Raw genomic sequence first — 115,343 nt, forward strand, 5'->3', positions numbered from 1 at the left:
CCGCCCCCCTGCCGGCGGAGACGGCCCACGATGCGCAGTGGCAAAGCGTGGTCGATACCATCAACGAGCTGCGCCCGCACATTCAGGCCGACGGCGGCGACATGACGCTGGTGAGCGTCACCCCGCGCCAGATCACCGTCAGCCTCTCCGGCAGCTGCAGCGGCTGCATGATGACCGACATGACCCTCGCCTGGCTGCAGCAAAAGCTGATGGAGCGCACCGGAAGCTACATGGACGTGGTGGCGGCCCCGGCCGCGGTTAACTAACCCCAGGGGGACACAATGAAACCTGTTTATCTCGATAACAACGCCACCACCCGTCTCGACCCGATGGTTCTCGACGCGATGATGCCCTTTTTGACCGACTTTTACGGCAATCCCTCGTCGATTCACGATTTTGGTCTGCCGGCGCAGGCCGCCCTTGAACGGGCGCACCAGCAGGTGGCCGCTCTGCTCGGGGCCGACTACCCCAGCGAGATCATTTTTACCTCCTGCGCCACCGAGGCCACGACCACCGCCATCGCCTCAGCGGTGGCCCTGATGCCGGAGCGGCGCGAGATCATCACCAGCGCGGTCGAACATCCCGCCACCCTGGCGGTGTGCGAACAGCTGGAGCGCCAGGGATACCTGATCCACCGTATCGCCGTGGATCGGCAGGGCGCTCTGGATATGGCGCAGTTTCGGGCGGCGCTTAGCCCACGCGTGGCGCTGGTCAGCATCATGTGGGCCAATAACGAAACCGGCGTCATGTTCCCGGTGCCCGAGCTGGCGGAGCTGGCCCATGAGCAGGGCGCGCTGTTTCACTGCGACGCCGTGCAGGTGGTGGGCAAAATCCCGATGGCGCTCAGCCAGACGCGGATCGATATGCTCTCCTGCTCGGCGCATAAATTCCACGGCCCCAAAGGGGTGGGCTGCCTCTGGTTGCGGCGGGGAACGCGTTTTCGCCCGCTGCTGCGCGGCGGCCACCAGGCGCATGGCCGGCGGGCCGGTACGGAAAATATCAGCGGCATTGTCGGCATGGGCGCCGCCAGCGAGCTGGCGCAGGTCCACCTCCCGGGCATGGCGCAGATTAGCCAGCTGCGCGATCGCCTTGAACATCATCTCCTGAGCGCCATTCCGGCGGTAACGGTGATGGGCGGCAGCCAGCCGCGGGTGCCCGGCACGCTTAATCTGGCCTTCGAGTGCATTGAAGGCGAGGCGATCCTGCTGCTGATGAATCAGGCCGGGATCGCCGCCTCCAGCGGCAGCGCCTGCACCTCCGGCTCGCTGGAGCCGTCGCACGTCATGCGGGCGATGAATATCCCTTACACCGCGGCCCACGGCACCGTTCGCTTCTCCCTCTCGCGCTACACCCGGGAAAAAGAGATCGACTACGTCATCGCCGCCCTGCCTCCTGTTATCGACCGGCTGCGCGCCCTGTCGCCCTACTGGCGAAACGGCCAGCCGCTCCTGCAGGATGGCGCCTTCGCGCCGGTCTTCGGTTAAGACGGAGAGACGACAATGGGACGCGTACTGATCAATGACACCACCCTGCGCGATGGCGAACAGAGTCCCGGCGTGGCCTTCCAGGCCAGTGAAAAAATCGCCATCGCCGAGGCGCTGTACGCGGCGGGGATCGAGGCGCTGGAGGTCGGCACCCCGGCGATGGGCGAGGAGGAGTGCGCCCGTATCCGGCTGGTGCGCCGTCAGCTCCCGGGCGCCACGCTGATGACCTGGTGCCGGATGCAGGCCGGCGAAATTCGCCTGAGCGCCGAGCTGGGCATGGACTGGGTGGATATCTCCATCCCCGCCTCCGACAAGCTGCGGCAGTACAAACTGCGCGAGAGCTTACCGCTGCTGCTGGAGCGGCTGACGGGTCTGATCCACCTCGCCCATACCCTTGGCCTGAAGGTCTGCATTGGCTGTGAGGACGCCTCGCGGGCCAGCGACGCGACGCTAAGGGATATTGCCCGGCAGGCCGGCGAGGCGGGGGCTGCCCGTCTGCGCTATGCCGACACCGTCGGTATCCTCGACCCGTTTACCACCGCGGCGCAGATCGCCGCCCTGCGTAACGTCTGGCCCGGCGAACTCGAGATGCATGCCCATAACGATCTCGGGCTGGCCACCGCCAACACCCTCGCGGCGGTACGCGCCGGGGCCACCAGCGTGAACACCACCGTGCTGGGCCTGGGCGAACGGGCGGGTAACGCGGCGCTGGAAACGGTGGCGCTCGGGCTGGAGCGCTGCCTGGGCGTCGAGACCGGGGTGCGTTTCACCGCCCTGCCGGCGCTGTGCGAACAGGTGGCCCTCGCCACCCGCCGCCCTGTCGATCCCCAGCAGCCGCTGGTGGGCGAGCTGGTTTTTACCCATGAGTCCGGCGTGCACGTCGCGGCGCTGCTGCGCGACAGCGAGAGCTATCAGGCGATCGACCCCGCCCTGCTGGGCCGCGGCTATCGGCTGGTGCTGGGCAAACACTCCGGTCGCCAGGCGGTTAACGGCGTCTTCGACCGGATGGGCTATCACCTGACGTCAGCGCAAATTGACCAGCTGCTGCCGGCGCTCCGCCACTTTGCGGAAACCGGCAAACGCAGCCCGCGGGATGATGAGCTGGCGGCAATCTATCACGCGCTCTGCGGCGCCGAAACGCTGCAGGCCAGGGGGTAAGCATGGAGTGGTTTTATCAGATCCCCGGCGTAGACGACCTGCGCTCCGCCGACGCCTTCTTTCAGTTTTTCGCCGTTCCCTACCAGCCCGAGCGTCTGGCCCATTGCAGCCTGCCGGTGCTGGCCGCCTTTCACCGCAAGCTGCGGGCGGAAGTGCCCCTGCTCAACCAGCTGGAGGAGAACCCGCGCGCGCACTGGCTGCTGGCGCGCCGGCTGCTGGCGGAGAGTTATCAGCAGCAGTTCGAGGAGAACACGCCATGAGACCCACATTTACCTTTAGCGAAGCGGTCCGCGTCGTGCGCGCCATCCGTAACGATGGCACCTATGCGGGCCTGCCGTCCGGCGCCCTGCTGGTGCGCCGGGGCAGCATCGGCTATGTCCGCGACTGGGGGGTATTCTTACAGGACCAGGTCATCTACCAGGTCCACTTCCCGGAGAGCGACCGGATCGTCGGCTGCCGCGAACAGGAGCTGATTGCCGGCGATCGTCCCTGGCTGGCGGGGAATCTGCAGTATGGCGATAACGTCACCTGCCAGACGGCGCTGACGTTGCAGGGCGAAGTGGTGGTCAACGTCGGTCAGCAGGGGCGTATTGAGGCCACCGATCGGGGCGAGCGCGGGGACGGCTATATCGTCGACTTCGGCGGCCGCTGGTTCCAGGTTCCGGTGACCGCGCTGGCCCTGGCAGAGGAGGAAGAATAATGCAGCCATGGCAACGATTTGGCCGGCGGCGGCTGGCGCAGAGCCGCTGGAACTGCGACCCGGCGGCCATCGCCGCGGCGGACCGGGAGGCCTTCGAGGCGGCCTGGCAGCGTCAGGCCCGCGTGGAGCAGGCGCTGGTCGCCGAGGTCGCGGCGGAGGCGATCCCCGCCGCGCTACGGGAAGGCCTCGCCGCTTCGCTGCGCCTCTGGCTGGATGAGGGCGGATTTACGCCGCCGGAGCGGGCGGCGATCGTCCTGCATCATGCCCGGCTGGAAACCGCCTTCGCCGGGATTGCCAGCCAGGCGCCGCAGCCGGATCCCGCCGCGGTGCAGGCCTGGTATCTGCGGCATCAGGCGCAGTTTATGCGCCCGGAACAGCGGTTGACCCGCCATCTGCTGCTCACCGTCGATGGCGATGAGCAGGCGGTTTACTCGCGCATCCAGGCGCTTCATGGGCAAATCGCGGCCTCCCGCGAGGCGTTTGCGCCGCTGGCCCAGCGACACTCCCACTGCCCGAGCGCGCTGGACGGCGGGCGACTGGGGTGGATCGGGCGGGGGTTGCTCTATCCGCAGCTGGAGGAGGCCCTGTTTGCGCTGACGGAAAATGCGCTGAGCGCGCCGGTGGCCAGCGAGCTGGGCTGGCACCTGGTATGGTGCGAAGCCATCCGCCCCGCCGCGCCGATGACGCCTGAACAGGCGCTGAAAAGCGCCCGCGATTACCTTATTCAACAGAGCCAGCGCCGCCACCAGCGCCAGTGGCTGGCTGAGATGCTAGCGCGCCAGCCGGGGCTGTGCGGGTAGCCGACAGGCCACCCGCCAGCGTCTACAGCAGGTGCGGTTTGATCTCCTCAAGCCAGGTCGCCAGACGCGTTTCGGTCTCGTCGAACTGGTTATCCTGGTCCAGCACCAGCCCGACAAACCGCTCCCCCTCCAGCGCCGATGAGGCGCTGAACTCATACCCCTCGTTCGGCCAGCTGCCGATCATCGTCGCCCCGCGGGCGCGCAGGGCGTCGTACAGCGGCCGCAGCCCGCTGGCGAAGTTATCGGGATAGCCGCGCTGATCGCCGAGGCCAAACAGCGCCACCGTTTTTCCCTGCAGGCTGACGTCGCCGAGGTTGCGGATAAACTCGGCCCACGACTCACTCTCGCCCCCGGCCTCAAGGCCCGGCAGCTGGCCGTCGCCCAGCGTCGGCGTGCCCAGCAGCAGGGCCGGGTAGGCCAGCAGGTCCGCCAGCGTGGCGCGGTTAATATTGACCGGGGCGGCGGCGGCCTCCCCCAGCTGCTTGTGGATCAGTTTCGCGATCTTGCGGGTTTTACCGGTATCGGTGCCAAAGAAAATGCCAATGTTCGCCATAGTACGCTCCTGTCGGAATGGTGTCGGAAATAGGGATTACCGCAGGGGTATTGCGAAGGCTGTGCCAGGTTGCCCTGCACCGTGACGGCTCATCCCTGCCCCATCAGGATCGCTTCCCGCCGCCGCAGCGCCCGCGCAAGGCGCCCCCGGCGGACCGAAAGGTGAAAATCAGCGGATTTTCCCCCTGTCGGATCAATGTTTCGTTCGGTCGTTTCGATAAGGGCGCACCGTTTGCATGGTTATCCGGGTTCGGCTCAGCCCGCCGCGATCCGCGCAGGGTGTCGGACAATTTGTCATAACTGCGACACAGGAGTTTGCGATGACCCTGAATATGATGCTCGATAACGCCGCGCCGGAAGCCATCGCCGGCGCGCTGACTCAACAACATCCGGGGCTGTTTTTTACCATGGTGGAACAGGCCTCAGTGGCGATTTCCCTCACCGACGCCAGCGCCAGGATCATCTACGCCAACCCGGCGTTTTGCCGCCAGACCGGCTATTCGCTGGCGCAATTGTTAAATCAGAACCCGCGCCTGCTGGCCAGCAGCCAGACGCCGCGCGAGATCTATCAGGAGATGTGGCATACCCTGCTCCAGCGTCAGCCGTGGCGCGGCCAGCTGATTAACCAGCGGCGGGACGGCGGCCTGTACCTGGTGGAGATTGACATCACTCCGGTGCTCAGTCCGCAAGGGGAACTGGAGCATTATCTGGCGATGCAGCGGGATATCAGCGTCAGCTATACCCTGGAGCAGCGGCTGCGCAACCATATGACTCTGATGGAGGCGGTGCTGAATAATATTCCCTCCGCCGTGGTGGTAGTGGACGAGCAGGATCGGGTGGTGATGGACAACCTTGCCTATAAAACCTTCTGCGCCGACTGCGGCGGCCGGGAGCTGCTCACCGAGCTGCAGGTCTCCCCAGGCCGGATGACGCCCGGCGTGGAGCAGATCCTGCCGGTGGCGATCCGCGGGGCCGCGCGCTGGCTGTCGGTGACCTGCTGGCCGCTGCCCGGCGTCAGCGAAGAGGCCAGCCGCTACTTTATCGACAGCGCCCTGGCGCGAACCCTGGTGGTGATCGCCGACTGTACCCAGCAGCGCCAGCAGCAGGAGCAGGGCCGCCTCGACCGGCTGAAGCAGCAAATGACCGCCGGCAAGCTGCTGGCGGCGATCCGCGAGTCGCTGGACGCCGCGCTGATCCAGCTGAACTGCCCGATTAACATGCTGGCGGCGGCCCGTCGGCTGAACGGCGAGAGCAGCGGCAACGTGGCGCTGGAGGCCGCCTGGCGCGAAGGGGAAGAGGCGATGGCCCGGCTCCAGCGATGTCGCCCGTCGCTGGATCTCGAAAACCCCGCCGTCTGGCCGCTGCAGCCCTTTTTCGACGACCTGTGCGCCCTCTACCGCACCCGCTTCGATGCCGAGGGGCTGCAGCTGGACATGGCCTCGCCGCATCTGATCGGCTTTGGCCAGCGCACTCAGCTGCTGGCGTGCTTAAGCCTGTGGTTCGACCGCACCCTGGCCCTCGCCGCCGAGCTGCCTTCCGTCCCGCTGGCGATGCAGCTCTATGCCGAGGAAAACGACGGCTGGCTGGCGCTGTACCTGACCGACAACGTGCCGCTGCTGCAAGTGCGCTACGCCCACTCCCCCGACGCGCTGAATTCGCCGGGCAAAGGCATGGAGCTGCGGCTGATCCAGACCCTGGTGGCGCACCATCGCGGGGCCATCGAGCTGACTTCCCGGCCGCAGGGCGGCACCTGCCTGACCCTGCGTTTCCCGCTGTTTAACACCCTGACCGGAGGTGAAGCATGATCCCCGAATCCGACCCGGACACCACCGTCAGACGCTTCGACCTCTCTCAGCAGTTCACCGCCATGCAGCGGATAAGCGTGGTGCTGAGCCGCGCCACCGAGGCCAGCAAAACGCTGCAGGAGGTGCTCAGCGTATTGCACAACGATGCCTTTATGCAGCACGGGATGATCTGTCTGTACGACAGCGAGCAGGAAATCCTCAGTATCGAAGCGCTGCAGCAAACCGAGCAGCAGACTCTCCCCGGCAGCGCGCAGATCCGCTATCGTCCCGGCGAGGGGCTGGTGGGGACGGTGCTGGCCCAGGGGCAATCGCTGGTGCTGCCCCGGGTCGCCGACGATCAGCGTTTTCTCGACCGCCTGAGCCTCTACGATTACGATCTGCCGTTTATCGCCGTTCCGCTAATGGGGCCCAACGCCCGGCCCATGGGAGTGCTGGCGGCCCAGCCGATGGCGCGCCAGGAAGAGCGGCTGCCGGCCTGCACCCGCTTTCTCGAAACCGTCGCCAACCTCATCGCCCAGACCATCCGGCTGATGATCCTCCCGGCCTCCGCCACCCTGCCGGGCCGCCAGCCGCCGAAGGTGGAACGGCCGCCGGCCTGCTCGTCGTCGCGCGGGGTGGGCCTTGACAATATGGTCGGCAAGAGCCCGGCGATGCGCCAGATCGTGGAGGTGATCCGCCAGGTTTCGCGCTGGGACACCACCGTGCTGGTGCGCGGCGAAAGCGGCACCGGGAAAGAGCTGATCGCCAATGCCATCCACCACCATTCCCCGCGGGCTGGCGCCGCCTTCGTCAAATTTAACTGCGCGGCGCTGCCGGACAACCTGCTGGAAAGCGAACTGTTCGGCCATGAAAAAGGCGCCTTTACCGGCGCGGTGCGCCAGCGTAAGGGGCGTTTTGAGCTGGCGGATGGCGGCACCCTGTTCCTCGACGAGATTGGCGAAAGCAGCGCCTCGTTCCAGGCTAAGCTGCTGCGCATCCTGCAGGAGGGAGAGATGGAGCGGGTCGGCGGCGATGAGACCCTGCGGGTGAATGTCCGCATCATCGCCGCCACCAACCGCCACCTGGAGGAGGAGGTCCGGTTGGGCCACTTCCGCGAGGATCTGTACTATCGCCTGAACGTGATGCCCATCGCCCTGCCCCCGCTGCGCGAGCGTCAGGAGGACATCGCCGAGCTGGCGCACTTTCTGGTGCGCAAAATTGGCCAGCATCAGGGGCGCACGCTGCGGATCAGCGAGGGGGCGATCCGTCTGTTGATGGAGTACAGCTGGCCGGGCAATGTTCGCGAACTGGAGAACTGCCTCGAACGATCGGCGGTGATGTCCGAGAGCGGCCTGATCGATCGCGACGTGATCCTCTTCACCCACCAGGAACGTCCGGCCAAAGCCCTGCCCGCCAGCGGGCCGGCGGAAGACAGCTGGCTGGACAACAGCCTGGACGAACGCCAGCGGCTGATCGCCGCGCTGGAAAAAGCCGGCTGGGTGCAGGCCAAGGCGGCGCGGCTGCTGGGGATGACGCCGCGCCAGGTCGCCTACCGGATCCAGATCATGGATATCACCCTGCCGCGTCTGTAAGCCACGGTGTCAGGTTCAGGACATTGTCGCCTGCGCGGCGGGAACGCGACAATATTTTGCCGCAGGGATGCGGAATAACACCTTTCTTTTCAGCATGATAAAAAATCCCTCTCTGGTATGCCCTTTGCAGCAGGAAGGTATCGCCCAACCAAGAAGGTACGACCATGACTTCCTGCTCTTCTTTTTCCGGCGGCAACGCCTGTCAGTCGGCGGACGCCAGCGCGTTAGCGCCGCGGGTGGCCGATAAGGTCGCCGCGCACCCCTGCTACTCCCGCAGCGGGCACCACCGTTTCGCCCGGATGCATCTCCCGGTCGCTCCGGCCTGCAATCTGCAGTGCAACTACTGCAATCGTAAATTCGACTGCAGCAATGAATCCCGCCCCGGGGTGTCTTCGACGCTGCTGACCCCCGAGCAGGCGGTGCTGAAAGTGCGCCAGGTGGCCCAGGCCATCCCGCAGCTGTCGGTGGTCGGCATTGCCGGGCCCGGCGATCCGCTGGCCAATATGACCCGCACCTTCCGCACCCTGGAGCTGGTCCGCGATCAGCTTCCGGACCTGAAATTATGCCTGTCGACCAACGGACTGATGCTGCCCGACGCAGTGGATCGCCTGCTGGAGGTCGGTGTGGATCACGTTACGGTAACCATCAATACGCTGGATGCCGGCATCGCCGGGCAAATCTACGCCTGGCTGTGGCTCGACGGCGAACGCTACCGCGGGCGGGAAGCCGGGGAGATCCTGATAGCCCGCCAGCTGGAGGGGGTCCGCAGGCTGACCAACGCCGGGGTGCTGGTCAAGATAAACTCGGTGCTGATCCCGGGGATCAACGACAGCGGCATGGCCGAGGTCAGCCGTTGTTTGCGGGAAAGCGGCGCGTTTATTCACAATATTATGCCGCTGATTGCCAGACCGGAGCACGGCACGGTCTTTGGCCTCAACGGCCAGCCAGAGCCGGACGCCGGGATGCTCGCCGCGATCCGCAGCCAGTGCGGGGCCGCGATGCCGCAGATGACGCATTGCCACCAGTGCCGCGCCGACGCCATCGGCATGCTGGGCGAAGACCGCAGCCAGCAGTTTACCCAGCTTCCGGACCCGGACAGCCTCCCCGACTGGCTGCCCATCCTCCATCAGCGCGCCGAACTTCATGCCAGCCTCGCCACCCGGGGAGAGTCGGAGGCCGATGATGCCTGTCTGGTGGCCGTGGCCTCCAGCCGCGGCGAGGTGATTGATTGTCATTTTGGCCATGCCGACCGCTTCTCGATCTACAGCCTGTCTGCCGCCGGCATGGTGCTGGTGGGCGAGCGCTTTACGCCGAAATATTGCCGCGGCGCGGAGGAGTGCGAGCCGCAGGAGAACGAAGCCAGACTGGCGGCGCTCCTCGCGCTGCTCGCCGACGTGAAAGCGGTGTTCTGCGTGCGTATCGGCCATACGCCATGGCAACAGCTCGAGCGACAGGGCATTGAGCCGCAGGTGGACGGCGCGTGGCGGTCGGTCGCCGAGGTGCTGCCCGCCTGGTGGCAGCGGCGGCGACAGAGCCTGGCGGCATCGCGCCTGCGTCAGGGGGTCGCCTGATGGCGCCGGTCGACTGGTTGACCCGCCTGTGGCGACGGTATCACGCCGGAAAAGGCTGCTTTCCGCTGCGCATGGGGCTAAGCGTCGAGGCGTGGCTGGCCCTGCAGCAGCGGCTGGGCGAGGTGGCGACGCCGCTGGACAGCGAGGCGCTGAGCCGCCGCCGGCTGATGACGGAGCTGAATGCCACCCGCGACGAAGAGCGCCGCCAGCTGGCGCGATGGCTGGCGGAGTGGATCGCGCCGGGAGCCGAACCGATGGCGCCGATCGTCGCCGGGGCGGCGCTGGCGTTTAATCATCTATGGGAGGATCTGGGTCTGGATTCGCGGGCGGAACTGGGCCGGCTGATGAGCGACTGCTTTCCGCAGCTGGTGGCGCAGAACGTCCACCATATGCGCTGGAAGAAGTTCTTTTATCGCCAGCGCTGCCTGCAGTCGCAGGGGGAGATCGTCTGCCGCTCGCCGAGCTGCGACGAATGCCTGGAGCGTAGCCTCTGCTTCGAACCGCCGCCGCAATAAACACCCCGCAGGTGCCCCTGCGGCTGCCCCCAAAATGCCCCTGTTTAACCGCTTTACGCGGATTTCTGCCGGGTGGCGCTTCGCTTACCCGGCCTACAAAACCATCTACCTATCAGAAGGTTACTCAACACCCCAGGCCCGGCAAGCGCCGCGCCGCCGGGCAAGGACAGCGGGCGCGGTGCCGCTTGTGTGCCGGGTGGCGCTTCGCTTACCCGGCCTACAACGCCATTTACCTATCAGAAGGTTACTCAACACCCCAGGTCCGGCAAGCGCCGCGCCGCCGGGCAAGGACAGCGGGCGCGGAGCCGCTTCTGTGCCGGGTGGCGCTTCGCTTACCCGGCCTACAAAACCATCTACCTATCAGAAGGCTACTTAACACCCCAGGCCCGGCAAGCGCCGCGCCGCCGGGCAAGGACAGCGGGCGCGGTGCCGCTTGTGTGCCGGGTGGCGCTTCGCTTACCCGGCCTACAACGCCATTTACCTATCAGAAGGCTACTCAACACCCCAGGCCCGGCAAGCGCCGCGCCGCCGGGCAAGGACAGCGGGCGCGGAGCCGCTTCTGTGCCGGGTGGCGCTTCGCTTACCCGGCCTACAACGCCATTTACCTATCAGAAGGCTACTCAACACCCCAGACCCGGCAAGCGCAGCGGGCGCGGAGCCGCTTGTGTGCCGGATGGCGGCTGCGCCTTACCCGGCCTGGAGTTCGTGCGACCTGTCGTTAATTTATTCACCAGCCTTGCTGAAACTGCCGGTGCTGGCGGCCTCAAAATCGCTGAGACGTTCCCGGAAGGCCGGGGCAGCCCGCATGGATGCGGGCTGAGGGCCATGTTTTGCATGGACGCTGCCTCGGCCCGACCCGCAGCCTGCAGGGATAAGTCGAAGGGACCGCGTAGCGGAGATTTTGCTGGCCGGAGCCCGGGGGTACAGGGGGCGGCGGCGACTGGCCGCCCCCTGTGCGCTCCCTGTGCGGTGTGAGACATAACGCAGAAAATTAACCGGGAGCGCAATGTGCGCTGAAGCCACAGATAACATAAATGACCACACGGCGTTGCTTCCCCTCCCCCTGGCCCTCTCCCAAGGCAGACGGAACTGTCCGGCCATCGTTTCCGTGGCCAACATATTGCCGGGTGGCGGCTGCGCCTGACCCGGCCTACGGAGTCTGAGAACGTGGTAAACCGATAACAGTCTCCACCGCCGCCGGGCAATACATCAGGCTCCGTGCCCAATATGTTGCCGGGTGGCGCTTCGCTTACCCGGCCTACATGACCATTTAATTTCAGAAGGTTAACCATCACCGTAGGCCCGCGCAAGCGCAGCGCCGCCGGGCAAAAGGTATCGCACCGGGCCAAACGAAAAAAAAGCCGGAGGTTTCCCTCCGGCTTTTCTCATTCACATCACGCTACGCCTTACGCCACGTCTTCGTACTGCGGCACCGGGTTGCGGAAGCTTTTGGTCACGCAGGCCAGATAGACCAGACCGATACCGGCCCAGATCAGGCCCAGAATCATCGAGCTCTCTTCCAGGTTGACCCACAGCGCGCCGACGGTCAGGGCGCCGCACATCGGCAGGAACAGATACTGGAAGTGGTCTTTCAGCGTCTTGTTGCGTTTCTCACGGATCCAGAACTGCGAAATCACCGACAGGTTAACGAAGGTAAACGCCACCAGCGCACCAAAGTTAATCAGCGCCGTCGCCATCACCAGGTCGAAGTTAATCGCCAGCAGGGCGATAGCGCCGACCAGGATGATGTTCATCGCCGGGGTGCGCCAGGTCGGGTGCACATAGCCGAAGAAGCTTTTCGGGAACACGCCGTCACGGCCCATCACGTACATCAGACGCGCCACGCCAGCGTGCGCCGCCATACCGGACGCCAGTACGGTAATGGTGGAGAAGATCAGCGCGCCAACCTGGAAGGCTTTACCTGCCACGTAGAGCATAATTTCCGGCTGTGACGCATCCGGATCTTTAAAGCGCGAGATATCCGGGAAGTACAGCTGCAGGAAGTAGGTGGCAAAGATGAAGATCAGGCCGCCGATCAGCGCGGTCAGGAAGATCGCGCGCGGAATGACGCGCTCTGCATCTTTGGTCTCTTCAGACAGGTTGCTGATGCCGTCGAAGCCGGTAAACGAGAAGCACAGGATCGTCGCCCCGGTAATCATCGGGATCACGTGCGCGTCACCGGACCAGAACGGACGGCTGCTGGCCAGCGTACCGGCGCCTTCGCCGCCAAACACGCCATAAATCACCATGCCGAGGATAACGGCAATCAGCACCACCTGCAGCACCACGATCACGGTGTTGAAGTTGGCCACGGATTTAATGCTGCGCAGGTTAAAGGCGGTCATAAAGGCGACCAGCGCGATAACAAACACCCACGACGGAATCGAAGGCACCAGCGCTTCAAAATAGATTTTCGCCAGCAGAATGTTGATCATCGGCGCGAACAGGTAGTCGAGCAGCGAGGACCAACCCACCATAAAGCCAACGGTCGGGCTGATGGATTTCTGCGCATAGGTATACGCCGAGCCGGCGGACGGGTAACGACGTACCAGCTTGCCATAGCTCAGGGCAGTAAACAGGATAGCGATTAACGCAAAGGCGTAGGCCGTCGGCACGTGACCGTCGGTCATACCAGAGACGATACCAAACGTATCGAACAGCGTCATCGGCTGCATATAGGCCAGGCCCATCATTACAACCGGAACTAGCGTAAGTGTTTTACGTAATTCCACGCGAGAGGTATTTGGAGTAGCGTTATGCGACATAGTTATCCCCTTTTACGGTGAACGCCAGCGCGTAAGCAAAAAATTGCCCCATTTCTTTCTATTCCTCAGCGACAACGACTGTCGGTTTTTAGTAAATATCTATCCGGTACGAAGCCCGGCCTCTTGGTATTGAATGATGTGTCTTTCGACCAAAAAAATAACCGACACTTTAAAAAAAGCGTCGGCTAGTCTCTGGTTTTCAGGCCGCATATTTTGCAACAATATCAACGGCGTTGACAAGATGTTATGAAGTTCATTGCGTGAGCATAATTTTTAAGATGCTAATATCTATACGATTTCCGTATGATAAATTGTAAAAATAGCACTATTTGCTAATAGCGCTTCGCGCCACCATTTCCCGGCCAAACCGCAGGCGGCGTCATTCCAGGCGATCCACGCGCGCTGACGAGGCGACAGCCCGCGCACGGCCAGGCTAACCAGCTCGCCGCTCTCCAGCAGCCCCTGCACATGATAACGCGGCAGGCAGCTCCACCCCAGCCCCATGCGCAGCAGCGCCAGCTGCCCCGCGGCGTCACACACCGTCAGGGTCTCCTGATCGGCGAGCAGCGCCCCGCCCTCGCCGGTGGCCACCGCGCGGTAACGCCGCAGGGTTCGCCAGCTCAACGGGGCGCGGCGCTCCGCCAGAGGATGCTGCGGGGAGACCACCAGCAGCAGCTCCAGCTCGCCAAGGGGAAGATAATCATAGCCACTTAACGGCGGCGGCTCGCCGAGCGCCCCCAGCAGGAGATCGGCCTGCCCTTCCGTCAAGGGCCGCCAGTCCAGCAGCGAGGGGGTCAGCGTGAAGCGCAGCCGGGTGAGCGGCTGCTGTTGATAAAAGGCGGCGATCAGCGGCGCGAGTTGCGCCACGGGAAAGGTGCTGTCCACCGCCAGGCGGAGGGTATGTTCCCACCCCTGCTGCAGCTTAACCGCCCGGATCTCCAGTTCGCGGGCGATGTGCAACACTTCCCGCCCTTTCTCCAGCAGCATCTGTCCGGTGGGGGTAAAGCGCGCGCGGTGGCCGCTGCGGTCGAGCAGCTGAATATTGAGATCGCTTTCCAGCCGGTGAATGGTGTAGCTCAGCGCCGAGGGCGTTTTAAAGAGCTTTGCCGACGCCGCGGCAAAGCTCCCCTCTTTTTCCAGCGCGTCGAGGATCACGAGGACATCCAGCAGTGGTTTCATCGCTACCCCCTTACGGTATGCGAATCACCGCTGGCGGATCACTCCATCGGCATCACCAGCGGATCGGGGTACTGGTACTCAAACCCCAGCTCATTGCAGATACGATTGCCATCCACAATCTTGCCCTGGCCGCCGTCCGGGCTGTCGCTGAACACCGGCGGCGGCAGCCCCAGCTCGCGGGCCATCTGCGGATAAAAGAGGCCGCGCGCCGGATGGCGGGGCGCACATAGATTATAGATGTGCCCGCCCTTCGGAGCCTGCAGCAGCAGTTCGATGGCGGCCACCACATCCTGCAAATGCACCAGGTTGACCACGTGCTGGCCATCCGGCGCCGACTTGCCGGCGAAAAAACGCCCCGGATGGCGGGACGGCCCCACCAGCCCGGCCAGGCGCAGTATATCCACCGAGGTCCCCGGCAGATTGTGCAGCCAGTCCTCCAGCTCCTTGAGCACCTGCCCGCTGGCGGTTTGCGGCAGGCGCGGGGAGTTCTCTTTCACCGTACCGTTGACGTTGCCATACACCGAGGTGGAGCTGGTGAAGACGATCCGCGGAATATGGTACGCCAGCGCGGTATCGACGATCTCCTGCACCGCCTGCAGATAAAACCCTTCCCCTGCCCCGGTCCGCCGGGCCGGCAGCGTGATCACCAGCGCATCGACGTTCATCAGCGCGTCGAGGTCCTCGGTATCACAGACCAGCTGTGGCTCCAGGCGCAGCGGATAGCTGTCGATCCCGCACATCCGCGCCGCCTCCACGCCATCCTGCGTGGTTTTACTGCCGGTGACCTGCCAGCCTCGCGCCGTCAACGACAGCGCCAGCGGCATCCCCAGCCATCCCAAACCGACTATCGCGACCTTTTTCATCCCAGGCTCCTGACTCTTTCGCTGTGCTGATTACAGGCTACGCCAGCCAGCGGCAACTGACAATTTCTTCGCTCAATGTGAAATGAATTAATGATAGAAAAAAGCCCTTGCTTTCTGCGGCGAAAGTGGTTTAGGTTAAAGGACATCAAATGCATAGTCATTCACAGAGAATTTTTATGAACCGCGTTCAATTTAAACACCACCATCATCACCATCATCCTGACTAGTCTTTCAGGCGATGTGTGCTGGAAGACATTTGGATCTTCCAGTGGTGCATGAACGCGCAGAGAGCCCCCGGAAGATTCACTTCCGGGGGCTTTTTTTTGGACCAAATTCGGACAGATTCAGACAGGTATTCAGAGGAAAAGAACAATGTTAGACAACACCCGTTTACGCATAGCTATTCAGAAATCAGGCCGTTTAAGCGAAGATTCACGCGAATTACTCAGCCGCTGCGGCATTAAAGTCAATTTGCACACCCAGCGTCTGATTGCGCTGGCGGAAAATATGCCAATCGACATTCTGCGCGTGCGTGATGACGATATCCCGGGCCTGGTGATGGACGGTGTTGTCGACCTCGGCATTATCGGCGAAAACGTGCTGGAAGAAGAGCTGCTCAGCCGCCGCGCCCAGGGCGAAGACCCGCGCTATTTCACCCTGCGTCGCCTGGACTTCGGCGGCTGCCGCCTTTCGCTGGCGACCCCGGTGGATGAAGCCTGGAACGGCCCGGCGGCGCTGGACGGCAAACGTATCGCCACCTCTTACCCGCACCTGCTGAAGCGCTACCTCGATCAAAAAGGTATCTCCTTTAAATCCTGTCTGCTGAACGGCTCCGTGGAAGTGGCGCCGCGCGCCGGCCTCGCCGACGCCATCTGCGACCTCGTCTCCACCGGCGCCACCCTGGAAGCCAACGGCCTGCGCGAAGTGGAAGTGATCTACCGCTCCAAAGCCTGCCTGATCCAGCGCGACGGCGAAATGGACGACGCCAAACAGCAGCTGATTGACCGCCTGCTGACCCGTATTCAGGGCGTGATCCAGGCCCGCGAGTCGAAATACATCATGATGCACGCCCCGACCGAACGTCTGGAAGAAGTGGTTGCCCTGCTGCCGGGCGCCGAACGGCCGACCATTCTGCCGCTGGCGGGCGACAAGCAGCGCGTGGCGATGCACATGGTCAGCAGCGAAACCCTGTTCTGGGAGACCATGGAAAAACTGAAGGCGCTGGGCGCCAGCTCCATTCTGGTGCTGCCGATTGAGAAGATGATGGAGTAATCGGCCAGCCGGTCACGCGACACACAGGGGAAAACAATCATGAGCTTCAACACAATCATCGACTGGAACGGCTGTAGCGCAGACCAACAGCAACAACTCTTAACGCGCCCGGCGATTTCCGCCTCCGACAGCATCAGTAAAACGGTGGCGGAGATCCTCGATAACGTCAAAGCCAACGGCGACGCGGCGCTGCGCGAATACAGCGCGAAGTTTGATAAAACCACCGTCGCCGCGCTGCAGGTGAGCGAGGCGGAGATCGCCGCCGCCGGCGAGCGCCTCAGCGACGAGCTGAAGCAGGCGATGGCGGTGGCGGTGCAAAACATCGAGACCTTCCACAACGCGCAACAGCTGCAGGCGGTGGATGTCGAAACGCTGCCGGGGGTGCGCTGCCAGCAGGTGACCCGCCCTATCGCCTCCGTCGGGCTGTATATTCCGGGCGGCTCGGCGCCGCTGTTCTCCACGGTGCTGATGCTGGCGACGCCGGCGCGCATCGCCGGCTGTCAGCAGGTGGTGCTCTGCTCGCCGCCGCCGATCGCCGATGAGATCCTCTACGCCGCGCAGCTGTGCGGCGTGAAAACCATCTTTAACGTCGGCGGCGCGCAAGCCATCGCCGCCCTCGCCCTCGGTACCGAGTCGGTGCCGAAGGTGGATAAAATCTTTGGCCCGGGTAACGCTTACGTCACGGAAGCCAAACGCCAGGTCAGCCAGCGTCTGGACGGCGCGGCCATCGACATGCCGGCCGGCCCGTCGGAAGTGCTGGTGATCGCCGACAGCGGCGCCAACCCGGACTTTGTCGCCTCCGACCTGCTGTCCCAGGCGGAACACGGCCCGGACTCGCAGGTGATCCTCCTGACCCCGGACGCCGGGATGGGCAGCCGCGTCGCCGAGGCCGTGGAGCGCCAGCTGGCCGCCCTGCCGCGCGCCGAAACCGCCCGCGTGGCGCTCTCCGCCAGCCGCATCATCGTGGCCCGCGACCTGGCGCAGTGCGTGGCTATCTCCAACCAGTATGGCCCGGAACACCTGATCATTCAGACCCGTCAGGCCCGTGAGCTGGTGGACAGCATCACCAGCGCCGGTTCGGTTTTCCTTGGCGACTGGTCGCCGGAATCCGCGGGCGACTACGCCTCGGGCACCAACCACGTCCTGCCGACCTATGGCTATACCGCCACCTGTTCGAGCCTCGGCCTGGCCGACTTCCAGAAGCGGATGACCGTGCAGGAGCTGTCGCGCGACGGCTTTGCCGCCCTCGCTTCAACGATTGAGATTCTGGCCGCCGCCGAGCGCCTTGACGCCCACAAAAACGCCGTAACGCTGCGCGTTGCCGCCCTGAAGGAGCAAGCATGAGCATTGAAGATTTAGCCCGCGCCAACGTCCGCGCGCTGACCCCGTATCAATCCGCTCGCCGCCTGGGCGGGAAAGGCGACGTCTGGCTGAACGCTAACGAATTCCCCACCGCCGTGGCCTTCCAGCTGACCGAGCAGACGCTGAACCGCTACCCGGAGCCGCAGCCGAAGGCGGTGATTGAGAACTACGCCCGCTACGCCGGGGTTAAACCGGAGCAGGTACTGGTCAGCCGCGGCGCCGACGAAGGCATTGAGCTGCTGATCCGCGCCTTCTGCGAGCCAGGCGAAGACGCGGTGCTCTACTGCCCGCCCACCTACGGCATGTACAGCGTCAGCGCCGAGACCATCGGCGTCGAATGCCGCACCGTGCCGACCCTCGCCGACTGGCAGCTCGACCTGCCGGGCATTGAGGCAAAGCTGGACGGGGTGAAAGTGGTCTTCGTCTGCAGCCCGAACAACCCGACCGGGCAGATTATCGACCCGCAGTCGATGCGCGACCTGCTGGAGATGACCCGCGGCAAAGCCATCGTGGTGGCCGACGAAGCCTATATTGAATTCTGCCCGCAGGCGACGCTCGCCGGCTGGCTCAGCGACTACCCGCACCTGGTGGTGCTGCGCACGCTGTCCAAAGCCTTTGCCCTCGCCGGCCTGCGCTGCGGCTTCACCCTCGCCAACGCCGAGGTGATTAACGTGCTGCTGAAAGTGATCGCGCCGTACCCGCTCTCCACGCCGGTGGCCGATATTGCCGCCCAGGCGCTGAGCGCGGAAGGGATCGCCGCGATGCGTCAGCGCGTGGCGCAGATCCTCGACGAGCGCCGCTACCTGGTGGAACAGCTGCGCGGCATCGCCTGCGTGGAGCAGGTCTTCGATTCCGAGACCAACTACGTCCTGGCGCGGATAACCGCCTCCAGCGCAGTGTTTAAATCTTTGTGGGATCAGGGCATTATCTTACGTGACCAGAATAAACAACCTTCATTGAGCGGCTGTTTGCGTATCACTATCGGTACCCGTGCCGAGAGCCAGCGCGTGATTGACGCCTTGACTGCGGAGAATGTATGACCCAGAAGTATCTCTTTATTGACCGTGACGGCACCCTGATTTCCGAACCGCCGGTAGATTTCCAGGTGGACCGTTTCGACAAGCTGGCGTTCGAGCCGCAGGTGATCCCGGCGCTGCTGAAGCTGCAGCAGGAAGGCTATAAGCTGGTGATGATCACCAACCAGGACGGTCTGGGTACCGACAGCCTGCCGCAGGAGGCGTTTGATGGCCCACACAATCTGATGATGCAGATCTTCGCCTCGCAGGGCGTTAACTTTGAGGACGTGCTGATTTGTCCGCACTTCCCGGGTGACAACTGCGCCTGCCGCAAGCCGAAAACCCAGCTGGTGCTGCCGTGGCTGGAAGAAGGCGTGCTGGATAAAGCCCACAGCTACGTGATTGGCGACCGGGCCACCGACCTTGAGCTGGCGGATAACATGGGGATTATCGGTCTGCGCTATGACCGCGAGACCCTGAACTGGCCGACCATCTGCGAACAGCTGACCCGCCGCGACCGCTATGCCCACGTCGAGCGCATCACCAAAGAGACCCAGGTGGATGTGAAAGTGTGGCTGGACCGCGAAGGCGGCAGCAAGATCCACACCGGCGTCGGCTTTTTTGACCATATGCTCGACCAAATCGCCACCCATGGCGGCTTCCGCATGGAGGTCAATGTCGGCGGCGATCTGTACATCGACGATCACCACACGGTGGAAGATACCGGCCTGGCCCTCGGCGAAGCCCTGAAGCTGGCGCTCGGCGACAAGCGCGGCATCAACCGCTTCGGCTTCGTGCTGCCGATGGACGAGTGTCTCGCCCGCTGCGCGCTGGATATCTCCGGCCGTCCGCACCTGGAGTATAAGGCGGACTTCACCTATCAGCGCGTCGGCGATCTGAGCACCGAGATGGTGGAACACTTCTTCCGCTCGCTCTCTTACACCATGGCGGTGACGCTGCACCTGAAAACCAAGGGCAAGAACGATCACCACCGCGTGGAGAGCCTGTTCAAAGCCTTTGGCCGTACGCTGCGCCAGGCGATCCGCGTCCAGGGCGATGCCCTGCCGTCTTCCAAAGGGGTGCTGTAATGAATGTGGTGATCCTTGATACCGGGTGCGCCAACCTCAATTCGGTGAAATCGGCGATTGGCCGCCACGGCTATGAGCCGGTGGTCAGCCGCGATCCGGAGGTGGTATTGCGTGCCGATAAACTGTTTCTTCCCGGCGTCGGCACCGCCCAGGCGGCGATGGACCAGCTGCGCGACCGTGAGCTGATCGACCTGATCAAAGCCTGTACCCAGCCGGTGCTGGGTATCTGCCTGGGCATGCAGCTGCTCAGCAAGCGCAGCGAAGAGAACAACGGCGTCGATCTGCTGGGCATTATCGAGGAAGAGGTGCCGAAGATGACCGACCACGGCCTGCCGCTGCCGCACATGGGCTGGAACCGGGTGTATGCCAAAGCGGGCGATCGTCTGTTCCGCGGCATTGAAGAAGGCGCGTATTTCTACTTCGTCCACAGCTACGCCATGCCGGTCAACCCGTACACCATCGCCCAGTGCAATTACGGCGAGGCGTTTACCGCCGCGGTGCAGAAAGATAACTTCTTTGGCGTGCAGTTCCACCCGGAGCGCTCCGGGAGCGCCGGGGCGCAGCTGCTGAAAAACTTCCTGGAGATGTGATGATTATTCCTGCGTTAGATTTAATCGACGGCACCGTCGTTCGTCTCCACCAGGGCGATTACGGCCAGCAGCGCGACTACGGCAGCGATCCGCTGCCGCGCCTGCAGTCCTATGCCGCTCAGGGGGCGGAAGTCCTGCACCTGGTCGACCTGACCGGGGCGAAGGATCCGGCGAAGCGCCAGATCCCGCTGCTGAAATCGCTGGTCGCCGGCGTTGACGTCCCGGTGCAGGTCGGCGGCGGCGTGCGGACCGAGGCGGATGTCGCGGCCCTGCTTGACGCCGGCGTCGCCCGCGTGGTGGTCGGCTCCACCGCGGTGAAATCCCCGGAGGAAGTGAAAGGCTGGTTTAAACGCTTTGGCCCTGAACGGCTGGTGCTGGCCCTCGACGTGCGTATCGACGCCGACGGCAATAAGCAGGTGGCGGTCAGCGGCTGGCAGGAGAACTCCGGCGTGACGCTGGAGGAGCTGGTGGAGAGCTATCTGCCGGTCGGCCTGCAGCATGTGCTGTGCACCGATATCTCCCGTGACGGCACGCTGGCGGGCTCCAACGTCTCGCTGTATGAGGAAGTCTGCGCCCGCTACCCGCAGGTGGCGTTTCAGTCATCCGGCGGCATCGGCGATCTCAATGATATTGCCGCCCTGCGCGGCACCGGAGTGCGCGGCGTGATTGTCGGTCGCGCGCTGCTGGAAGGCAAATTCAACGTAACGGAGGCCATTCAATGCTGGCAAAACGGATAATCCCCTGCCTCGACGTCCGCGACGGCCAGGTAGTGAAAGGCGTGCAGTTCCGTAATCACGAGATCATCGGCGATATCGTCCCGCTGGCCAAGCGCTATGCGGACGAAGGCGCCGACGAGCTGGTGTTCTATGATATCACTGCCTCCAGCGACGGCCGGGTGGTCGACAAGAGCTGGGTGTCGCGGGTGGCGGAAGTGATTGATATTCCTTTCTGCGTGGCGGGCGGGATCAAGTCGCTGGAAGACGCGGCGCAGATCCTCTCCTTCGGCGCCGATAAGATCTCGATTAACTCCCCTGCCCTCGCCGACCCGACGCTGATCACCCGCCTTGCCGACCGCTTTGGCGTGCAGTGCATTGTGGTGGGGATCGATACCTGGTTTGATGCAGAGACCGGCAAATATCACGTCAATCAGTACACCGGCGACGAGAGCCGCACCCGGGTGACGCAGTGGGAAACCCTCGACTGGGTGGAGGAAGTGCAGAAGCGCGGCGCGGGCGAGATCGTCCTCAATATGATGAACCAGGACGGGGTGCGCAACGGTTACGACCTGCAGCAGCTGGCGAAGGTTCGCGCGGTGTGCCATGTGCCGCTGATCGCCTCCGGCGGCGCGGGCACCATGGAACATTTCCTCGAAGCCTTCCGCGACGCCAACGTTGACGGCGCGCTGGCGGCCTCGGTATTCCACAAACAGATTATTAATATTGGCGAACTGAAAGCGTACCTGGCGGCACAGGGCGTGGAGATAAGGGTATGTTGACTGAACAGCTGGACTGGGAAAAAACGGACGGCATGATGCCGGCCATCGTGCAGCACGCCGTATCCGGCGAAGTGCTGATGCTGGGCTACATGAACAAGGAGGCGCTGGAGAAAACCGAAGCCACCGGCAAGGTCACCTTTTACTCACGCACCAAACAGCGGCTGTGGACCAAGGGTGAAACCTCGGGCCATGTCCTCAACGTAGTGAGCATCACGCCGGACTGCGACAACGATACGCTGCTGGTGCTGGTGAATCCGATCGGGCCGACCTGCCACAAAGGCACCACCAGCTGCTTCGGCGACGCCGGCCACCAGTGGCTGTTCCTCTATCAGCTGGAGCAGCTGCTGGCCGAGCGTAAGCACGCCGACCCGGAGAGCTCCTACACGGCGAAGCTGTATGCCAGCGGCACCAAGCGCATTGCGCAGAAAGTGGGGGAAGAAGGCGTGGAGACCGCGCTGGCCGCCACGGTGAACGACCGCTTCGAGCTGAAGAATGAGGCGTCGGACCTGATGTATCACCTGCTGGTGCTGCTGCAGGACCAGGGTCTGGATCTCGGGGAAGTGATTGATAATCTGAAAAGTCGGCACTAACGCGTTGACCCCCGCCGCAACGGCGGGGGTAGCTGGCCTCAGGATTTGCTTTCCAGCAGCGTAGTGTAGAGATTGACGTAAGCGTCAATCATATGGTCGGCAGTAAACATCTCTTCAAAACGACGACGCGAGTTTTCGCCATAGCGGCTGGCGGTTTCATCGTTATGCCAGAGCTCATTCATCGCCTCCACCAGCGCCTGGCTGTCATTCGGCGGGATCACACAGCCATTCACTTTGTCCTGGTTAATGAACGAGGTCCCGGTGCCGATCTCGCAGGAGATCAGCGGCCTGGCGAAGCGCGCGCCTTCCAGTAACGTAATGCCAAACGCCTCGGAGCGCAGATGCGAGGGGAAGACCACGCCACGGCAGAGCTGGAAGAGAATGTATTTATCTTCGTCGTTGAGCATGCCGGTAAATACCACATTGCTCAGCCCACGCTGCTGCGCTTCACGACGCACTTCCGCCTCCAGCGGCCCGCCCCCGACGATCACCACCGGCAGCCGGCTACGCTCGGCGGCATCCAGCAGAATGTGCAGCCCTTTGTAGTAGCGGAAAGCGCCGACGAAAAGGAAGAAGTTATCGCCGACGGTTTCCCGCCAGTGCGCCACCCGCTGCGGATCGTGCTGCACGTCGTGCTGTTCCAGACCAAACGGGATCACCACGGTTTTATCCTGATATTTTTTCAGGGTCTGGCTGGAAGCCACGTAGTTGGGCGACGAGGCGACAATGCAGTCTACGCTGGCGAGGAATCGCTCCTGCAGCGGCTGGTACAGCTTCATCAACCGTTTTTGTTTCACAATATCAGAATGATAGGTCACCACCGTTCTGGCGTCAGGTCGCGCCGAGAGATGCAACATATCCATGAATGGAAACGGAAAATGGTAGTTGATGATGTCGTAATCATCTTTAATCTGCTTAAAACGCTTTAACGCTTTCAGCGAAAACGGCGTGGAGGCAATTTCAAAAAGCTGCTTATTATAAATGACCCGATGGTCTTCGTAGGCGACAGGTCCTGTCTCTTTGTCCGGGCTAAAAGTAAATACATCTGCTGCGATTCCGCGGCGGGCGCAGCCCTGACTGAGCTGATAAATGACCTGCTCAATACCGCCGTAGGTATCGGGATAGTAGGTCTTATAGACGTGTAGAACTCTCAACTGACACCCTTAGAGTAATTTATAGGCGTTAATGGTCTGGGTCGTACAGTTCTCCCACGAAAACTGTTTCGCCTGGGCAAGACCGCGCGCGGTGGCGATTTCCCGCCAGCTATCATCCTGCAGGCTCTGCAAAATATGCGCGCTAATCGCGTCTACATCATTAGGATCGGCAACGAGGCCGGCATCGCCAACCACCTCAGGCAAAGAAGTGACATTGGAACATACTACCGGCACACCGCAAGACATCGCTTCAAGAATAGGTAAACCGAATCCCTCATAGAAGGAGGGATAAACAAAGGTTCTGGCCGCCGCGTACAGATAAGGCAGGTCTTCATCCGGGACATAGCCCAGGTAACGGATCCACCCTTCCCGCGTACCGCGCTCGACTAACTGCCACAGCACATCATCTTCCCAGCCGCGATAACCGCTGAGGATCAGCGGGTAGCGCATGCGGGTCTCCATCGGCAGCAGCTGATAGGCCTGCAGCAAACCGCGGATATTTTTACGCGGCTCCATGGTGCCGATATACAACGCGTAGCCCTGCCACGCCAGCTGATATTTTTGCAGGACCGGCAGGCACTCCGCCGGGCTGCGCGGAATATAGTCGCTGCTGCAGGCCAGCTTGGTGGTGACGATCCGATCCGCCGGATAGTTGAACAGGCGGATGATTTCACTGCGCGAGAAGTCAGAGACGGTCAGGATCAGCTTTGCCGAATCCAGGCTCTCGTGCAGGGACTTCTCCATATAGCGAACCCGATCTTTTGGATGATATTCCGGGCAGGTAAAAATGGAGATGTCATGAAACGTGGTCACGGCGCGTTCCAGGCGATGCGGCAGATAAAAATTGGGACCATGGTAGATGTAATCTTTATAGTCGCGCAATGCCCATGCCTGGCGCCGCGGATGCAGCAGACGATACGCCTCAATCAGCAGCGGCTGGCGGCGCAGAAACGCCGACAGACGACCATGATTGCTGGCTTTGGTATCGCTTTTATTCTCAACCTGGGGGATCTGATCGATAAACGACGCGCCGTGAAACAGCTTCAGCTCTTCGATTTCGCGAGCGACCGCCAGCCGCTTAACCAACTCCAGGGAATACCGACCGATGCCCGTTAATGGGTATTTAATTGGCTCAGTAGCAAAAATAATTTTCATAACGAACTCATCACAAGGGCCACCGGAGTAGCCCTGTTGATAGCGATTATTGCTTCGCGGCTGGCGCGATAATCGGCAGGTTTTTCAGGAGAAATTCCGCGCTCTGTTTCCAGGTTAACCAGTTGATATTTTCGGAACGAGGATGCGCGTTTTGCTCGTACAGGGCTAACCACTCTTCTACCGCCTTCGCGATGTCGGACGGCGCTTCACCGGAGAAATACCAGGCATGTTCCTGAGCAATCTCTTTAAACACTGGAATGTCGCGAATAATCACTGGCAGCTTTTTCTGCGCCGCTTCAATCAACGGCAGGCCAAAGCCTTCTCCCTGCGAGGCAAAGATCAGCGCGCGTGAACGAGCGTATAGCTCGGCCAAAAACTCGTCGCTGATATTCTGCAGCCAGAACAGCTTTTTGTTCAGCTGCGGATGATGGCGTAATTTTTCGCACAAGCTGTCAACGTTCCAGCCCTGTTTGCCGACGATAAACAAGTTGTAGTCTTTGCCCTCGCGCCACAGTTCCTCGAAGGCGGCCAGCGTCTGGGCGTGGCCTTTGCGCGGCTCCATGGTACCCACCATGATAAATGACGGGGCTGCAGCCATCGCTGCTAACAGCGCCTGTGCATTTTCCGGCATGCCAGTGGACGGTACGCTGGCATCGAGGTCGGCGCCCAGATGGAAGTTGCTGACGGTCTGCAGCGGGTTCGGTTTCACCCAATGGCTATTTTCCGCAATCCACGCTTTCACATCTTCGGCGACGCTGGCAGAGACGCATATCAGCCGGTCGGCGTGCTCTGCGAGGCAGGACAGCCAGATCGGGAAATCACGCTGAATGCCTTCGATACTCCACTCCGGACGTCGTAATGGCAGAATATCATGCACCACGAAGCAGGCGAACGCCCCGGCGGCGCGCATGCTGTCAATTTGCGTCACCAGCTCCGGGAAGAGATGCGCGGTCAGATCGGTGGCGATAAGCACATCGTCTTTGCTGAACAGCACCGGTTCGTCAGCACCAAATTCGCCCGGGAAATGACTGGACAGATATTGGTTGGCGTAGCGGTAACACTCGCCAGGGGTGTAGTAGACGGCGGAAACCTCGTAACCCGGCACGCCAGATTTCAGTAATTCGCTGAGGATGCTGCGCGAGACACGCTGGATCCCGGTCTTCGCGTCATGCTGCGCCAGAACCGAAATGTCCACCAGCAGCTTGCGGGTATGGCGCTTAAAGCTATTGCGCGCAACCGCCCATGCCAGACCAAGACGGTCGACTTCGCTCAGCGCATCGATTTTCTGCATCGTCTGAAGGCGGGAGGCGGTCACGCTTTCCGCCTGCCCGGCATCCGCCTCTTGGGACGACTGCAGCAGACGAGTGAAACCCTCGATCGCCAGATGGGCGGTGTTGGCCCAGGAGAATTTGGCCGACTGCGTCAGAGCATGCGCCTTCAGCTCACGATAAAACGCCTCATCGGTCAGCGCCTTCTCCATGACCCGGCGAATGTCCTGTACATCATGCGGATTGAACATGGCATCTTCCCAGCCAATGACTTCCGGCAGGCTGGTAATGTTTGAACCTAAGGTCGCCGCCCCGCAGCGCATCGCTTCCAGCGGCGGCAGACCGAAACCTTCATGCAGCGACGGGAACACGAACAGTTTGCACAGGTTGTACAGGGCAATCAGATCGTCGTCGGTCAGGAAACCGGTAAAGATAAGCTGGCTGCGTGACAGACCATAGCTTTCCGCCAGACGCAGGATCCGCTCCAGTTGTTCTGGCTGCACTTTATACGCCAGCACCATCGCATAGCGCTGCTGCAGCTCGGCAGGCAGCAAGCTGTAGGCGTGAATAAGCGCTTCAATATTTTTCCGCGGCTCGATCATCGCCAGCGACAAGATAAACTCATCCGGCAGGCTGTATTTGTCTTTTAAAGACTGAATACGCTCAGCGGAATAATCGTTCACCGCAAACTCTTCGCCCACCGCCGAGGAGATGTTCAGTACCCGATCGCTGGCGATGTCGGTATATTCGATCACTTCCTGAGCTGCCGACTGCGAAATAGCGAAGATCGCGTCTGCCCGCTCAAATTCCGCCAGCTTATTCATATAAAACTCACGGAAATTCGGATCGCCGAGATAACGCTCTTTATTTAACAGCGGGATCAGATCGTGGCATACGCACACCGTTTTCCACGGCACATTATCCGCCGGAATAGACACGGTATAACTATCGCTATGCCCCTCGAAGAAGCTAATAACATAGACGATATCAGGCGCGATATTGGCGATAGCGATATCGCGGGCCGCCTGGGCCGCTTTACTGCGGCCATGGTTTTCAATATGACGATAGGCTGTTGGCGCGACGGCTGAGAAGATGAACATATCTTCATCCGTCAGCAGGTCCCGATAGGCCATTTTAACATCATTAATATTATCAATGGGATACATGCCATTGATCAAAATACTGACGCGATGTTCACCGGCATTTTCAATAATGGCGCGGCTCATGGCCAGGGTACTGCGACCAATACCACGGACTTTACTTTCCGACTGGTAACCCTGGACATCAATCAAAATATGCAAGTTAATCTCCTTATTTATTTTTCGTTAGTTTGAGATAAATTTCATAAACCTCCGGAGGTAAAAGCTCCGGATGCATCACTTGCAGTTCAGTCTGCGATAAAATCTGCGCATCAGCCTGATACTGACTGTGCGGCAGTGGATTCATACGACGATACAAACGATAGGCCGGCTGATAAAGGCCCAGCTTATGTAAACCATTTACCGCGGTATGTTTTACCTGCGGATGTTTTCTCATAAATGAGAAAACAAACCGCAGGACGCGCTTAATAAAATGTTTACACCGCTGCACGAAACCATACTGCCTCAGCAAATGGATCTGCAGGCCCAGATAACGATAACCCTTGGTCATTCTCCAGGAACGGCTGCGATGGATTTTTTCAATTTCCTGGCGAAGCTGTTGGTTTTCGTTGCTTAAATGGTGGATCTCCCGGTTAGCGGCTTCCAGTCGCTGGAGGAGCTCAGCGGTTTCAGGGGGCAACTCGGGCTGAACGTCAGCCTGGGCGTGCGCTTGTGCCGACTCCAGCAGCGCGGTCAGCTGCGCCATATTCTCACCAAGCCAGGCGAGTTCATGGCTGACTTCCACTGGCTGTTGCGCTTTCTCGACTAACGTATCCTGAGCAGACTGCAGCTGAGCCATCTGCTCTTCCAGGGTATGGATTTGGCCGCGCAACGCCTCCGAGCCGGCGCTTTCATTTCGCACCCGGGACTGGAGCTCCAGCAGCACCGTCTCCTGAGCGATGATCCACTGCTCCGTCGCCCCACGCTGCTGTTCAGCTGACGGCAGCTTCGCTTTCTTGTCGAACTGCGCTAACAGCAGGGCAAAGTTCCAGCGTTCAACCGGCTCCTGCCAGACCGCATACAGCCAGTTAGACCACGGCTGCGGCAGGTTGAACGGATGCACGGGCGCCGAGCGCCAGAAACCGTTCCAGCTTTTGTTTTCGGCAAACAGCTCATTCACAAACACGAAGAACGACTGGACAAGGTTCGTCGGCCAGCTGCAGTCCTGCGGCTTGGTAACGATAGAGCCGAAGTCAATTAAGCGGGCATGCTGTCGGGCATCGACCATCACGTTCCATGGGCGCACATCGTCATGCCAGAACCCTTGTTTCTCCAGCGCCGCTAAGGAACGGAGCAAGCTACCCAGGATTTTTTCACGATCGATCTCCTCTCCGGCTGCCAGCATATCGCTCAGCAAACGACCCGGGAGTTTTTCCATCACCAGCCAGCCAGACTGAGCATTTTCGCCGTGGGCCAGTACTGCCGGCGCGTCAAAGCCCGCTGGCGGTTGCGTCAGGAACTTTATTTCATTATGCAGTTCATGTTTATTACGCTGGCTCTCTTCCGCCGTCAGGATGCCGTGGGGCATGTCGTAATAGAAAAACTTGCATACATAATCTTCGCCAAAGAAGTAGCGACGGCTGCGCTTATGCGCGAGGCCGGCCCCGGCATAGGGCTGATTCTGCCAGTGCTGGAACGGCTGATTAAAATCGTTGAGCACCACCCGGTGGTTGCTGACCAGGTACATCGGGCGCGGAACGGGGGATAAATGGGTATCAAACTCGCCAATCAGGCGATAAAACGCGCACTGCTCAATCAGTTCGCGCGGATCGTCCGGCTGAGAAACGCCCCAGTAGAGCGGTTCTTCTTTCACCGCCAGCTCAAGGATCACCGCCTGGGTGACATCCGCCAGGCGCGAGAGCAGACGTTTAACTTCATCGATACCATGAAGATGAACAATATGGTGAAACACGCTTAAGCCAATGGCCAGATCAAACTCGCCCTCTTCCAGCGCGGCGATCACCTCTTCAATTCTGCCTACCCGGAATTCGGCGGCAAAGTCGGGGTTTTCTTCGGCCAGCGCGCGGCACACGTTAATATTTTCCTGCTGGAAATCGATACCAACGATAGTCGCGCCTTTGCTTGCCAGGCTCAGGCTGAAAAAGCCCTGAGCGCAGCCCAGATCGAGAACCTTAAGCGGGCGGCCCAGCGCGCGGGATAAGTTATCGTACTGTTCGGTAATCAAATCGAGACGTTGATTACAATCGCGAGCGGCGTCGCCATCCCACTCGGGATGGCCAAAAATAGTTTGATAAATCTCAGGTAATTCGCTAACCAGCGTGTTTAAGTCTTTAGTCATGGAATCGTTTTTCTCAACGTCATTGGTAGCTAGTAAAGGACGACTTAAGATCGATGACACCCCAGAAATCCATGCTCTTGGTCACATGTAAAATAATGGAGTCGTAACGTCTGTCCAGCGGCGTCATATCCGTCTGTGGGTTGCCGGCAGAGATACCAAATGACAGCAGGTAATCGCCACTGTTTAAATCAACCGGAAGGCTAAATTTAAAGACCCGAACATCGCCGCGGGAAACCGAAATATTTTCCCGCCCTTCAGAGGCGAGGAAAGAGTTGGTTCCGTAGAGGAATAAGCCATCGAGGGTCTTAATCAGGATGCCTGGCACCACGCAATCAAAATCGTATTCAAACACGACCTTCATCAGAAAATCGGTCTGCTGATTGCCCGTCAGTGAGGGGGGAAAATCAACCCCGGCGCTCTGGATATGATAATCGATGATTTTCGCGCCACCCTGCCCCCAGCGATATTCTTCCGGACGATAGCCTGGGCGCGTGTGGTACACATCTTCAATCTCATCGAGCGACATCTGGCTTTCGCCACTGGCTGACGAGGTAGCCGTTTCGCTTTTCTTGGCGCTGTCTTTATCAGGTTTGCCAAACAGCTCATCCAGGTAACGGTTGGTCACGTCACGGGCGGTGCCGTCCATGCAGATGTCACCATTTTTGAGGAAAATGGCGCGGTCGCAGTGCTTGACGATATCCCCGGCGCTGTGGGAAACCAGCAGCAGCGTGGTCCCCTGCTTTTTGAAGTCCGCGATGCGAGCATAGCATTTCGCCTGAAAACGGGAGTCACCCACGGAGAGCGCTTCATCGACGATCAGAATATCCGGGCGAGAAGCGGTGGCCACGGCGAACGCCAGACGCATTTGCATGCCGCTGGAATAGATGCGCACCGGCTCTTCAATGTAGTCGCCGATATCCGCAAAGGCTTCGATCTCCGGCATTAAGCGCTCGATCTCTTCCCGGCTCAGGCCCATCATCAGCCCGGACATATACACGTTCTGCCGGCCGGTAAAGTCGGGATGGAAGCCCATGCCCAGCTCCAGCAGCGCAGCGACGCGCCCCTGGATCTCAATGCTGCCTTTGGTGGGCTGGGTGGTGCCGGTCAGCAGCTTCAGCAACGTACTTTTACCTGCGCCGTTCACCCCGACAATACCAACTGCTTCACCGGGTTCAATGCTGAAATTGATGTCTTTTAACACCCATTTTTTGCTGTGCCGCGGCTTATCGCCCGGCAGCAGTTTCTCGATGACCCGGTTCCATTTGGATGGATAATATTTATACGCCTTGCCGACGTGCTGAACTTTGATACTCATGATTAAATCTCGTCCACAATATCAGCGGCATGTTTTTTAAATAAACGCCAGGCAAATAAAAACAGAATGACCGACACCACTGTGACCGGAAGCAGCGCCATCCAGTCAGGGCTCTGGTGATAGAGCATCACGTTCTGGTAGGAACCGATAATGGTCGCCATCGGGTTATACGCCAGCAGACCTGAAACCCATTCCGGCAGCGTTTTGGACACGTAAACAATAGGCGTAAACCAGAACCAAAACTGCAGCAGGATATTGACGAACTGCCCGACGTCGCGGACAAAAACGTTCAGCACGCCGAGGATAATCCCCAGGCCAAGAGTAAACAGCATCTGGACGATCAGCACCGGAATGATTTCAAAGAAAATCATGCCCGGGAAATTGCCCGTGACGATCAGAAACAGTACAAACAGACCAAAAATGATCAGGAAGTTAATGAACGCCGAGGCGGTGACGATGATCGGTAAACAGATCCGCGGAAAGCTGAGCTTTTTAAGAATGTTGGCGTTGGTCAAAAAAACGTTGACCAGATTGTTGAGCGTTTCCGTGAACAGCCCCCAGGTTAACACCCCGGAACAGAGGTAGATGCTATAGGCAAAAGGGCCGTCCATGCCCGCCAGGCGGGCACGCATTAATTCAGAAAAGATTAATGTATAAACGGAAATCATGGCGATCGGCTGCAAGATCAGCCATGCCGCGCCTAAAAAGCTGGTCTGGTAACGGGACTGAAAGTCCCGTTTAACGCTGTCAATAATAAAGCCACGGTAGCGATAGATCGCTGAAAACATAGGACTCAAAGCGATTCCTCTTTTAACAGGTTGAGCAGCTCGGCGGTTTTCTCGTTCATCAACGCCGTATCCGCTCTGGACTCAACGTTCAGGCGCACCACCGGCTCCGTGTTGGATGTGCGCAGGTTAAAGCGCCACTCAGGGTATTCAATACTGATACCGTCCGTTGTGTCGATGTGTGCGGCCGCCGGCTCATACTGCGCCCGGATACGGGCGATCGCCTCCGCCGCATTACCCAGCTTGCGGTTGATCTCCCCCGACGCCGGGAACGCCGCCTGGCGGTCCTCCACCAGCGATTTCAGCGAGCTGTTCTTCAGGCACAGCAGCTCCGCCACCAGCAGCCACGGGATCATCCCGCTGTCGCAGTAGGCGAAGTCACGGAAGTAGTGGTGCGCGCTCATCTCCCCGCCGTAGATGGCATCTTCCTGGCGCATCCGCTCCTTGATGAACGCATGCCCGGTCTTCGACATCACCGGCTGCCCGCCGCTGCGGGTCACGATGTCCACCGTGTTCCACGTCAGGCGCGGGTCGTGAATGATTTTCGCCCCCGGCTGCTTCTGCAGGAACGCTTCCGCCAGCAGGCCGACAATGTAGTACCCCTCGATAAACGACGCCTCGTCATCGAACAGGAAGCAGCGGTCGAAGTCGCCGTCAAAGGCGATACCCATGTCCGCCTGATGCGCACGCACCGCGTCGGCGGTGTCCTGGCGGCACTCCGGCAGCAGCGGGTTCGGGATACCGTTCGGGAAATGGCCGTCCGGCTGATGATGCACCTTGATAAAGGTCACCGGCGCCCCGGCCGCCGCAAAGCGTTTCTCCACCTCATCAATCACGTGCCCCGCCGCCCCGTTACCGGAGTTCACCACCAGCTTCAGCGGACGGGTGAAGTTCGCCAGGTCCACGTAGCCCATCAGGTGGTCAACGTACTCCTTCAGCACCGAAATCTGGCGCAGGGTGCCGCGACGCGCCGGGTCCACCGGCGGGAACTGGTTTTCCTCCGCCAGGCGCTGGATGTCACGCAGGCCGGTGTCGCCGCTGATGGGCTTCGCGTTCTCGCGCACCAGCTTCATGCCGTTGTAGTTCATCGGGTTGTGGCTCGCCGTCACCTCGATACCGCCGTCCACCCCGAGGTGGAAGGTGGCGAAGTAAATCTCCTCGGTGCCGCTCAGGCCGATATCCAGCACGTCGGTGCCGGCGTCCATCAGCCCGCGGGCCAGCGCCAGCTTCAGCGACTCGCTGGTGAGGCGCACATCGCCCCCCACCACTATCTTCCCGGGTTTCAGAAATTCGCCGTAGGCGCGGCCGATACGGTAGGCGATGTCCTCGTTCAGCTCCTCGCCCAGTTCACCACGGATGTCATAAGCCTTAAAGCATGTTAACTGTGTCATTCTGCGTTTTGTCCCGAAAAAAATTAGCAACGACCATACTGGTCTTTAATACGAATAATGTCGTCCTCGCCGAGGTACGACCCCGACTGGATCTCCAGCACTTCCAGCGGAATGCGGCCCGGGTTTTCCAGGCTGTGCTCGGCGCCAATCGGAATAAAGGTGGACTGGTTCTCGGTCAGCAGGAACTGCTTGCCGTTGACCGTTACCTGGCCGGTGCCGGCGAGAATGACCCAGTGCTCGGCGCGGTGGTGGTGCATCTGCATCGAGAAGGCGCCGCCCGGTTTCACGGTGATACGGTTGACGTTGAAGCGCGGGGTCTGGACCACCACGTCGCAGCGGCCCCAGGGACGGTAAATCTCGCGGTGGCGCTTGTACTCGCTGCGCTGGTTCTGCTTGAGGAACTCGACCGCCTTCTTGACGTCCTGGGAACGCTCGCGGTTCATCACCAGCACGGCGTCCTTGGTGCTGACAATCACCAGATTCTCCACGCCGATGGCCGCCACCAGTTTCTCGTCGCTGTTGATGTAGCAGTTTTCGCTGTTATGCACCCACGCGTCGCCGCTGAGGACGTTGCCCTGCTCATCTTTCGGGCTGACCTCCCACAGGGCGGACCAGGAGCCGACGTCGCTCCAGTCGGCATCGAGACCGACCACCACCGCGTCGGCGGTTTTCTCCATCACCGCGTAGTCCACGGACTCGTCCGGGCACTCGCAGAAAATGTCATGCGGGATGCTGATGAAGTCGCTGCCGTTGTCGGCGGCGTTCACCGCGGCCTGGCAGGCTTCGAGGATATCCGGGCGGAATTTGGCCAGCTCGGAGAGGTATTTTTTGGCGCGGAACATAAACATGCCGCTGTTCCAGTAGTACTCCCCGGAGGCGAGGTAGGCCTCAGCGCGCTCGCGGTCCGGCTTCTCCACGAAGCGGGCCACCTGGTACGGGGTGTGGGCGCTGTCGGTGAGGGCCACGCCGCGCTGGATGTAGCCGTAGCCGGTTTCCGGGGCGTTCGGCACGATACCGAAGGTGACCAGGTGGCCTTCATCGGCATACTGCTCGGCGACGCGGATGGCGTCGTGGAAGACCGGCTGGTTATTGATGATATGGTCGGCGGCGAGGACCAGCATCAGCGGGTCGTCACCGTGGCGGGTGGCCTGAAGGGCCGCCAGAGCAATGGCCGGGGCGGTGTTGCGCCCGACCGGCTCGAGAATAATGTTGTTGGACAGCTTGTTGAGCTGACGCAGCTGTTCGGCCACCAGGAAGCGGTGCTCTTCGTTACAGATGACCATCGGTTCATGGATTTCAAGGCCCGAGAGTCGGGTGATGGTTTCCTGCAGCATGGAGTTCTGCCCGTACAGCCGGAGGAACTGTTTCGGGTAAAGCTCGCGAGACATCGGCCAGAGACGACTGCCGGTACCACCAGCCATAATTACAGGAAGTAACATAATGAAATCCTTAAATAAATAATTGCTTTATTTTACTATCAATCAATCGACCGTCGGGTGGAATGGCCTTTTTCAGGCACGCTACCGCCATTGGCTGTCGCAACCAAAATGCGTACTGCTCCCGAGCTTCAGGCTAAACGCCACCCTCTTTCGCTTCAGGCTATCGGCAGATCGTTCACTCAGCGGCCTGAAAAGCCAGCCTGACGGAACGGGTGTCCTGAAAACCTAAAAGCAGAGATATGTCCTGGGACATATCTCTGCTTTTAATATGCATCTGTCCTCACCTGGCCGCGAAATGCCCCACACTTTCCGCATTTGCCGCCGGGTTAACCATCAGGACTTTCTCATTTACGCAGGGTATCACGCGTGCGCTTTCCGCCACCGACGAAAGAGAAACGGGCGGCCTGCCGGTGTCAGCAAGCGTCAGAAAGGAGCGTCCACGATGCGGGGAAAGATAAGAAGAGACATCGCTTTCGCCGCCAGGGAGACAACGCGCGGCCAGGCTTGATGGCCCTATGCACATGGCGACGGCGCTTTGTTCCGACAGGAGGGATAAACGACTCATGCTCTACACTGCACATTCCACAAAGAAAATCGTCCGCAGATTATAGCGCTGGTCGCGGGGAATAAAAATAAAAAAGCCTACTGATTAATGGATTACTCAAATAATACACATTATAAACATTCACCAAACAAACAAAACCAATCTAATCCATTGATATTAATCAAAAAATCAGAGAAAACACTACAGAGATTTTGCCCATTTGCTAAATCATCCGCTGACGAAAATATAACTTTAAACAAAATTACGCCATACCGGGGGGATTGGCGACCTTTATGATTGCGCCATGAATCGCTAAACCGCTGACAGGTCACAAGGTTATTATTCGACAGCTAACAGTCAAATGAGAAACATTGTTATTTATCAGCCTTTGCCACCACGATTTTGCCAGAAAAAAGCGCCCTTCACTTCACGCCTGGCGGATAAGACGCGGCAAAGCAAGTGATCCCAGCCGCAAGCCAGTGTAAAATCGGCCCTTATGTAGAACGGGATATCCACACCCCGGAGGAAAAATATGAAGTTTTTGGTCACTGGTGCCGCAGGTTTTATCGGCTTTCATATCGCGCAGCGCCTGCTGAATGAAGGGCATGACGTTGTCGGGATCGACAACATGAACGACTACTATGACGTCAGCCTGAAGCAGGCCCGTCTGGATCGCCTGTCCTCTCCGGCATTCCATTTCCAGCAGCTGGATCTTGCCGACCGTGAGGGTATGGCGACGCTGTTCGCCGCAGAACAGTTTGACCGCGTGATCCACCTTGCGGCCCAGGCCGGCGTGCGCTATTCGCTGGAAAACCCGTATGCCTACGCCGACGCAAACCTGATGGGGTACCTGAATATTCTGGAAGGCTGCCGTCATACCAAAGTGAAACACCTGGTATACGCCTCCTCCAGCTCGGTTTACGGCCTTAATCGCAAAATGCCGTTCTCCACGGAGGATTCCGTCGATCATCCAGTCTCCCTGTACGCCGCCACCAAGAAAGCCAATGAGCTGATGGCGCATACCTATTCCCATCTGTACGGCATCCCTACCACCGGGCTGCGCTTCTTTACGGTCTATGGTCCGTGGGGCCGCCCGGATATGGCGCTGTTCAAGTTCACGAAAGCGATGCTGGAAGGGAAAAGTATCGACGTTTACAACTACGGCAAAATGAAGCGCGATTTCACCTATATCGACGATATCGTCGAGGCGGTGGTGCGCGTTCAGGATGTGATCCCGCAGGCCAATGCCGACTGGACCGTTGAGAATGGTTCCCCGGCCACCAGCTCCGCGCCGTACCGGGTCTATAACATTGGCAACAGCTCGCCGGTGGAACTGATGGATTATATCACCGCCCTGGAAGAAGCCCTGGGGATGGAAGCGAAGAAGAATATGATGCCGATTCAGCCGGGCGATGTGCTGGACACCAGTGCAGACACCCAGCCGCTATATGACCTGGTGGGCTTTAAGCCACAGACATCAGTGAAAGAAGGCGTGAAGAACTTCGTGGAGTGGTATAAGGATTACTATCAGATCTAACCTGTCTCTGCCCTGCCGCAATCCGCTGATTGCGGCAACGGATAAGCATCCCGTATTGTCTTCCTTTATCATTCATTTCTTTACCCGAGCCTGGCACAGGCTATACTTTTTTGTGCTAAAGAATAATTTTTACTGGTTTTAACGACGGTGCCGAAACCAGTTTCATCTGCCCGCCAGCGAAAAAGCCAACAACTTTAAGCCCGGTCCCCTGCTATCACTCTTTTCAATACTATTTTTAATGGCTCCTCCAGCATTTTCTCCTGATAAATAAAAGACATTACTTTCTGTAGGAATTTTCTTAAGAACAGGATATGTTAGAGATCGCAATTCAGCGCTTCCGGGCTGACGTGTTGCTTAACATGCTAATGATTCAACCAACAAAAAGCTGTGGTAGATATTATGGAAAACCTATTTTTCTTAGTGGTCGCTGCCATACTACTTGCTGTGTCTGTTTTCTTTTTAATTTCATATTTGAAAGACAGAAAGAAAACAAAACTGACGTTTAATAAACGCAAGTGGTAAGACTCGCTCCATATTGCATTTAGATTAAGATAATATTAAGAGATAAAAAAATGATATGACAGAATGACCGTTCATTCTGCGTTTTGGCGTGGCCTTAAGGCAAGAAAAAATAACGTTACTCGCGTCCTGTTCCACATATTTCCTCAGGGCATAAATAACAAAAGCCTGCGTTGCAGGCTTCGTTTTACCTCCCGGCGCTTATCTCCGGCATCTACATCACAGTGACGGTAGCTCTTCACAAGGTAAGTTTAACTTATCGGACCTGTTTTCAACCCGCAACGGGTTTTGAGCAGGATCGTAATGTCCATCACAATTTATTGAGGTTAATCTGAATGTGCGAGAAATACGCGCAGTGAGGGATATAGCGGGGAGATAAAGAAGCATACTGGCGGCGGGGAGCCGCCAGTGTCAGACAGGCAGAATTAATCGTTACCAAACAGATCGCGGGTATAAACCTTATCCGCGACATCCGCCAGCTCTTCAGCCATACGGTTAGAAATGATCACATCCGCCTCTTGTTTGAAGGCATCCAGATCGCGCACGACGCGGGAGTTAAAGAACTCATCTTCCTGCATCACCGGTTCATAGATAATAACCGGAATACCTTTTGCCTTGATGCGCTTCATAATGCCCTGAATAGAAGAGGCACGGAAGTTATCTGAGCCGCTCTTCATGATCAGGCGATACACACCCACCACTTTTGGCTTACGGGCGAGAATAGAATCCGCAATAAAGTCTTTACGGGTACGGTTGGCATCGACGATAGCCGCGATAATGTTGTTCGGGACCGATTCGTAGTTCGCCAGCAGCTGCTTGGTATCTTTCGGCAGACAGTAGCCGCCGTAGCCAAAGGACGGGTTGTTATAGTGGTTGCCGATACGCGGATCCAGGCATACCCCTTCGATAATCTGCTTGCTGTTCAGCCCCTGGCTTTCAGCATAGCTGTCGAGTTCGTTGAAATAGGCAACGCGCAGCGCCAGATAGGTGTTCGCGAACAGTTTGATCGCTTCCGCTTCAGTGGAGTCGGTAAACAGGGTCGGGATATCCTGCTTGATCGCACCTTCTTTCAGCAGGTCTGCGAAACGTTCGGCACGCGCAGAGCGCTCACCGATGACAATACGCGACGGGTGCAGGTTGTCGTACAGCGCACGACCTTCACGCAGGAACTCAGGAGAGAAAATAACATTATCAATCCCTAAACGTTCTTTGATGTCGCGGGTGAAACCCACCGGGATGGTCGATTTAATGATCATCACCGCATTCGGGTTGATCTCGGTGACATCGCGAATAACCGCTTCAACCGTTGAGGTATTAAAGTAGTTGGTTTTCGGATCGTAGTCAGTCGGCGTCGCAATGATCACGTAGTCGGCATTACGATAGGCGTCGTGCTTGTCCGTGGTGGCACGGAAATTTAACGGCTTTTCTGCCAGATATTCCTGAATCTCTTTATCGACAATCGGAGAGATCTTCTGGTTAAGCATATCCACTTTGGCCTGTACGATATCCAGGGCCACCACTTCGTGGTTTTGCGCAATCAGGACACCGTTCGATAAACCAACATAACCTGTACCGGAAATAGTAATTTTCATGAGATTACACTTTAATCAGTTAACTGGATAATGGCGGATAGCCACAAAATTAAATAATGCTGTGGGCGGTTTTACGCTTAGAAAGAAGGTTAGTCAAGTCAGCCGGTTGACCCGGCTTGTTAACGAATAAACATGACGAGTTCCATCTGGAACCCGCCATTTGAGGAAAAAACAACCTAATTATTTATATACTTCTGCGGTGGCCAGAGTATGTGCCTGTAGATCTTTCTCCGACAGCGACAGTGCGCAGTCGCTCAGCGCCGGCCAGTCAATCCCTATCTCCGGATCGTTCCAGATGATGCTCCGTTCTGAATGCGGCGCGTAGTAATTCGTCGCCTTGTAGACAAACTGCACAGTTTCGCTCAGCGCCATAAAACCGTGGGCGAACCCTTCCGGGATCCACAACTGACGTTTATTCTCTGCGCTGAGCACCGCTCCCACCCATTTGCCAAAGGTTGGCGATGAACGACGGATATCCACCGCCACGTCAAATACCTCGCCTTCCACACAGCGGACCAGTTTGCCCTGGGCGTGCGGATCCAGCTGATAGTGCAGCCCGCGCAATACGCCTTTCTGGGACTGGGAGTGGTTATCCTGGACGAAATCCACCTGGCGGCCCACCGCCTCATTAAACACCTTGCTGCTGAAGCTCTCAAAGAAGAAGCCCCGCGCATCACCAAACACGCGCGGTTCAAAAATCAGCACGTCAGGAATCTCTGTTTTAATAATGTTCATCTTTTGCTACCCGTTTATTTGCCCAGAACTTCCGTTACCACGCGAGCCACACCCTGACGCCAGTCCGGGAGAGTCACCCCAAATGCCTGCTGGAATTTTTCATTCGACAGGCGCGAGTTGAGCGGACGCTTCGCCGGCGTCGGATAGGCCGTCGTCGGAATGCCCTTCACTTCCTGAACCGCCAGCTCGGCACCATGGGCTCTCGCCACCTCAAAAACATAGCGGGCGTAGTCGCACCAGCTGGTCTCGCCGCTGGCCACCAGATGATAGGTGCCGGCCAGTGCCGGATTGCGCAGCGTTTCACGGATTGCCGTCGCCGTGCAGTCTGCCAGCAGCTCAGCGCCGGTGGGCGCCCCGTGCTGGTCGTCAATGATGGAGAGCGTCTCTTTCTCACCCGCCAGGCGGAGCATGGTTTTAGCAAAGTTGGCGCCGCGGGTGGCATACACCCAGCTGGTACGGAAAATCAGGTGACGCGGGTTACCCTGCTCCAGCGCCAGTTCACCGGCGCGCTTGGTTTCACCGTAGACGTTCAGCGGGCCGGTTGCCTCATCTTCCCGGCGATAATGGCTGCCGGCGCCGTCGAACACATAGTCCGTGGAATAATGCACCATCAGGGCACCCAGCTTCGCCGACTCTTCCGCCAGTACCGCTACCCCTTTGTCGTTCAGCAGGTCGGAGAGCTCCCGCTCGCTTTCTGCCTTGTCCACTGCCGTGTGCGCGGCGGCATTCACCACCACGTCCGGGCGGACGGTACGCACGGTCTGCGCGATGCCTTCCAGATTCGTCAGGTCGCCGCACAGCTCTTTGTCAAAATAGTCCACCGCGACCACGTCGCCGAGGGTGGACAGTGAACGCTGCAGCTCCCAGCCCACCTGGCCATTCTTGCCAATCAGTAAAATCTTCATTCTCTGTATCCTGTCGTTGACGGAGAGGGCATTAACGCTCGTTCAGCAGGCGCTTCAGATAAGCACCGTACTCGGTTTTCTTCAGGCGTTCGGCCTGAGCCGCCACCCCTTCCGCCGACAGCCACTGATTGCGGTAACCAATCTCTTCCAGGCAGGCGACCTTCATCCCCTGGCGCTTCTCAATGGTGTGAATAAACTGTGATGCGTCCATCAGGCTGTCGTGGGTGCCCGTGTCCAGCCAGGCAAAACCGCGCCCCAGCAGTTCCACATGCAGGTCGCCTTGCTCAAGATACATCTGGTTCAGGGTAGTAATCTCGAGCTCCCCGCGCTCGGAAGGCTTCACGTCCTTCGCCATCTCCACCACGTTGTTGTCGTAGAAGTAGAGCCCGGTCACCGCCCAGTCGGATTTCGGCTTCAGCGGTTTCTCCTCGATGGACAGCGCCTTAAAGTTCTCATCGAACTCCACCACCCCGAAGCGCTCCGGATCCAGCACCTGATAACCAAATACCGTGGCACCGGAGGTCTTCGCCGCCGCCGCTTCCAGCTTTTTACCGAAGCTCTGGCCAAAGTAGATATTATCTCCCAGCACCAGGGCGCAGGCATCGTTGCCAATAAACTTCTCGCCAATGATAAAGGCCTGCGCCAGGCCGTCCGGCGACGGCTGGACGGCGTAGCTGAAGTTCACCCCGAACTGCGACCCGTCACCCAGCAGGCGCTGGAAGGAAGGCATATCGTCCGGCGTGGAGATGATAAGAATATCGCGAATGCCCGCCAGCATCAGGACAGACACCGGGTAGAAAATCATCGGCTTGTCGTAGATAGGCAGCAGCTGCTTGGAGACGCCCTGGGTGATGGGATATAAACGCGTGCCGGAGCCGCCGGCCAGAACAATACCTTTCATAAATCTATTCCTTAATCAGTCAGATATCAGTTATTGAGGCCCAGACGCTCGCCGGCATAGGAGCCGTCCAGCACGCGCTGCCACCAGGTCTGGTTGTTCAGGTACCAGTGCACGGTTTTCTCAATCCCGCTCTCGAACGTCTCCTGCGGTACCCAGCCCAGATCGCGCTGAATTTTTGCGGCATCAATGGCGTAGCGCAGATCGTGTCCCGGACGGTCGGTGACAAAAGTGATCAGGTCTGCGAAATGAGTGATGTTAGCGGGCTTCTGCGCCACCACCTTGTCGAGAATGGCGCAGATGGTACGTACCACATCGATATTTTTACGCTCGTTATGACCGCCGATATTGTAGGTCTCGCCGCTTTTACCTTCGGTCGCCACTTTGTACAGCGCACGGGCATGGTCCTCAACATACAGCCAGTCACGGATCTGCTCCCCGTTGCCATATACCGGCAGGGGTTTACCCGCCAGGGCATTAAGGATAGTCAGTGGGATCAGTTTCTCCGGGAAGTGATACGGACCATAGTTGTTGGAGCAGTTGGTCACCACCACCGGCAGGCCGTAGGTGCGGTTCCAGGCGCGAACCAAATGGTCGCTGCCCGCTTTGGAGGCGGAGTACGGGCTGCTCGGCGCGTACGGGGTTTCTTCAGTGAACAGATCATCGGTGCCGTGCAGGTCTCCGTACACTTCATCGGTAGAGATGTGGTGGAAGCGGAAACCTTTTTTCTGCGCTTCTCCAAGCCCGGACCAGTAGTGACGGGCCGCCTCCAGCAGAGTGAAGGTGCCGATAACGTTGGTCTGGATAAAAGCAGCCGGGCCATCAATGGAACGGTCCACATGGCTTTCAGCCGCCAGGTGCATCACGATATCCGGGCGGAACTCGCTGAACTGGGCTGCCACGGCAGCGGCGTCCGTGATATCAGTCTGGGAAAACGAATAGCGTTCGTTCCCGGCCACCGGCGCCAGGGATTCGAGGTTGCCGGCGTAGGTCAGGCAGTCCATCACACGGACTTCGTCCTGGGTATTTTCAATGATATGACGAACCACGGCAGAGCCGATAAAGCCTGCGCCACCGGTGACAAGAATCTTCATATTTTATTTACCTTTGATTACTCATGCAAAAAGAAAATAATTGCATACATCTTCATATTAAAATGTTTGAGATGTAATTTTATGGGGATAATATCGAAGGAACACTTTAAAAACAAATAGCGAAACTCTTAAATTTCCGCTATTTGTCAGAATAAAACTTGATTATATATGTACTTTGACATTAGACCTCCAATAAATTTCAGGAGGTCTAATAAGATAAATATTAATCTAACCACTCAGTATGGAAAACGCCTTCCTTATCAGTACGCTTATAGGTGTGCGCACCAAAGTAATCACGCTGAGCCTGAATCAGGTTAGCTGGCAGAACTGCGGAACGGTAGCTGTCGTAGTAGGCAATTGCTGCAGAGAACGTCGGTACCGGAATACCATTCTGCACGGCATAAGCCACGACATCACGCAGCGCCTGCTGATAGTCATCAGCGATCTGTTTGAAGTATGGCGCCAGCAGGAGGTTAGCAATGCCCGCGTTTTGCGCATACGCATCGGTGATCTTCTGCAGGAACTGTGCACGAATGATGCAGCCCGCGCGGAAAATCTTAGCGATCTCTCCGTAGTTCAGATCCCAGTTGTATTCATCAGAAGCAGCTCGCAGCTGAGAGAAGCCTTGAGCATAGGAAACGATTTTACCGAGGTATAAAGCGCGACGCACTTTTTCGATAAATTCTGCTTTATCACCGGCCGGCTGAGCCTGCGGACCACTCAGCACTTTCGAAGCGGCTACACGCTGGTCTTTCAGAGAAGAGATATAACGAGCAAAAACGGACTCGGTGATAAGGGACAGTGGTTCGCCGAGATCCAGTGAGCTCTGGCTGGTCCATTTACCGGTACCTTTGTTTGCTGCTTCATCAAGAATGACATCGACTAGGTAATTACCCTCTTCATCCTTCTTGGTGAAGATATCTTTGGTAATGTCGATCAGGTAGCTGCTTAGTTCACCTTCGTTCCATTCGGTGAAGGTTTGCGCCAGCTCTTCGTTGGAAAGTGCCAGACCGCCTTTCAACAGCGCATAAGCTTCAGCAATCAACTGCATGTCGCCATACTCGATGCCGTTATGAACCATCTTCACATAATGGCCAGCACCGTCAGCACCGATATAGGTCACGCATGGCTCACCGTCTTCAGCAACCGCAGCAATCTGCTTCAGAATCGGAGCAACAAGCTCATAAGCTTCTTTCTGGCCACCAGGCATGATGGATGGACCTTTCAGAGCCCCCTCTTCACCACCGGAAACACCGGTACCGATAAAGTTAAAACCTTCGGCAGACAGCTCACGATTACGACGGATGGTGTCCTGGAAGAAGGTGTTGCCGCCATCAATGATGATGTCGCCTTTATCAAGGTAAGGCTTAAGGGAATCGATGGCGCTGTCGGTGCCAGCCCCGGCCTTCACCATCAACAGGATACGACGTGGTGTTTCGAGGGATTCAACAAACTCTTGTACTGTGTAGTAAGGGACCAGTTTCTTGCCTGGGTTTTCGGCAATCACTTCTTCGGTCTTTTCACGGGAGCGGTTGAAAACGGAGACGGTATAACCACGGCTTTCGATGTTCAGCGCAAGGTTACGCCCCATCACGGCCATACCGACAACTCCGATCTGTTGCTTGGACATTACATACTCCTGTCTGGTGTGGTAGCTGCGACACGTTCGCAGTCAATTTCTATAGAATTTTAACTTAAAGATGATTTAACTGGAAGCAAGTAATAAAATAAAAATTAATAACAAAAACAATTATATTGTTTTATTACCAATTTTGTTGCAATAAAAAAGGATGATATTCTTTCGAAACTGAGTAGACAAAGTAAATATCGCAAAAAAATACACAACAACACCTACTAAAGAAAAAACAACAAGTGTGAAAAGATTTTTAATATCATCAATTGGAAATACTAATAGATCGATAGTCTTCAATACAGAAATCATTATAAATGTTGATATTATTATGGAAAATATTTTTTTAAAGAAAAAATAAAAATCTACTGAGATAAGTTTTAAAAGACAAACCATTACTGGAAAGAAATTTAAAATATTGGCTATTAAATAGCAAAATGCGAATGTTGTAATAGAAAAGTTCACACCGATTAAAAAAGCACTCACTTGCAAAAATGTACCTATGATACCTAAACGCATTAAAGTGTCAGTCCGCCCTTTAGCCATGAAGACAGAACCAGTCGTACTAAGAATAGATTGAATTATTGCAGTAGGCGCTAACCACTGAAGCACATCAGAAGTAATATGCCATTGCGGCCCAAAAATCAAAAATACAAAAGGTTTACTATATATAGCAAGCCCGCTCATCAAAGGTGCCGTTATCATAAGAATAACAAAAACACAATTTAGATATGTATTTCTTACCTTAGATATGTCATCTTGGTAATGGCTTAATACGGGGTATAAAGAACGAGATGCGACAAATGTTAGACTTTGTAATGGGAAAAGCATTATTCTATAAGCAAGATTATAACTACCAAGTATAGTGGCAGACATAAACTTGCCAATAATAAAACCATCAGCATTACGTGAGAAATAATTAATTAAATTAAATAAAGAAAGATTGGCACTAAAACCAAAAATTTCCTTTAAATCATGTTTATTAATAAACAATTTAAATGAAGGTCGCCAACTAGAAACAATCCAAAATTGTAAGGCCGACATTAAGCTTAATACAATAGCTTGCATTACAAGGCTATAAACACCATAACCTAAATTGGCCATGATGATGGCAACCAGCACAGAAACCAACGAAGATGTGATCTCAATTTTTGATATTGTCTTGAACTTGGATTCCCTTTCGAGTAAAGCTAGATGGGTAGCTGCACTACTTGAAAGAGGAAAACTAATACTTAATAGCATTAAGACATAAATCAACTCATGTTGATTATAAATTGCTGCTATCAGGGGCGACGATAAAACTATTAAAATAGCGAGAGAGCAACCTAAAATGACGTTAAGCCAAAAAACAGTATTTTTTACACCTTCAGTTAAATTTCGCCGTTGAATAATGGCAGCGGAAGTTCCCAGATCTCTAAGTAAAACACCTAAATTTGTAACAACAACGGCCATTGCCATTATACCATACTCAGAAGGAGGTATAATTTTGGCAAGATAAACAAGATTAGCTACTTGGATACCAATCTTAAAAAATTGTGAAAAAGCATTCCATTTAGCATTAGAAACAACGTTCATAAAGTTAGTACCTTAAAGGACTAAATAAATTAATCACCTAATAAGAAGACGCGGTAAAAATAGCGACTGGATCAAAGAATATTTAATTTAGTAAAAATAAAATTAAAAAACCTTAACCCATCCATCACCAGTATAAGTATAAGTATTACCTGTATAGGGATCAGTTGTTGATACTCGGCCACGGGGAATATTAGTGTTAGCTATGGTATTTGCATGGTTTGAACTACCGGAAACAATAACTTTAGAATATACCCAAGATCCATCAGCGGCACTATTAAATATATCACCACACATTAAATCATCAAGAATCAAGTTAAGTTTAACATCATTAATTATGATATTCCCATCAACCACAGAAGAAGCGAGCTTAATAGGATTTGTGGAATCCACTATTAAATCACCTTTTACATGAAGCTCTTTAAGCATTATTGAACTGCTGTTTCCTTTTATCGATTTTAGTGTTAAAAGGCCATTAACAAAACATTTGGATAAGGAGACACCATTACATAACACAATATTCCCAAGAAATTTACAATCAGAAAAATGATTCTCATCTATACCTGCGATCAAAACATCATTCTTAAAAACACCACGTTGAATATAGTTTCGGCTTCCTTTAATAGCAATTTTATCGCAGGTTACATTCCCAATATAATTATTATTAGAAAGTAAAACTGTGCCCTTTACATTGCACCCGACAATATTGCATTCATCAAAATGAACATCGCCGTTTACAGAAAGGTAGTCAAAAGTACCATTTTTGGCATAAAAATGGCATTTATCTCCATACATAAAAATAGAGCCTGAAGTTACTCTTAATGCATTGGAATCAAAATTCCCCTCAGTTATCTCAACTGTTGATAATGATGCAATAACATATTCTGATATCCATAAATTATATTTTACAGACAATGAATTAATCGCTAGAGCTCTTGGATACTCAGTGTAGGAACTATGAATTGATACGTTGCCACTCGTATCGAGTGTATCAATAGCTACTCTATTACTAACAATTGTACAAACGTGATGCTTAGAACAATTATTACGAGGGTAAATAGAAACAGTACCAAAGCTGGAAAAGTCGCCTCCAATAATTGTGTTACTGTAACCCCAATTATTAGTAATCACAGTTGCACTTTTTTTCCAAGGTGTTGTTGAAGTAACAATTGTTTGCTCCTCGTGAATACGCTCAATCCTATTTTTACCTGCTCCAGTAATATGAATACTTCTATCATAGCAGTCATGAGCCATAACCCCGGCAATTGTTACACTATTAAATCCATCGGGCCTTGAGGTATGAGCGCTTGGATAATTACCGCAACTAATTGCAAAATAGTCACTATTACCACAGGAGATAGCTCTTATATCAGAAATAAAGGAATCGTAGCATGAATCTAAACATACACCATATCCATCAAACCCGACAGAACACAGAGAACCAAAGACATTTACTCCAGAAAAAACATGTAATTGGCCACTTAGTGAAGTAGATCTAGGAGTCAAATCTCGAATAACTATGCTTGATATTATTTGGTTACCTTGAGCTGACCCATAAATCATCCCAGAGCTATCAAATTTAGCATTAATATTAATTAATGCCCATTTAGTGGAAGGTATGCCTGGGGTAGAAAGACCTTTAAACTCCGAGGACAAGAGAAACAAACTTAAACATCCATAGATTGATTTAACTCCTGAAATATTTATGCCTTTAGTAATAAAAAAACCATGTTTGCTATAATGGTTTTCTGCAGCCAAACTAGTATGAACTGAATAATTTTTAGATTTAGCACGATTGAATGCATTTTGTAGTCTATTAGACATATCATGGGTCTTGTCAGCTGCATCAATATTGACAGCTAATATGCCGTATGAGTGTAAATCAACTTTATCATCCAAAGATTCCCAATATCCATTACCAAGTTTTGGAACACAAACATGGCCTAGATCATCGCTTTCAACCCCCTCCTTCCATGAATAAAAACCACCGCCACCAGGAACGTTCGTATAATAGGATGTTAAATATATTACCTGTCCATAAAATTCACCCGAAGTATTCGATAACTCATCATAGGAGGCGACAGTAAGGAATTTGTTATCTGACGCGAACAGAGGAGAATTCATCTTAGAAACACTACTATCAGAAAAAGTTGAAAAAAATATTGCTGAAGGTAAAGTTACTTTATTTAAAAAATCTCTTCTATTCATAAACACCTAGATTAAATTAATAAAAAAAAGATTACCGATTAAATTAATACGCTTATTATATGCAATTAAAATTGATGATTTAAATCACATATTGCCAATTGAAAAATCATACAAAGATAAATCGAAAACTTTTATTCATGCTTATGACAAAATATAATTTCTGTATAATATGATTAATCAGTTACTTTTTCTTTATAATAAACTTGAAATATTTAACCACCTCATTCATATTTTTTAGAAAACATCTTAATGAAATTTTACTTTTAATATGAACAAATTCTATTCTTTCCGATAGGCTTGTTGTGGATTTAATGTTGGCATATTTAACTAAATCAAGAGATTTACAAAGATCACCTTGCATATTTTCATAGTTCAAACGGTCATATTTCCAACTTGTATTAATAGCTTTATAATGATAATAATGATCTTTATATGATGTATTTAATAAAAACCTCCGTATAGATGTTCCTAAAGAAATAACTCGATGAGTAGTCCACTGACATTCAAACTTTATATTCCTTGGGGAGACGGCCCACTTGTAAGGTGAAAATATTTCTTTTTTATTTATATAAATATAATCTTTGAATTTTTTCTGGATAATACCATCGTTGTTAATTGGTGTAGATGACACCCATATTCCAGGAATATGAACAATACCGAATTTATTGAGCTTCGAGAAAAAAGTAGCATTATTTTTAATAAAAACCAGTTCATCAATGTCAACATTAAAAACAATATTTGCATGCTTTAAATATTTAACTTTGGCGTTTTCCATTGCTCCATGTTGACAAAAATCTGAATCCCAGGGCAAATTATCTTTTACGCTTCCTTGTGGGCCATACTTAAAGGGCCAGTTAACTAATACAATCTCGACACCAAGATTCTCATTGGATAAAAATGACGCCAATTCATCTAATGTATATACTGTAGATGAATTGTCATAAATGAGCACACCATTTATATTATACTTGTCTCTGTAAAATACAATCCAATCTTTAATCCAATTTAAATCATTATTTTTTGATAACGTAAAAATAACATTTTTATCCTTGAACAGATGATTAAAATCATTGCTCACATCTATTTCCATGCTAAATACTTCATTTTCCCAAATAATTATTTCTGGTTTGTGTTCAACCGGAATTCTTACCCGTTGCGCTCTGTCCATATGGATAACTTCTATCTTAGACGTTAAATTAATTCCGTCAATGTTGAAACAACTTTTTGTAAATAGCGACTCTAAACCGTAGGATGGAGGCCCGGACAAGTAAATATAGCCCTCTGAGTAAAAAACATCATAGCTCAATGTATCCCAATCATATTTTTCATCATAGTCATATTGTTTAAGATGATAAGGTCGCTTAGCCGTTCTTTTTATATCTGAATTAATAGGAAGTTTTACACTCTGTGGTTCAAATTTATGTATGTTTTGCATACCGAAATCCCTTATAAAAATCTTTCTTTAATTTTTTCAATCAGCAAACCTTGCTTGATATGATCACTATCATTATTCGTTGATAAAATTTTAGCAGGGTGCCCAGCCCATACTGTATAAGGTTCTGTAATATCTTTAATTACGAGGCTTGCTGCCCCAATAGTCACGTTATTACAGACATTTGCTCCTAAAATTTTAGTTCCGAGCATAATATGCACATTATTACCAATATATGGCACTTTACCTTTAGCATGACCTATTACTACGCCGGCGGAAATAGAACAATTGCTTCCAATTTTGCATTCAGGGTTTATGATAATGCCATTTAAATGCCAAATGACCAATCCTTCACCAATGCAATTCAACGGGATTTCGACGCTGTACCGTACACATTGTCTTTTATATAAAAACAGGTGAGCCAAATAAATCAGTCGAGCTAGAAAAAAATGTTTATTAGACCAATATTCTGTTTTTCTTAACAGAATTTGGAATCTCCAGATAGAATCTCGAAATAACTTAGGCTTGTTATAGCTTTTTTTTAATGCTAAGCGATCGCATTCAAGAAAATACCTGAGGGTTTTCTTGTCAACTATTCTTTTCGAAAAATCCAACATGTTATTTTCCATTTTTACCATTAAATAAATCGAGCGTACCGTCGCTACGGTAATGCCAACCATTAATAAATAGTTTTGTATACTTTATTAAATTAAAGAAATCGCGTGTCAATATTTTTCTTAGTAAAAATAATAGAAATTTAAACCTGCCTACATGTTTATTTCTGGAATAATATTTAATAGACAAGATATAATCATACATTCGTTCTTCATGTCGCCATTTGGGAATCTTTTTATCCAACCCGGTCATTGAATGATGTATAGTGCCGTTGATAAAAAATTTCACGTAATAACTTGAAGATATATTTTTTTCTATTTGTCTAAATAATGAAAAGTCAACACCATATAATGCGAAATGTGGATCAAATAGATGTTGCGACAACTCCTTGAATTTAGAAATTAAACTCGAATAAATAATCATCCCAGAACCTATAGAATATATTTTACATTTGCCATTCCATTCAATATACTCTTCCATATTTTTTACAATATGTCCGTCCTTCCGAGGATAATATATACGCTGATCAGTATTAGATGAAATAAGTGGTAAATGAATATCTATATCTTGATTTAAAGAGGTATTAAAATAATCCTCTGAAAAAAATGAGTCATCATCAAAAATAATATATCTATCAGCAGTGAAAGATTCAAACATACTGTTATATATATCACTTAATGATCTGTTTGAAATATCATTATACAGGAAAACAGAACCAAATCTTCTTTGTAAATTGAGAAAATGTATATCGCCTTCCGTGTTTATAAAAGATGGTCCGTTGTTAAACAACAGTAAAGTATAGTTTTTATAATTAGTAGGTAAGTTCAATAAACTCTGTGTAGTGCTAGTTTCAGTATTTTCGCGCCCATATAAAACAACCAAAACTATCGTTTTCATTTAAATACCTTAGCAATCGTATTTATAAAACCTTTGAGCACAGCTTTTAAACCGGTTGGTGAGTATACTTTGAATAGAGATGAAATATTAATAACTTCACCTCTGTTAATTAAATCACAGTAATATAGCGATTTTTTATCACCATTGGATAAATCACTATCATGTTTGATTAAGAACTTTTTATATCCGTCATATGCTTTTGAACTTGTAGTAATTCTTTGTTTATCATGTGAAATATCCTTTATATAAGAATAATTATTAATCTTATAACATTTCAACCCTTTCTTGAGTAAACGGAACCATAAATCATAATCCTGCCAAGCTGGCATAGATTCATCAAATCCGCCTGCCTCAATAATAAATTCTTTCTTAATGAAAACTTGGCTGTCTATGCTATTTCTTTTTCTTATGGTTTTAAAATCTAACCACCCACTAGTATTACGTGATTTTTTCAGTTGCGCGTTATTTTTAATCAAATATGTTGTACACATGAACTCGTAGTCATATTTAATTAAATAAGTAACAAAATCAGAGATCCTGTTCTGTGTAAAAAAATCGTCATCATCAAGCCCAGTAACAAACTGACCAGTTGATGCTTCTATACAGCGGTTCCTAGAAAAACAAGCCCCTCTAGGCGAAGCATTACGCAGATATATAATTTTATATCCTTGTTCTATAAAATTATTAACCACTTCATATGTATTGTCAGTGGAACCATCATCACAAATAATTAGCTCAATGTTAGAATAATTTTGAGTTATAACAGATTTAATTGCCCTCTCAAGCAATTCAGATCTATTATGTGTAGGCATATAAACACTGACCAAAGGTTCATTTAACATTTACCACCTCCAATAAAAAACCATGCAATTTTTTTGAAGCTATCTTCCATGTATAATTTTGATTGATATATTGATATTGTTCGGAAGGATTTTTATCAGAATAAGGTGCAGTTAATAGATCAGTTAGGCTCTTAATGTTATGAGGAGAAATATATCTTGCATTATCTTTAAGATATTCATGAGTACTCCCTTCAGTGGATGAGATAACTTGGCAACCATAAGCATATGCTTCTAAATCTACTAAAGAAGCTACTTCGAACCAACTTGCCGATACATGAAAGCGAGAATGTCTATAGAGTGAAATTAAATCTTCAGGTTTTTTCTTTCCAATAAAAGTTATATTACTATACTTTGATATTTCATTCTTAAACCTTGTAACATATTTTTTATTGTTGAGATTTTCGCCCCCTACAAAGACTACCGTTAGATTTGTTTGACCTAATTCTCTTAAAATCGCTAATGAGTTTTTTCTTTCTTCGATTCTCCCACAAACCAGAACATCAATATCTCGATTATCAATGTTATCTGATAACTCAGGGATTAAATCAACACCATTCCTGACTAACACCGCTTTCTCTGAAATATCTACACCGTAATCCTTTTTAATATTCTCAATTTCGGTAAATGATAGTACTATGCAATAATTCACTTGCTTTAATATTTCTTTTAACTTACTGTCATAATCTACAAATAAATGTAAAAAAGCTGCTTTTCGTAATATCGGATAATTAATGGCCCTATATATGTTTTTTATTTTCTCTCTTGTGTTGTACTTTGTAATAATATTTGATACAAAGCCAAGCCAGCCAGACCGGCTATGTAATTCGAATTTATTAATCGCGTCTAAACTATGATGTATGGGTAGTAATATTGCCTTTTCTTCAAGATGAAATTTCTTGAGCATCGCATAGTATATATTCAATTCTATAGGGCGATCAAGATTGACTAAAATATAAAAATCACTATCTTTCGGAAAATTTAGATTGCAATTAATAGTTACGGTCTCACCGTAGGATTCTAAATGTTTTTTATATTGTTCAATCTGGTATGTATCGCCACCGTATTTATCAAAACAATCTACACGCGTTAAAAAACTAATTTTCATGCTCAGACCTTATCCGATATAAAATTACTTAATTAATATAATAAAAAGGCGATGTACCAATCCAATCAAAGTTACTCCATAGCTCAAACCCTTCTTGCACACTGCCATTGAGCCGCCCCGGGAAAAGTAAGGACAACAAACTGATAATTATTATGAAGGCACCAATCCAAAACTCTTTTCCCTTAAGATTGTAAATAAGTACCAGAGGGCTCAAGAAACTGGTTACAATTAAGCCTATTCTTGTAGCGCTTTTAAAAATAATTAAAGGTACGCAGCACATCATGATAAAGAAAGAAAATTGTGAAATACCTTGCATGAAGTGATTATCACCTTTTTCTCCTTTGAATAAGTAAGTACTTAAAAATATAACGATAAACTTACCTGCAGATAGCGCAGCAGGTAAGGAAAGTATGCTATTCCCAACATAATAATTTATCTTCGCACTGAAAAAACTTGCGCCAATGATATTAAAAAAAGTTACTAGTATATTAGGAGCTGCATACAACATCATGGAAAATATAAAAGAAAACAAAACAATGCCATGTCTAATTTTTTTGTATTTACTAATAGATAAAAGAAATATCAAAAAGATGATCAAAGATGTTGTATGTATAAAAAAAGAAATCAAAAACAACACCATTGATAAATACCGTCTCCCACATAACCAGTAAGATAACGATAAGAGCAATATAGGTGTAGCTAACTCTTGCCTTAAAAACTGACTAAGTGGCCCTATTTGAATCATAAGCATGCATAATGCTGCAATAGCCCCTCTATTTTTTCGTTCCGTAAATTTCTCAACAAATAACACATACCAGATAAAATATAGCGACATGGTAATTGCCACTATAAGTGTTAATACATTTCTTGCATCAAAGTTGCCATACAGAGGTAAAAATGTTTTGATAATTAATGGAAAAAAAAGTTCAAACTTGAAGGATGTATCGTAAAAAGGTTGTCCTTGCTCAATTTGATGAACTATAGGCATATACGTATTAAGCAAATCATCACTAAAAATGTTTATACCTATTTGTCTAGAGGATACAGTTATTATTATCAAGAATATTTGTATAAGGACTATACTCTTTCTAATTAAACCATAGTTCCCAAGCGGTGTTAATAATAGTAAACAACCAATAAAAAAGCCTAAGTGCGGACTATACATTAAACAAATTATATATATTAACAATAATGCCAAAGATATATACTCATATCTTCTAACATCCTCATTTGAAAACCGCATATATTTACCTTTCGATTAATTTTGTGTTGTTTTATTATCTTAATATGCCGTTTTTCCGATAAACCCTTTAAATATTGTTAGGAATATAATTCTAATATCAAGCCAAATACTCCACTCTCGTATATATTCCAAATCATATTCCACTCGTTTTTCCATTTTTTCGAGGGTATCAGTTTCACCTCGCCAACCATTGATTTGAGCCCATCCAGTGATGCCTGGTTTTACTTTGTGTCGTAACATATACCCCTCTATTAGACTTCTGTATTGCTCGTTATGAATTACCGCATGTGGACGTGGACCAACTATAGACATTCCACCAAATAATACATTAAAAAATTGTGGTAACTCATCTAATGATGTTCTCCTCAAGAATCTACCCACTTTCGTAACACGTACATCATTTTTAGTAGCCTGAGTAACATTATCATTTTCCATAACAACCATAGTCCTAAATTTCCAAACTTTTATTGGTTTCCCATCCATTCCATAACGAGTTTGCTTGAAAATAACGGGCCCATGTGAGGTTAACTTCACACAAAGAGATATAATAAGCAAAATAGGTGATATTAATGTTAAAATAACCAGTGAAAGAATTATATCTTCCAATCTTTTCAATACCATATTAATGCCATTTAAAGGCGTTTCAAATATTGGAACAACGGGAATGCCATTTACTTCCTCGGTTCTGGATTGTAAAATATTAAAGGTAAAAACATCTGGTATGAGTATAACTGAACAGGTTGTATCTGTAAGTGCCTTAATGAGCTCCTTCATCTTAAGTTCATCATTCATATTCATAGCTATATATATTCTATCAATTCGACCATCCTTTGCATCTTTAATTAAAGAACTAAAATCCCCAGCATATTTTATTTCTGTATTAATTAGATCATCAAAAGGTTGCTCATCATAAATACCAATGACATTAAAACCTAACCATGGTTCTTCAATGAAACTCTTAGCCAGAGTAACTCCAACGGGCAATGAACCGGCTATAGCAACGTTTCGTGTATTATAACCTAATTTCCTAAAAAATCCGGCGCTAAAACGAACTAATGTCCTTGAAAAAATCAGGCACACACAACACATTAAATACCATTCAACTAGTAACATTAATGGTAAATAAAGCTGCTTAATATATGATGTCGCACCTAGTACAAAAATTACCGATAAGGTCCAGTTTTTTAAAATTAATAGCAATTCAGTTGATAATTTGACACCCCTCCATGAACGATAAAAATCTGTTATCCCCCCTATCATTTGGAATAAACAAAAAACAGCAAAAAAAATAATTACTTGCTTATAACCATAATGCAGCCCATTTAAATAATTCACTGTAAACTGCACTCCAAAAATAACAACGACATCTGATATTCGTTGAAACATTGAAATCAGTGAAGCATTTGTTTTAGAATGTGGCCGATTGTGTGAAAGTATCATAATTTTTAGACTCGATGGAATTTCATTCGCACAAAATTTATATTATCTTTTCATTTCCAATATCGCTTATGCATAGATAACTTTTTCACTATCCTTAGCGGCAATTTATTATAGCTTTGCCCTAATTTATATCCTGTAATTTTCAATGCATTTAGCGTGCAGGCCCTAAATATATACAGCGGATTTGATTTGATTAAGTATAACAATTCAGATATTAAAAAACGTTTTCCCTCTCCACCTGCTCCACCAAAATTATTTCTTATCCATTGCTGGTCAGCATGGAACACACCAATATCAAAATATCTTTTGAACTCTTCTATCAATGAGTAGTTATGTGAATGCTTTACCATAGCGTCTGCAATATATGCAATTTTATAGTCGCCCATTACGCTTTTCGCGGCGAAATACATATCCTCACTAAGAATTGTATTAGATGGAAACCCACCTATTTTTTCAAAGCTTGAAATTCTATATGCCGCGAAAGAGTTTGATATAAAAACTGTTTTTAAGCCCATTAACGGGACATCTCGCATTGAAGATGTATAACTATTACTACTGTAATTAAACAAACGGGCATGTTTCGCGATCGGATTAGCATCTGAATGTGGTAATTGCCTGCCATAAGCACAACTTACCATAGGATCATCGAATGCTTTAATTAATTTTTCTACAAAAAACGGCGTAGGTAGAGCATCCTGCGTCAAAAAAATTACGATATCAAATTCATCTTTATGTAGGTCTACCGCAAGATTTCTTGTTGCGCCATGATTGAAATCTTTTGAATTAATGCTTACTAACTCAAACCCATATTCTTTGGCATAATCAACCGTTTTATCTGTACTACCAGAATCAATGACCTGGACTAATGTATCTTGTGGCGCATATTCCCTTATTGCTTTCGCTACATTTTTCCACAGTGTTCCACCATTAAATGTCGGTATGGCTATAAAATATTTCATTTCCCAATCATCCTTTTATTATATTGTTACTTCTTATCATCATAAGAATAACCATAATAATTATAGCCATAACCATAATAACTGCTTGCTTTTTTAATCACTCCATTTAGAATACATCCTTTAACAGATACACCACTTTGTTCGAATCGTTGAATACTAACTTCGATTTCTTTGACTGTGTTCATTTCGAAGCGACACACTAATAATGTTGTACCAGCATAATTACCAATTATTGCTGCATCAGTAACAGCCAAAATTGGAGGCGTATCTAAAATCACAATATCATAATTTTTACTCGCCCATTGTAATAATTCATCAAATCTTTTATGCATCAATAACTCGGCTGGGTTAGGTGGTACAACTCCTCTTGTTATAAAGTCAAAATTCGCAGACTCAAATGTTTGAACGCATTTTGAAATTTCGCTTTTGCCTGCTAAAAATTCGGATAGACCATTTGCATTAGATGCTTTGAAAAGTTTATGTGTATAACCTTTTCTCATATCCGTATCAATGAATAAAACTCGTTTCCCAGTTTGAGCAACGATAGCTGCTAAGTTTGAACTGACAAAAGTTTTACCGGCATTTGGGCTTGCACCAGATATCATTAAGATATTATTTCGTGCTTCCATCATTGCGAAATGTAAACTAGTCCTTAACCCTCGGATTGACTCTATCGCCAGATCTGCAGGATTATCAATAGCTAGTAATATATTTCTATCATCCTTATGTGACTTATTTTTTAAATTATTATACTTAGTCATTGCTTCAGAGACCGGAATACTTGCGTACACAGATGTACCGATCATTTCAAGCAATTCAGGCGAATCCACTCCTCGTCTCAGTGATATACGGAGAAGAATAATCCCAATCGATAATACAGCACCAATTACAATCCCCACAAGAACAATAAGAACCTTTTTAGGTTTAACTGGTTTAGGGTTTGTTACTGCCTCATCTATGATCCGGACGTTACCTATTGCACTCGATTTTGCAATACTTAACTCTTGCTGACGATTAAGCAATTGCATATATACAGCGCGACCAGACTCAACGTCTCGGCTTAACCTTAAAATCTCTTGCTGTGTTTCAGGCATACTCGACACCCGTTTATTTAATTTACTTTTCTCCTCTTGTAATGTTTTTCTTTTTTCTAACAATGCCTTATAAGTAGGGTGCTCTTTTGTATAAAGTTGAGAAATCTCTGATTCTCTAAATGTTAATTCATTTAACTGATTATCAACGTTTACTATTTGATCCAAAACAGATTTAGCCTCTAGAGATAAATCTACGGAATCATTTAAGCGTCTATAATCATTTAATTTATCTTCAGCTAAGTCAAGATCTCCGCGAACTTTTGGCAACTGCTTATTTAAAAAATCCAAGCTTTTTTCATCTTGTGCTGCTTGCCTTGCGATATTTTGGGCCAAATAATTATTACTTATGCTGTCAAGTATATTTTTCGTCAACTCAGGGTCATCACCGGTTAGTGATAATAATAAGATCCCTGTATCCTTCCCTTGATCCGTGATTGACAGATTCTTTTGAATATCTGTAATTGCCCGTAACCGAGGAATATATGAAACTTTAAATTTGGTTCCTGGAATTGCATCAATGCTACTAACGCTAATTGCAAAATTTCCCTTCTCGATTAAATCACCTACTGTTCCATTAATTTCGCCTTGTTCACCCTTAACTTTATAATTCTTATTATCTGTAACGGTGATGTCAAAATTGATAATTTCATCACCGGCATCTTTAATGTACAATCTAGGAATTATTATTTGCCCATTCTTTTCCCCTGTTAATCTGGCCCATCCTTTACCAAATATAGGAAAATAACTTTGCTGTATTTTTGTTTGCAAATTTAGATCGTCAACTGTTTTACCTAAGATCATTCTTGACTGTAATAAGGCTATTTCCGGAGCTGACTGAGGTTGGCTATCTGGAAGCATTTGGCTTAAACTGTTAAGAATGCTATTTGCCTGCTTCTGTTCTACCTGCAATGTTGCATCTGCTTGATATATGGGTGTAGCAAATAATGCATATACAAGTGCTAATAATGTACTTAATGCTGTTAGTGAAATAATGAGTTTACGGTGATCAATCAGCTCCCCAAATAAGCGAGCAATATCCAGTTCATCAGATTCTTTTAGTTCATGCTTATTTTTTACAGAAGGCATAAGGTTTTCCTAAATTTATACACCTAACTTTGCTGTCCATTCTTCCGCAGCAAGCTCTAACATTTTAAAAACTGAGATAAAAGCTTCTTCACTTTTTCTATATGGATCTGGTATTTCTTTCTGATTTATCCAATGCCCATATAATAATATTTTCCCACGAGATTCCGGATATAACTTAGTTATATGCTCAATATGATACTGCTCCATGACCAATATTAACTCATGACGCCTAATCATTTCTCGTGTTAATTGTTTCCCTTTATGGCCTTCTAATGATATACCATTATCCTCGGCTACTTTTATAGCGGATTTATCAGCTGGGTGATCAACCATAGCGCTTGTACCCGCTGAATTTATCACCTTTGTTGGCAACTTATTTCGCAGAAGACGTTCCCCCAAAGGTGAACGACAAATATTTCCAGTGCAAATCACTAAAATATTATCAAAAGTCATATTATGGCCATTCTTTAATATATTTCGCTGTTTCGGTCATGTCATGTACTCCGGTTATTGTTGGTACGAGCTGTGATATCACGCGATTCCAGCGAACCAAAGGAGCAGTAGTTACATATACAATATCATAGGGCTGCAATTGGAATTCAGTCCCCAATACCATAGCAGAAGCATCTTGTGCATTTAATTGATAGATATTAGCAATCTTACCTTGCTTGTCACCCTTGATCTGGCGAATTACAAAAACCCCTGTTGCATCGCTGAATGCTTGAGAAATCCCTTCCGCATTACCAAGTGCTTCTGCCAAAGTCATTCCACTGCGATCCATCTTCATCGTGCTTTGTTTGCCCACCTCACCCATCACGAAAACCTTCAAATCGTCATTACGCGGGACAAACAGAATATCTCCAGGATACAGCAATCGGTTCTCGGTTAAATCCCCTTTTTGCATTAGAGCATAAAGTGAGATTTTGGTGTCTTTACCATTATGCGTCAAAACAACATTCCGCCAGTCAGCGTCCTCTGATAAGCCTCCTGCAGCATTGATTGCATCCATAACTGTTAAAGGGATATTAGTGATCGGTTGCTGACCTGATTTTGCAACTTCGCCAGTTACATAGGCTTTTTGAGAACGAAATGCAGCAACACTTACATCAACCTGTGGACTTTCAATATATGTTGTTAAACGGCTGGCTATATCCTGGCGTACCTGGCTAAGTGTTTTCCCCGCCACCTGCACTTTACCAATATAAGGATAGAAAATGGTACCGTCTGAGTTAACCCAGTTACCGGTATCGCTGGCGCTACGGTATTGGCCTGCAGGTGTTGTCAATTCCGGGTGATCCCAGACAGTGACCATCAATACATCGCCCACCCCGATGCGATATTCATAACTGCGTAGTAAATTATCCAGCTGTGGGTTTGGACGAGCGAGTACACTTTCAGGGCGAAGCTGATCGATAAGCCCTGGTGTCATCGGATATACATTAACCAATTTATCCAGATCGTAGTCGCTATCCGGAAGCTCAACCACGTTCTTTCGCAGACTGTTTAATCCCTGACCAGGGATAATGGTACAACCCGATAAAAACCCAATCGCCAACGCTAATGCCGAAAATTTAACAATTTTTTTCTTCATAATGTCACATCATCAGTAAATCAAAATTTGCCAATTCCTGAGCAGCTGTCATCGCCGTTACTTCCCTGCCGGCTTATGGAGAGATAAAAGCTGACTGCATCCTGCAGCGCTACCACCCCTCTCCCCTGTTTTCAGCATTCAGCCTTATAAACTAAACGGTATCTCTATACCTGCGCTGGCCCCAACGTCATCGCTGTCGCTATTGTTAGCATTGGTGTACCACAGTGAAGTATTCAGACGAACCGACTGATACACATCGCCACTCCAGCCCAGCTGTACACCTTTCAAGGTATCAGCATGAGGGAATGCTTTATTGATCGACTGATTCTCCGGGTTAACCTTTGCGTATACCAGACGCGTGCTCCAGCGCTGGTTATCCTCCGTAATCAGCTCAACCTTACCGGCAACGAGTTGCCCGTCCCCGCCCATCGCATCACCCAGCGGATAGCCCTGCTGATAGTAACCATCTTTGTAGATATGATGGTTATAACTGTAATTAGTACGACTCCTATTGGTGCGCGTATCGTGTGCTTCCAGGTACCAGTTTACCGCATCCTTACCCCAGCCGTGGTGCCCTTCCATTCCACCAAGGAACATATTTGCCGAAGGCAAGTAACCAGATTCATCCTCACCGATCATCTGCCCGTAGAAACTGACCGGCCAGCCGAGAGTTGGCTCGAGTTTGAACTTAAAGTCAAAGCCGGCCAGTTGGTTCCCCGGTTCATTATCAGTCCCAGTATTATCATGGCCAGTGAAGCCATCCCAGAAGCTGCTAAAGGATTGTGGCCGCCCTTCCCCGCCCCACTGCATAATACGCGACGCACCTAATTCTAATGACTGGAACGGCGTGAAGGTAAAACGTCCGCCGATAATTTTGGCATGAGGCACAGCGGTATATTGATTCATCTGGCTGGCGGAGATCTGGTACTGCCATGGACCCACCCAGCGTAACCACCATGTTTCCGGCGCCGCCTGCTCTGCCCGCTGCATCAGGAAGCCGGTCATCGGACGCATCGCATCCCCGCGGATCAGGCTTCCTTCATAGCCCGGTCCCCACCACTGCGGAACCTGACCAAAGGAGAGCCACTGGTTCCAGAATTTCACCGCGCCATAGGCGCCGTTGGCGTTGAAGCGCGATCCGTTACTGATCCGCTCTCCCCCTTCGACGTTACCCTGGAGGTGGACATCCCACCACTCGCCGCTGTTATTGAACGCCAGACCTAACGAGTTATCTGCCGGCTGCGTCTGACCAAACCCCTGCGGGGTACCCGGCTGGTCGGTTGAAGTGTAGCCGGTGACCCGGAAATCGGCTTTTAAAGCAGACAGTCTCTGGTTGATACGAGCCAGAACCACTTGCTCAGAAGAATAGGACGGTTTGGCCTTTTTTAGCGCCCGGGCGATCTCTTCCTGACTCAGCGGCCAGGTCGACAGGCTCAGATGGATGACCCCGCGATCGGAAAGCCAGGCAAGGTCGTTACGCAGATCGTTATCATTTACCACTAACCCAGCCGCGAAAGCCTGGGCTCCCAATGAGGAAAGTAAACCCAGCGTCACGGCAATGCGCGCAATTTTTATCATTGTACAAGATCCATTTTCAGCCCCGCTGTCGTATCTCAATGAGAATGAGGGGAATAGCAAGATAGAAAGCGCTCGCGGCACCAGTTGACTTCACTGTGCAACACCGGCGAGGCAAGTACAGTTACCCTAAGCTGCTCGTAACCATTATCACATCCACCCAGCTCACAATGTAGGCGAATTTCACCCTACAGGCTATCGATGAGATGGGAAAATTAATGTCCAGGTGATATCAGCAGCCGCTCCTGACCAACTTCTGAGGATATCCGTGGAAAATGGATAGATAGCTGATGAGGGTATTCATCATGACAGGGTCGATTTTTACAGCAATTGAACAGGAGCTATTGTACAGCAGCAAGCGGCTTCAGCGACGCTACCGCCCCTGGCTTAACAGCTACCAGCGCACTGACTACCTGAACGACTTATTTTATCGACCTGCGGATGAATAATTGGTCAGGCCTTTATTTTTTGCGGCGTTAAGTTTACGGGATTTCGGTCACAATTGGGAGTCTTGTTACCGAATATCTGCCAATTAATACCACCTGCCCTTTTATTGGCAAAAATAAGCGGTCAACACTTAAGATTATTCACTAAGTTAAACGGCCAGACAGTGTCCCGTTGTTGCTAACCTATCAAGGATGAAGCTAACCATCTGTAAAACAAGATCTTTTACGTTAAGGTCGCGTCATTCAAAAATCAGATGATGGCGTCTAAGTCAACTACAATTTCTTATAGTTTCCTGGTAACGGAATATTCAGCAGACGTGCTCCAGGTTCTTTCTCAGCGCATTTAAGAAACGTCTGACCTCGGCTATATCCACGCAAATTGGCACTAACAATGTAGTAGCACTGCATTATTTCATAAATATGAATTATCAATTGACTGGCATATAGTAGATTATTTTCTTATTTGACTAATTAACCAGCGAAAACTTAATTTCCCCTGTAAAAAAAAAGGCAATTACCAGGCCTGCTTGTGCAGATCGTTTCGGGTATAGGGTTTGTCCAACGGTCCTACTGCGATGGCGATTTGTCCCAGCAGGGACTGAGTCGGCGCTTTATTGCCGCTATGCAACAGGATGAGCGGGACCATCACCAGGCACGCGACGCCGCCCCAGGAAATACTCAGGCTTTCCAAATGGGTGGTACGTTTTTGTAGCAACAGGAACAAAGCGCTGCCGGCAGCGCCGAGCAGCAGGCCAGCGATCACTTCCGAGACGGAATGCGCATGGATGACCAGCCGTGAATACCCCACCACTGCGGCTAAAACATAGCCTGTGGTGACCGCTGCTCTTTGCACACCCGCCGAAAAACGGGCGCTAAGCAGCCATAAGAAGATAGGCCAGAAGGCCGCGGAGAGCGCTGAGTGGCCGCTGAAGCCGGTGTAATCCAGCTCACGAATACCCAGTCCCCAGCCCATAAAGGCCAGCTTGGAGGCGCAGACGATGGCGCCGGTGATGCCGAACAGCAAACTCCACTGCCACGCCAGCAACCGCGACGTTTTACGCAGCATCAGGACAATAAACAGCGCCGCTGCGCTGGGCAGCAAAACGGTGCTATCGCCAAAAAATGAGATGAGTTGCCAGTTCATATACCTGTGATCCTTCGATGATGTCCACTGCCGTGCTCAGGGATTATCCATAATGTCTGTACCAGCTCGCATGCCAATTCATTTCACATTTTTATGCATGCAAGTGAGATGTTTAAAGCGGAAACATGATCGCAGTCAAGTTTTATTTTTGGCTGACGTTGACCGCTTTCCCTGCACTTTAGGAATTGTCGCACTAAGTGACTATTCATAAAGCATTATTGCCGCTACTCCGACCATTGCACCACAGAGGCCAGAGACAAACTACCAGAAGTCTCCGAAGCCATACGTTTCTTTACAATCGTTATAACATTCACGTTATGAATAAATTCTGCATAACGTTATGAGCGGCAGGACCGATGCTCAGAGCCTGCCGCCCGGTCTCAGGCTGGCGTTCAGGCCAGCAGTTTTTTAATGCTTTCGCGGAATTTGGTGCCTTCTTTCAGGTTACGCATTCCGTAAGTGACGAAGGCCTGCATATAGCCCATTTTCTTACCGCAGTCATAGCTTTCGCCGGTCATCAGCATCGCGTCGACGGACTGCTTCTTCGCCAGCTCGGCAATGGCGTCGGTCAGCTGGATACGGCCCCAGGCGCCCGGCTCGGTGCGCTCCAGTTCGGCCCAGATATCTGCCGACAGCACGTAGCGGCCCACCGCCATCAGGTCGGAGTCCAGAGTCTGCGGTTCGTCCGGTTTTTCAATAAACTCGACGATACGTGCCACCTGCCCTTCCGCCACCATCGGCTCTTTGGTCTGGATCACGGAGTATTCGGAGAGATCGCCCGGCATGCGTTTCGCCAGCACCTGGCTGCGGCCGGTCTCGTTAAAGCGGGCGACCATAGCGGCGAGGTTATAGCGCAGCGGGTCAGCGGTGCCGCCGTCGAGGATGATATCCGGCAGCACCACCACAAACGGGTTATCCCCGACGACCGGACGGGCGCAGAGGATAGAGTGGCCCAGACCCAGCGGCTGCGCCTGGCGCACGTTCATGATGGTTACGCCCGGCGGACAAATGGCCTGGACTTCCGCCAACAGCTGGCGCTTCACGCGTTGCTCAAGCAGGGCTTCCAGCTCGTAGGAGGTATCAAAGTGGTTTTCCACCGCGTTCTTCGAGGAGTGCGTCACCAGAACAATCTCTTTGATCCCGGCGGCGACGATTTCGTCAACAATGTACTGAATCATTGGCTTATCAACGATCGGCAGCATCTCCTTTGGAATTGCCTTTGTGGCCGGCAGCATATGCATGCCTAGTCCTGCGACCGGAATAACCGCTTTCAAATTCGCCATATTCATCTTCACCTGTTTGGTTGCAAAACACGCGGTTTTGCAAAATTGTACATGTCACAAATCCATTGAAACTGATAATACACGGATACTGCCCGGGCATCTGCCCGCCAAATTCTTAAATTCACTGTCACGTAAAAGAATACACATAACTCCCTTTTACCAACAGTTAGAAGTGAGAATAATCTTATTCTCGATCAGGTTATTCAGCGGTGCGTTTCTCTGCGCCGTGCAATGTGGCCGAGATCCCCGTCCACAGGGCGCGCCAGCACGCCAGGGCTGCCGTGCCGCACCTATGCCCGCAAAGAATAGGTATAGATAATAAATTTATCCAGGTAATATATTTCAGCATTTACCGCTGGACAGGTCGCTATACAAGCCATAATCGGCGGAATAAAACCAGGAGCCGCCCTATTCTGCGCCCCTTTATGAGCTGAATGATGCCGATTTTACGAGGAATTTCGCTCTTCCCCCACAGCGTGGGCATCACCTCTGGCTGCGACGAATGGTGGCACAATGCCGCTTTTGCGCCCTGGCGGAAGCGCAGCGGCAGACGTTCTGATATTGGCCCGCTTATTCCAGGGCAACCGCCATGGTGTTATTTTTTCACTGTTCTTTACCGGAACATAATTCTTATCGGTTCGCTTAATCTGCTGGAAATATATCCACCCATGGCAGGGCGCTATCCGCGTCGTTATTGCATTTTATACCCATCTTATCCATGATCGGGGTAACACATACCGCAGTCGTACAGGTTTTAATACATATGGAATGGATTGCCGATCCGTCAATCTGGGCAGGTCTCGTCACGCTGGTCGTTATCGAACTGGTGTTAGGTATCGATAACCTGGTCTTTATCGCTATCCTCGCTGAGAAGCTCCCGCCCGCCCAGCGCGACCGCGCGCGGATCACTGGCCTGATGCTGGCGATGGTGATGCGTCTCCTGCTGCTGGCCTCTATCTCCTGGCTCGTCACCCTGACCAAACCGCTAATTGTTTTTCACGACTTCAGCTTCAGCGCCCGCGATTTAATTATGCTGTTCGGCGGCTTGTTCCTGCTGTTTAAAGCGACCGTCGAGCTTAATGAGCGGCTGGAGGGAAAAGACAGCGATAATCCCACCCAGCGCAGAGGGGCCAAATTCTGGGCCGTGGTGGCGCAGATCGTGGTGCTCGACGCCATCTTCTCGCTCGACTCGGTGATCACTGCGGTCGGCATGGTCGACCACCTGGCGGTGATGATGGCCGCCGTGATCATCGCTATCAGCCTGATGCTGATGGCCAGCAAGGCGCTGACGCGCTTCGTTAACAGCCACCCGACCATCGTGATCCTCTGTCTGAGCTTTCTGCTGATGATCGGCTTCAGCCTGATTGCTGAAGGCTTCAGCTTTATTATTCCGAAAGGCTATTTATATGCGGCAATTGGCTTCTCGGTGATGATTGAAGCCCTTAACCAGCTGGCGCTGTTTAACCGCCGTCGTTTTCTCTCCGCCAATATGACGCTGCGTCAGCGCACTACCGAGGCGGTAATGAATCTTTTGAGCGGGCAGAAGGAAAAAGCTGAACTGGATGCTGACACGGCGTCGCTGGTCGCCGACCAGGACCATCATCCGCTGTTTAATCCGCAGGAACGGCTGATGATTGAGCGGGTGCTGAACCTGAATCAGCGCAGCGTCAGCAGTATTATGACCTCCCGCCATGATATCGAGCGCATCGATCTCAGCGCGCCGGAGGAAGAGATCCGCAGCCTGGTGGAAAAAAATCAGCACACCCGCCTGGTGGTCACCGGCGGAAAGGATAATGAAGACCTGCTGGGGGTGGTGCATGTTATCGACCTGCTCCAGCAGTCCCTGCGCCAGGAGCCGCTGGATCTGCAGGCGCTGGTGCGCCAGCCGCTGGTCTTTCCGGAGGGGTTACCGCTCCTCTCCGCCCTTGAGCAGTTTCGTCAGGCCCGCACCCATTTTGCCTTTGTGGTGGATGAGTTTGGCTCCGTCGAGGGGATTGTGACCCTGAGCGACGTGATGGAGACCATTGCCGGCAATCTGCCCAACGAGGTGGAGGAGATCGACGCCCGGCACGATATTCAGCACCATCCGGACGGTTCGTGGACGGTCAACGGCCATATGCCGCTGGAGGATCTGGTGCAGTATGTTCCGCTGCCGCTGGATGATAAACGTGAGTACCACACTGTTGCCGGTCTGCTGATGGAGTATCTGCAGCATGTGCCGCAGGTGGGAGAGACCATTGAGATTGACGGTTATACCCTACGCACGCTGCAGGTCGACAGCCATCGGGTGCAAAAGGTGCAGATCGTTCCGCCGGCAAAGCAGGATGAGCTGGATTATGAGGTATAATCGTCAGGCATAAAACGGCCCGGGGTATCCCGGGCGGCGGGACGGCTAATCAAACCCATGCCTGATGGCGCTTCGCTTATCAGGCCTACGGGATAGCGACACAAACCGGGGGATTACCCCCGCCGCACAACCCAGGCGGGGTCAGGCGTAGCCGCCGCCCGGCATCCACGTGACATCACACCTGGACGACACGCTCACATCACAGGGAATTGATGCTCTACCGCTGCCACACTGCCTGATGGCGCTTCGCTTATCAGGCCTACGGGATGGCGACGCAAACCGGGAGATTACCCCCGCCGCACAACCCAGGCCGGGTCAGGCGTAGCCGCCGCCTGGCATCAATGTGACATCACACCTGGACGACATGCTCACATCACGGGGAATTGATGCTCTACCGCCGCCACACTGCCTGATGGCGCTTCGCTTATCAGGCCTACGGGATGGCGACGCAAACCGGGGGATTACCCCTGCCGCACAACCCAGGCGGGGTCAGGCGTAGCCGCCACCCGGCATCAACGTGACATCACACCTGGACGACATGCTCACATCACAGGGAATTGATGCTCTACCGCCGCCACACTGCCTGATGGCGCTTCGCTTATCAGGCCTACGGGATGGCGACACAAACCGGGGGATTACCCCGCCGCACAACCCAGGCGGGGTCAGGCGTAGCCGCCGCCCGGCATCAATGTGACATCACACCTGGACGACATGCTCACATCACAGGGAATTGATGCTCTACAGCCGCCATAATGCCTGATGGCGCTTCGCTTATCAGGCCTACGGGATGGCGACGCAAACCGGGGGATTACCCCTGCCGCACAACCCAGACCGGGTCAGGCGTAGCCGCCGCCCGGCATCAATGTGACATCACACTTTGACGACATGCTCACAGCCCGGTAGTCCCGGGCTGCTGGTCTGGACGATTACAGCTTATCGAGCAGCTTTTTAGCGTCTTTGCTCTCTTTGCTGCCTTTATTACGTTCGACCCAGTCGTTGAGGCGCTGCTTCGCTTCATCCTGCAGCTGTTTACGCAGGATCTGGTCCACCTGCAGGCTGTAGCTCAGCGACTGCCAGTCGCCGTAGATGCGCAGCGGGATGGCGGTCTGCTTCAGGCGGTCGATAAGTTTGCCCTCGCCTTTCCAGCCGCCGAGCACGCGCACGTTAAAGCGCATATCGCAGTTCTCTTTCTGCAGATCGAGCTGTCCTTCGCCGGTCATCGCCATCACGTCGGACTGCCCCTGCACGCGGTTCAGCGTCACCAGCCCGTTATCCAGCGTCAGCTGGCTACTCACGGCATCCAGCCGGGTGGCGTTGTCGTAATTTTCCTGCGCCCGGACGTTGGTGCTGCGCTCCACGGCCTGCTGCACCAGCTGCTGGAAGTTAAGCCCTTCGGTACGGGTATCCGTCATCTGGATCTGCGCCTGGCCCTGCCAGTGACGGCGGAAATCATCCGCGTCAATGCGCGCTCCGGAAAACTCGCCGGTCAGCGACAGCTTGCCGGTCAGGCTTAAGGAATAGTTGAAGGCTTTGATCAGCGAACCGATCTCCACGTTCTGCAGCGCCGGCTGGAACGTCGCCTGCGGCGTGTCGCCGCGGGCATCAAGGGTGCCGGGGAGGGAAAGCTGGCCTCCGTCGAGGTTGCCCTGCATTTTGCTGACCGTCAGCAGCCCCTGCTGATTGCTGATCTCGCTCTGCACCTGGGTGAAGTTCAGGCCGCGCCACTGCAGCTGGTCGGCGCTCAGGGCCATCCGGCCGGTAAAGCCGCGCAGGCTCTGGTAATCTTCGCGCTCATCGCTGTCGGCGATCACCGGACGCAGCGGGCGCGTCTGGCTCTGGCCCTGCTGGCTGGCGCTGCTGTCGGTCGCCGGCGAAGAGGACGCCAGCAGACTGTCGAGATTCAGGGTGGTGGCGTGCAGATCCAATGACCAGTCCGGGCGCTCTCCCAGCACCACGCTGCCGTTGCCGGTGAGGGTGCTGCCGCTGGCCATCAGGTTCAGATTTTCAAAGCGCAGGGTCTTGCTATCTTCCTGCCAGCTGGCCTGCAGGCTCCCCTGACCATTGATGCCGTCGGGGGGCAGCTCAGCGCCGCGCAGCTGCCAGCTGAGCTGGCTAAAGTCGGCTTTTAACGAATGCGGATAGTCGCCGCCCTGCACGGTGGCGGAGAAGTTCAGCGCCAGGTCGCGCTGGTCGCGGTTGACGCGGCCGGAGAAATCGACGGTGGCCCGGTGGTTCTCATCCTGCTCCATCTGCAGGCGGATATCGCGCACCGTCACCTGCTCGCCGTTTTCATGCTGGAAGAAGAGCACGCTGTCGGCCACCTGCAGCTGGCGCACGTCGTAGGACCATCCGCGGTCCTCCGGGGCCAGCGGCAGGGTGTTGTCATGCGGCACGACCGGCGCCGCGCTGTCGCGAACCGCCTCGGTTTTCGGGGTCAGCTGGATCACCGCCCCCTTGAGCATCACCTGCTTCACCTGCAGCTGGTGCGAAAGCAGCGGCAGCAGCGCCACGTCGAGGCGCATGTTGTCGGCGCGGATCACCGGCTCTTCAGCGCCTCTGGCGGTCAGCGTCATGCGCCCGCTGAGAATGCTGAGCTGCGGCCAGACGTGCCAGCGCAGCGGGCCATCGAGTTCAAGCTGATAACCGCTGCGCTCTGCCACCTCATGCACCATATAGGCGCGAAAATCGTTGGGATTGACCAGCAATACCAACGAGGTAAGCCCGGCGACAATGACCGCCAGCAGGATCATCAGCGTTGTCAGTATTCGTCTCATGGCACCCTCAGCAACACCCCGTTGACGTTATCAATCCTTGTCGATTCGGCTCGCCACCGCGCCCTGCTGGTCGCGATATTTGGCGTCTTCACGGCGGTTATACGGCCGGGCCGCCGGGCCCGATAATGGTTCAAAGCTCAGCGCGCCGATGGGCATCCCCGGGCGCAGCGCCAGCGGCAGCTTGCCGGAGTTGTAGAATTCCAGCACGATGCAGCCGGACCAGCCCGGGTCGATGCGGTGCGCGGTCACGTGCACCATCAGCCCCAGGCGCGCCAGCGAGGAGCGCCCGTCAAGCCAGCCCACCAGGTCGGCAGGCAGGGTGACTGACTCATAGGTCACCGCCAGCGCCAGTTCGCCCGGATGCAGGAAAAAGGCCTCCCCTTCCGGCAGAACGATCTCTTCGCTCATCACGCGGTCCAGCGCGGCGCTCACCTCGGCCTTCGGGCCGCTTAAATCGATAAACGGCGCCGTGTGGCCGCGGAAGGTGCGGAATTTATTACCCAGCCGTACATCAACCGTCGCGCCATTAATACGCTCAACGGGCGGGCGCGGATTGATGGCCAGTCGCCCTTCATCCAACCAGGCTTCGATATCTCGGTCACACAGACGCATGGGCTTTCTCCTTATAAGGCTGCTTCCCGCACGCTTCGCGGCGGAGAGGGCAACAGGGCTACTCTTTGCACGTTACACAATTCGGCCAGGTTATTCAAAGAACTGACTGATTTTGGCCTTCAGAATATCAATCGCGATGCGGTTTTTGCCGCCGCGCGGCACGATGATGTCGGCATACTGCTTCGACGGCTCAATAAACTGCAGGAACATCGGACGCACGGTCTTCTGATACTGGGCCATCACCGAGTCCATGGAGCGGCCGCGCTCGTTAACGTCGCGCTTAATGCGGCGCATCAGGCAAATATCGAGCGGGGTGTCGACGAAAATAGAGAAGTTGAGCTCGTTACGCAGGCGCGCATCGGTCAGCAGAAGGATCCCTTCAAGAATAATTACCTTCTTCGGCTCGACGTGAATGGTGTTCGGCGTGCGGGTATGCTCGACGTAGCTGTAGACCGGCAGTTCAATTGGCTGGCCGCTTTTCAGCATCTGCAGGTGCTGGAACAACAGACTGTGGTCCATTGAGCTCGGGTGGTCATAGTTAGTTTTGACGCGCTCTTCCATCGACAGATGACTTTGATCTTTGTAATAGCTGTCTTCCGGAATGACGCCAATATGTTCGTCGCCAACTTGTTCACGCAATTCGCGATAGAGAGTACTGGCAATAAGACTTTTGCCAGAAGCCGATGCGCCGGCGATGCCTACAATGACGCACTGATGGGACATATCAGTCATAAATTTTTGCGACCTGATTAACCTGGATAGAGATGGAGGGTGGCGGCGGACCGCCAAACGCGGCAATTATAGGGATTTCAGCGCCCCGATACCAGTGGTATGCGCCCCGGACGGCTATTCCGCCGCCGGCGCCCAGTCATCGGTATACCAGATATGCAACAGCGCATAAGATCGCATCGGCTGCCAGCGGCGAGCATAGCGGGCGATGGCGGCCGGGGTCATTCCCGGAAAGCGCTGTTTAATCAGGTAGTCGTCCGGCAAAAAGATATCCTTCGCCTGCCAGCCGCGCAGGGCAAAATAACTGGCCGTCCAGCGGCCAATCCCGGGCAAAGTCTGCAATTCACGCAGCCCGGCGTCGATATCCGCCGGCGCGGTCAGGGGCAGCTCGCCGCTGAGCGCCGCCCGGGCGAGGTGGATCAGCGCCTCCGCGCGGCGAAGCGGCATCCCCAGCGCCTTCAGCGCCTGCGGATCGGCCCGGGAAAGCGCCTCCGGCGTGGGGAATAGAACATAGCCGGGGGCGTCCGCCAGCGGTTCGCCCCAGCCGGCCGCCACTTTGGCGGTGAGCCGGGCGGCCATCGCCACGCTCACCAGCTGGCCGAGCACCGCGCGCACCGCCTGTTCGAAAGCGTCCAGCGCCCCGGGCAGGCGCAGCCCCGGCCGCGCCTGCGCCAGGTCGCCCAGCGTGCGAGCGACCTGCTGCGGGTCGCAGGCCAGATCAAACAGCTGGCCAATTCGCGCATAGCAGATCTCCGCCACCGGCTGCAGCCCCGGGGAGAGCGTCACCCGCAGGCCCTGCGCCTCCTCGTCCGGCGCCAGATGAATCAGCCCGCCGTGGCCTGCTACGCGAAAGCTGCGGCTGTAGCCTCCGTCATGAAAACGCTCGACGCCGGCGACTGCGCGCGCCTGCAGAAAACCAACCATCCACCCCCAGTCGTAGGGCGGGGTCCAGGGTAACAGCACCATAAGTTCTCCTTTATATAGCGTTTCAATGATAGTCGCCCTTCACCGTCAGCGCCTTGCTTTTAAATTCCGGTTGTCGGCATGACGGCGATCCGCTAAAGTCGCCCCCCTTCTTCACCGGCATGGGGATTTTGCAGACGATGTTTATTGGTTTTGACTACGGCACCGCCAACTGTTCGGTGGCCGTGATGCGGGAAAACAAGCCTCAGCTGTTGACGCTGGAAAACGGCAGCGCGCTGCTGCCCTCCATGCTCTGCGCGCCGACGCGCGAAGCGGTCAGCGAGTGGCTCTATCGCCATCACGAGGTACCGACCCACAGCGACGAAAACCAGGCGCTGCTGCGCCGGGCCATCGCCGCCAACCGCGACGAAGACATCGAGGTGCTGCGCAACAGCGTGCAGTTCGGCCTCGCCTCCCTGCATCAGTATGTTGAAGATCCGGAAGAGGTTTACTTCGTCAAATCGCCAAAGTCCTTCCTCGGCGCCAGCGGCCTCAAGCCGCAGCAGGTGGCCCTGTTTGAAGACCTGGTCTGCGCCATGATGTTGCACATCAAGCTGCAGGCGGAAAGCCAGCTGCCCGAGCAGATCGACCAGGCGGTGATAGGCCGGCCGATCAACTTCCAGGGCCTCGGCGGCGACGAGGCCAACGCCCAGGCGCAGGGGATCCTTGAGCGGGCCGCCCTCCGCGCCGGTTTCCGCGATGTGGTCTTCCAGTTTGAACCGGTGGCCGCCGGGCTGGATTTCGAAGCCACCCTCAGTGAAGAGAAGCGGGTGCTGGTCGTCGATATCGGCGGCGGGACCACCGACTGCTCCCTGCTGCTGATGGGCCCGCAGTGGCGGGAGCGCGCCGACCGCCAGCAGAGCCTGCTCGGCCACAGCGGCTGCCGCATCGGCGGTAACGACCTCGATATTGCCCTGGCCTTCAAATGCCTGATGCCCCTGCTCGGCATGGGCGGCGAAACGGAGAAAGGCACCGCGCTGCCGATCCTTCCGTGGTGGAACGCGGTGGCGATCAACGACGTCCCGGCGCAGAGCGACTTCTACAGCACCGCCAATGGCCGTCTGCTTAACGACCTGCTGCGCAGCGCCCGGGATGCCGATAAAGTGGCCCTGCTGCTGAAGGTCTGGCGTCAGCGCCTGAGCTATCGCCTGGTGCGCAGCGCCGAAGAGAGCAAAATCGCCCTCTCCAGCGCGGACAGCGTCGAGACCGCGCTGCCGTTTATTCAGGACGAGCTGGCCACCGCCATCGCCCGGCAGGGGCTGGAAGCGGCGCTGGATCAGCCGCTGAGCCGCATTATGGAACAGGTGCAGCTTGCCCTCGACAGCAGCCAGACCACCCCGGACGTGATCTATCTGACCGGCGGTAGCGCCCGCTCACCGCTGATCAAAAAGGCGCTGGCGGCCAAGCTCCCGGGTATTCCGCTGGCCGGTGGCGATGATTTTGGCTCAGTAACCGCCGGGCTGGCCCGCTGGGCGCAGGTGGTTTTCCGCTAGCCCTTGCCAGGCGCTGCCGCGCAGCAGGTCTGTCCTGATCGCGGCGTTGCAGATTACGCTGGAATATTCCTGGTCTCCCACGCAAAATGGCCTGTTCGTCCGGACAGGCCTGTCCACTTTCCTCCGCTTCCGGGGGCGTATTATCCATACCGTAGCCAGTCGTCTGCGGTCAGTAATCTTTGCATGCCGCAAGGGGGCGTGATTGAAAAGGGTGTCTGCGATCTTCGCAGCGGTCCGGCGTTACCGGCCGCGGTTCCTGGCAGGCTGGCTGGTCAGCTGCGGATTGCTCTTGCTGCTGATCGCCCCGCAGGCGCAGTCGGCGCCCCGACAACTGGGAACAGATATCCCCGTCGAGTGGTACGCGGACGACAGCGGCCAGATGACCATCGATCGCTTTGCCGACCTGCCCGTGGACCAGCTCGCCACCACCCGGCAAATCCCCTCCTTCGGCTATTCACGCAAAACCCTGTGGCTGCGCAGCGAGCTGCCGGGTGAATGGTTTGCCAGCGAGTCGCGCTGGCTGCAGATTGGCCCCTCTTTCGTCGACCACCTGACTCTCTATTACCGGCCACTGGGCAGCGACGCGCCGTGGACCGCGCGTACCTTTGGCGACCGTGACCTGGCCCGGGAGAGCGATCTCCACTATCGGGAAAGCGTGCTGATCCTCCCTCCGCCGCCCACCGCCGCCGGCTATGAGATAGTCTTTCGCCTGCAGAGCACCAGCACCCTGATCCTGCTGGCCTCCCTCTCTTCTCCGCAGGCCTATCTGCAGCGGGCCACCGCCGACACCGCCTTCTGGTGTTTCTATTTTGGCCTGGCGGCGGTCGCCAGCGGCGTGGCGCTATGGCTGGCCCTGGCCCTGCGCCGGCGTCTGCTGTGGGGCATCTGCTTCTTCTCGCTCAATTATCCGCTGGTGGCCGCCCTGCACGGTTTCCCGGAGTGGTTTTTCGGCCACGCCGCGCTGCCCTTCCAGGACTTTATGATCAGCAGCCTCTCCCTGTTCAGCTATGCCACCGCCCTGTGGCTGCACAGCGAGATATTTGATTTGAAGAAAAATATGCCGCGGCTTTACCGGCTGCTGATCGCCGCCGTGGCGCTCAACCTGCTGCTGCAGGTCAGCATTCCGCTGGGGTTTTACGGCCTCGCCATGCAGATTGAAGGGGTGATCTTTATCATTATCACTCCGGTGCTGCTGTTCACCTCCTGGTGGCTGTGGCGCAAAAAAGCTATCGACCGCAACACCCTCCTGCTGGGGCTCCTGCCGCCGTTCTATGTCGCCGCCGCGGTGCTGGTGCAGCTGTCGATCCACGGTATTATCCCGTTTCATATGGCGATCTATTCCCTCTGGCAGTATGCGCTGATCGTCCACATCATTACGGTGCTGATCATTGCCATCCTGCGGGTGCGGGCTGAAAACCGCCAGCTGGAGCAGAAGCAGCGCCTGGCGCGCGAGCTGCAGATCGAGCGCGAGGCCAGCTTCCACCAGCGGCAGTTTATGGGCATGGTGGCGCATGAATTCCGCACCCCGCTGGCGGTGATCCAGGCCGCGCTGGAGAATCTCCGCCTCTCGGCGGCGTCGGCCAGCCAGGAGGCGCGCTTCGATCGCATCGGCCGCGCCGCCACCCGTCTGGTGCAGCTCACCGATAACTGCCTCGCCGACGCCCGGCTCGCTTCCCACGATCTGCACGTCGACCGCCAGCAGACCGCCCTGCTGACGGTGATCACTATGGCGGCCTCGGTAGTGGCTATCTCTCACGACCATTACCTGAACATTCGCCATCACGGCGCGGTGGAAAGCCCGCAGCTACAAGCCGACGCCGGCCTGCTGTGCATCGCCATCGCCAACCTGCTGGATAACGCGGTCAAGTATTCGCCGCCGGGCGAAATCACCATCGATATTCACGCCGATGCCGGGCAAACAGAGCTGCGCATTCGCGACTACGGTCCTGGCCTCCCCGCCGGGCAGGCGGAACTGATCTTTGAGCGCTACCGACGCGGGGAACATACGTCACCAGTGCCGGGCGGCACCGGTCTCGGACTGTATGTTGCGCGCCAGATCGTGCAGGCTCATGATGGCAAACTGTGGCTGGCCGAGCATGGCCCGGACGGCTGCACCTTTATTCTCACCCTCCCCACGGTTGCTTAAGAGGAGAACGACGCATGGCTTTACGGCTGGCGATAATAGAAGATAACCCCGATCTGCTGGATGAACTGCTGGCCTGGCTGGGCTATCGCGGCTTCGAGGTCTGGGGGACGTGCAGCGCCGAAGCCTTCTGGCGGCAGCTGCACAGCCATCCGGTGGACATCGTGCTGATTGATATCGGTCTGCCCGGCGAGGATGGCTTCAGCGTGCTGAGCTACCTGCACGAGCTGGGGCACTACGGTCTGGTGGTGGTCAGCGCCCGCGGTCAGCAGCAGGATAAACTGCAGGCGCTGAGCCTCGGGGCGGATGCTTACCTGATCAAGCCGGTTAACTTCGCCCACCTCGCGGAGACCCTGACCGCCCTCGGCGCCCGCCTGCAGCAGGATCGCCCGGCGGCCTCCCCGTCGCCGGAGACGGCCAGCGCCGTCTCTCCCCCCGCCACCGGGCTGTGGCGTCTGCACGAAGATAAACTGATCTCTCCCGACGCCCGGACGCTGGAGTTAACCCAGCAGGAATATCGCCTGGTGGAGCTCTTAATGCGCAATCGCAACGAAGTGTGCAGCAAGCTGGATCTCCATGCCTGCCTGTTCGCCCATGAAAGCGAGCCTGACCTGCACCGCATCGACGTGGTGGTTAGCCGCCTGCGCCACAAGGCTCGCCAGCAGGGGATCCACCTGCCCGTACGCGCCATCTTTGGTAAGGGGCTGGCCTTTATTTCCTGATGGACGGGGTATGTCGGCGGCCATGCTGGATATGAATGACTCGCAAGTGTTAATTTTTCTCATTTTCTGAGAGAAATGAGAGGAATGAGACTGACGATAACCTTAAGAACTTTCTTATAGTGCTACTACATAAGGATGATGTCGTATGATTTTCATTGGACAGAAAAGCATATAACAAAACGTATTAGCCGTTCGCGGCAAATTCTGACACCATGCAACACAAACAAGGTATAAACAATGGCCATGCAAACGTGGTTAGTTTTATTGCTATGCATTTTTTTCTTCAGCATCTCTGTATACAGTTTTATTTCCTATCTGAAAGACAGGAGACGGCAGAAATTTACCTTCAACGATAAGCGTTCAATGCGTCGTAAATAATTCACTGTAGAATAATAAAAACATATTGTAGGCACTTTAATACAGTCAACACACCGCATACGCCCGGAGGATGTGTCACAGCATGGCGTTATGTTTTTGCGTAAGGAAATAACGCCATGAGAAACATTAATGTCACCATCAATACCCGTAACACCTTTGTCCGTGAATCGCTGGTCGCCATGGTCAATGACCTCACCCGGGGCGATCAGCGGGCGCGCTTTTCCTGGCGTAATAATGACCTGTCAGGGGAAGACATCATCATTTGCGAAGTGATCCCCGGCGAAATCTACCTGTGCAATACGCTGATTAAAAACAGGAAAAAAGGCAGTTCGCTGATTATCCTCCACAGCTACGACCAGCTGCCGGAAGAGGATTTCATGATTAACTGCCTGAAAGGGGTCATTTTTGTCTCGCTAAAGACGGCCAGTATTCCGCAACTGCTGACGATTATTAAAAGCGAGCTCCAGCATTGTATGGCGCCTTCGGCCACCGACGACGCGGGCCGGGAGCTCAGCTGCGCCAGCTGCCCGCATCGCGTGCTGTCGCGCTCCCAGACCGCCGTGGTGCACGGTATTCTCGAAGGTCTCGATATGAGTAAAATCGCCGCCCTGCAGCGCGTCAGCCCCCGCACCGCCGCTTATCATAAGAATAAGATTATGGAAAAATACAGCCTGAATAATAACCACGACTTTTTCCAGTTTATGAATCTGTTACGTGAGCGCTGGTAGGCAAATAGCATGCAGAAGAAAATAAGATTTTCACCTGGCTATATTGTCGGAAATCTGAAAATAGCCGCTGAATGCTAAAAAAGCGCCAGCGCTGCCAGACATAACGTTAAACTCTGACGCTTCCTCGGTATAAAGACGTTACCGCGCGCCTTTATATAAGAAAAAAGACTATTTACGAGGAAAACTGATACTTCGTCACATTGCCCCTGACGTGCCTGTCAGGGGTCTTTTTTTCCATGTGGAATGGCGCCCTCTGCGCGAGGGCGCGGCAGGATCAGGCTTCCACTTTCTCCGCTTCCCAGTCCGGCTGCGCCTCCTCGTCGGTGAGCAGACCTTCATTTTTTGACAGCATGGCGGTGGCGATGCCGTTGCCCAGCACGTTGATGGCGGAGCGCCCCATATCGAGGAAGTGGTCGATGCCCATCAGCAGCAGGATCCCGGCAACCGGGATATGGAAGCTGGGAATGGTGGCCGCCAGCACCACCAGCGCCGAGCGCGGCACCCCGGCGATGCCTTTTGAGGCCAGCATCAGGGTCAGCATCATGACCGTCATCTCGCTGAAGCTCAACGACACGTTATAGGCCTGAGCGATAAACATCGCGGCGAAAGAGCAGTAAACCATCGAGCCGACGAGGTTGAATGAGTAGCCAATCGGCAGGACGAACGAGACGATATTGCGCGAACAGCCAAACTTCACCAGCCGCTCGAGGGTCTTCGGATAGGCCGCTTCCGAGCTGCTGGTGGTAAAGGCCACCAGCACCGGATCTTTCAGCATGTTCAGCAGACGGAAGACCTCTTTCTTGAGCACCATATAGCCGACGGCAATCAGCACCGCACTGGTCAGCAGCACCGCCAGGTAATAACCGCCAATGAACGAAGCGTAGTTGAGCAAAATTCCCAGCCCCTGCGAGGCAATCACCGACGAGATGGCGGCGAAGATGGCCAGCGGCGCAACGTACATCACATAGCCCGTCACCTTCAGCATAATGTGCGACACCACGTTAAGGGCCGCCACCAGCGGCGCATTAAACTTCTCCCCCAGCGACGCGCCGGCGATGCCAAAGAACATCGAGAACACGACAATCTGCAAGATCTCGTTGTTGGCCATCGCCTCGGTGATGCTGGTGGGAATGGTATGCGACAGGAACCCTTTCAGGGTCATGCCGCTGACCGCCAGGCCGGTATCCACGGCCTCTTTCGGTACCGTCAGGTTTAGCCCGGCGCCCGGGTGCTGCAAGGTAACGATCACCAGCCCGACGAGAATGGACAATACCGACGAGGTGATAAACCACACCATCGCCTTACCGCCCACCCGGCCAATGGTGGCCGTCTCGCCGAGGCGCATAATACCGACCGTCAGGGTGCTGAACACCAACGGCGCGATGACCATTTTGATTAAGCGCAGAAACAGATCGGTCAGCAGCGTGATGTTGTCTGCCCATGCGGAGATAGTGGTCGGCGTCGCGTAGGCATGAATAGCCGCGCCGGAGAGGATCCCCATCAGCATAAAAATGACGATGAAGAGCGTGAGTTTGTTTGCGTTTGCCACAGCAATGACCCCTGATTATTCAACACGTTGATTTTTAAGTGCATATTTTATTATTATGGAAATGCACTGATTTATTCACCGCATAAATCTAATTAAAGCCCTTGCGGATACAACTATTTTTTACTTTTTTAAACTAAAAGTTGATATCACCCCGGAAATCGGCGGCGAGACCGCCCGCCATCGCCGCCGTTATCCAGACATTTCTCAACCTTCTTTTCATAATTCCTCCATTTTTACGGCCCCTTCCCTCACTAAACTAGTATCATTCAGCGAAACGCTTCAGGATGAGACCGTAAACTAATGAAAGGCAGTAACATACGTCGTTGGGGCGCCGCGCTGGCGGTAGTGATTATCGCCGGGACCGCCTACTGGTTCTGGCACGATCGTGGAACGAGCGGCAGCGGGACGCCCGCCGCCGGGCAGGGTCCGCAGGGGCCGGGCGGCGCGCGCCATGGTCGCTTTGGCGGCGCGCTGGCGCCGGTGCAGGCCGCCACCGCGACCGAACAAGCGGTGCCGCGCTATCTTACCGGACTGGGTACCGTGACGGCGGCCAATACCGTCACCGTCCGCAGCCGGGTCGACGGCCAGCTGCTGAGCCTTCACTTCCAGGAGGGGCAGCAGGTCAAAGCCGGCGATCTGCTGGCGCAGATCGACCCCAGCCAGTTTAAGGTGGCCCTCGCCCAGGCGCAGGGTCAGCTGGCGAAAGATAACGCCACCCTGGCCAACGCCCGCCGCGATCTGGTCCGTTACCAGCAGCTGGTGAAAACCAACCTCGTCTCCCGCCAGGAGCTCGACACCCAGCAGTCGCTGGTGGTGGAATCCGCCGGCACCGTGAAGGCCGATGAAGCGGCCGTCGCCAGCGCCCAGCTGCAGCTCGACTGGACGCGCATCACCGCGCCGATTGACGGCCGCGTCGGCTTAAAGCAGGTGGATATTGGCAACCAGATTTCCAGCGGGGATACCACCGGGATTGTGGTTCTCACCCAGACGCACCCGATCGACGTGGTCTTTACCCTGCCGGAAAGCACCATCGCCACGGTGGTGCAGGCGCAGAAAGCGGGCAAAGCGCTCAGCGTCGAAGCCTGGGACCGCACCAATAAGCAGAAAATCAGCGTCGGGGAGCTGCTGAGCCTCGACAACCAGATCGATGCGATCACCGGGACCATCAAGCTGAAGGCGCGCTTTAGCAATCTGGACGACGTCCTGTTCCCCAACCAGTTCGTTAATGCCCGCCTGCTGGTGGATACCCAGCAGAACGCGGTGGTGATCCCTGCCGCCGCCCTGCAGATGGGCAACGAAGGGCATTTTGTATGGGTGCTGAACGATGAGAATAAGGTCAGCAAACACAGCGTCACTCCGGGGATTCAGGACAGCCAGAAAGTGGTGATCAGCGCCGGGCTTTCCGCCGGGGATCGCGTGGTCACCGACGGGATTGACCGCCTGACCGAAGGGGCGAAAGTGGAAGTTGTCACCGCCAGCAGCGGCGAGCAGGCGCAGCCCGCCCCGCGCCAGAGCGGTAAACACGGAGCGCGTTCCTGATGCAGGTGTTACCCCCAGGCCGCACCGGCGGCCCGTCCCGGCTATTTATTATGCGTCCGGTGGCCACCACGCTGCTGATGGTGGCGATCCTGCTGGCCGGGATCATCGGCTACCGTTTTCTGCCGGTCTCCGCCCTGCCGGAGGTCGATTACCCGACCATCCAGGTGGTCACCCTCTATCCGGGCGCCAGCCCGGACGTGGTGACCTCCGCCATCACCGCCCCGCTGGAGCGCCAGTTCGGCCAGATGTCCGGCCTTAAGCAGATGTCCTCCCAAAGCTCCGGCGGCGCCTCGGTCGTCACGCTCCAGTTCCAGCTGACCCTGCCGCTGGACGTCGCCGAGCAGGAAGTGCAGGCGGCCATTAACGCCGCCACCAACCTGCTGCCGAGCGATCTGCCCAACCCGCCGGTCTACAGCAAGGTCAACCCGGCGGATCCGCCGATCATGACCCTCGCCGTCACCTCCTCGGCCATTCCGATGACCCAGGTGGAGGATATGGTGGAGACCCGGGTGGCGCAGAAGATTTCTCAGGTTTCCGGCGTCGGTCTGGTGACCCTCGCCGGCGGCCAGCGCCCGGCGGTGCGGGTCAAGCTGAACGCCCAGGCCATCGCCGCCCTCGGCCTGACCAGCGAAACCGTGCGCACCGCCATCACCAGCGCCAACGTTAACTCCGCGAAAGGCAGCCTCGACGGCCCGGCCCGCGCGGTGACGCTTTCCGCTAACGATCAGATGCAGTCGGCGGAAGATTACCGCCGGCTGATTATCGCTTATCAGAACGGGGCGCCGATCCGCCTTGGCGACGTCGCCAGCGTCGAACAAGGCGCTGAGAACAGCTGGCTGGGGGCGTGGGCCAACCAGCAGCGGGCCATCGTGATGAACGTCCAGCGTCAGCCGGGGGCCAACATTATCGACACCGCCGACAGCATTCGCCAGATGCTGCCGCAGCTCACCGAGAGCCTGCCAAAATCGGTGAAGGTGCAGGTTCTTTCCGACCGGACCACCAATATTCGCGCCTCGGTGCGCGACACGCAGTTTGAGCTGACGCTGGCCATCGCCCTGGTGGTGATGATCATCTATCTGTTCCTGCGCAACGTCCCGGCGACCATTATTCCCGGCGTCGCGGTGCCGCTGTCGCTGGTGGGCACCTTCGCGGTGATGGTGTTCCTTGATTTCTCCATCAACAACCTGACGCTGATGGCCCTGACCATCGCCACCGGCTTTGTGGTGGATGACGCCATCGTGGTGATCGAGAACATCTCGCGCTATATCGAAAAAGGCGAGAAGCCGCTGGCCGCCGCGCTGAAAGGCGCAGGGGAAATTGGCTTCACCATTATCTCCCTCACCTTCTCGCTGATCGCGGTGCTGATCCCGCTGCTGTTTATGGGCGATATCGTCGGCCGCCTGTTCCGCGAATTCGCTGTCACCCTCGCCGTCGCTATTCTTATCTCGGCGGTGGTCTCCCTGACCCTGACGCCGATGATGTGCGCCCGCATGTTAAGCCACGAATCGCTGCGCAAGCAGAACCGCTTCTCGCGGGCCAGCGAGCGCTTCTTTGACCGGGTGATCGCCGTCTATGGCCGCTGGCTGAGCCGGGTGCTGAACCATCCGTGGCTGACGCTCGGCGTCGCCCTGAGCACCCTGGCGCTGTCGATCCTGCTGTGGATCTTTATTCCCAAAGGCTTCTTCCCGCTCCAGGATAACGGCATTATCCAGGGCACCCTCCAGGCGCCGCAGTCGGTCTCCTTTGCCAGCATGGCCCAGCGCCAGCAGCAGGTTTCCGACATTATCCTCAAGGATCCGGCGGTGGAGAGCCTGACCTCGTTTGTCGGCGTCGACGGCACTAACCCGGCGCTGAACAGCGCCCGCCTGCAGATCAACCTCAAGCCGCTGGATGAACGCGACGACCGCGTTCAGACGGTGATTAGCCGTCTGCAGCAGGCGGTGGCCGGCGTCCCCGGCGTGGCGCTCTATCTGCAGCCGACCCAGGATCTGACCATCGACACCACGGTGAGCCGCACCCAGTACCAGTTCACTCTGCAGGCGAACTCCCTCGAGGCGCTGAGCACCTGGGTGCCGCCGCTGCTCAGCCGCCTGAAGGCTCAGCCGCAGCTGGCCGACGTCAGCAGCGACTGGCAGGACAAAGGCCTGGCCGCCTACATCAAGGTGGACCGGGACAGCGCCAGCCGCCTCGGCATCTCGATGGCGGATGTCGATAACGCGCTGTACAACGCCTTCGGCCAGCGGCTGATCTCCACCATTTACACCCAGGCGAATCAGTATCGCGTGGTGCTTGAGCAGAATACCGAAGCGACGCCGGGCCTGGCGGCGTTGGATAATATCCGCCTGACCAGCAGCGACGGCGGCATCGTGCCGCTGACCGCCATCGCCACGGTGGAGCAGCGTTTTACCCCGCTGTCGGTGAACCACCTCGATCAGTTCCCGGTGACCACCATCTCGTTTAACGTGCCGGACAACTATTCGCTCGGCGAAGCGGTGGAGGCGATCCTCGCCGCCGAACAGTCGCTGGATTTCCCGACCGATATCCGCACCCAGTTCCAGGGCAGCTCGCTGGCCTTCCAGTCGGCGCTGGGCAGCACCGTCTGGCTGGTCGTGGCCGCGGTGGTGGCGATGTATATCGTACTGGGGGTGCTGTATGAAAGCTTTATCCATCCGATCACCATTCTCTCCACCCTGCCCACCGCCGGGGTCGGGGCGCTGCTGGCGCTGTGGCTGGCGGGCAGCGAGCTGGACGTGATCGCCATCATCGGCATTATTCTGCTGATCGGCATCGTGAAGAAGAACGCCATCATGATGATCGACTTCGCGCTGGCCGCCGAGCGCGAGCAGGGCATGCCGCCGCGGGAGGCGATCTATCAGGCCTGTCTGCTGCGTTTTCGCCCGATCCTGATGACCACCCTCGCCGCCCTGCTCGGCGCCCTGCCGCTGATGCTGAGCACCGGCGTCGGCGCCGAGCTGCGGCGTCCGCTGGGGATCGGCATGGTCGGCGGTCTGATGCTCAGCCAGGTGCTGACCCTGTTCACCACCCCGGTGATCTACCTGCTGTTCGACCGCCTGTCGCTGCATCTGAAGCGCCGCTTCCCGCGTCAGGAAGAGGAGGCGTAAGTGAAGTTTTTCGCCCTCTTCATTTACCGCCCGGTGGCGACGATCCTTATCTCGCTGGCCATCACCCTGTGCGGCATTCTCGGCTTCCGGCTGCTGCCGGTAGCCCCGTTGCCGCAGGTGGATTTCCCGGTGATCATGGTCAGCGCCTCGCTGCCGGGGGCCTCGCCGGAGACCATGGCTTCGTCGGTGGCCACCCCGCTGGAGCGCTCCCTGGGGCGGATTGCCGGGGTCAATGAGATGACCTCCTCCAGCTCGCTGGGCAGCACCCGCATCATTCTCGAGTTTAACTTCGACCGCGATATCAACGGCGCGGCGCGCGACGTCCAGGCGGCGATCAACGCCGCGCAAAGCCTGCTGCCGAGCGGGATGCCCAGCCGGCCGACCTACCGCAAAGCCAACCCGTCGGATGCGCCGATCATGATCCTGACGCTGACCTCGGACACCTACTCCCAGGGTGAGCTGTATGATTTCGCCTCCACCCAGCTGGCGCAGACCATCGCGCAGATCGACGGCGTCGGCGATGTCGACGTCGGCGGCAGCTCTCTGCCGGCGGTGCGCGTCGACCTCAACCCGCAGGCGCTGTTCAACCAGGGCGTGTCGCTGGACGCGGTGCGTACCGCCATCAGCGACGCTAACGTGCGCAAACCGCAGGGGGCGCTGGAGGACAGCGCCCACCGCTGGCAGGTACAGACCAACGATGAGCTGAAGACCGCCGCCGACTATCAGCCGCTGATCGTCCACTACCAGAACGGCGCCGCGGTGCGGCTGGGGGATGTCGCCACCGTCTCGGATTCGGTGCAGGACGTGCGCAACGCCGGGATGACCAACGCCAAACCGGCGATCCTGCTGATGATCCGCAAACTGCCGGAAGCCAATATCATCCAGACGGTGGACAGCATCCGCGCCCGCCTGCCGGAGCTGCAGCAGACCATTCCGGCGGCCATCGATCTGCAGATCGCCCAGGACCGCTCGCCGACTATTCGCGCCTCGCTGGAGGAGGTGGAGCAGACGCTGGTGATCTCGGTGGCGCTGGTGATCCTGGTGGTCTTCCTCTTCCTGCGCTCCGGGCGCGCGACGCTGATCCCGGCGGTAGCGGTTCCGGTTTCGCTGATCGGTACCTTCGCCGCCATGTACCTGTGCGGCTTCAGCCTTAACAACCTGTCGCTGATGGCGCTGACCATTGCCACCGGCTTCGTGGTGGATGACGCCATCGTGGTGCTGGAGAATATCTCCCGCCATCTGGAGGCGGGGATGAAACCGCTGCAGGCGGCGCTGCAGGGGAGCCGCGAGGTCGGCTTTACCGTCCTGTCGATGAGCCTGTCGCTGGTGGCGGTGTTTTTGCCGCTGCTGCTGATGGGCGGCCTGCCCGGCCGCCTGCTGCGCGAGTTCGCCGTCACCCTGTCGGTGGCGATCGGCATCTCGCTGGCGGTCTCCCTCACCCTGACGCCGATGATGTGCGGCTGGCTGCTGAAAAGCGGCAAACCCCACCAGCCGACGCGCAACCGCGGCTTTGGCCGCCTGCTGGTGGCCATGCAGGGCGGCTATGGTAAGTCGTTAAAATGGGTGCTGAAGCACAGCCGCCTGACCGGCCTGGTGGTGCTGGGCACCATCGCCCTCAGCGTCTGGCTCTATATCTCGATCCCGAAAACCTTCTTCCCGGAGCAGGACACCGGGGTGCTGATGGGCGGCATTCAGGCCGACCAGAGCATCTCCTTCCAGGCGATGCGCGGCAAGCTGCAGGACTTTATGCAGATCATTCGCGAAGATCCGGCGGTGGATAACGTCACCGGGTTTACCGGCGGCTCGCGGGTCAACAGCGGGATGATGTTTATCACCCTCAAACCGCGCGACCAGCGCCACGAGACGGCGCAGCAGGTGATCGACCGGCTGCGCAAAAAGCTGGCCAACGAGCCCGGGGCCAATCTGTTCCTGATGGCGGTGCAGGATATCCGCGTCGGCGGCCGGCAGTCGAACGCCAGCTATCAGTACACCCTGCTGTCCGATGACCTGTCGGCGCTGCGCGAATGGGAGCCGAAGATCCGCAAAGCGCTGGCGGCGCTGCCTGAGCTGGCGGACGTCAACTCGGATCAGCAGGATAATGGCGCCGAAATGGACCTGGTCTATGACCGGGATACCATGTCGCGCCTTGGCATCAGCGTTCAGGACGCCAACAACCTGCTGAACAATGCCTTCGGCCAGCGGCAGATCTCCACCATCTACCAGCCGCTGAACCAGTATAAAGTGGTGATGCAGGTCGACCCGGCCTATACCCAGGACGTCAGCGCCCTGGATAAGATGTTTGTCATCAACAGCGAGGGCAAGCCGATCCCGCTGGCCTACTTCGCCAAATGGCAGCCAGCCAACGCCCCGCTGTCGGTGAACCACCAGGGGCTGTCGGCGGCGTCCACTATCTCCTTTAACCTGCCCACCGGCCGCTCGCTGTCAGAAGCCAGCGAGGCGATTAACCGCGCGATGACCCAGCTCGGGGTGCCGTCCACCGTACGCGGCTCCTTTGCCGGTACCGCTCAGGTGTTCCAGCAGACCATGAACGCGCAGGTGATCCTGATCCTCGCGGCCATCGCCACGGTCTATATCGTGCTGGGGATGCTCTACGAGAGCTATGTGCATCCGCTGACCATCCTTTCGACGCTGCCCTCCGCCGGGGTGGGCGCGCTGCTGGCGCTGGAGATATTCGATGCCCCGTTCAGCCTCATCGCCCTTATCGGGATCATGTTATTAATTGGCATCGTGAAGAAAAACGCCATCATGATGGTTGATTTTGCCCTTGAGGCGCAGCGCACCGGCAACCTGACGCCGGAAGAGGCGATTTTCCAGGCCTGCCTGCTGCGTTTCCGGCCGATTATGATGACCACCCTCGCCGCGCTGTTCGGCGCCCTGCCGCTGGTGCTCTCCGGCGGCGACGGCTCCGAGCTGCGCCAGCCGCTGGGGATCACCATCGTCGGCGGTCTGGTGATGAGCCAGCTGTTAACGCTCTACACCACGCCGGTGGTCTATCTTTTCTTTGACCGTTTGCGGCTGCGTTTTTCGCGTCATTCCACTCAACCGGTAAGCGAATAAGATGACAGACCTCCCGGCCAGCGTGCGCTGGCAGCTATGGATAGTGGCGTTCGGCTTCTTTATGCAGTCGCTGGACACCACCATCGTCAACACCGCCCTCCCCTCGATGGCCAAAAGCCTCGGGGAGAGTCCGCTGCATATGCATATGATCATCGTCTCCTATGTCCTGACGGTGGCGGTGATGCTCCCGGCCAGCGGCTGGCTGGCCGACCGGGTCGGGGTGCGCAATATTTTCTTTACCGCCATCGTGCTGTTTACCGCCGGATCGCTGTTTTGCGCCCAGGCCAGTACCCTCGACCAGCTGGTGATGGCCCGGGTGCTGCAGGGTGTCGGCGGCGCGATGATGGTGCCGGTCGGCCGCCTGACGGTGATGAAGATCGTCCCGCGCGATCAGTACATGGCGGCGATGACCTTCGTTACCCTGCCGGGGCAGGTCGGCCCCCTGCTCGGCCCGGCGCTGGGCGGGGTGCTGGTGGAGTACGCCTCCTGGCACTGGATCTTCCTTATTAACATCCCGGTGGGGATCGTCGGGGCCATCGCCACCCTCTGCCTGATGCCCAACTACACCATGCAGACCCGGCGCTTCGATCTCGCCGGCTTTGTGCTGCTGGCGGCCGGGATGGCGACCCTGACCCTGGCCCTGGACGGCCAGAAAGGGCTCGGCATTTCCCCCGCCTGGCTGGCGGGACTGGTGGTCATCGGCCTCGCCGCCCTGCTGCTGTATCTTTGGCATGCCCGCGGTAACGCCCGGGCGCTGTTCAGCCTCAACCTGTTTCGCAACCGCACCTTCTCCCTTGGCCTCGGCGGCAGCTTCGCCGGGCGCGTCGGCAGCGGCATGCTGCCGTTTATGACCCCGGTGTTTCTGCAGATCGGCCTCGGCTTTAGCCCCTTCCACGCCGGGCTGATGATGATCCCGATGGTGCTCGGCAGCATGGGGATGAAGCGGATCGTGGTCCAGGTGGTCAACCGCTTCGGCTATCGTCGGGTGCTGGTCGCCAGCACTCTGGGGCTGGCGGCGGTCAGCCTGCTGTTTATGTTTAGCGCCCTGGCGGGCTGGTATTACGTGCTGCCGCTGATCCTGTTTCTGCAGGGGATGATCAACGCCAGCCGCTTCTCCTCGATGAATACCCTGACCCTGAAAGATCTCCCCGACGATCTGGCCAGCAGCGGCAACAGTCTGCTGTCGATGGTGATGCAGTTGTCGATGAGTATTGGCGTGACCATCGCCGGGCTGCTGCTGGGGCTGTACGGCCAGCAGCATCTGAGCCTCGACGCCGCCGGCACCCATCAGGTCTTTCTCTATACCTATCTGAGCATGGCGGCGATCATCGCCCTGCCAGCGCTCATCTTTTCCCGGGTACCGGATGACGTCGGCAGTAATACCGTCATTCGTCGACGCAACAGGAGTGGATCGTGAAATTTTGGCGCCCGGGCATTACCGGTAAGCTGTTCCTCGCTATTTTCGCCACCTGCATCGTGCTGCTGATCAGCATGCACTGGGCGGTGCGCATCAGTTTCGAACGCGGGTTTATCGATTACATCAAGCGCGGCAATGAGCAGCGGTTAACCATGCTCAGCGACGCGCTGAGCGAGCAGTATGCCCAGCACGGCAGTTGGGCGTTTCTGCGTAATAATGACCGCTTTATCTTCCAGCTGCTGCGCACCTTCGAACGGGATAATGACGACCGCTCGCCGCCGGGGCACGCCATGAAGCCGGGGGCGATGGACGCGCCGGACGCCGGTCCGGACGGGCCGCCGCCGGATGGCCCCCCTGACGGCCCGCGCCCGAGGCCGGAAATGCCGCCCCACGGCTGGCGCACCATGTTCTGGGTGGTCGATCAGTCTGGCCGCGTGCTGGTGGGCCCCCGCGAGCGCGTGCCGGAGGACGGCAGCCAGCGCAGCATTATGGTCAACGGCGTGGAGGTAGGCAGAGTGATCGCCTCGCCGGTGGAGCGGCTAACCCGCAATACCGACATTAACTTCGACCGGCAGCAGAAGCGCACCAGCTGGCTGATCGTTGCCCTTGCCACCCTGCTTGCCGCGCTGGCCACCTTCCCGCTGGCCCGCGGCCTGCTGGCGCCGGTGAAGCGGCTGGTGGAAGGCACCCATAAGCTGGCGGCGGGCGACTTTTCCACCCGCGTGACGGTGACCGGCGGCGATGAGCTCGGCCGCCTGGCGCAGGATTTTAACCAGCTCGCCAGCACCCTGGAGCGCAACCAGCAGATGCGTCGCGATCTGATGGCCGACATCTCCCATGAACTGCGTACCCCGCTGGCGGTGCTGCGCGGCGAACTGGAGGCAATTCAGGACGGGGTCCGGCGCTTCACTCCTGAGTCCATTCCCTCCCTGCAGGCCGAGGTCGCCACCCTCACCAAGCTGGTGGACGACCTTCACCAGCTGTCGATGTCCGATGAGGGCGCGCTGGCCTACCAGAAAACCTCGCTGGATATCATCACCCTGCTGGAGGTGGCCGCAGGCGCGTTTCGCGAGCGCTTCGCCGGCCGGCAGCTGAGCATTCAGGTGTCGCTCCCGGAGCAGGCGATGATCTTCGGCGACCGCGACCGCCTGATGCAGCTCTTCAACAATCTGCTGGAGAACAGCCTGCGCTATACCGACAGCGGCGGCAGCCTGCACATTACCGCCCGCCGCAGCGGACGGATGCTGGTGATCGACTTCGCCGACAGCGCCCCCGGGGTCAGCAATGAGCAGCTGGCCCGCCTGTGCGAACGCTTTTATCGGGCGGAAGGATCGCGCAACCGCGCCAGCGGCGGCTCCGGCCTCGGGCTGGCGATTTGCCTCAATATCGTAGCGGCCCACGGCGGCACCCTGCGCGCCGACCATTCGCCTTTTGGCGGGGTTAGCATTAAAGTTGAGTTACCTCTGGAACATGATTTACCGAGAGACGTATGACTGAATTGCCTGTAGATGAAAACACCCCGCGCATTTTGATCGTGGAAGATGAACCCAAGCTCGGCCAGCTGCTGATTGATTATCTGCAGGCCGCCGGCTATGCGCCTACGCTGATTAACCATGGCGACAAGGTCCTGCCCTACGTTCGGCAGACCCCGCCGGATCTAATCCTGCTGGATCTGATGCTGCCCGGCACCGACGGCCTGACGCTGTGCCGGGAAATCCGCCGCTTCTCCGACGTTCCGGTGGTGATGGTGACGGCGAAAATCGAAGAGATCGACCGCTTGCTGGGGCTGGAGATCGGCGCCGACGACTATATCTGCAAGCCCTACAGCCCGCGGGAAGTGGTCGCCCGGGTGAAAACCATCCTCCGCCGCTGCAAGCCGCAGCGCGACCTGCAGGCGCTGGACGCCCAAAGCCCGCTGATAGTCGACGAGGGGCGTTTTCAGGCCTCATGGCGCGACAAGCTGCTGGACCTCACCCCCGCCGAGTTCCGGCTGCTGAAAACCCTCTCCCAGGAGCCGGGGAAGGTCTTCTCCCGCGAACAGTTGCTCAACCATCTGTATGACGACTATCGGGTAGTGACCGACCGCACCATCGACAGCCACATCAAGAACCTGCGGCGCAAACTGGAGGCGCTGGACGCCGAACAGTCGTTTATCCGCGCCGTATACGGCGTTGGCTATCGCTGGGAAGCGGACGCCTGCCGGCTGGCGTAGTTAGCCTTTTCCCGGCTCGCGCTGCGCTTAGCCGGGCTACACGTTCACCGCCGTCTGCAATCCGTATCCCGGGTAAGGCGTTTACGCCGCAACCCGGGGGAATTCCATAGAGCCTATCCCACCAGGCGTTATTAGTGCTGTCAGTATGAGCACTGCCCAGGTTCAAAATGGCAAACAAATTAGCCATGCTGAAAGATACCCATCTGATATTTACTCCCCTTCGCCGCGGCGCTACAATGCCCGCCCTTAATGTGGGGACACTCCCCCAACTCGCCGCACCGGGTGCGGCGAATCTGACCTGTCATCAGAACGAGAACACCATGTTTAAACCAGAACTCCTTTCCCCGGCGGGAACGCTGAAGAATATGCGTTACGCTTTCGCCTATGGCGCCGATGCCGTTTATGCCGGCCAGCCGCGCTACTCGCTGCGCGTGCGTAACAACGAATTCAATCACGAAAATCTGCAGCTCGGCATCAATGAAGCCCACGCGCTGGGTAAAAAATTCTATGTGGTGGTCAACATCGCCCCGCATAACGCCAAGCTGAAAACGTTTATTCGCGATCTGAAGCCGGTGGTGGAGATGGGTCCGGACGCGCTGATCATGTCCGATCCGGGTTTAATCATGCTGGTGCGGGAAAACTTTCCGGATATGCCGATCCATCTTTCGGTGCAGGCCAACGCCGTCAACTGGGCGACGGTCAAATTCTGGCAGCAGATGGGGCTGACCCGCGTGATCCTGTCGCGTGAACTGTCGCTGGATGAAATCGAAGAAATTCGCCGCCAGGTGCCGGAGATGGAAATTGAGATTTTCGTCCACGGCGCGCTGTGCATGGCCTACTCCGGCCGCTGCCTGCTCTCCGGGTATATCAACAAGCGCGACCCGAACCAGGGCACCTGCACCAACGCCTGCCGCTGGGAATATAACGTGGCGGAAGGCAAAGAGGACGACGTCGGCAACATCGTCCACAAATATGAGCCGATCCCGGTGCAGACGGTGGAGCCAACCCTCGGCATCGGCGCGCCGACCGATAAAGTCTTTATGATCGAGGAAGCCAAACGCCCGGGCGAGTACATGACCGCCTTCGAGGACGAGCACGGCACCTACATCATGAACTCGAAAGATCTGCGGGCTATCGCCCACGTTGAGCGTCTGACCCAGATGGGCGTTCACTCGCTGAAGATCGAAGGCCGCACCAAATCCTTCTATTACTGCGCGCGCACCGCACAGGTTTACCGCAAGGCGATCGACGACGCTGCCGCCGGCAAACCGTTCGATACCAGCCTGCTGGAAACGCTGGAAGGGCTGGCCCATCGCGGGTATACCGAAGGCTTCCTGCGCCGCCATACCCATGACGATTATCAGAACTACGAGTACGGCTACTCCCTCTCCGAGCGCCAGCAGTTTGTCGGCGAATTTACCGGGGAGCGTAACGGCCCGCTGGCGGCTGTGGCGGTCAAAAATAAGTTCAGCGTTGGCGACAGTCTCGAACTGATGACCCCGCAGGGTAACGTCAACTTTACCCTCGAGCATATGGAAAATGGCAAAGGCGAAGCCATGCCGGTGGCCCCGGGCGACGGCTATACCGTATGGTTGCCTGTGCCGGATGACCTGCCCCTGCAGTATGCGCTGCTGATGCGCAACTTTACTGGTCAGACAACCAGAAATCCGCACGGTAACTAGTTAATTTGCGTTATTTTTTCACGATGTAAGGATATTAGAATCGGATCACATACCGTTTCGATCGAAACAGGTATCATCCATTTCGCTGAAAAACATAACCCATAAATGCTAGTTGTACCAGGAACCACCTCCTTAGCCTGCGTAATCTCCCTTACGCGGGCTTATTTTTTTGTCTCTCCTCCGGTCTTCGCTGGCGTCATGCGGTACACTTTATGCAACATTGAGCAATAAAGGTTCCCTTGATGATGTCTACGTTTCCTGCCAGCTTACTGATCCTTAACGGCAAAGGTGCCAATGAACCGCAGCTACGCGAGGCGGTTAACCTGTTGCGCGACGAAGGGATCGATATTCACGTCCGCGTCACCTGGGAAAAGGGCGATGCCGTGCGGTTTATCGATGAAGCCCTGCAGCTGAACGTTGAAACGGTGATCGCCGGCGGCGGCGACGGCACCATTAATGAAGTGGCGACGGCGCTGGTGGAGCGCGGCAGCAGGATGGCGCTGGGGATTTTACCGCTGGGCACGGCCAACGACTTCGCCACCAGCGTCGGTATTCCGCAGGATCTGGCCAGCGCCCTGAAGCTGGCGATCGTCGGCCGCGATGTGCCGATAGATATAGCCCGGGTTAATGATAAGACCGGCTTTATTAATATGGCGACCGGCGGGTTCGGCACCCGGATCACCACCGAAACGCCGGAAAAGCTCAAAGCCGCGCTCGGCGGTGTCTCTTATTTAATCCACGGCCTGATGCGCATGGATACCCTGAAGCCGGACCGCTGCGAGATCCGCGGAGAGAACTTTCACTGGCAGGGCGATGCGCTGGTCATCGGCATCGGCAACGGGCGTCAGGCCGGCGGCGGCCAGCAGCTGTGTCCGGAGGCGTTGATTAACGATGGCCTGCTGCATCTGCGCATTTTCACCGGCGAAGAGCTGATCCCTGCCCTCTTCAGCACCCTGGCGAATCCGGAAAACTCGCCGAATATTGTCGACGGCGTTTCCTCCTGGTTTGAGATCACCGCCCCTCATGAGATGACGTTTAACCTCGACGGCGAGCCGCTGACCGGCAAAACTTTCCGCATGGAGCTGTTACCGGCGGCCCTGCGCTGCCGGCTGCCGCCCGACTGCCCGCTGCTACGTTGATCAGGTTTCGCAAAGCAAAGACGGCGCCCGGCTGGTATACAGCAGCCGGGTTCGTTGATTGAGCCGCTGAATATTAAGGTAAAACGGCACCTGCGGCTGCAGGAAAAACTTGGGCAGGATGTTGTTAATATGCTTCTCCTGCTCGGTTTCGCCGATGCTGACAGAGACGGTTTCCGATCGCAGGAAGTAGTGCTGGCCGTCGCGGGTAAAGCTAAACCAGATGTTCTGGTTGATGGTAAACGATTCACCCTGCGGCGGCGTAATCTCTCCCCGGACAATCACCAGCCCACGGGTGCTATCAAATACGAAGCGTAATGAAATATCGCCCTGATAACCTGAGTTTAATAGCCGCATCTCACCGCTGCACTGGAAATGATTGCGCTGCCAGTATTGCCAGGATTTTATCGTCATACCGCTTAATACTCCGATAAATACGATAGCGATTAACCATTTAATTTCACGCCGGCGCATTGACTACCTCCTTAATGTAATATTTGGTGAGGCATTGATTATCACGCCATTGACTAAATGGCTGACGGCAGCGAATCACCGACACCCGCGCTTGCCCGGGATAAAGCGTCAAATAAATCCATGGATATTCTTCGCATTCAAATTTACTGCGCTTGATAAAATTGACATGACGAACATGGTCAACTACGTCATTATTGGCAAAGAAGTGACATTGTTGCGAAAATTTAGCAATTATGGGCGAATAACTTTGCAAATAAGATTCGAATTCTGTTTGCCACGCAACAAATCCACAAACCAGACTACTCAGCAGCGCCGCAAGCCCCCACAAAAGAGAGCGTCGCGGCCTTAACCGCTTTTTTTCGGGCAAACTCGCAGCTGCGACCTCCTTATGAACAGGCTCGTCAACGGGCGCTTGTGGCTCCTCCGCCGTCGGTGCCTTCTCTACATCGCGCGGCTGAGATTCCGTAACCGTTAATGTTGCATCCAGCCTGACGCCTACCCTCGACACCGTAATAATAATATCCTCGTCTACCCCCAGCTCCTTAAATGCCCGACGTAACAGGGAAATATTCTGATAAAAACCGTTGCTGGTTACCTGGGCGCCATGCTTTATCCACACTTCCTCAAAAAAGGTTTCGCGGGCAACAGTATTGCCATCATGCTGAATAAGCAGTAATAAACAGCGGCTGGCCGGCATATTTAAGGAAACCGTTTTCGTCTCGTCAGCAATAAGTATTAGAGCGCTACGCTGAGGAAAAAAGGCAATTCTTCCATTAATCGTATATATTTTTTCCATCCTGTTCTCTGAGAATAGTAATCACGTGGATGGGCGGCAGGGGGTACCCTACTATAAATAGGGTAATCCGCCATGACGTTGATGATATCTTAAGATTATTCGCAGGCGAGTTTACTCTATTACTCAGCAGATCTGGAGGCGTAATACGCAGTTTTCCTTGTTATTAGCAAGGTTTAAATGAATTTACAGAACGGAATATTTTGTACTTCGAATTGAAATTGGCTATTTATTTCAAAAAAAAAAAAAAATAATAAATACAAGTTATAATTCGTAAAAGATGCATTCACACAACAGATACTTTCATTTTAGATCTAAATACCACATTTACATTAATAGACGATATTTATAACTATAACTACATATCGTTTCAAAGTTTTATCTATAAAATGGGCGCATTTCCCGCGTGACAAATGCGCCATAAAGCTTAGTATGCCGCCACCTCGCGCGCCATTTCGCGCGTATATTGCCGACTGGCGTTGACCAGCATCTGCGTATAGGCCGTCCGCGCCTCGCCGCTGACCAGCGCATCGACCGTCAGGGTTTCAAGGATCTTCCCGTACTGCATCACCGCCACGGTCTGGCATAAATGGGCAATAACCCCGAGATCGTGAGTAACCATCAGGTAAGTGAGCTTAGCCTCCTGCTGCAATTCTGCCAGCAGATTGAGGATCTCCGCCTGCACCGACACATCCAGCGCCGACGTCGGCTCATCCAGCAGCAGTACCTGAGGCTCAAGAATCAGCGCTCTGGCTATCGCCACGCGCTGCCGCTGCCCGCCGGAGAGCTGATGCGGATAGCGCTCGCGAAAGGCACGGTTGAGGCCAACTTTGTCCAGCAGCGCATTGATCCGCCGGTCGCGGTCGTTGATACGATGGATCTGCAGCGGCTCTTCGAGGATATCGCCAATGGTGTGACGAGGATGCAGCGATCCGTAGGGGTCCTGAAATACCATTTGCACCTGACGGCAGCGCCTGCGGCTAATTTCATGCCCTAAGCGCTGACCATCGATGGCCAGCACCCCCTGCCAGTGGGTAAACAGCCCCGCCAGGCACTTGAGCACCGTCGTTTTACCGGAGCCGGACTCGCCTACCAGACCGTAGATCTCGCCGGGCTTAACGTGGAAACTGACGTCATACAGCACCTGGTTACGCTTCTCCCCCTCGCCAAACGCGAGGTTGAGATGTTGAACTTCAATCATCATCCGCTCCTTATTCCGTTAACCAGCTGGCCTGACGCTGCAGCACCGGCAGTATCGGGCGACGATGCTGCATATCCGGCAGCGAGTTAATCAATCCCTGAGTATAGGGATGACGGGCGTTATCGAGATCTTTAGCAGCGATGGACTCCACTACCCGTCCGGCGTACATCACCAGTACGCGGTCGCAGAAGCTGCGCACCAGGTTGATATCGTGGCTGATAAAAATCAGCCCCAGCCCGCGCGACTGAACCAGGTCATCCAGCAGGCCCAGCACCTGCAGGCGCACCGACACATCCAGCGCGGAGGTGGGCTCATCGGCAATGATCAGTTCCGGGTCGGTAATCAGCATCATGGCGATCATGATGCGCTGCCCCTGTCCGCCGGATATTTCATGCGGATAAAGCTGATAAACGCGCTCCGGCTGGCGAATACGCACTACCTCCAGCATCTCCAGCGCCCTGGCTTTCGCCTCATCTTTGCGCCCGGGATGATGAGTAAGCCAGGCCTCGGCGATTTGCTTACCCACGCAGACCACCGGATTAAGCGAATATTTCGGGTCCTGCATAATCATAGAGATACGTTTGCCGCGTACGCCGCGCATCTGCGCTTCGCTAAGATGCTGCAGATCGAGGTCGGCAAACTGCATGCGGCTGGCGCTGACGCGGGCCTTTTTCGGATGCAGCTGCAGCAGCGCGCGCCCAACGGTGGACTTACCCGAACCGGACTCGCCGACAATCGCCAGCTTTTCGCGCCCCAGCTGGAAGGAGACGCCGCGCACGGCATGGGTCACCGCGCTGCCGTTAACAAAGTCGACGCACAGATCGCGCACGTCGAGCAGCGGAGCATTATTCACTGCGGGGATCGAGGATGTCACGTAGGCCATCTCCTAAGAAGTTGAACGCTAAGCTGTTGATCAGAATCGCCAGCCCCGGAATTGTTACGACCCACCAGCACTCCATCATATAAGTGCGCCCGCTGGAGATCATCGCTCCCCACTCCGGCTCCGGCGGCTGCGCGCCGAGCCCGAGAAAGCCGAGACCGGCCGCGGTCAGAATGATCCCGGCCATATTCATGGTGATACGGATAATGACCGAGGGCAGACACAGCGGCACGATATGGCGCCAGAGGACACGGGACGATGAAGCGCCCTGCAGACGCACGGCGGAGATAAAATCGGCCTGGCGCAGAGAGAGCGTTTCGGCGCGCGCCAGACGGGCTATCGGCGGCCAGGCGGTAAGCGTGATGGCGATAACCACATGCTCCAGCCCCGGCCCTAAGGCGGCGACAAACGCCAGCGCCAGAACCAGACTCGGGAAGGAGATGAAAATATCGGTGACGCGCATCAGCACCATATCGACTTTACCGCCGAAATAGCCGGCGCTGACGCCCAGCAGCAGCCCGAGCGGACCGACGGTCACCGAGACCAGCAGCACGATATAGAGCGTGATGCGCGAGCCGTACACCAGGCGACTAAAGATATCCCGGCCAAACTCATCGGTGCCGAACCAGTGCTGCGCATTCGGCGCGACCAGCGCGCTGTTCAGGTCCTGCACCAGCGGGTTATAAGGCGCAATCAGCGGCGCGAAAATCGCCACCACCAGCAGCAGAAAGATAATTCCTCCGCCGATGGCCGTTAGCGGGTTGCGCGCCATTTTGCCGATAAACCCGACGGCCCGCGCCGCCGCGCGTTGCAGCCGCTGACGGCCTTCGCCCGCACCGCCCGAAAGCGGCGAATCCAGAGAAACGGTCATGATTTTGTCCTCGGGTCAAAGAATTGATACAGCATGTCGGAGAGCAGGTTGAGCATCACGAAGATCACTCCCACCAGCAGCACGCAGCCCATCACCGCATTCATATCGCCCAGCAGCAGGCTACCGGTAAGATAGGAGCCGAAACCCGGCCATGAGAAGACGGTTTCAATCAGCACCGCGCCTTCCAGCAGCGCGCCGTAGGCCAGCGCCACCACCGTCAGCAGCTGCACGAGGATGTTACGAAACGCATGGTTCCAGATAACCTGACGCTCGGTCAGCCCTTTCACCCTCGCGGTAATAATGAACTCCTGCGACAGCTGGGCCAGCATAAAGCTGCGGGTCATACGGCTGATATAAGCCAGCGAGTGAAAACCCAGCAGCGAGGCGGGAAGAATCAGATGATTAATGGCGTTCCAGAACACCTGTCCGTTTCCTGCCAGCAGCGCATCAACGGTCATCAGGCCGGTACGGCGCGGCACAATGCCGTCCAGACCGAGGTCTACCCGCCCGGCGCCGCCCACCCAGCCGAGCCAGGCATAGAAAACCAGCAGCCCCATCATTCCGACCCAGAAAATCGGCGTCGAGTAGCCCGCCAGGCTGATAATGCGTACCACATAATCGGAGAAGCTATTGCGTCGCGCCGCCGCCAGCACGCCCAGCGGAATTCCGAGACCCGCGCCGACGAGAATCGCCATCGTCGCCAGCTCCATGGTGGCCGGGAAGACGCGGATAATATCGTCCACCACCGGTTTCCCGGTCAGCAGCGCATTGCCCAGATCGCCGTGCAGCAGGTTGACGAAATAGATGCCAAACTGGGTGGCCAGCGATTTATCAAACCCCAGCTGCTGGTAAACCTGCTGATAGGTACTCTGGTCAGCATCCGGACCGACGATCGCCAGCACCGGGTCGATAGGCATGACGCGGCCAATGGTAAAGGTCAGCAGCAGCAGGCCGAACAGCGTAATCACCACCTGCAGCAGCCGTTTGGATAAGCGCCGGCCGCGTGAGCCGGGCGCAAGGATTGCGGTACTCATCCTTTCTCTCCTTCGCGGACTTTATAGACGTCACGCAGAAAAGTGGTGGCGGAGGGGTGCGGCTGATACTCTCGTACCTCGTTGCGCACCACCACGGAATCGACCATCTGCGAAAGCGGAATTAAAGCCGGAACCAGCTGGTCGTAGCGCGCCTGGATGGCCTGGTAGTCAGCCACCTGTTTTTGCGGATCGCGTTCCAGCAGGGCCTGGTCAATCATCGTATTGAGCTGCGGGTCGTAAAAACCGGTACGCCAGCCCTGAAAGTTGGTCAGACGCGCCTCATCGCTGTTATCCGGGTTATAGACCAGCGCGCGCAGGCTGGAGTGCGGATGCGGCTCCATTCCGCTGCCGCCGCGTCCTACCAGCAGGTCAAATTTACGCTCGCGCATCGCGCCGTAGATCTGGTTACCGGTGCCGGTGATGATTTTGGCGTTAATCCCCGCCTGCATCAGCGTCGACTGCACGGCGATAGCGATGTTAAGAAATGGCTGATCGGAGAGGACCCGCAGCGTGGTATCAAAGCCGTTGGGATAACCCGCTTCCGCCAGCAGCTTTTTCGCCCGCGCCACGTCCAGCTTATAGCCAGGGTCAGGCAGCGTAGACGGCATGCCCGCCTTAATCGGTCGCTGATGCAGCACGCCGTAGCCCGGCATCAGCGCTTTATTGATACCCTGGTAATCAATCAGATAGCGCACCGCTTCGCGCACTTTCGGCTGGGCGAAGTGCGCCTCTTTCATGCTCATCGCCACGTAGTACATGGTGCCGCGCTGCACCGCATCGACGGTCAGCTGCGGGTCGCTGCGCAGGGCGTTAATATCGGAAACCGCCATATTGTTGGCAATATCGAGGTCGCCTTTTTCGATCATCAGACGCAGGGTTTGCGACTCCTGGAAATGGCGCAGCACCACGCGGCTCATTTTCGCCTCGCCGCGCCAGTAGTCAGGATTGCGCTTCATGCGCAGCACATCTTTTGCCTGCCAGGTTTCCAGCGTAAACGGCCCGGAACCGGCTTCATGGGTGGTCAGCCAGCGGTTACCCCAGTCGTTATCCTGCTGGTGGCTTTGCACCGTTTTACTGTCCAGCACCCCGAGGTTGCCCAGCGCCGCCAGCGAGTAAATCACCAGCTGCGGATCGTTATCTTTGGGTAACTCGATTTGCACCGTGAAGCGGTCCGGCGCGCTGACCTGGCTGTCGATATTTTTCTTACTGAAGCCATAGGATTTCCATACCGAGGCCTGAGCCAGGTTGAGGTGCAGGATGCGCCGCATTGACCACACCACGTCAGCGGCGGTCAGCGGGTTGCCGGAGTGAAACTTAACGTCGTCGCGCAGATGAAAGGTCAGGGTTTTGCCGTCGGGGCTGATATCCCAGGATTTCGCCAGCGCGGGCCTAACGTCGGTGAGCTGTTCAGGGTCAAGCTCTACCAGCGAGTCGTAGAGGTTGACCACGATTCCCACCACTTCGTTACCGGTCATCGCCGCCGGGTCAAGGGTGAGCAGGTTATTCATATTCATGCCGATGATAAGCTGATCGGGCGGCGTTTTCGCCACCGCCGCCCCGCTTCCCATCGACACGGCGAGCGTGAATAAGCACGCTGCCAGTAGGGAGTTTTTTTTCATATCTCTGTTTGCCTGTACTGTAGGGTACATGTTGCCGGATGGCGGCATTTTCGCCTTATCCGGCCTACCGGGCCGCAGACCCGATAAGCGCAGCGCCATCGGGCATATATTTTTTTGAATCAGTCGTGGCTAACGGTATTGGCTTCGATATACGCAAAATTAATGTCTTCGCCGAGGCCCGGACGTTGTGACAAATGCACAAATCCCTGGTCATCCATCGGGTCAACAATGCTATTGAGATAAGCCGCCGGTTCATCGTAGTCGAGGAACGGATGCAGCAGGCCGCGCTCGTACCAGCGGCAGTTGCGGATCGCGCCGACCACCGCCAGGCTTGCCGCGCCGTTGCCGTGGACTTCGCAATCCATGCCGAAAGATTCCGCCAGCGCCGCGACCTTCATGGTCGGGGTAATACCGCCCACGCCGTTAGCGCCGGCGCGCAGAATGTCGCAGGCTCCGGCTTTCACCCATTCGGCGCGCATGTGGTGCTTGCCGCCGAAGCTCTCCGGCCCGACGATGGGGATCGACAGGTTTTCCGCCAGCCACGCGTAGGAGGACATCGAATCCTCCTCCATCGGCTCTTCAAACCAGGCGAAATTGAGTTTTTCCAGCTCTTTGCCGATCCACAGCGCCTCGGCGCGGCTGTACCAGTGATAGCCGTCAATCATCAGGTCAATATCCGGCCCTACCGCTTCGCGCACCGCCGCGCAGGCTTTAATATCCATTTTGGGATTGGGCGCAAAAGAGATTGGCGGCATCCAGGTGTGCAGCTTGATGGCCTTGTAGCCGCGGGCGACCAGCTTTTCGGCAAAGGCGGCATACTCCTCCGGGGTCGACAGACCACCCGGCAGATCGTCGCCGCACATCGTGCTGCCGTAAGCCGGGACGGTGTCGCGATAGCCGCCGAGCAGCTTGTAAACCGGCATCTTAAGGCTGCGGCCTATCAGATCCCACAGCGCCTGTTCAATAAACGACAGCGCGCGCTCCGTTAGCTGATGTGCACTACCGCGCTGCCAGTGGTTAAGATCCTGCCAGATACGCTCGCGGTTAAACGGGTCCTGCCCCACCAGCACTTTGCGGAAAAAAGTATTCACCACGAACGGGCGCACGACTTCCGGAGGCGCAAACGAAAAACCCTGCGCCCCATCATCAGCGGTGATGGTCAGCATCGCCATTTTGGCCATGCTTTCAGCCCCCGGATGGGAGTGCCCGGCGCTGTCGGAAACCCGACGTGTGGGATACTGGAAAACGGTGACATTCACAGATTCAATTTTCATGCTCAATCCTTATCACGGCCAAATCCGATCGATAGAAGCAAATCGGCAAAGCGGTTTCACATTATTGAAAATACGTTTCAATATCTAATCTAAGTACAATTACGTAGCAGTGCCTCGGACAAACACCGCTAAGCAAGGCAATAAATTTGGGCATTGGCACAACAAGATGTGACTGTTTTCACAAAAGATGAGTGAAATGTGAGGCGGATCGGCATGGAGAAAAAAGTGCGTGAGCGCAGAAGAGAGAGTGACCGACCGTGTACATCCCGGGATTTTCTGCGCTCACGAAAGCGTGAGTTATGCGACCGCCTCTGGCTCGGCGGTAAGCGCTTCCAGCAGTTCAGGCAGCGCCCGGTAACGGCCCACGGCGGCCTGAAAACGCGCGTGCTGGCTATCTTCGGCAATCACCACCGTAGGAATACCCGCGGCCTGAGCCGCGCAAAAGCCGTTGAAGCTGTCTTCGATCACCAGGCACCGGCTGGCGTCGAGATTAAGCTTATCCAACGTCGTCAGATACACCGCCGGATGCGGCTTGCCCTGCGCTTCATCGTCCGCGCTGCAAATCACATCAAAATAGTGCCAGAGCGAGAGCTTGTTCAGCACGGCGGCGATAACCTGGCGGGACGAGGAGGTCGCGAGCGCAATGTTATAGCCGGCATGGCGAAAATAGCGTAACGCCTCATGCACCCCGCGCATCGGCTCGCCTTCGGCGGCGATCAGGCCGGTAATACGCTGCAATATGGCGTCTTCCAGCAGCGACGGGGCAAGGTTAAGCTGAAAATAGCGGCACCAGGTGCCGGCGATCTCATCGAGGCGCTTGCCTTTGGTCAGGGTTTCGCACTCCTCGACGCTCGCCGTTGCCCCCCACTGCGCGAGGGCGTCGATTTGCGCCTGCCGCCACAGGCTTTCGGAATCAATAATCACGCCATCCATGTCAAAAATCACTGCCTGAATACTCATCATTCACCTCATTAAGGCTGGCATGCCTGGCACGCCAGCCGCATCACCTTAAGAGAACTCCACCTGCTCGCTGGCAGTCGCTTGCTTGTGGGAAAATCCCGGCTGCTCGACGCGGATAAACGCACAGAGGAAAAAGGCCACCACGTACAATGCGGTATAGGCGATGACGACCCCAATGGTGCTGAAGAACGGCAGCAGCACCACGGCGATCGCCGGGGCGAGAAAGTTCGACATCCCCGCCGACAGGTTATACACCGAAATCGCCGCGCCTTTGTGCTTCGGCTCCAGCGCCGGGAACACGGCGGCCAGCGGCACGAAGGCGGCGACAAAGATCCCCAGGGCGATGGCCGGGATCAGCGCCATCGCAAAGCTGTGGCCAAAGTGCTGAGGGATGTAGTAAAACGCCAGGCTGGAGAGCGCCATCCCGATGCAGCCAAACCAGCGCACCACCTTCATCCAGCCCAGTTTTTCGCCCAGAATGCCCCACAGCACGTTAGAGAAAATGGTGGTGAAGAAGAAGACCGCCCACACCTGCAGCCATTCCGAGGTGCTAAAGCCCAGCTCATCGACGAACATCATCGGCATTATCACCGCAAAGCCGAACAGCGAGAGGGTATTGATGATCCTGACCATGCTCGACAGCAGAATATTGCGGTTGGTATAGAGTAGCGTCGCGGCGCGGCCCAGCTCGGCAAACTTCTCGCGGGTGGTCAGGTTCTGCATATGCTGCGGCGTTTTAATATGGCGCAGGGAAGCCAGAGCAATCACGCCCCCGGTAACGCAGAAGGCCAGCGCCAGCCACAGGGTGCCCATTTCGCCAATGCGCGGAATGGTGAAACTCGGAATATAGCTGCCGAAGACGCCGATGCCGATGGAATACACCGCCCAGAACCAGCCGATGGCCGAGCTGGCGTTGTCGCTTTTGACGTTATGGACAATCGCCACGATAAACGAGTAAAGGAATAGCGGATACGCGAAGCCGCGAATGCCGTAGAAAACCAGGATCAGCGCATAGTTGGCATGACCGAGGCCGAAAACGAGGAACAGCACGTGGAATACGCACCACAGCACGAAGCCAATCATCATGGTTTTCAGCGGCGTAATAATTTCCGCCACCACGCCGGAGATCCATGCCGACAGCGCGGCGGCCAGGCCGTAGAGGGTAAAGGCAAAGGAGGCCTCCGCCGGGGAGAATCCGAGCGCTTTGATATAGTGCGAGAGAAAGGCTAATTCAAAACCGTCGCCGGTCATAAACACGGCAATGGCGATGTATCCCCAGAGCAGGTTCAGGGGTAAACCGAGCCACTGTTTATTATTGATAGACATAATGACCTCGTTTTCAGGGTACAGGAGGCCGCTCCGGTCAGTTCACCGGAGCGGTTATGGTGATAAAAATTAATGCTGCCGATAGTGCAGATCGTTTAAATACAGGGCCTTAAACTGCGCGTAGCGTTGCATCAGGGTGTGGTGGCGAATGGGATCCGCACGCCAGGTCTGCCACACTTCCGGTTTTTCACATACCGCGGCAACCGGTTTGCCCGCCGCCAGGCAGGCCAGCCGCGCCGCGCCCAGCGCGCCGCCGGTCTCTCCGCCTTTGTGGGTCACCACCGGCATAGCGAGAATATCGGCCAGCAGCTGGGCCCAGAACGGACTGCGGGAGCCCCCGCCCACCAGCGAGCACTGCGCGATCGGCGTCCCGCTCTCTTTCAATACCTGCAGGCCGTCGTTGATGCCAAAGCTCACCCCCTCCAGCACCGCGTAGCCGAGCTGGGCGCGCAGGCTGGAGTGGGTCATGCCCCAGAACATGCCGCGAGCGTCAGGATCGTTATGCGGGGTACGTTCCCCGGAGAGATAGGGCAGGAAGAACGGCGCGTTGGCCTTCTCCTCCTCGCTTAGCTCGGCAATCTCCGCCAGCAGCGCCACCTCCGTGGTGCCGGTCAGGCGGCAGAACCACTGCAAACAGCTGGCGGCGCTGAGCATCACGCTCATCTGATGCCACAGGTTCGGCAGAACGTGACAAAACGCATGGACCGCCGACTGCGGCGCCGGACGATAGGCGTCGGTCACCACAAACAGCACCCCGGAGGTACCGAGCGAAATAAACGCATCCCCCGGTGAAACCGCCCCGACGCCAATGGCGCTGACCGCGTTATCGCCGCCGCCCCCGGCCACCACCACCGAGGCGTTCAGCCCCCAGCGTTCGGCCACTTTCGGATCAAGGGTGGCGGAAACCTCGCAGCCTTCCACCAGCGTCGGCATCTGGCTGCGCGACAGACCGCACTTGTCCAGCAGCGCATCGGACCAGTCGCGCTTAGCCACGTCCAGCCACAGCGTCCCGGCGGCGTCCGACATATCGGAGACTTTCTTCCCGGTCATCCGGTAGCGCAGATAATCCTTCGGCAGCAGCACCGTGGCGGTGCGCTGAAAGTTTTGCGGCTCGTGACGACGCACCCACAGCAGCTTCGGCGCGGTAAAGCCGGGCATCGCCAGGTTGCCCGCCACCTGATGCAACTCCGGCGCCATCTCCTCCAGCTCCGCGCACTCTGCGGCGCAGCGGGTGTCGTTCCACAGAATGGCCGGACGGATCGTCTCCCCCTTTTCATCCAGCAACACCGCGCCGTGCATCTGTCCGGAGAGGCCAATCGCCTTGACGGCCGGCCAGTGCTGGGCGCATTTTTCCCGCAGCGTGGCCATCAGATACTCCGTCGCCTCCCACCATAACTCCGGTGATTGTTCTGACCAGTGCGGATGAGGCCGCTGAATGCTCAGCGGCGCGCTATGGCTGGCGATAACCTGATTGTTCTCATCAATGACCAGCGCTTTGACTTCCGATGTGCCAAGATCGATACCCAGATACATAGCCACCTCTTATTTAATCAGCGTGTAAACGGCGGCGACTTTCTCGCGCATCAGCGCCAGGAAATCCGCGTTGTCGGCCAGGCCACCAAACAGGGCTTTATCGCGGGCGAAGACAGCCAGCGGATCCTGAGCCTCATACATCTCATGCACCGCCTGCTCATCCAGGATGCCGTCCTGGTACTGATACGGCAGGGTGCCCTTATGCCACTGCTCCATAAAGACGAAGAACAGCGCCGGCAGCATGGCGGTCGCTTCCGGGCGGACGCCGCGCTGATAGCACTCCTGCAGGGTTGGGGCGATCATCGCCGGAATTTTCGAGAAGCCGTCGGCGGCGACGCGCTGGTTGGTGTCCTGGATATGCGGGTTGGTAAAGCGCTTGAGCACCACATCGCGGTAGGTCGGCAAATCAATGCCGTTATCGCCCAGGCATGGGATCACATCTTCCGTGACGTAGCGGTCGGCAATGGCGTAGATAACATCGGTGAGCGTGCTTTCGTGAATATACTGCTGGCCGATTAAGGTCCCCGCCCACGCAATGCAGCTGTGCGACGCGTTCAGGATGCGGATTTTCGCCTCTTCAAACGGGATAACCGACTCGACCATCTCCACGCCGACCGCTTCCAGGTTCGGGCGGCCATCGCGGAAGTTGTTCTCCACCACCCACTGGATAAAGGTCTCGCCCATGACCGGCGCCTTATCGTCAATGCCGGTTTGCGCTTTGATACGGGCCGGCAGATCGGCCGCCGGACGCGGGGTGATGCGGTCCACCATAGTGTTCGGACAGGTGGTATTGGCCGCCATCCAGTCAATCACCGCCTGTTTGCCGGTGAGTTGCAGGAACTCCACCATCCCGTCGTGGAAGCGCTCGCCGTTATGACGCACGTTGTCGCAGTTGAGCAGGGTCAGCGGCCCGGCGTTGTCCGCCATGCGCTTTTCCAGAATTCGCGCGAGGGTACCGTAAATGGTTTTGCATTCGCCTTTCAGGTCAGCCTGCAGATCGGGGTTGCTGGTTTCCAGCTGATGGCGGGTATTCAGGTAGTACCCCCCTTCCGTCACGGTAAAGGCGATAACTTTGGTTTGCGGGTTAGCCCCTTCGTTAATCAGCGGCTGCAGCCCGGCCTGCCACGGCAGCAGTTTTTGAATTGAGGTGATCTCTTCATATTCACGCGCCCCTTCCGGGCTGACGGTCTCCAGGACGTAACGTCCGCCCTGCGCCGCCAGCGCCTGCACCACCTGCTCGGCGTCATTGCGAATATTGCCCGCCGCGATGCGCCAGCGCTTATCGCCGGAAGCGATCAGACGATGCAGATACCACGCCTGATGCGCGCGATGAAAAGAACCCAGACCGATATGAAGCCATGTGAATTGATTGTTCATGTTCTGCTCTCCTTGAGTGGATGGCGCCACTGTAATTGATCATTTGACCAAAATAAGAGCCGCGGATCACAAAAGAGCAATTACCCAATTAAATTACAAATGACCAGTAAAGAGCAAAAGCTTGCCAGTTATGGCAACCACGGCGAGAATGCGGATATTCGCCGGGCCAATTGCGTGCCCTGGCCAGCAACTTAGGGCGGGAAACCATGAGTAAAGAAGACGATATCCGGTTGGATCAGAAGGTGCGTGCCGCATGGATGTACTACATCGCCGGCCAGAATCAGAGCGAGATCGCCAGCCAGTTGGGCACCTCCAGACCGGTGGTGCAACGGCTGATCGCCGCCGCGAAAGAAGAAGGGATTGTGTCGATTAATCTGCACCATCCGGTGGCGAACTGCCTCGATTATGCGCAGTTGTTGCAGGAAAAGTACCGGCTTATCGAATGCAATGTGGTCCCCGCCTTTAGCGAAGAGAGTACCCTCGACAGCGTATCGTTTGGCTGCTATCAGCTGATGGCTCGCTATCTGCAGGATGATAAAGAGAAAATCATCGGCCTGGGCTCGGGCCTGACCCTGAAAAAAGCGCTGCAGCGCATCGATTTCGACAGCCTGAATACCCGCTGCGTGGCGCTGATCAGCGCCATGGACGCCGACGGGCAGTGCAACTATTACGATGACGTGCCCCTGCTGCTCACCCGCAAAATTAAGGCCAAGTACTATCAGTGGCCTGCGCCGCGCTACGCCCAGACCGCGGAAGAGTATGAGATGTGGTGCACCAATCGCTTATTTCGCAGCGTCTCCGGCGTCGCCCGGGAGGCGGACGTCATTTTTGTCGGCATTGGTCCGCTGGGCACGCAAAGCCCGATCTTTAAAGACGGCTTTATCAATCAGGCGCAGATGGATGAGCTGACCGCCCGCGGCGGCATCGGGGAGATCCTCGGGCGGTTTATCGATGCAGAAGGCGAGGTGGTAGACAGCGAGATCAACCGCATGATCACCAGCTATGATATCCGCCAGAACCACTGCCCGCGGATTGCCGCGGCCTGTGGAGAATACAAACGACCGGCGATCCTGGCCGCCCTTAAAGGCGGCTGGATCAACGGTCTGGTGACCGATGAACATACCGCGCGCTGGCTGCTGACGCGCTAACGGCAATCAGCAGACGGCGACTCAGCTACTGCTCATCAATCGCGGCGGAATTTCAATCCGCTGCTGGCTGGCTTCGCCGGCGTCAATAATCGAAAAAACAGCGTCCAGCATCGCCGGTACGTCCTGCTGCACCATGTCGATATCGTGTCCCAGCAGATAGACAAACGGATCCCAGTCGAAGCAGCCCATCGGCGGCTGCTCGCTGCCGGTCAGCCCCACCTGCGACAGCCAGCGCACAACCCCTTCGAGGGATATCGTCGAGTTAACAAATATCCCCTGCAATAGCGTCTTCGCGCTGCCAAACCGCTCCTGCAGGCAGGCCTCAACGTGACCTTTCGAATAGCCGGGAGCCAGAATATTCGCCTGCGGCACGCGCAATCCCTGCTCGTGATGCGCATCGTGGAAGCCGCGTAAGCGCTCGCTGGTGTTATGGTCGCTGCTGCGCCCGCCGATGAAGGTCAGCGGCGCCAGCTCTCCCCGACGGCGGGCGCTATTAGCGAGGATCTTGTGGGTCAGCGCTTTCGCGCCGCCGTAGTTATCTGAAATCACCGACGGAGAGAGAGACCCCGGCAGGTCGAGATTGATCGTGGGCACGCCCGCCTGCTGGCACAGCGCGGAAATTTTATCCGGATTGGTCGCCCCGGTCGCGATCACCCAGTCAACCTGCCAGGAGAGCATCGCTTTTACCGCTTCGAGCTCCAGATCCGGGCTTCGGCGCGTACAGGTGATAATCGGCAGCAGGCCACGCTCGCGGGCCATCTCCTCAAAGCGTTCGGCGACAGAGCCGAAGTAGCGGTTATCGTATTTGGGGATAATCATGCCAATGACGTGTGATTTTTTACTGCGCAGCATGCTGGCCTGGCGGTTAATCGCATAGCCCTGCTCCTCAGCAATCCGTGTCACCTTTTCGGCAAGCTTTGCGCTGATGCGGCGTTTTTTCCAGTTGCCGTTGAGGATAGCGCTCACCGCGCTCGCCGAAACGCCGGAAAGCTCCGCCAGGTCGTAAATCGTTATCTTCTTCATTTTTCCAACTTGCGTCACAAAATCATGTCGCTGTTAATTTCCCCACTTGCTCAATCGATGAAGCGAGAGCAACATAGCTTCATCGATTGAGCATCCATTTCACGCCAGGAAGTACGCGCGCATACCGCCTTAACATGCCAGCAAGCCTGAATAATGATGCTGATATTCAATAGGTTACCATGTATTTGTCCATCACCTCGAACGCGATGCCCTCGGGTTCGATAGTTTCAACCAGATACGGCAAAGGATTATAAAATGAACCACTCTGTCTCCTCTATGAATACTTCCCTCAGCGGTAAAGTCGCCGCGATCACCGGCGCGGCGTCCGGTATCGGCCTCGAGTGCGCAAGGACCCTGCTGGGAGCTGGCGCAAAAGTGGTGCTTATCGACCGCGAAGGTGAAAAGCTCAGCAAACTGGTCGCCGAACTTGGCGAAAACGCCTTCGCTCTGCAGGTTGACCTGATGCAGGCGGATCAGGTTGATAACCTTCTGCAGGGCATTTTGCAGCTCACCGGGCGTCTCGATATCTTCCACGCCAACGCCGGGGCCTATATCGGCGGGCCGGTGGCCGAGGGCGACCCGGACGTCTGGGACCGCGTGCTGCACCTCAACATCAACGCTGCCTTCCGCTGCGTGCGTAGCGTCCTGCCGCATCTGATCGCGCAAAAATCCGGGGATATTATATTCACCAGCTCCATCGCGGGCGTGGTGCCGGTGATCTGGGAGCCTGTCTATACCGCGTCGAAATTCGCCGTGCAGGCGTTTGTACATACGACTCGTCGCCAGGTGGCGCAGTATGGCGTGCGCGTCGGCGCCGTACTACCGGGCCCGGTGGTGACCGCTCTGCTGGACGACTGGCCAAAAGCCAAAATGGATGAAGCGCTGGCCAACGGCAGTTTGATGCAGCCGATTGAAGTGGCGGAGTCAGTGCTGTTTATGGTGACGCGTTCGAAAAACGTCACCGTACGCGACATTGTGATCCTGCCGAACAGCGTGGATCTCTGATCCGTAACCAGCCTGTGAGAGGATGTGATGCAAAACGATACGCAAAACATTATTGGTGTGGATGTCGGTTCGGGCAGTGTGCGCGCCGGGGTATTCAATCTGCGTGGCGAGCTTCTCGCCCACGCGACCCGGGAAATTACCCTCTTTCGCAGCGCCGGAAACAGGGTGGAGCAGTCGAGCCGTGAGATCTGGCAGGCGGTGTGCTACTGCATTAAAACCGCCGTGGCCAGCGCCGGCGTCCCGCCGTCATCGATCGCCGGGATCGGCTTCGATGCCACCTGTTCGCTGGTGGTGATTGGCGATAACGACGCGCCGCTGGCGGTCGGGCCTTCGGACGATCCGGACCGCAACATTATCGTCTGGATGGATCATCGCGCCACCGGGCAGGCGGAAAAGATCAACGCGACGGGCCACCCGGTGCTGCAGTACGTTGGCGGCAAAATTTCGCCGGAGATGGAAACGCCGAAAATTCTGTGGCTGAAGGAGAATCGCCCGCACATCTATCAGCAGGCGCGCCACTTCTTCGACCTTGCCGATTACCTTACCTGGCGCTCAACCGGCGATGAAGCCCGCTCGGTCTGCACTGTGACCTGTAAATGGACCTACCTGGCGCATGAACAACGCTGGGATGCAGGCTACTTCCGCCAGATTGGCCTCGAAGAGCTGGCGGATGAAGATTTTGTCCGCATCGGCCAACGGATTGTCGAACCTGGAACCCCCTGCGGCGACGGTCTTTGCGCCACGGCGGCGGAGGAGATGGGCCTGCCGATCGGCACGCCGGTGGCGGTGGGGATGATTGACGCCCACGCGGGCGGCATCGGCACCGTCGGGGTACTTAACGGCGCGGTCAACAATATGGCCTACGTCTTCGGCACCTCCTCCTGCACCATGACCACCACTGAGGAAGCGGTGTTCGTCCCCGGCGTCTGGGGCCCATACTATTCGGCGATGGTGCCTGGCTACTGGCTGATTGAAGGCGGACAAAGCGCCGCCGGCGCGGCTATCGACCAGCTGCTGAGCTTCCATCCGGCGGCGGCGGAGGCTCGCGAGCAAGCGAAAGCGGCGGGCGTCCCTCTGCCGGTCTGGCTGGCGGATCGCGTACTGGCGCAGACGGCTTCGCCTTCTGAGGCGGTAACGCTGGCCGCCGGTCTGCACGTGGTGCCCGAATTTCTCGGTAACCGCGCGCCGCTTGCCGACCCACACGCGAAAGCGCTGATTGCCGGGCTGGGGATGGAGCGGGACCTGGATAACCTGACCGCGCTGTACGTTGCCGGATTATGCGGGATTGGCTATGGCCTGCGACAGATCCTCGACGCCCAGCGCGCCTGCGGGATTGAGAGTGAAAATATCGTCATCAGCGGCGGGGCCGGACAGCATCCGCTGGTGCGTCAGCTGCTGGCCGACGCCTGCGGCGTTAGCGTCGTGAGCACCGTCAGCAGCGAGCCGGTGCTGTTAGGCTCCGCCATCCTCGGCGCGGTGGCGGGCAGAGTCGCGGCTTCGCTGCCGGAGGCCATGAAGCAATTCACTCAGGTGGATGCCACCTATCACAGCGAGACTGCGTTTAGCTCGTTACATCAGCGCAGATATGAGGCCTATAAGGCGCTACAACAGGCCGGCAGGCTGATTCGCGAATAACATCCCTCTTTTTTTAATAACAATAATGCTCCGCTGCTGTGCAGCGGAGACACTCATCTGCACTCTGAAATCGAGGTCAACATGTCCGTAAATAACAAACAGTGGTATGGTCTACCGCTCAACCTCATCTGGGGATATGTCGCCATCGCCGTGTTTATGACCGGCGACGGCTTTGAGCTGGCTTTTCTGTCGCACTACATCAAAACACTCGGATTTACCCCGGCGCAGGCTTCCTTTGCCTTTACGCTTTACGGTCTGGCCGCCGCCCTCTCGGCGTGGATTTCCGGCGTGGTGGCGGAAATCATCACCCCGCGCAAGGCCATGATGATCGGCTTCGTGCTGTGGTGTGTATTCCACGTGCTGTTCCTCGTCTTCGGCCTCGGTCGCGCCAACTATGCGCTGATCCTGCTGTTTTATGGCATTCGCGGCCTGGCCTACCCGCTGTTCCTCTACTCATTTATCGTCGCCATTATCCACAACGTTCGCAGCGACAGTTCCAGCTCTGCGCTGGGCTGGTTCTGGGCGGTCTACTCCGTGGGTATCGGCGTGTTCGGCAGCTATATTCCGAGCTTCACCATTCCCCACATTGGCGAAATGGGCACCCTGTGGCTGGCGCTGGTCTTCTGTGCCGCCGGCGGCATCATTGCGCTGGTGTCGATGCGTCATACCGAAACGCCGCGCCATATGCAGAACCTGACCACTCGCGAAAAAATCGCCGAACTGGGGCGCGCCGCGACGCTGATCTATACCAACCGCAGCATCCTGTTCTCCAGCATCGTGCGCATTATTAACACCCTGTCGCTGTTTGGTTTTGCGGTGATTATGCCGATGATGTTCGTTGATGAGCTGGGCTTTACCACCTCGGAGTGGCTCCAGGTGTGGGCGGCCTTCTTCTTTACCACCATCTTTTCGAACGTTTTCTGGGGGATCGTGGCGGAGAAAATGGGCTGGATGAAGGTGATTCGCTGGTTCGGCTGCATCGGGATGGCGCTTTCCAGCCTGGCGTTTTACTACATCCCTCAGCACTTTGGCCACAGCTTTGCGATGGCGCTGGTGCCGGCTATTGCCCTAGGTATTTTCGTCGCCGCGTTCGTGCCGATGGCGGCGGTGTTCCCGGCGCTGGAGCCGAACCATAAAGGCGCGGCGATTTCGGTCTATAACCTGTCTGCCGGGCTGTCGAACTTTCTGGCGCCGGCGATCGCCGTGGTGCTGCTGCCCTATTTCAGCACCATCGGGGTGGTGATTGCCTATACCGCCTTATATATTCTGGCCTTCTTCCTGTGCCCGTTAATCCGCGTTGAACAGCCTGGCATTACTCGCGCTCAGAGTGCGAAACCATTTACCGCCAACGCGGCGGAGTCTTAATAAACCCGACATCTGCTATGAACAACGAGCAATCCGGGCGGTGACGCCCGGATTTTCGCCTTAGGCGATAGTCACTTTCCCGTCGAGATAGACATCCTGTACGGCATTGATCAGCTTCACGCCGTCGGCCATCGATTTCTTAAACGCTTTGCGGCCAAGGATCAGCCCCATGCCGCCGGCGCGTTTATTGATCACCGCCGTGCGCACCGCGTCGGCAAGGTCGGTCTCTCCGCCCGCCGCGCCGCCGGAGTTAATCAGCCCGGCGCGGCCCATGTAGCAGTTGGCCAGCTGGTAGCGCACCAGATCGATGGGGTTATCGCTGGTCAGTTTGCTGTACACCCGGTCATCGGTATAGCCGAAGTTAACCGCTTTGTAGCCGCCGTTATTCTCCGCCATCTTTTGCTTGACGATATCGGCGCCGATGGTGGCCGCCAGGTGGTTGGCCTGACCGGTCAGGTCAGCGGAAACATGGTAGTCGACACCGTCTTTCTTGAATGCCGAATTGCGCAGATAGGCCCACAGCACGGTGACCAGGCCCAGCTCATGGGCCCGCTCAAAGGCCGCGGAGATCTCTTCTATCTGACGACGCGATTGTTCCGAGCCGAAATAGATCGTCGCGCCCACGGCCACCGCCCCCATATTGAACGCCTGCTCAACGCTGGCGTAGAGGGTCTGGTCGTATTCGGTGGGGTAGCTCAGCGTTTCGTTATGGTTGAGCTTCACCAGGAAAGGAATACGATGCGCGTAACGGCGCGACACCGAGGCCAGCACGCCGTAGGTCGACGCCACGCAGTTACAGCCGGCTTCGATCGCCAGCTCGACGATATTCTTCGGATCAAAGTACAGCGGGTTGGCGGCGAAGGAGGCCCCCGCCGAGTGCTCCACGCCCTGGTCGACCGGCAGAATGGACAGGTAGCCGGTCCCCCCCAGTCGTCCGGTGTTGTACAGGGTTTGCATATTGCGTAGCACCGCCGGCGGTCGATTGTTATCCACCATCACTCGATCAACATAATCTGCGCCAGGCAGATACAGCTGGTCGGCCGGAATGGTTATACAACGGTGCTGCAAAAGGCTCTCGGCATCTTTGCCCAGCAACTGCGTAATATCAGTCATAGCAATCTCCCGTAAGGCCGGCCGGAGCCGGCATGCATTATCCCAACCCAATTATTTTGGGCAGGTTAAGCCTGGTACCGACTTAGCCTATTTTCCAGCCGGGAGGGTATTTTTTCAGGAGATTCTGCTGTCCCGTTACGCTGCCATTTACCACCAGGCATGGAAATGGTGCACCGGCCCGATGCCGTGGCCCACCTCCAGGGAGTCGGCCTGCGCCAGGGCCGCCGACAGCCAGGCCTTGGCCTCGGTAACGGTGGCCGCCCAGTCGGCGTGACGCGGACGCAGCGCCGCCAGCGCCGCCGAGAGCGTGCAGCCGGTGCCGTGCGTGTTTTTGGTCTGTACTCGCGGCGCGGTAAATCGCTGTTCCCCTTCGCGGGTGAAGAGCCAGTCCGGGCTCTCGGCATCGTCGAGATGGCCGCCCTTCATCAATACCGCACCGCAGCCCAGCGCCAGCAGCGCCCGCCCCTGCTCCAGCATTTCGCGCTCGTTGCGCGCATGGGGTGCATCAAGCAGGGCGGCCGCTTCCGGCAGGTTCGGGGTGATCAGCGACACCTGCGGCAACAATCGTTGACGCAGGGTCTCCACCGCCGAGGCCGACAGCAGCGGATCGCCGCTTTTCGCCAGCATGACGGTATCCAGCACCACGTTGGCCACCCGGTAGCGCGCCAGCCGCTCGGCCACGGCTTCCACAATATCGGTTTCCGCCAGCATGCCGATTTTGGTGGTATCGATGCGCACATCGCTGAACACCGAATCGAGCTGCGCCGCCACAAAGTCCGGTTCAATACGATAGACCGACTGCACGCCGCGGGTATTCTGCGCCACCAGGGCGGTGATCGCCGAGCAGCCGTAGGCCCCAAGCGCGGAGAAGGTTTTCAGATCGGCCTGGATACCGGCCCCGCCGCTGGGATCGGTGCCGGCGATGGTCAGAGCATTGATGCGTTTCATGCGCGCACCTCCTGATACAGCGCGTCGAGAAACGCCGGAACAAAGCTCCCGGGCCCCCCGTGATGGGCGGCAATTTCCCCGGCCTGCTTCATGAGCCCGCAGGCGGCGGCCACGTTTTCCAGCCGGTCTCCCGGCAGCGCCGCGCTCGCCGCCACCACCGCCGACAGCGCGCAGCCGGTGCCCACCACCCGGGTCATCAGCGCACTGCCGCCCGCCACGCTGAGCACCCGCTCGCCGTCGGTGACGTAATCCACCTCACCGGTGACCGCCACGACGGTGGTCAACTGACGAGCCAGCGCCTGGGCCGCCGGCAGCGCCGCGGCGGCCGTATCGGTGGTATCCACCCCGCGCCCGCCGGCGCTCATCCCGGCCAGCGCCAGAATTTCGGAGGCATTCCCGCGAATGGCCGCCGGCTGGAAGGCCAGCAGCGCGTGACAAAAGGCCGTGCGCACGGTCAGGGCGCCGACCGCCACCGGATCCAGCGTCCAGGGCTTGCCGGCCTGGCGGGCCTGCTCCACTGCGGCACGCATGGCCACTGCGCGATCTTCGGTCAGGGTGCCGACGTTGATTAACAGCCCATCGGCGATGGCGGCGAACTGCGCCGCTTCGCGGGGATCGATCACCATCGCCGGCGAGGCGCCGACGGCCAGCAGAACATTGGCGGTAAAGGTCTGCACCACGTCATTGGTCATGCAGTGCACAAGGGGGGAATGGGCGCGCAGCAGATGGCGCAGGTGCGCGACAGGCGCGGGATTCAACAGCTCAGGCATGGTTTGCTCCCGCCAGACGAGGTAGAAGCAATGACCCTGCGGTCTCTGACTTCCCTACGCTGG

94 protein-coding genes, 2 pseudogenes, 1 riboswitch and 1 other annotated feature (2 of these 98 running past the window's edge) are annotated in these 115,343 nt (G+C 55.6%); of the genes and pseudogenes, 40 read left to right on the forward strand and 56 right to left on the reverse strand.

Going from position 1 to position 115,343, the window contains the following annotated elements; translation table 11 throughout:
• The 6 genes in view from nifU to nifM are tightly spaced (at most 15 nt apart) and all read left to right on the forward strand, a layout consistent with a single transcriptional unit that may run on beyond the window.
• On the forward strand, positions 1-266 hold the end of the coding sequence (nifU, locus tag ACOI7Z_RS09095) for a Fe-S cluster assembly protein NifU (protein WP_087848926.1). Its footprint begins 574 nt before the window's first position; the window shows 266 of its 840 coding nt (coding positions 575-840); its start codon lies off the left edge, out of view; its stop codon occupies positions 264-266.
• Between the two features lie 15 nt (positions 267-281).
• Positions 282-1,484 (forward strand): cysteine desulfurase NifS, encoded by a 1,203-nt coding sequence (gene nifS, locus ACOI7Z_RS09100; protein ID WP_044524059.1) that lies wholly within the window; start codon positions 282-284, stop codon positions 1,482-1,484.
• A gap of 15 nt (positions 1,485-1,499) precedes the next feature.
• Positions 1,500-2,642, forward strand: a complete 1,143-nt coding sequence (nifV, locus tag ACOI7Z_RS09105; protein ID WP_023290345.1) for a homocitrate synthase — start codon at positions 1,500-1,502, stop codon at positions 2,640-2,642.
• A 2-nt stretch (positions 2,643-2,644) separates the two neighbouring features.
• Complete coding sequence (locus tag ACOI7Z_RS09110) at positions 2,645-2,902, forward strand: nitrogenase-stabilizing/protective protein NifW (protein WP_023290346.1); 258 nt, start codon at positions 2,645-2,647, stop codon at positions 2,900-2,902.
• Positions 2,899-3,342, forward strand: coding sequence for a nitrogen fixation protein NifZ (locus ACOI7Z_RS09115; RefSeq protein WP_023290347.1), 444 nt, complete (start codon positions 2,899-2,901; stop codon positions 3,340-3,342). The genes ACOI7Z_RS09110 and ACOI7Z_RS09115 overlap by 4 nt, the downstream gene beginning before the upstream one ends.
• Positions 3,342-4,142 carry a nitrogen fixation protein NifM gene (gene nifM / locus ACOI7Z_RS09120; RefSeq protein WP_087848927.1) on the forward strand — a complete coding sequence of 267 codons (801 nt, stop codon included), beginning with the start codon at positions 3,342-3,344 and terminating at the stop codon, positions 4,140-4,142. The genes ACOI7Z_RS09115 and nifM overlap by 1 nt, the downstream gene beginning before the upstream one ends.
• 22 nt (positions 4,143-4,164) lie before the next feature.
• Here the strand turns inward: nifM and ACOI7Z_RS09125 are convergent, their stop codons facing one another.
• A complete protein-coding gene (locus tag ACOI7Z_RS09125; protein ID WP_023290349.1) occupies positions 4,165-4,695 on the reverse strand; it encodes a flavodoxin in 531 nt (176 codons plus the stop codon).
• A gap of 319 nt (positions 4,696-5,014) precedes the next feature.
• On the opposite strand from ACOI7Z_RS09125, the gene nifL reads away from it, so the two are divergent.
• The 4 genes from nifL (at position 5,015) to ACOI7Z_RS09145 (ending at position 10,156) form a co-directional block, all read left to right on the forward strand.
• Positions 5,015-6,499, forward strand: coding sequence for a nitrogen fixation negative regulator NifL (nifL, locus tag ACOI7Z_RS09130; RefSeq protein ID WP_087848928.1), 1,485 nt, complete (start codon positions 5,015-5,017; stop codon positions 6,497-6,499).
• Positions 6,496-8,070 carry a nif-specific transcriptional activator NifA gene (gene nifA / locus ACOI7Z_RS09135; protein ID WP_004203574.1) on the forward strand — a complete coding sequence of 525 codons (1,575 nt, stop codon included), beginning with the start codon at positions 6,496-6,498 and terminating at the stop codon, positions 8,068-8,070. Before nifL ends, nifA begins: the two co-directional genes overlap by 4 nt.
• 164 nt (positions 8,071-8,234) lie before the next feature.
• Complete coding sequence (nifB, locus tag ACOI7Z_RS09140; protein WP_048297859.1) at positions 8,235-9,641, forward strand: nitrogenase cofactor biosynthesis protein NifB; 1,407 nt, start codon at positions 8,235-8,237, stop codon at positions 9,639-9,641.
• Complete coding sequence (locus ACOI7Z_RS09145; RefSeq protein WP_023290352.1) at positions 9,641-10,156, forward strand: nitrogen fixation protein NifQ; 516 nt, start codon at positions 9,641-9,643, stop codon at positions 10,154-10,156. Before nifB ends, ACOI7Z_RS09145 begins: the two co-directional genes overlap by 1 nt.
• Before the next feature lie 1,406 nt (positions 10,157-11,562).
• Here ACOI7Z_RS09145 and plaP read toward each other — a convergent pair.
• The 4 genes from plaP to ACOI7Z_RS09165 all read right to left on the reverse strand — a co-directional run bounded on the left by plaP (position 11,563) and on the right by ACOI7Z_RS09165 (position 14,963).
• Positions 11,563-12,921 (reverse strand): putrescine/proton symporter PlaP, encoded by a 1,359-nt coding sequence (plaP, locus tag ACOI7Z_RS09150; protein WP_004203583.1) that lies wholly within the window; start codon positions 12,919-12,921, stop codon positions 11,563-11,565.
• The gene (gene yoeI, locus ACOI7Z_RS09155; RefSeq protein WP_096335043.1) at positions 12,911-12,973 is read right to left on the reverse strand and encodes a membrane protein YoeI; all 63 of its coding nucleotides are present in this window, start codon (positions 12,971-12,973) and stop codon (positions 12,911-12,913) included. The genes plaP and yoeI overlap by 11 nt, the downstream gene beginning before the upstream one ends.
• Before the next feature lie 236 nt (positions 12,974-13,209).
• On the reverse strand, positions 13,210-14,100 hold the full coding sequence (locus ACOI7Z_RS09160; RefSeq protein WP_130941716.1) for a LysR family transcriptional regulator: 891 nt from the start codon (positions 14,098-14,100) through the stop codon (positions 13,210-13,212).
• Positions 14,101-14,138: 38 nt separating this feature from the next.
• A complete protein-coding gene (locus tag ACOI7Z_RS09165) occupies positions 14,139-14,963 on the reverse strand; it encodes an SDR family oxidoreductase (RefSeq protein WP_004152513.1) in 825 nt (274 codons plus the stop codon).
• Between the two features lie 176 nt (positions 14,964-15,139).
• On the opposite strand from ACOI7Z_RS09165, the gene hisL reads away from it, so the two are divergent.
• The 9 genes from hisL (at position 15,140) to hisIE (ending at position 22,376) form a co-directional block, all read left to right on the forward strand.
• The gene (hisL, locus tag ACOI7Z_RS09170) at positions 15,140-15,190 is read left to right on the forward strand and encodes a his operon leader peptide (protein ID WP_004899375.1); all 51 of its coding nucleotides are present in this window, start codon (positions 15,140-15,142) and stop codon (positions 15,188-15,190) included.
• Positions 15,166-15,288 (forward strand) — a sequence feature (His leader region). Its footprint overlaps the gene before it by 25 nt.
• A gap of 47 nt (positions 15,289-15,335) precedes the next feature.
• Positions 15,336-16,235, forward strand: a complete 900-nt coding sequence (hisG, locus tag ACOI7Z_RS09175; protein ID WP_023290356.1) for an ATP phosphoribosyltransferase — start codon at positions 15,336-15,338, stop codon at positions 16,233-16,235.
• A 39-nt stretch (positions 16,236-16,274) separates the two neighbouring features.
• Positions 16,275-17,579 carry a histidinol dehydrogenase gene (gene hisD, locus ACOI7Z_RS09180; protein ID WP_086076367.1) on the forward strand — a complete coding sequence of 435 codons (1,305 nt, stop codon included), beginning with the start codon at positions 16,275-16,277 and terminating at the stop codon, positions 17,577-17,579.
• Positions 17,576-18,637 (forward strand): histidinol-phosphate transaminase, encoded by a 1,062-nt coding sequence (gene hisC / locus ACOI7Z_RS09185; protein ID WP_032453441.1) that lies wholly within the window; start codon positions 17,576-17,578, stop codon positions 18,635-18,637. Before hisD ends, hisC begins: the two co-directional genes overlap by 4 nt.
• Positions 18,634-19,701, forward strand: a complete 1,068-nt coding sequence (gene hisB, locus ACOI7Z_RS09190; RefSeq protein WP_101978598.1) for a bifunctional histidinol-phosphatase/imidazoleglycerol-phosphate dehydratase HisB — start codon at positions 18,634-18,636, stop codon at positions 19,699-19,701. The genes hisC and hisB overlap by 4 nt, the downstream gene beginning before the upstream one ends.
• A complete protein-coding gene (hisH, locus tag ACOI7Z_RS09195) occupies positions 19,701-20,291 on the forward strand; it encodes an imidazole glycerol phosphate synthase subunit HisH (protein ID WP_137916372.1) in 591 nt (196 codons plus the stop codon). Before hisB ends, hisH begins: the two co-directional genes overlap by 1 nt.
• Entirely contained in the window at positions 20,291-21,028 is a 738-nt protein-coding gene (gene hisA, locus ACOI7Z_RS09200; RefSeq protein ID WP_032453443.1) for a 1-(5-phosphoribosyl)-5-[(5-phosphoribosylamino)methylideneamino]imidazole-4-carboxamide isomerase, read from the forward strand. The genes hisH and hisA overlap by 1 nt, the downstream gene beginning before the upstream one ends.
• Positions 21,010-21,786, forward strand: a complete 777-nt coding sequence (gene hisF, locus ACOI7Z_RS09205) for an imidazole glycerol phosphate synthase subunit HisF (protein WP_032453444.1) — start codon at positions 21,010-21,012, stop codon at positions 21,784-21,786. The genes hisA and hisF overlap by 19 nt, the downstream gene beginning before the upstream one ends.
• Complete coding sequence (gene hisIE, locus ACOI7Z_RS09210) at positions 21,780-22,376, forward strand: bifunctional phosphoribosyl-AMP cyclohydrolase/phosphoribosyl-ATP diphosphatase HisIE (protein WP_023290360.1); 597 nt, start codon at positions 21,780-21,782, stop codon at positions 22,374-22,376. The genes hisF and hisIE overlap by 7 nt, the downstream gene beginning before the upstream one ends.
• 38 nt (positions 22,377-22,414) lie before the next feature.
• Here the strand turns inward: hisIE and wbdC are convergent, their stop codons facing one another.
• The 8 genes from wbdC to ACOI7Z_RS09250 are packed head-to-tail and all read right to left on the reverse strand — an operon-like array spanning position 22,415 to position 34,321.
• Positions 22,415-23,530, reverse strand: coding sequence for an N-acetyl-alpha-D-glucosaminyl-diphospho-ditrans,octacis-undecaprenol 3-alpha-mannosyltransferase WbdC (gene wbdC, locus ACOI7Z_RS09215; protein ID WP_004184789.1), 1,116 nt, complete (start codon positions 23,528-23,530; stop codon positions 22,415-22,417).
• 9 nt (positions 23,531-23,539) lie between these two features.
• Complete coding sequence (locus tag ACOI7Z_RS09220) at positions 23,540-24,685, reverse strand: glycosyltransferase family 4 protein (RefSeq protein WP_008804110.1); 1,146 nt, start codon at positions 24,683-24,685, stop codon at positions 23,540-23,542.
• 46 nt (positions 24,686-24,731) lie between these two features.
• On the reverse strand, positions 24,732-27,254 hold the full coding sequence (wbdA, locus tag ACOI7Z_RS09225) for a polymannosyl GlcNAc-diphospho-ditrans,octacis-undecaprenol 2,3-alpha-mannosylpolymerase WbdA (RefSeq protein WP_137916373.1): 2,523 nt from the start codon (positions 27,252-27,254) through the stop codon (positions 24,732-24,734).
• Between the two features lie 10 nt (positions 27,255-27,264).
• Positions 27,265-29,391, reverse strand: coding sequence for a class I SAM-dependent methyltransferase (locus ACOI7Z_RS09230; protein WP_137916374.1), 2,127 nt, complete (start codon positions 29,389-29,391; stop codon positions 27,265-27,267).
• A 19-nt stretch (positions 29,392-29,410) separates the two neighbouring features.
• The gene (gene wzt / locus ACOI7Z_RS09235) at positions 29,411-30,706 is read right to left on the reverse strand and encodes an O9 family O-antigen export ABC transporter ATP-binding subunit (protein ID WP_004203600.1); all 1,296 of its coding nucleotides are present in this window, start codon (positions 30,704-30,706) and stop codon (positions 29,411-29,413) included.
• Positions 30,707-30,708: 2 nt separating this feature from the next.
• Positions 30,709-31,494 (reverse strand): O9 family O-antigen export ABC transporter permease subunit, encoded by a 786-nt coding sequence (gene wzm, locus ACOI7Z_RS09240; protein WP_137916388.1) that lies wholly within the window; start codon positions 31,492-31,494, stop codon positions 30,709-30,711.
• A 5-nt stretch (positions 31,495-31,499) separates the two neighbouring features.
• Positions 31,500-32,882, reverse strand: coding sequence for an O9 family phosphomannomutase RfbK (gene rfbK, locus ACOI7Z_RS09245; protein ID WP_049014738.1), 1,383 nt, complete (start codon positions 32,880-32,882; stop codon positions 31,500-31,502).
• A gap of 23 nt (positions 32,883-32,905) precedes the next feature.
• Positions 32,906-34,321 (reverse strand): mannose-1-phosphate guanylyltransferase/mannose-6-phosphate isomerase, encoded by a 1,416-nt coding sequence (locus tag ACOI7Z_RS09250; RefSeq protein ID WP_012967599.1) that lies wholly within the window; start codon positions 34,319-34,321, stop codon positions 32,906-32,908.
• A 1,076-nt stretch (positions 34,322-35,397) separates the two neighbouring features.
• Here ACOI7Z_RS09250 and ACOI7Z_RS09255 point away from each other — a divergent pair.
• Positions 35,398-36,402, forward strand: a complete 1,005-nt coding sequence (locus ACOI7Z_RS09255; protein ID WP_072422140.1) for an NAD-dependent epimerase — start codon at positions 35,398-35,400, stop codon at positions 36,400-36,402.
• Between the two features lie 399 nt (positions 36,403-36,801).
• Positions 36,802-36,924 (forward strand): small membrane protein, encoded by a 123-nt coding sequence (locus tag ACOI7Z_RS09260; protein ID WP_000429184.1) that lies wholly within the window; start codon positions 36,802-36,804, stop codon positions 36,922-36,924.
• Positions 36,925-37,346: 422 nt separating this feature from the next.
• On the opposite strand, the gene ugd is transcribed toward ACOI7Z_RS09260, so the two are convergent.
• From ugd to ACOI7Z_RS09360, 20 genes are all read right to left on the reverse strand, one after another.
• Positions 37,347-38,513, reverse strand: coding sequence for a UDP-glucose 6-dehydrogenase (gene ugd / locus ACOI7Z_RS09265; RefSeq protein ID WP_000704907.1), 1,167 nt, complete (start codon positions 38,511-38,513; stop codon positions 37,347-37,349).
• A 180-nt stretch (positions 38,514-38,693) separates the two neighbouring features.
• The gene (gene rfbC, locus ACOI7Z_RS09270; protein WP_137916377.1) at positions 38,694-39,248 is read right to left on the reverse strand and encodes a dTDP-4-dehydrorhamnose 3,5-epimerase; all 555 of its coding nucleotides are present in this window, start codon (positions 39,246-39,248) and stop codon (positions 38,694-38,696) included.
• Positions 39,249-39,262: 14 nt separating this feature from the next.
• A complete protein-coding gene (rfbD, locus tag ACOI7Z_RS09275; RefSeq protein WP_214455854.1) occupies positions 39,263-40,153 on the reverse strand; it encodes a dTDP-4-dehydrorhamnose reductase in 891 nt (296 codons plus the stop codon).
• 31 nt (positions 40,154-40,184) lie between these two features.
• Entirely contained in the window at positions 40,185-41,054 is an 870-nt protein-coding gene (rfbA, locus tag ACOI7Z_RS09280) for a glucose-1-phosphate thymidylyltransferase RfbA (RefSeq protein WP_000676431.1), read from the reverse strand.
• Positions 41,055-41,080: 26 nt separating this feature from the next.
• Positions 41,081-42,145, reverse strand: coding sequence for a dTDP-glucose 4,6-dehydratase (gene rfbB / locus ACOI7Z_RS09285; RefSeq protein ID WP_087824181.1), 1,065 nt, complete (start codon positions 42,143-42,145; stop codon positions 41,081-41,083).
• Between the two features lie 223 nt (positions 42,146-42,368).
• A complete protein-coding gene (gene gndA, locus ACOI7Z_RS09290; protein WP_085845952.1) occupies positions 42,369-43,775 on the reverse strand; it encodes an NADP-dependent phosphogluconate dehydrogenase in 1,407 nt (468 codons plus the stop codon).
• A 120-nt stretch (positions 43,776-43,895) separates the two neighbouring features.
• Positions 43,896-45,350 (reverse strand): MOP flippase family protein, encoded by a 1,455-nt coding sequence (locus tag ACOI7Z_RS09295; RefSeq protein ID WP_087824182.1) that lies wholly within the window; start codon positions 45,348-45,350, stop codon positions 43,896-43,898.
• 102 nt (positions 45,351-45,452) lie between these two features.
• A complete protein-coding gene (locus tag ACOI7Z_RS09300) occupies positions 45,453-47,555 on the reverse strand; it encodes a hypothetical protein (protein WP_137916379.1) in 2,103 nt (700 codons plus the stop codon).
• 181 nt (positions 47,556-47,736) lie between these two features.
• Positions 47,737-48,990 carry a glycosyltransferase family 92 protein gene (locus ACOI7Z_RS09305; RefSeq protein WP_137916380.1) on the reverse strand — a complete coding sequence of 418 codons (1,254 nt, stop codon included), beginning with the start codon at positions 48,988-48,990 and terminating at the stop codon, positions 47,737-47,739.
• Positions 48,991-49,001: 11 nt separating this feature from the next.
• Positions 49,002-49,604, reverse strand: coding sequence for a serine O-acetyltransferase (locus ACOI7Z_RS09310; RefSeq protein WP_171003160.1), 603 nt, complete (start codon positions 49,602-49,604; stop codon positions 49,002-49,004).
• A gap of 1 nt (position 49,605) precedes the next feature.
• The gene (locus tag ACOI7Z_RS09315) at positions 49,606-50,499 is read right to left on the reverse strand and encodes a hypothetical protein (RefSeq protein WP_137916382.1); all 894 of its coding nucleotides are present in this window, start codon (positions 50,497-50,499) and stop codon (positions 49,606-49,608) included.
• Complete coding sequence (locus tag ACOI7Z_RS09320) at positions 50,496-51,341, reverse strand: glycosyltransferase (protein WP_080884191.1); 846 nt, start codon at positions 51,339-51,341, stop codon at positions 50,496-50,498. The genes ACOI7Z_RS09315 and ACOI7Z_RS09320 overlap by 4 nt, the downstream gene beginning before the upstream one ends.
• Complete coding sequence (locus ACOI7Z_RS09325; RefSeq protein ID WP_137916383.1) at positions 51,331-52,446, reverse strand: glycosyltransferase family 4 protein; 1,116 nt, start codon at positions 52,444-52,446, stop codon at positions 51,331-51,333. Before ACOI7Z_RS09325 ends, ACOI7Z_RS09320 begins: the two co-directional genes overlap by 11 nt.
• Positions 52,447-52,474: 28 nt before the next feature.
• Positions 52,475-53,689 (reverse strand): EpsG family protein, encoded by a 1,215-nt coding sequence (locus ACOI7Z_RS09330; RefSeq protein WP_137916384.1) that lies wholly within the window; start codon positions 53,687-53,689, stop codon positions 52,475-52,477.
• Positions 53,690-53,728: 39 nt separating this feature from the next.
• Entirely contained in the window at positions 53,729-55,129 is a 1,401-nt protein-coding gene (wcaJ, locus tag ACOI7Z_RS09335; RefSeq protein WP_087824185.1) for an undecaprenyl-phosphate glucose phosphotransferase, read from the reverse strand.
• A gap of 50 nt (positions 55,130-55,179) precedes the next feature.
• Positions 55,180-56,088: a glycosyltransferase family 2 protein gene (locus ACOI7Z_RS09340; protein WP_080884195.1), complete on the reverse strand. Its 909-nt coding sequence runs from the start codon at positions 56,086-56,088 to the stop codon at positions 55,180-55,182.
• A gap of 26 nt (positions 56,089-56,114) precedes the next feature.
• Positions 56,115-58,268, reverse strand: coding sequence for a polysaccharide biosynthesis tyrosine autokinase (locus tag ACOI7Z_RS09345; RefSeq protein WP_137916385.1), 2,154 nt, complete (start codon positions 58,266-58,268; stop codon positions 56,115-56,117).
• Positions 58,269-58,283: 15 nt separating this feature from the next.
• Positions 58,284-58,721: a protein tyrosine phosphatase gene (locus ACOI7Z_RS09350; protein WP_080884197.1), complete on the reverse strand. Its 438-nt coding sequence runs from the start codon at positions 58,719-58,721 to the stop codon at positions 58,284-58,286.
• Position 58,722: 1 nt separating this feature from the next.
• A complete protein-coding gene (locus ACOI7Z_RS09355) occupies positions 58,723-59,859 on the reverse strand; it encodes a polysaccharide export protein (RefSeq protein WP_087824187.1) in 1,137 nt (378 codons plus the stop codon).
• A 144-nt stretch (positions 59,860-60,003) separates the two neighbouring features.
• Complete coding sequence (locus tag ACOI7Z_RS09360; protein ID WP_264947448.1) at positions 60,004-61,437, reverse strand: capsule assembly Wzi family protein; 1,434 nt, start codon at positions 61,435-61,437, stop codon at positions 60,004-60,006.
• Positions 61,438-61,724: 287 nt separating this feature from the next.
• On the opposite strand from ACOI7Z_RS09360, the pseudogene ACOI7Z_RS09365 reads away from it, so the two are divergent.
• A pseudogene (locus tag ACOI7Z_RS09365) lies at positions 61,725-61,851 on the forward strand (hypothetical protein).
• 543 nt (positions 61,852-62,394) lie between these two features.
• On the opposite strand, the gene ACOI7Z_RS09370 reads toward ACOI7Z_RS09365, so the two are convergent.
• Both ACOI7Z_RS09370 and galF read right to left on the reverse strand, forming a co-directional pair.
• Complete coding sequence (locus ACOI7Z_RS09370) at positions 62,395-63,024, reverse strand: phosphatase PAP2 family protein (RefSeq protein ID WP_137916387.1); 630 nt, start codon at positions 63,022-63,024, stop codon at positions 62,395-62,397.
• Positions 63,025-63,384: 360 nt separating this feature from the next.
• Positions 63,385-64,313 (reverse strand): annotated as a pseudogene (galF, locus tag ACOI7Z_RS09375) (GalU regulator GalF).
• A gap of 757 nt (positions 64,314-65,070) precedes the next feature.
• Between galF and ACOI7Z_RS09380 the strand changes: the two are divergent.
• A complete protein-coding gene (locus ACOI7Z_RS09380) occupies positions 65,071-66,654 on the forward strand; it encodes a TerC family protein (RefSeq protein WP_023290384.1) in 1,584 nt (527 codons plus the stop codon).
• A 926-nt stretch (positions 66,655-67,580) separates the two neighbouring features.
• Here the strand turns inward: ACOI7Z_RS09380 and asmA are convergent.
• The 4 genes from asmA to alkA form a co-directional block, all read right to left on the reverse strand.
• Positions 67,581-69,428, reverse strand: a complete 1,848-nt coding sequence (gene asmA / locus ACOI7Z_RS09385) for an outer membrane assembly protein AsmA (protein WP_137916361.1) — start codon at positions 69,426-69,428, stop codon at positions 67,581-67,583.
• A 30-nt stretch (positions 69,429-69,458) separates the two neighbouring features.
• Complete coding sequence (gene dcd / locus ACOI7Z_RS09390) at positions 69,459-70,040, reverse strand: dCTP deaminase (protein WP_004151145.1); 582 nt, start codon at positions 70,038-70,040, stop codon at positions 69,459-69,461.
• A gap of 90 nt (positions 70,041-70,130) precedes the next feature.
• Positions 70,131-70,772 carry a uridine kinase gene (udk, locus tag ACOI7Z_RS09395; RefSeq protein ID WP_002912442.1) on the reverse strand — a complete coding sequence of 214 codons (642 nt, stop codon included), beginning with the start codon at positions 70,770-70,772 and terminating at the stop codon, positions 70,131-70,133.
• Positions 70,773-70,886: 114 nt separating this feature from the next.
• On the reverse strand, positions 70,887-71,735 hold the full coding sequence (alkA, locus tag ACOI7Z_RS09400; RefSeq protein WP_101862010.1) for a DNA-3-methyladenine glycosylase 2: 849 nt from the start codon (positions 71,733-71,735) through the stop codon (positions 70,887-70,889).
• 137 nt (positions 71,736-71,872) lie between these two features.
• Between alkA and yegD the strand changes: the two genes are divergently transcribed.
• The 5 genes from yegD (at position 71,873) to ACOI7Z_RS09425 (ending at position 77,196) form a co-directional block, all read left to right on the forward strand.
• Positions 71,873-73,225: a molecular chaperone gene (yegD, locus tag ACOI7Z_RS09405; protein WP_023290387.1), complete on the forward strand. Its 1,353-nt coding sequence runs from the start codon at positions 71,873-71,875 to the stop codon at positions 73,223-73,225.
• Between the two features lie 289 nt (positions 73,226-73,514).
• Positions 73,515-75,371 (forward strand): sensor histidine kinase, encoded by a 1,857-nt coding sequence (locus ACOI7Z_RS09410; RefSeq protein ID WP_087849551.1) that lies wholly within the window; start codon positions 73,515-73,517, stop codon positions 75,369-75,371.
• 14 nt (positions 75,372-75,385) lie between these two features.
• Positions 75,386-76,090, forward strand: a complete 705-nt coding sequence (locus ACOI7Z_RS09415) for a response regulator transcription factor (protein WP_087849483.1) — start codon at positions 75,386-75,388, stop codon at positions 76,088-76,090.
• 237 nt (positions 76,091-76,327) lie between these two features.
• Positions 76,328-76,468 carry a small membrane protein gene (locus tag ACOI7Z_RS09420; protein WP_004146563.1) on the forward strand — a complete coding sequence of 47 codons (141 nt, stop codon included), beginning with the start codon at positions 76,328-76,330 and terminating at the stop codon, positions 76,466-76,468.
• A gap of 116 nt (positions 76,469-76,584) precedes the next feature.
• Entirely contained in the window at positions 76,585-77,196 is a 612-nt protein-coding gene (locus ACOI7Z_RS09425; protein ID WP_023290390.1) for a helix-turn-helix transcriptional regulator, read from the forward strand.
• A gap of 274 nt (positions 77,197-77,470) precedes the next feature.
• Here the strand turns inward: ACOI7Z_RS09425 and ACOI7Z_RS09430 are convergent, their stop codons facing one another.
• A complete protein-coding gene (locus ACOI7Z_RS09430) occupies positions 77,471-78,745 on the reverse strand; it encodes a dicarboxylate/amino acid:cation symporter (RefSeq protein WP_087849484.1) in 1,275 nt (424 codons plus the stop codon).
• 300 nt (positions 78,746-79,045) lie between these two features.
• Between ACOI7Z_RS09430 and ACOI7Z_RS09435 the strand changes: the two genes are divergently transcribed.
• The 8 genes from ACOI7Z_RS09435 (at position 79,046) to yegS (ending at position 92,934) form a co-directional block, all read left to right on the forward strand.
• Positions 79,046-80,284, forward strand: a complete 1,239-nt coding sequence (locus ACOI7Z_RS09435) for an MdtA/MuxA family multidrug efflux RND transporter periplasmic adaptor subunit (protein ID WP_087849485.1) — start codon at positions 79,046-79,048, stop codon at positions 80,282-80,284.
• Positions 80,284-83,406 (forward strand): MdtB/MuxB family multidrug efflux RND transporter permease subunit, encoded by a 3,123-nt coding sequence (locus ACOI7Z_RS09440; protein ID WP_087849486.1) that lies wholly within the window; start codon positions 80,284-80,286, stop codon positions 83,404-83,406. The genes ACOI7Z_RS09435 and ACOI7Z_RS09440 overlap by 1 nt, the downstream gene beginning before the upstream one ends.
• Positions 83,407-86,484 (forward strand): multidrug efflux RND transporter permease subunit MdtC, encoded by a 3,078-nt coding sequence (mdtC, locus tag ACOI7Z_RS09445; protein WP_032453476.1) that lies wholly within the window; start codon positions 83,407-83,409, stop codon positions 86,482-86,484.
• Between the two features lies 1 nt (position 86,485).
• Complete coding sequence (locus ACOI7Z_RS09450; protein ID WP_087849487.1) at positions 86,486-87,901, forward strand: MFS transporter; 1,416 nt, start codon at positions 86,486-86,488, stop codon at positions 87,899-87,901.
• The gene (gene baeS / locus ACOI7Z_RS09455) at positions 87,898-89,394 is read left to right on the forward strand and encodes a two-component system sensor histidine kinase BaeS (RefSeq protein ID WP_087849488.1); all 1,497 of its coding nucleotides are present in this window, start codon (positions 87,898-87,900) and stop codon (positions 89,392-89,394) included. The genes ACOI7Z_RS09450 and baeS overlap by 4 nt, the downstream gene beginning before the upstream one ends.
• Positions 89,391-90,113: a two-component system response regulator BaeR gene (baeR, locus tag ACOI7Z_RS09460; protein WP_023290397.1), complete on the forward strand. Its 723-nt coding sequence runs from the start codon at positions 89,391-89,393 to the stop codon at positions 90,111-90,113. Before baeS ends, baeR begins: the two co-directional genes overlap by 4 nt.
• A gap of 320 nt (positions 90,114-90,433) precedes the next feature.
• Complete coding sequence (gene yegQ / locus ACOI7Z_RS09465) at positions 90,434-91,795, forward strand: tRNA 5-hydroxyuridine modification protein YegQ (RefSeq protein WP_004201559.1); 1,362 nt, start codon at positions 90,434-90,436, stop codon at positions 91,793-91,795.
• Positions 91,796-92,037: 242 nt separating this feature from the next.
• Entirely contained in the window at positions 92,038-92,934 is an 897-nt protein-coding gene (gene yegS, locus ACOI7Z_RS09470; protein ID WP_075202482.1) for a lipid kinase YegS, read from the forward strand.
• On the opposite strand, the gene ACOI7Z_RS09475 is transcribed toward yegS, so the two are convergent.
• From ACOI7Z_RS09475 to dalD, 12 genes are all read right to left on the reverse strand, one after another.
• Positions 92,935-93,405, reverse strand: coding sequence for a hypothetical protein (locus ACOI7Z_RS09475; RefSeq protein ID WP_080901730.1), 471 nt, complete (start codon positions 93,403-93,405; stop codon positions 92,935-92,937). It lies immediately after the preceding gene.
• On the reverse strand, positions 93,392-94,201 hold the full coding sequence (locus ACOI7Z_RS09480; protein WP_087849489.1) for a winged helix-turn-helix domain-containing protein: 810 nt from the start codon (positions 94,199-94,201) through the stop codon (positions 93,392-93,394). The genes ACOI7Z_RS09475 and ACOI7Z_RS09480 overlap by 14 nt, the downstream gene beginning before the upstream one ends.
• Before the next feature lie 424 nt (positions 94,202-94,625).
• On the reverse strand, positions 94,626-95,399 hold the full coding sequence (locus tag ACOI7Z_RS09485; RefSeq protein ID WP_087849490.1) for an ABC transporter ATP-binding protein: 774 nt from the start codon (positions 95,397-95,399) through the stop codon (positions 94,626-94,628).
• Between the two features lie 10 nt (positions 95,400-95,409).
• Complete coding sequence (locus ACOI7Z_RS09490; RefSeq protein ID WP_004103764.1) at positions 95,410-96,273, reverse strand: ABC transporter ATP-binding protein; 864 nt, start codon at positions 96,271-96,273, stop codon at positions 95,410-95,412.
• A complete protein-coding gene (locus tag ACOI7Z_RS09495; RefSeq protein WP_004103766.1) occupies positions 96,245-97,150 on the reverse strand; it encodes an ABC transporter permease in 906 nt (301 codons plus the stop codon). The genes ACOI7Z_RS09490 and ACOI7Z_RS09495 overlap by 29 nt, the downstream gene beginning before the upstream one ends.
• Positions 97,147-98,184: an ABC transporter permease gene (locus ACOI7Z_RS09500; RefSeq protein WP_049592941.1), complete on the reverse strand. Its 1,038-nt coding sequence runs from the start codon at positions 98,182-98,184 to the stop codon at positions 97,147-97,149. Before ACOI7Z_RS09500 ends, ACOI7Z_RS09495 begins: the two co-directional genes overlap by 4 nt.
• Entirely contained in the window at positions 98,181-99,803 is a 1,623-nt protein-coding gene (locus ACOI7Z_RS09505) for an ABC transporter substrate-binding protein (RefSeq protein WP_087849491.1), read from the reverse strand. Before ACOI7Z_RS09505 ends, ACOI7Z_RS09500 begins: the two co-directional genes overlap by 4 nt.
• Before the next feature lie 119 nt (positions 99,804-99,922).
• Positions 99,923-101,077, reverse strand: a complete 1,155-nt coding sequence (locus ACOI7Z_RS09510) for a mandelate racemase family protein (RefSeq protein WP_032728516.1) — start codon at positions 101,075-101,077, stop codon at positions 99,923-99,925.
• 297 nt (positions 101,078-101,374) lie between these two features.
• A complete protein-coding gene (locus ACOI7Z_RS09515; protein WP_087849492.1) occupies positions 101,375-102,037 on the reverse strand; it encodes an HAD family hydrolase in 663 nt (220 codons plus the stop codon).
• A 48-nt stretch (positions 102,038-102,085) separates the two neighbouring features.
• The gene (dalT, locus tag ACOI7Z_RS09520) at positions 102,086-103,363 is read right to left on the reverse strand and encodes a D-arabinitol transporter (protein WP_087849493.1); all 1,278 of its coding nucleotides are present in this window, start codon (positions 103,361-103,363) and stop codon (positions 102,086-102,088) included.
• 69 nt (positions 103,364-103,432) lie between these two features.
• On the reverse strand, positions 103,433-104,896 hold the full coding sequence (gene xylB, locus ACOI7Z_RS09525; RefSeq protein ID WP_087849494.1) for a xylulokinase: 1,464 nt from the start codon (positions 104,894-104,896) through the stop codon (positions 103,433-103,435).
• Between the two features lie 9 nt (positions 104,897-104,905).
• Entirely contained in the window at positions 104,906-106,273 is a 1,368-nt protein-coding gene (dalD, locus tag ACOI7Z_RS09530; RefSeq protein WP_087849495.1) for a D-arabinitol 4-dehydrogenase, read from the reverse strand.
• 206 nt (positions 106,274-106,479) lie between these two features.
• On the opposite strand from dalD, the gene ACOI7Z_RS09535 reads away from it, so the two are divergent.
• Positions 106,480-107,421 (forward strand): sugar-binding transcriptional regulator, encoded by a 942-nt coding sequence (locus tag ACOI7Z_RS09535; protein ID WP_087849496.1) that lies wholly within the window; start codon positions 106,480-106,482, stop codon positions 107,419-107,421.
• A 21-nt stretch (positions 107,422-107,442) separates the two neighbouring features.
• Here the strand turns inward: ACOI7Z_RS09535 and ACOI7Z_RS09540 are convergent, their stop codons facing one another.
• Complete coding sequence (locus ACOI7Z_RS09540) at positions 107,443-108,444, reverse strand: substrate-binding domain-containing protein (RefSeq protein WP_087849497.1); 1,002 nt, start codon at positions 108,442-108,444, stop codon at positions 107,443-107,445.
• 255 nt (positions 108,445-108,699) lie between these two features.
• Between ACOI7Z_RS09540 and ACOI7Z_RS09545 the strand changes: the two genes are divergently transcribed.
• From ACOI7Z_RS09545 to ACOI7Z_RS09555, 3 genes are all read left to right on the forward strand, one after another.
• The gene (locus ACOI7Z_RS09545) at positions 108,700-109,449 is read left to right on the forward strand and encodes an SDR family oxidoreductase (protein WP_170927858.1); all 750 of its coding nucleotides are present in this window, start codon (positions 108,700-108,702) and stop codon (positions 109,447-109,449) included.
• Positions 109,450-109,476: 27 nt separating this feature from the next.
• Positions 109,477-111,084 carry an FGGY-family carbohydrate kinase gene (locus ACOI7Z_RS09550; protein WP_064154334.1) on the forward strand — a complete coding sequence of 536 codons (1,608 nt, stop codon included), beginning with the start codon at positions 109,477-109,479 and terminating at the stop codon, positions 111,082-111,084.
• 81 nt (positions 111,085-111,165) lie between these two features.
• A complete protein-coding gene (locus tag ACOI7Z_RS09555) occupies positions 111,166-112,449 on the forward strand; it encodes an RbtT/DalT/CsbX family MFS transporter (protein WP_087849500.1) in 1,284 nt (427 codons plus the stop codon).
• A gap of 60 nt (positions 112,450-112,509) precedes the next feature.
• Here the strand turns inward: ACOI7Z_RS09555 and fbaB are convergent, their stop codons facing one another.
• The 3 genes from fbaB to thiM all read right to left on the reverse strand — a co-directional run bounded on the left by fbaB (position 112,510) and on the right by thiM (position 115,280).
• The gene (gene fbaB / locus ACOI7Z_RS09560) at positions 112,510-113,562 is read right to left on the reverse strand and encodes a class I fructose-bisphosphate aldolase (protein ID WP_004201578.1); all 1,053 of its coding nucleotides are present in this window, start codon (positions 113,560-113,562) and stop codon (positions 112,510-112,512) included.
• Between the two features lie 147 nt (positions 113,563-113,709).
• Complete coding sequence (gene thiD / locus ACOI7Z_RS09565; protein ID WP_009307429.1) at positions 113,710-114,510, reverse strand: bifunctional hydroxymethylpyrimidine kinase/phosphomethylpyrimidine kinase; 801 nt, start codon at positions 114,508-114,510, stop codon at positions 113,710-113,712.
• Positions 114,507-115,280 (reverse strand): hydroxyethylthiazole kinase, encoded by a 774-nt coding sequence (gene thiM / locus ACOI7Z_RS09570; protein WP_080901722.1) that lies wholly within the window; start codon positions 115,278-115,280, stop codon positions 114,507-114,509. Before thiM ends, thiD begins: the two co-directional genes overlap by 4 nt.
• Positions 115,281-115,314: 34 nt before the next feature.
• Positions 115,315-115,343: riboswitch (TPP riboswitch) on the reverse strand (it continues 69 nt past the right edge of the window).

Origin of the sequence: Klebsiella sp. C283 (assembly GCF_048822555.1) — a bacterium.
Taxonomy (GTDB): Bacteria; Pseudomonadota; Gammaproteobacteria; order Enterobacterales; family Enterobacteriaceae; genus Klebsiella; species Klebsiella quasipneumoniae.

What these genes read in the sequence shown, in the direction of transcription:
- nifS (WP_044524059.1), top strand. Translation starts at nt 282, where the DNA reads ATGAAACCTGTTTATCTCGATAACAACGCCACCACCCGTCTCGACCCG.
- nifV (WP_023290345.1), top strand. Translation starts at nt 1,500, where the DNA reads ATGGGACGCGTACTGATCAATGACACCACCCTGCGCGATGGCGAACAG.
- ACOI7Z_RS09110 (WP_023290346.1), top strand. Translation starts at nt 2,645, where the DNA reads ATGGAGTGGTTTTATCAGATCCCCGGCGTAGACGACCTGCGCTCCGCC.
- ACOI7Z_RS09115 (WP_023290347.1), top strand. Translation starts at nt 2,899, where the DNA reads ATGAGACCCACATTTACCTTTAGCGAAGCGGTCCGCGTCGTGCGCGCC.
- nifM (WP_087848927.1), top strand. Translation starts at nt 3,342, where the DNA reads ATGCAGCCATGGCAACGATTTGGCCGGCGGCGGCTGGCGCAGAGCCGC.
- ACOI7Z_RS09125 (WP_023290349.1), bottom strand. Translation starts at nt 4,695, where the DNA reads ATGGCGAACATTGGCATTTTCTTTGGCACCGATACCGGTAAAACCCGC.
- nifL (WP_087848928.1), top strand. Translation starts at nt 5,015, where the DNA reads ATGACCCTGAATATGATGCTCGATAACGCCGCGCCGGAAGCCATCGCC.
- nifA (WP_004203574.1), top strand. Translation starts at nt 6,496, where the DNA reads ATGATCCCCGAATCCGACCCGGACACCACCGTCAGACGCTTCGACCTC.
- nifB (WP_048297859.1), top strand. Translation starts at nt 8,235, where the DNA reads ATGACTTCCTGCTCTTCTTTTTCCGGCGGCAACGCCTGTCAGTCGGCG.
- ACOI7Z_RS09145 (WP_023290352.1), top strand. Translation starts at nt 9,641, where the DNA reads ATGGCGCCGGTCGACTGGTTGACCCGCCTGTGGCGACGGTATCACGCC.
- plaP (WP_004203583.1), bottom strand. Translation starts at nt 12,921, where the DNA reads ATGTCGCATAACGCTACTCCAAATACCTCTCGCGTGGAATTACGTAAA.
- ACOI7Z_RS09160 (WP_130941716.1), bottom strand. Translation starts at nt 14,100, where the DNA reads ATGAAACCACTGCTGGATGTCCTCGTGATCCTCGACGCGCTGGAAAAA.
- ACOI7Z_RS09165 (WP_004152513.1), bottom strand. Translation starts at nt 14,963, where the DNA reads ATGAAAAAGGTCGCGATAGTCGGTTTGGGATGGCTGGGGATGCCGCTG.
- hisG (WP_023290356.1), top strand. Translation starts at nt 15,336, where the DNA reads ATGTTAGACAACACCCGTTTACGCATAGCTATTCAGAAATCAGGCCGT.
- hisD (WP_086076367.1), top strand. Translation starts at nt 16,275, where the DNA reads ATGAGCTTCAACACAATCATCGACTGGAACGGCTGTAGCGCAGACCAA.
- hisC (WP_032453441.1), top strand. Translation starts at nt 17,576, where the DNA reads ATGAGCATTGAAGATTTAGCCCGCGCCAACGTCCGCGCGCTGACCCCG.
- hisB (WP_101978598.1), top strand. Translation starts at nt 18,634, where the DNA reads ATGACCCAGAAGTATCTCTTTATTGACCGTGACGGCACCCTGATTTCC.
- hisH (WP_137916372.1), top strand. Translation starts at nt 19,701, where the DNA reads ATGAATGTGGTGATCCTTGATACCGGGTGCGCCAACCTCAATTCGGTG.
- hisA (WP_032453443.1), top strand. Translation starts at nt 20,291, where the DNA reads ATGATTATTCCTGCGTTAGATTTAATCGACGGCACCGTCGTTCGTCTC.
- hisF (WP_032453444.1), top strand. Translation starts at nt 21,010, where the DNA reads ATGCTGGCAAAACGGATAATCCCCTGCCTCGACGTCCGCGACGGCCAG.
- hisIE (WP_023290360.1), top strand. Translation starts at nt 21,780, where the DNA reads ATGTTGACTGAACAGCTGGACTGGGAAAAAACGGACGGCATGATGCCG.
- ACOI7Z_RS09220 (WP_008804110.1), bottom strand. Translation starts at nt 24,685, where the DNA reads ATGAAAATTATTTTTGCTACTGAGCCAATTAAATACCCATTAACGGGC.
- ACOI7Z_RS09230 (WP_137916374.1), bottom strand. Translation starts at nt 29,391, where the DNA reads ATGACTAAAGACTTAAACACGCTGGTTAGCGAATTACCTGAGATTTAT.
- wzt (WP_004203600.1), bottom strand. Translation starts at nt 30,706, where the DNA reads ATGAGTATCAAAGTTCAGCACGTCGGCAAGGCGTATAAATATTATCCA.
- wzm (WP_137916388.1), bottom strand. Translation starts at nt 31,494, where the DNA reads ATGTTTTCAGCGATCTATCGCTACCGTGGCTTTATTATTGACAGCGTT.
- rfbK (WP_049014738.1), bottom strand. Translation starts at nt 32,882, where the DNA reads ATGACACAGTTAACATGCTTTAAGGCTTATGACATCCGTGGTGAACTG.
- ACOI7Z_RS09250 (WP_012967599.1), bottom strand. Translation starts at nt 34,321, where the DNA reads ATGTTACTTCCTGTAATTATGGCTGGTGGTACCGGCAGTCGTCTCTGG.
- ACOI7Z_RS09255 (WP_072422140.1), top strand. Translation starts at nt 35,398, where the DNA reads ATGAAGTTTTTGGTCACTGGTGCCGCAGGTTTTATCGGCTTTCATATC.
- ACOI7Z_RS09260 (WP_000429184.1), top strand. Translation starts at nt 36,802, where the DNA reads ATGGAAAACCTATTTTTCTTAGTGGTCGCTGCCATACTACTTGCTGTG.
- ugd (WP_000704907.1), bottom strand. Translation starts at nt 38,513, where the DNA reads ATGAAAATTACTATTTCCGGTACAGGTTATGTTGGTTTATCGAACGGT.
- rfbC (WP_137916377.1), bottom strand. Translation starts at nt 39,248, where the DNA reads ATGAACATTATTAAAACAGAGATTCCTGACGTGCTGATTTTTGAACCG.
- rfbD (WP_214455854.1), bottom strand. Translation starts at nt 40,153, where the DNA reads ATGAAGATTTTACTGATTGGCAAGAATGGCCAGGTGGGCTGGGAGCTG.
- rfbA (WP_000676431.1), bottom strand. Translation starts at nt 41,054, where the DNA reads ATGAAAGGTATTGTTCTGGCCGGCGGCTCCGGCACGCGTTTATATCCC.
- rfbB (WP_087824181.1), bottom strand. Translation starts at nt 42,145, where the DNA reads ATGAAGATTCTTGTCACCGGTGGCGCAGGCTTTATCGGCTCTGCCGTG.
- gndA (WP_085845952.1), bottom strand. Translation starts at nt 43,775, where the DNA reads ATGTCCAAGCAACAGATCGGAGTTGTCGGTATGGCCGTGATGGGGCGT.
- ACOI7Z_RS09295 (WP_087824182.1), bottom strand. Translation starts at nt 45,350, where the DNA reads ATGAACGTTGTTTCTAATGCTAAATGGAATGCTTTTTCACAATTTTTT.
- ACOI7Z_RS09300 (WP_137916379.1), bottom strand. Translation starts at nt 47,555, where the DNA reads ATGAATAGAAGAGATTTTTTAAATAAAGTAACTTTACCTTCAGCAATA.
- ACOI7Z_RS09305 (WP_137916380.1), bottom strand. Translation starts at nt 48,990, where the DNA reads ATGCAAAACATACATAAATTTGAACCACAGAGTGTAAAACTTCCTATT.
- ACOI7Z_RS09310 (WP_171003160.1), bottom strand. Translation starts at nt 49,604, where the DNA reads ATGTTGGATTTTTCGAAAAGAATAGTTGACAAGAAAACCCTCAGGTAT.
- ACOI7Z_RS09315 (WP_137916382.1), bottom strand. Translation starts at nt 50,499, where the DNA reads ATGAAAACGATAGTTTTGGTTGTTTTATATGGGCGCGAAAATACTGAA.
- ACOI7Z_RS09320 (WP_080884191.1), bottom strand. Translation starts at nt 51,341, where the DNA reads ATGTTAAATGAACCTTTGGTCAGTGTTTATATGCCTACACATAATAGA.
- ACOI7Z_RS09325 (WP_137916383.1), bottom strand. Translation starts at nt 52,446, where the DNA reads ATGAAAATTAGTTTTTTAACGCGTGTAGATTGTTTTGATAAATACGGT.
- ACOI7Z_RS09330 (WP_137916384.1), bottom strand. Translation starts at nt 53,689, where the DNA reads ATGCGGTTTTCAAATGAGGATGTTAGAAGATATGAGTATATATCTTTG.
- wcaJ (WP_087824185.1), bottom strand. Translation starts at nt 55,129, where the DNA reads ATGATACTTTCACACAATCGGCCACATTCTAAAACAAATGCTTCACTG.
- ACOI7Z_RS09340 (WP_080884195.1), bottom strand. Translation starts at nt 56,088, where the DNA reads ATGAAATATTTTATAGCCATACCGACATTTAATGGTGGAACACTGTGG.
- ACOI7Z_RS09345 (WP_137916385.1), bottom strand. Translation starts at nt 58,268, where the DNA reads ATGCCTTCTGTAAAAAATAAGCATGAACTAAAAGAATCTGATGAACTG.
- ACOI7Z_RS09350 (WP_080884197.1), bottom strand. Translation starts at nt 58,721, where the DNA reads ATGACTTTTGATAATATTTTAGTGATTTGCACTGGAAATATTTGTCGT.
- ACOI7Z_RS09355 (WP_087824187.1), bottom strand. Translation starts at nt 59,859, where the DNA reads ATGAAGAAAAAAATTGTTAAATTTTCGGCATTAGCGTTGGCGATTGGG.
- ACOI7Z_RS09360 (WP_264947448.1), bottom strand. Translation starts at nt 61,437, where the DNA reads ATGATAAAAATTGCGCGCATTGCCGTGACGCTGGGTTTACTTTCCTCA.
- ACOI7Z_RS09370 (WP_137916387.1), bottom strand. Translation starts at nt 63,024, where the DNA reads ATGAACTGGCAACTCATCTCATTTTTTGGCGATAGCACCGTTTTGCTG.
- ACOI7Z_RS09380 (WP_023290384.1), top strand. Translation starts at nt 65,071, where the DNA reads ATGGAATGGATTGCCGATCCGTCAATCTGGGCAGGTCTCGTCACGCTG.
- asmA (WP_137916361.1), bottom strand. Translation starts at nt 69,428, where the DNA reads ATGAGACGAATACTGACAACGCTGATGATCCTGCTGGCGGTCATTGTC.
- dcd (WP_004151145.1), bottom strand. Translation starts at nt 70,040, where the DNA reads ATGCGTCTGTGTGACCGAGATATCGAAGCCTGGTTGGATGAAGGGCGA.
- udk (WP_002912442.1), bottom strand. Translation starts at nt 70,772, where the DNA reads ATGACTGATATGTCCCATCAGTGCGTCATTGTAGGCATCGCCGGCGCA.
- alkA (WP_101862010.1), bottom strand. Translation starts at nt 71,735, where the DNA reads ATGGTGCTGTTACCCTGGACCCCGCCCTACGACTGGGGGTGGATGGTT.
- yegD (WP_023290387.1), top strand. Translation starts at nt 71,873, where the DNA reads ATGTTTATTGGTTTTGACTACGGCACCGCCAACTGTTCGGTGGCCGTG.
- ACOI7Z_RS09415 (WP_087849483.1), top strand. Translation starts at nt 75,386, where the DNA reads ATGGCTTTACGGCTGGCGATAATAGAAGATAACCCCGATCTGCTGGAT.
- ACOI7Z_RS09420 (WP_004146563.1), top strand. Translation starts at nt 76,328, where the DNA reads ATGGCCATGCAAACGTGGTTAGTTTTATTGCTATGCATTTTTTTCTTC.
- ACOI7Z_RS09425 (WP_023290390.1), top strand. Translation starts at nt 76,585, where the DNA reads ATGAGAAACATTAATGTCACCATCAATACCCGTAACACCTTTGTCCGT.
- ACOI7Z_RS09435 (WP_087849485.1), top strand. Translation starts at nt 79,046, where the DNA reads ATGAAAGGCAGTAACATACGTCGTTGGGGCGCCGCGCTGGCGGTAGTG.
- ACOI7Z_RS09440 (WP_087849486.1), top strand. Translation starts at nt 80,284, where the DNA reads ATGCAGGTGTTACCCCCAGGCCGCACCGGCGGCCCGTCCCGGCTATTT.
- ACOI7Z_RS09450 (WP_087849487.1), top strand. Translation starts at nt 86,486, where the DNA reads ATGACAGACCTCCCGGCCAGCGTGCGCTGGCAGCTATGGATAGTGGCG.
- baeR (WP_023290397.1), top strand. Translation starts at nt 89,391, where the DNA reads ATGACTGAATTGCCTGTAGATGAAAACACCCCGCGCATTTTGATCGTG.
- yegQ (WP_004201559.1), top strand. Translation starts at nt 90,434, where the DNA reads ATGTTTAAACCAGAACTCCTTTCCCCGGCGGGAACGCTGAAGAATATG.
- yegS (WP_075202482.1), top strand. Translation starts at nt 92,038, where the DNA reads ATGATGTCTACGTTTCCTGCCAGCTTACTGATCCTTAACGGCAAAGGT.
- ACOI7Z_RS09475 (WP_080901730.1), bottom strand. Translation starts at nt 93,405, where the DNA reads ATGCGCCGGCGTGAAATTAAATGGTTAATCGCTATCGTATTTATCGGA.
- ACOI7Z_RS09480 (WP_087849489.1), bottom strand. Translation starts at nt 94,201, where the DNA reads ATGGAAAAAATATATACGATTAATGGAAGAATTGCCTTTTTTCCTCAG.
- ACOI7Z_RS09485 (WP_087849490.1), bottom strand. Translation starts at nt 95,399, where the DNA reads ATGATTGAAGTTCAACATCTCAACCTCGCGTTTGGCGAGGGGGAGAAG.
- ACOI7Z_RS09495 (WP_004103766.1), bottom strand. Translation starts at nt 97,150, where the DNA reads ATGACCGTTTCTCTGGATTCGCCGCTTTCGGGCGGTGCGGGCGAAGGC.
- ACOI7Z_RS09500 (WP_049592941.1), bottom strand. Translation starts at nt 98,184, where the DNA reads ATGAGTACCGCAATCCTTGCGCCCGGCTCACGCGGCCGGCGCTTATCC.
- ACOI7Z_RS09505 (WP_087849491.1), bottom strand. Translation starts at nt 99,803, where the DNA reads ATGAAAAAAAACTCCCTACTGGCAGCGTGCTTATTCACGCTCGCCGTG.
- ACOI7Z_RS09510 (WP_032728516.1), bottom strand. Translation starts at nt 101,077, where the DNA reads ATGAAAATTGAATCTGTGAATGTCACCGTTTTCCAGTATCCCACACGT.
- ACOI7Z_RS09515 (WP_087849492.1), bottom strand. Translation starts at nt 102,037, where the DNA reads ATGAGTATTCAGGCAGTGATTTTTGACATGGATGGCGTGATTATTGAT.
- dalT (WP_087849493.1), bottom strand. Translation starts at nt 103,363, where the DNA reads ATGTCTATCAATAATAAACAGTGGCTCGGTTTACCCCTGAACCTGCTC.
- xylB (WP_087849494.1), bottom strand. Translation starts at nt 104,896, where the DNA reads ATGTATCTGGGTATCGATCTTGGCACATCGGAAGTCAAAGCGCTGGTC.
- dalD (WP_087849495.1), bottom strand. Translation starts at nt 106,273, where the DNA reads ATGAACAATCAATTCACATGGCTTCATATCGGTCTGGGTTCTTTTCAT.
- ACOI7Z_RS09535 (WP_087849496.1), top strand. Translation starts at nt 106,480, where the DNA reads ATGAGTAAAGAAGACGATATCCGGTTGGATCAGAAGGTGCGTGCCGCA.
- ACOI7Z_RS09540 (WP_087849497.1), bottom strand. Translation starts at nt 108,444, where the DNA reads ATGAAGAAGATAACGATTTACGACCTGGCGGAGCTTTCCGGCGTTTCG.
- ACOI7Z_RS09545 (WP_170927858.1), top strand. Translation starts at nt 108,700, where the DNA reads ATGAACCACTCTGTCTCCTCTATGAATACTTCCCTCAGCGGTAAAGTC.
- ACOI7Z_RS09550 (WP_064154334.1), top strand. Translation starts at nt 109,477, where the DNA reads ATGCAAAACGATACGCAAAACATTATTGGTGTGGATGTCGGTTCGGGC.
- ACOI7Z_RS09555 (WP_087849500.1), top strand. Translation starts at nt 111,166, where the DNA reads ATGTCCGTAAATAACAAACAGTGGTATGGTCTACCGCTCAACCTCATC.
- fbaB (WP_004201578.1), bottom strand. Translation starts at nt 113,562, where the DNA reads ATGACTGATATTACGCAGTTGCTGGGCAAAGATGCCGAGAGCCTTTTG.
- thiD (WP_009307429.1), bottom strand. Translation starts at nt 114,510, where the DNA reads ATGAAACGCATCAATGCTCTGACCATCGCCGGCACCGATCCCAGCGGC.
- thiM (WP_080901722.1), bottom strand. Translation starts at nt 115,280, where the DNA reads ATGCCTGAGCTGTTGAATCCCGCGCCTGTCGCGCACCTGCGCCATCTG.